The following is a 98,646-nucleotide window of genomic DNA, read 5'->3' as shown; positions in this document are numbered from 1 at the left end:
GGGAGGCGTATTCTACACAAGCCCAGGGGCTTGTCAACCACGCTTCCCTCCTCCGCTGCCATCAGGCCTGGACCTGAACGCTACCGGACAGCTAAGTCATTGATCTACAAGACTTTTTGCCGTTCCGTTGCAGCGGAAGTGGGGCGCATTATAGGCCTATGAATCAGCAGGTCAAGCTTTATTTTAGCTTAGCCTTGGAACCTTTCTTCTGCTTTAGACGAGTGGATATAAAGGGCAAGCGAAGCATAAGCAGTAGAAGTCCTACTAGAGCATAGATGAGCCATTCACGGATGTCTGAGCGTACTATCCAAAACATATGCAGCAAGCCCATTATCAGTGCTACATAAACAAGACGATGCAAAGGCTTCCAGTGCTTGCCCAGCTTACGCATGCTAAATCGGTTGGACGTTAGCGCTAGAGGAAACAGCGTCAATAAAGCGATGAAGCCTACAATAATATAAGGACGCTTTTGTAATTCTCTCCCTAGACTAGAAAGGTCCAAGCCAAGTACGAAAACTAAATAAGAGCAGAAATGAAGCAGCGCGTAGGTAAAGGCCCATAACCCCAACTGGCGGCGAACGAGCATCCAACCTTTCCAATGCGTTACTTTCTGAAAAGGCGTCAAGCTGAGCGTTATCAGCAAAAGCACTAATGCCCCAAGGCCAAGCCTATCAATGATGACCTTACCGGGATCAGGTCCCAGCGCAAAACTCCATGCCTCATACAGCCAAATGCCAAGCACCGAGAGCGTGATCATAAAGACCGCTACCCGCCACATTCTCAACACCATCAATACTGCTTCCTCAGGTCCATGCCGGCATATAGGCTAGCCACCTCTTCCCCATAGCCGTTAAATATCTGCGTCTCTCGGATGTTAGGGCTAAACAGTCCACTAGGAAGCCTTCGCTCTTTAGCCTGACTCCAACGGGGGTGATCGACCTGAGGATTGACGTTGGCGTAAAAGCCGTACTCATTTGGCGCCATGCTTTGCCAGGTTGTCTGCGGCTGGTCACTTACCAAGCTGATGCGAACAATCGACTTTATACTTTTGAATCCGTATTTCCATGGCACGACTAGCCTAATAGGTGCGCCGTTCTGATTAGGCAGCACTCGTCCATACATGCCTACTGCCAATATAGCCAATGGATGCATGGCCTCATCCATACGCAGCCCTTCTCGATAGGGCCAATCCAGTAGAGAAAAACTGGAACGCTGCCCTGGCATATGCTGGGGATCATTCAATGTTTCAAAACGAACGTACTTAGCATTAGCTGTCGGTTCGAACTGCTTGATGACATCCGCCAGTGGTATACCTAGCCACGGGATAACCATGGACCACGCTTCGACACAACGCAGGCGGTATATCCTTTCTTCCAACCGCTTAGGCCGGATAATGTCTTCGAGCGAATAGGTACCTGGTTTACCTACTTCTCCGTCTACCTTGACAGTCCAAGGTTCGGTCACCATTTGCCCTGCATTGGCATAGGGATCACCTTTATCAGGACCGAACTCGTAAAAGTTGTTGTATTGCGTAACGTCCTTGAATGGCGTTATAGCTTCGCCCTTTACATCTACCGCTTTCCAATGGATAGCAGACTGGTTCTCAGTAAACCAATCAGGCGCCTTGCCTGGCTCCACATCTGAATAAACAGACCCATCAGCAAGTGCCCAGTTAGGCAGTGTGGCAACTGTGATGGCAGCGCCCGTCGCGCCCATAAATTGCCGACGAGATAGATAGATGGCTTCTGGTGTAATTTCAGATGGTTTGCAGGCAGAACGCAGAGGGACTTTGATCAGCATGGCAATCTCCACAGCGACTACTATCAATACGTAATGTCACTGTGGAGATAATCTGGCAATTAATCAATTGTGCGATTGCGATGACGGCGGAAGCGCATCAGTGCCTTGACAGGGCCAGATACTGCATACGCAAGGAAGCCTAGCAGTAGCACTCGTGGTGGATCAGTAAAAATAATGGCAAAGACCAGGACAGCTACAATGATACCTACGAAAGGAACCCGTCCTTTCATATCCAGAGTCTTGAAGCTCCAGTATTTGAAATTGCTGACCATAAGCATTCCAGCTGCGGCAACCATAAGCGCAACCAGGAAAGACAGTTTGGAGCCTTGAATACCAAAATCGCTGAAGCACCAAACGGTTCCAGCAACTAGTGCAGCGGCCGATGGACTTGCCAGGCCAATGAAATAGCGCTTATCAACAGAGCCAATCTGGGTATTAAAACGAGCAAGACGAAGCGCCGCTCCTGCTACATAAATAAACGCTACAGCCCAGCCTACATTACCCAGGCTGATCAAAGCCCACTCGAATGCAAGTATGGCTGGCGCTACTCCAAAAGCCACCATATCCGACAGCGAATCATATTGTTCACCAAATGCACTTTGAGTATTGGTTAAACGGGCGACTCGACCATCAAGACCGTCAAGGATCATGGCGATAAAGATAGCTGCAGCTGCCGCAGCAAATCCTATGGCTGCCTCCTCCGAATGCCCCTGAATGAAGGCAGTCTGTGCTGCGATGGACTTGATTATTGAATAAAGCCCGGCAAAAAGCGCAGCTGTCGTAAATAGGTTTGGAAGTAAGTACACACCTCGACGGCGAACCTTTCGTCCTTGGGCATCGTGTGTTTCTTCGAAATGCTCATCGACGGGAATAATGCTTTCAGTGCTTGAGGAAGCTGTTTCGTTAGCTTCGTCGGGACGCTCGCTCATGAAAATTCCTTGCATAGGACTTGAAGTCTTGGATGATCCCCTCCTCTCAGGGTTCATCCTTAACACGTTACAGCTTTTATATCAGAAGACGAGCTGAAACGAAAAAACGCGGCCGTGGCCGCGTTTTTCCGAAACTGAGATCAACAGGACCTTTGACAGCCCTAATGATTAGTTTTTGCTCTTGTCGACGATCTTGTTAGCAGAAATCCAAGGCATCATGGCGCGCAGTTTTTCACCGATCTGCTCAATACCATGCGCCGCATTATTGCGACGATATGCCGTCATGGATGGGTAGTTGCTTGCGCCTTCACTGATAAACATCTTGGCGTATTCACCATCCTGAATACGCTTGAGTGCATTGCGCATAGCCTGGCGAGATTCGGCGTTAATGATTTCAGGACCTGTCACGTACTCACCATACTCCGCATTGTTGGAGATGGAGTAGTTCATGTTGGCGATACCGCCCTCATACATCAGGTCCACAATCAGCTTCAGTTCGTGCAGGCACTCGAAGTAGGCCATTTCAGGAGCGTAGCCCGCTTCAACCAGCGTTTCGAAACCTGCTTTAACCAGCTCAACGGTACCACCACACAGAACAGCCTGCTCACCGAACAGGTCAGTCTCGGTCTCATCCTTGAACGTGGTTTCGATAATACCAGTACGGCCGCCGCCCACGCCGCAAGCGTAGGACAGGGCTACGTTCTTGGCATTGCCAGAGGCATCTTGATAAACAGCGATCAAATCAGGAATACCGCCGCCTTTAACGAACTCGGAGCGCACAGTGTGACCCGGTGCCTTTGGGGCAATCATGATGACGTCCAGATCTGCACGCGGTACAACCTGGTTGTAGTGAATCGCAAAGCCATGAGCAAACGCCAGGGTAGCGCCCTGTTTCAGGTTGGGCTCGATTTCATTCTTGTACAGTTGAGCCTGAAATTCATCAGGCGTCAGGATCATGATGACGTCGGAAGAGCTTACTGCTTCTGGAACACTCTTGACAGTCAAGCCAGCTGCTTCAGCCTTTTTGGCAGAGGCAGAACCTGGACGCAGTGCAACAACAACGTCCACACCTGAGTCTTTCAGGTTGTTTGCATGAGCGTGGCCCTGAGAGCCATAGCCGATAATGGCGACTTTCTTGCCCTGAATGATGGAAAGATCACAATCTTTATCGTAGTAAACGCGCATGAAATTCTCCTTAGAATTAGCCGCGTGGCTTTATCAATTTAAATGCTCAGAGCCTTGTCGCCACGGGAAATCCCTGTGACACCACTGCGTACAACTTCCAGAATAGACGTCGCACCGATTGCCTGGATAAAGCTATCGAGTTTCTCGCTCGTGCCCGCCAGTTGAATCGTATAGACGCTACTCGTTACATCTACTATTTGTCCACGGAAGATATCTGTGGTGCGCTTGACTTCATCGCGCTGAGCCCCGGCCGCCTTGACCTTGACTAGCAGAAGCTCTCGCTCAATATGAGAGCCCTCTGACAGATTTACCAACTTAACAACCTCGATCAGCTTGTTAAGGTTTTTGGTAATCTGCTCAATGGTTTCATCATGACCAACCGTTGTCAGCGTCAGACGTGAAAGCGTCGGATCTTCTGTCGGAGCGACTGTCAGGCTTTCGATGTTGTAGTTGCGCTGCGAAAACAGACCGACTACGCGGGATAATGCGCCGGGCTCGTTTTCTAGCAGAAGGGAAATGATATGCCGCATGATTAAGTCCGCTCCGTCTTGCTCAGCCACATTTCGCGCATCGATCCATCTTTAATCTGCATCGGATAGACGTGCTCACTGGTATCAACCTGAATATCCAGGAAGACCAGACGGTCCTTCATGGCAAAAGCCTCTTCCATCATGGGCTTGAGATCCGCCAGTCGTGTAATGCGCATACCGGCATGACCGTAAGCCTCAGCCACCTTGACGAAGTCAGGCAGTGACTCCATGTAGGAATGTGAGTAACGACTGTTGTACTGCATATCCTGCCACTGACGAACCATGCCCAGCGCCTGGTTGTTCAGAGTAACAATTTTGACAGGGAGGTCATATTGTAGACAGGTAGACAGCTCCTGAATGTTCATCTGGATACTGCCCTCGCCGGTTACACAGGCAACGTCAACATCCGGAAAGTTAAGCTTGACGCCCATGGCTGCAGGCAAGCCAAAGCCCATGGTGCCCAAGCCACCAGAGTTGATCCAACGGTTTGGCTTGTCATACAGGTAATACTGCGCCGCAAACATCTGATGCTGGCCTACATCAGAGGTAATGAATGCATCTCCACGGGTGACCTCGTAAAGCGTCTCGATTACCGTCTGCGGTTTGATGATGCTGCCATCGCCCTTGTCATAAGGGAACAAGCCGCCCTGCGAAGTGCGCCACTCCTCAATCTGCTTCCACCAGTTGGCTTGCGCCTCCGCAGCGGGCTTCTCGCCAATTTCCTTGAGAATAGCGACCATTTCCGTCAAGACGCTATCTACCGGCCCAACGATCGGCACGTCTGCCTTGATCATCTTGGAAATAGAGGCAGGGTCGATATCAATATGAATGATTTTGGCATTCGGACAGAAGCGCTTGGCACCATTGATGACACGATCATCAAAGCGGGCTCCTACAGCCAGGATGACGTCGCTGTGGTGCATCGCCAGATTGGCGGTATAGCTGCCATGCATGCCTAACATGCCCAGGAACTGACGATCACTGCCTGGAAAACCACCTAACCCCATCAGGGTGTTAGTGACTGGCAGATTGAGAGTCCTGGCAAGCTCGGTCAGTTGAGCGGCGCCATTTCCCATAATGACGCCACCACCGGCATACAGAATGGGGCGCTTGGCCGCCAGCAGCATCTCGGCTGCCTTGCGGATCTGTCCTGAGTGACCACGGACAGCAGGGTTATAGGACCGTAGCTTGACCTTCTTTGGATATACATATTCAAACTTTTCCGTAGGACTGGTCATGTCCTTTGGAATATCAACCACTACTGGGCCGGGACGGCCAGACTCCGCCAGATAGAAAGCCTTTTTCATGACCTCTGGAATTTCGCAGGGGTGCTTGATCATGAAACTGTGCTTAACGATGGGGCGGGAAATGCCCACCATGTCGACTTCCTGAAATGCATCGGAGCCGATCATGTTGCTGCCGACCTGGCCAGACAGGATCACCATTGGAATGGAATCCATATATGCCGTAGCAATACCTGTAATGGCATTGGTGGCCCCTGGGCCCGACGTTACCAGAACGACGCCAGCCTTTCCGGTCGCACGCGCATAACCATCCGCCATATGCGTAGCTGACTGCTCATGGCGAACCAGAATATGGGTGACTGCTTTTTCTTTGAACAGGGCATCGTAGATGTGCAGCAGTGCGCCACCGGGATACCCGTAGATGTATTTAACGCCTTCGTCACGCAAAAAACGGACGACCATTTCAGCGCCGGATAAGAGCTCCACGTTTCACCTCTCAACGCAATACGAGCGCCCACGAGTGGGCTGTCGGGGTTCGATCGACTGCAAGGCAGAGCATGGGCGACGGTGATCGCCGACGGGACAGCTGCCAAGAAAGCCGTGTTGGAAGAGCTCTAGAGTTACCAAGTTCTTCCACCCAGCGCGAGGTAACGCGTTGCGGGTATGACTGCGGCGGCGCGGGTAGGCACCTCATGGTCTGCCGAGAAGCTAGCTTTGGGCTGGCTTTCTACAGCGAACCTTGGATTCTTCGCATTCAGCCGGTGCAAGTCAAGCCGTCTATGCACTTAATTTATGCACAGATCAAAGTCTCATTTTTTGAGAGCAAGTTTCGCTATAGTAGAACCCTCTAACCCTTACGCTAAAGGATTCAACATGTGGCGTACGTTTTTAGCCATTAGCAGCGCCTTTGTCTTGATGGGCTCCGTTCACGCCGCTCAGGTTTACAAGTGGGTCGATGCTCAAGGAGTAACCCACTTCAGTGCACAACCACCAGCTGACCACAGTGCCGATGAAATGAAGGTAAAACCAGCGCCTAGCCTTTCAGGCCAACCTAATGCGTCTGGAGCCGGAAGTGGTGCTGGCGATACGGTGAATAATGCTGCACAGCGCTCCATTGAGCAGAAGGTTCAGCAAGACGTCCGGGAGCAAGAAAGGAAGCGTGAGGAGTACTGCAAATCTGCGCGAACCAATCTGGCACAGTTACGCAGTAATCCTCGGGTCATGGTTGAAGAAGGCCGGGGCCAGATGAGGCGGCTCACTGAAGAAGAACGCCAGCAGCGCATTAGTGAAGCTGAATTCTCTATCAATCAAAACTGTAATTAGGCTTTAGCGATGTTCGATCAACCGATCGAACTCGCCTAGTGCATCTAGTAGCGCAGCCACGTTATGCGTATCGCTTTGATAGACCACCTCAGCCATGGGGCGAATGCCTGAGCGCTCAGGCAGCCCGCTATCTGACTCAATGATAATCTTCATACGCGGCAGAAAAATCCACTGAAGCCATTGTGCAAAGTTAAGGGTGTCTACACAGAAGGGCTCTTGACTGGCCAAGTCCTGGGCAGTGGGCGATACACTCTCCCACCACCCCAGGATGCGCAGCTCCCTCTCGATCAGAAGCAGTTGCTCTGCCAAATCAGACAATCGAGCGTCCATCAGGCACCCACCTTGGCGCGCTGGCGTGCTGTTGCAGCGCCTGCAGCATCGCCTTGGCGTTCACGGGACTGCGCAATCAACTCCCATAAGCTGGCCTGTAAAGCAGGCCGTCCATTGGCATAGGTCAATCCGCGCCTAGCCAACTGCTCAGCCTGTGCAGCATCACCCTGGGCCAGACGGACTTCAGCCAGCCGATACAATACTTGAGGCTCTCGGGGCGCAATACGCATCGCCCTTTCCAGGCTTGAAGACGCGCCGTTAAGGTCACCGCCTCCCTGTTGCTGCTGCGCAGTCGTCAGCAAGGCTAACAATGGCCCATCCAACTGTTCGTCGGCCGACAGCGTATTGCTGCGACCGGAAGGAATACCCGTGGGCGCGCTGGGTACTGGCTGGGGCGCTGAATAGCTATCGTATCCCTGAGCAGCAGGCGCGCCGGCTGAAGGCCCTATAGTGATAGGGCCCGTGGAGATGGGTGCAGTAGCTGGAGCTGCCGCAAATGTCTGGATGGGTGCCGGGTTATCACCTGGCACCATAACCGTGACACCGCCATCCTGTGGTTGGGGCGCCTGGGCTGCCATGGGTGGTGGTGCGTTAGTTGGCATACGACCGCCATTGCGCGTCAGCTCCTGATTGGAAACCGGCGTACTTGAATCGACGACCGGAATGGCGCCTTGCTGTGGTGTAGCGCAACCCGCCAGAATTACTGTAGCGGCCAGTGCCGCCCATACCGCTTTAGTCACGTTCTACCCTCTTAGTTCAACCAACCGCGGACCCAGTCCATGACAGAGTCGGAAGGGTTTTGTCCACCACATGCCAGCCCTGGAGGAGGCTCACTACCCTGAATATAGGGCATTTGGACCGCGCCAGGGCAATTTGGATCAGTTCCCTGACCTGTAGCCGGATTAACCCATGCCTGAACAATGTTATCGGGCAAAGGCAGATCCAGTGACGTTGGCTTGGCACGCTTCATAAAGCCAGTCCATACCTGCAGTGCACCTGTAGCACCCGTCAGTGGTGTCTTGCCGTTGTCATCACGACCGAGCCAGACCACTGCAAGCAGATCCTGACTGAAACCTGAGAACCAACTGTCTCGCGAATCATTGGTCGTACCGGTCTTACCTGCAAGATTCAAGGAAGAAGGTAGCTGGTTATAGACCGAACGAGCCGTGCCCTCGCGCATGACGCGCTGCATCGCGTATTGAGTTAGATAAATAGCTCCCGGATCGAAACGCTGTTGAATCTGGAACGGATAACGCTTGAGCGGCTCACCATCAGAAGCCAGCACACTTCGAATGCTGCGCAGCGGCGTATTGAAGCCCCCGTTGGCAAGCGTCTGATACATGGTGGCGACCTCTATAGGTGTCAGTGCGCCGGCCCCTAGAAGCGTTGATGGATAAGGTGGCAGCGAGCGGCTCACACCCAGGCGCTCAACCGTCTTGAGCACCTCAGGCACGCCTAAATCCAAGCCCAGTCGAGCTGTAGACAGGTTGTAGGAGTGTGCCAAACCTTGATATAGGAAAACCGTACCGTGGGCGTTACGTTCGTAATTCTGCGGTCGCCAGATCTGGCCATCACCGGTTTTAACGGAGAAAGGCTCATCCTTGATGAAGGTTGTCAGGGTGTACTGACTTGGTCGCTCCAATGCCGTCAGGTATACCGCAGGCTTGATGATCGAGCCCACCTGCCGAACCGCATCCAGTGCTCGGTTGTAGCCGGCAAAGCGAGGATCACGTCCGCCCAGCAACGCCTGAACCTCTCCGGTTTCCGGATTGGTAACAACCATGGCCGCTTCGATATTTTCGACACCTTTGCGGCCATCCAGACGCTTCAAGGCCTCGGTCATAGCAGTTTCGGCTTTGAGCTGAAGAATTGGATCGAAGCTGGTGAAAATACGTAACCCTTCACCGGTCAAGTCTTCTTCCCGATAGTCCTGCTGGAGCTGGCGCTTAACAAGATCGATAAATGCCGGATAAGAGCTGTTTGTCAGCGATCCTGCTTTACTGATTCCCAGGGGGCGTTGCTTGGCCGCTTCGGCGTCCTCTTTTGTCACTGCACCCTGCTCGGCCATCAGATCAATGACCAAGTTACGTCGGGCTAGAGCACGCTCCGGATAACGTCTCGGATTGTAATAGGAAGGCCCTTTGACCATCCCAACCAGCAGAGCTACCTGGTGTAACTTGAGCTCAGATAACGGTTGGCTGAAAAAATACTGGCTGGCTAGACCAAAGCCATGAATCGCACGGGTACCATCCTGCCCCAGGAAAACCTCGTTAAGGTAAGCCTGAAGGATTTCGTTTTTGTCGTAGTGCAGCTCAAGCAATACTGCCATCAAGGCTTCAGTAAGCTTACGCGTCAGGCTGCGCTCACTGGTGAGATAAAAGTTCTTGACCAGCTGCTGAGTCAATGTACTTCCACCCTGACGCAACTGGCCTGTTGTGATGTTGATCCAGGCGGCTCGGCCAATCGACTTCAGCGAAACGCCATGGTGATCCCAAAACTCGCGGTCCTCGACCGAGACCAGTCCATTGATGAGCGCAGGCGGGACTTGATCCAGCTTAACGAGGATGCGGTCTTCATTGTGGGCAGGATATATCCCCCCGATCATGAGCGGCTCAAGACGCGCCACGGCCAGCTCCGAGCCATCCTTGCTGCTTAGGCCCGAGACAAAGTCACCCGAAAAACTCACCTTGATCGAGCGAGGTGGTTCTTCGCCTTCGTAAAACTGAAAGCCGCGGGTATCCAGCTCAACGCTGGAGCCAGCCACCGAGACGTCACCCGGCCCCTGAATTGCCTTCTCGCGACGATAGCCCAGCGCATCAAGCTCGGTCAGAAAGTCATCTTTGCTGAGTTTGAGCCCTGTAAACAGCTCAAGCGGCCGCGCATAGACCTTGGCAGGAACCATCCAGCGCTTGCCGGAAAACTTCTCCTGCACGATGGCATCAAGATAGATAGAAAATCCCGCAAGGACGACCAAGCCCACCAGGCCTAATTTAAGAGCCCAGCCAGACAGGGAGCGCCAGTTGAAGAATTGGCGAGACGGTTTTTTTGAGCGAGAGGATCGGGTGCGTTTCATGGCGGCGCATTATACGCACTTTGCATCTAGCGGGCAGACGCCAGCCAGCGGTTTGCAGGGTCACTCACAGCAGCCATAATGGCGATCACTTTTTATTGCTACGCTAAGGACCGCTTGTGAGTCAGACCCTGATCGCTGCGTTGCAGAACCCGGCCCTTTATCCACACCCGGTTACCGCGTTCAACGTTATTGAGACGCATATTTCCTGGGTGGTACTGACTGGAGAATATGCTTACAAAATCAAGAAACCAGTGAACTTCGGCTTTCTTGACTTCACCGATCTGAATGCCAGAGGCCACTTTTGTCGTGAAGAGCTACGCCTCAACCAGCGCCTGACTGAGGGGCTATATCTGGATGTCGTTCCTATTACTGGCACTGCCGAAGCGCCTCAAATAGCAGGAGAAGGCCCGGTTATCGAGTATGCCATCAAGATGCGCGAGTTTCCTCAGAGTCAGCTCTTGAGCGAAATGGAAAAGCGTGGCGAACTCACCGAGCAACATATCGATGCCTTGGCCGAGCAGATTGCGCGCTTCCATTTGAGCGCACCCGTGGTTGGCGCTACTAATGAGCTAGGGTCACCTGACTCAGTAATGGCCCCTGTGCGCCAGAACTTTGAGCAGATCCGTCCAATGCTTGAGCATACAGAAGATCTTGCTCAATTGGATCACTTGGAAGCCTGGGCGGAAGAGCATTTCGCTCGTTTGCACCCTCTGTTCGAGCGGCGCAAAAATGAAGGATTTATTCGCGAGTGTCACGGGGACATCTATCTGGCCAACGTGACTCAGCTGGACGGACAGGTCGTGCTCTTTGACTGTATCGAGTTCAATGAGCCCTTCCGCATGACGGATGTGATCGCCGACACCGCCTTTTTGGCAATGGATCTGGAAGATCGCAAGCACAAGGCGCTGGCCCATCGCTTCATTAACGCCTATTTCGAACGGACTGGTGATTACGACGGCCTCTACGTCCTGCCGTTTTACAAGGCTTACCGGGCCATGGTGCGGGCTAAGATCAACCTATTCCAGTATGGCCAGGCATCCGACCCGGCCCAAAAAGCTGAAATTCTAGCGCGCTATCGCAACTATGCGTCTCTGGCTGAAAGCTACTGTGCCATTCCATACTGCCTCCTGGCTATTACACATGGTGTATCAGCTGTAGGCAAAAGCAGTGCGGCCCTTAAATTGGTGGAGACACTAGGCGCCATTCGTCTTCGATCGGATGTCGAGCGCAAGCGTCTGATCAAAAGTGAAGCGCCGGAGGTGCTCTATAGCGCCGAGTCGGGAAGGGCGACTTATGATCACTTGCATCATGTAGCGGCAAATATCCTTCAGGCAGGGTATCCGGTTGTCTTGGATGCCACCTACCTGAAGCAGGCCCAACGTGAAGCGGCCGCTGAAGTGGCAGAAACAGCGGCCGTCCTGTTCCTGATCATCGATTGTTATGCTCCGGATACCGTCATTGCCCAGTGGCTGGCCGAACGCCAAGCTGAAGGTCGTGATCCATCTGATGCGACTCTGGCAGTCATACAAGCCCAGCAGCAAGGTCGTGAGCCACTAACAGAACAGGAACTGATTCGGACACGCCGTGTTGATATGACTGATCCGGCCAACCTGGATGTGCTCATCAAAGCCATGCAAGATAAGCTTCCGGTCAACTAACTGCAGGTTCCACACATCGTTTCTTCCTCCAGCGCCTGGAGAGGCCGCTACACTGAAGAGGTACTCAGGCGAGTGCATTCAGTGAGCACTAGGCAAAACGGGCCTGGAGGGCACGATGAGTAATGACTTACTGTTGTTGAAGAATCTCGGCAAGACGTCAGTACTTTGGTTACACGCTGTTGGTATCCGTACAGTAGATGAACTGCGTAATCGAGGTTCAGCGGGAGCTTACATGGCGGTATGTGCACGTGGTTTTCGGACTTCGAAAGTTCTGCTTTATGCCTTAGAGGGCGCTCTGCTCAACATTCACTGGAATGAACTGACGCCTCAGCACAAACAGGCCCTCCTCGCTCAGGCCAGAGCCTTGGCCCAAGAACACGAGATAGCTCACAAGCTCCGTTCATGAGGATTTACGCCGCCCATCAGCTTGCTTATTGTGCGAGCTATTTCACACCTCTGACATAAAGGATTCAGGGCTATGTATCTCCTTGGTGAGCAGCCTACCTATGCCGATCAGTTGATCAGCCGTCTACAGGGTATACCGGCGCAGTTGCTCGGGGGACTCTCCCCTTCAGGCGAGCCCATCTCTGTCTATTGCCTGTATGGCTTGAGTGAGCTTGAGCCAGCCAATCATCTCTTTCTGATACAGAAAGGCATGGTGCATGCCCAAGTAGAGGGACGTCCTCTTTTCTATTTACAGGAAGGTGATTTGCTAGGCATGAGGCAAGGCCTGGATCTTCCCGAATGCCTGTATACCAGTGATGAGCCCGTCACACTCATTCCTTATCGGCGCTCGGATGTTTTCCGGCATATCCATAGCAACGAACAGCGCCAGGAGTTACTACTCCAATACCTTATTGGACAAAATGCGCTGCTTTCCGATGCCTTGGTCAGACTGAAGCCTCAAGAAGTGCGCCCAAGTACAGGCTTTAAACAGTTTGCCCCGGGCGAAGAGCTTATCCGTCAAGGTGACGAAGCTGACCACGTTTTTATCATCATTGAAGGTCATGCCGAAGCACGGGTGAATGATCAGAAGGTTGGCGACGTATGCAAGGATGAAATCTTTGGCGCCATGGCCGTCTTTACGCAGGAAAAGCGTAATGCGACCGTTGTAGCAACTGAGCCCTGTACGGTCATGATCATTCCCAAAGATCAATTCCTGAGCCTGATGTATAGCACGCCACGTATTGCTCATAACCTCATTGAAAACATGGCTCGGCGTATTGATCTTCTTAATAAGGAAGTCACCCAGTTACGCCAGCAGATCAAACCCTAAGCCTGCTTTCTATCTGAGAATAAGAAATATTCTCAGATAGCTTGACATGAGAATGAGAACGTATATTATTTAAATCAACTGGTCGCGAGACTGGTTCTGATAACTGAGAGACTAGCAGGTCGGCCTTTCAGGTTATCTCCTCATCAGGCTAATCACGGTTTCGACCCGGCTCTGCCGGGTCTTTTTTTGCCTGTCACAAACTCAGTTGCTTATGACTGTATCGAGAACCAGCTTGACCATCTGGTGAAAGTCTTCCTGCCGGGCTTCTGGACTCAGGTGCTCTGAGGTCAGTAAGTGGTCACTTACCGTCAGAACGGCCAGCGCCTGTCGATTAAGGGAAGCGGCCAGCCCATAGAGTCCTGCTGCTTCCATCTCTACAGCTAGCACCCCCATCGCCTGCATAGACTCGAAGGCAATGTTGTTAGGCTCATAGAACAGGTCCGCCGAAAACACATTGCCTACCCGAACCGGGATATTTTGTGAGTTAGCTGTAGCTACCGCAGCCTGAAGAAGCTCGAAGTCAGCAATCGCCGCATAGTCAAAACCGCCGAAACGCTTGCGATTGACAACAGAGTCCGTACAGGCCCCCATTGCAATGACGATGTCACGCAAGCCAATCTCAGGTTTGACTGAGCCGCAGCTACCGACCCGGATGATTCGCTTGACGTCGTATTGGGTATACAGTTCATGCGCATAAATGGAGAGCGATGGAATACCCATGCCAGAGCCCATGACGGAGATGCGCCGCCCTTGATAGGTCCCAGTAAAGCCCAGCATATTGCGGACGCCCGTAACTTGCTGAGCGTCTTCCAGATGGTGTTCGGCAATCATGCGAGCTCGCAAAGGGTCGCCGGGCATCAGTACCGTGTCGGCAAAATCGCCTGGTTGCGCCTCGATATGCGGCGTTGGCATCAGGTTGCTCCTACGTGATCTAGTTTTTAAGAAAGAAATGATGTGCCATGAGCAAAGGCTTGCAGGCCGAAATAGTCCGCAAGCGTTTGCCCTATGTCAGCAAAGGTTTGTCGCTCGCCCAGAGAACCTGCTGTTATGCCAGCGCCATAGGCCAGTACCGGAATGTGTTCACGTGTGTGGTCACTGCCAGCTTGTGTAGGATCACATCCATGATCGGCAGCCAGTACCAACAACGTGTCTGAATCCAACTGCTTCAATAACTCCGGCAGGCGCGCATCAAATGCCTCAAGCGCCGCTGCATAGCCAGCCGTATCACGACGGTGCCCATAGAGCATGTCGAAATCCACGAAGTTGGCAAAGACAAGACTGTTATCAGGCGCCTCCTGATAGGCTTGGAGCGTGGCGTTGAAGAGCGCTTCGTTACCCTCCCCTTTATACAGTCGGCTTATCCCGCGATGCGCAAAAATGTCGCCAATCTTGCCTACGGCATGAACAGTCCCGCCCGCCTGCGTTAAGCGGTCCAGCAACGTTGGCTCATGGGGAGGTACCGCATAGTCGCGACGATTACCCGTACGGCGAAAATCACCAGCTCGCTCACCAACGAAGGGTCGTGCAATCACACGTCCCACATTGTAGTCATCGCATAAAGCTCGAGCGATCTCACATACAGCAAGGAGTCGGTCGAGCCCAAAGTGGGTTTCATGGGCAGCAATCTGGAAAACACTGTCTGCTGATGTGTAACAAATCGGCTTGCCCGTACGTATGTGCTCTTCGCCTAACTCGTCTAGAACCGTTGTTCCCGAAGCATGACAGTTGCCCAGTAGGCCAGGCAGCGCTGCCTTGTGAATAAGTGCTTCCAGCAACGCGGGTGGAAAAGTATGAGTACGCTCAGGAAAATATCCCCAGTCGAACAAGACTGGCACCCCCATCATTTCCCAGTGACCTGAGGGTGTATCTTTACCGGAAGACAGCTCACGCGCATAACCATACGCGCCTTCTGGAACAAGATCAGTACTAAACCCTGGTGGAAATGACCCGCCGCTGGCATATGCCGCATGGCCCAGTCCTAATCTGGCCAGGTTAGGTAAATGCAGGAGCCCATGACGATGGCTGTTATCAGCCTCCCCACGCTGACAGGCTTCGGCAATATGCAGCAGCGTATTGGCTCCTGCATCACCAAACCGGGCAGCATCGGCGCAGGCGCCTATTCCAAAGGAATCCAGAACCAGCACAATTGCTTTTTTCATCTGACGGCCCTACAAACGTTCATGAATCAGCTTGTTTAGAGAGGATGAAGTTCCCACCTGATAGGCCATTTGAAGTGTTTGGATCGCTTCGGCAGCGCTTGCCTCATCGCGAGCATGGACCCATCCCAGCGGCTGCTCGGCTTCTACCGTCTCCCCTACGAATGCCAGCTCACTGAAGCCCACAGAAAGATCTATCTCATCTTCAGGTCGACGACGCCCTCCTCCCAGTGCAACAACTGCCAGGCCGACCGCGCGCGTATCAATAGCAACAATAGTCCCAGGCGTCTTTGGCCATACCGGCCTGATGACAGGGGCGGCAGGCAGGTAGCGCTCGGGCGCCTCAATCAGATCTTCCGGGCCACCCAGAGCAGTAATCATTCGAGCAAACCTTTGTAAGGCTGCCCCGCTTTGCCATACATCCATCAGCTGTTGCCGAGCGGCATCAGGCGAATCTGCCAGCTTAGCCATAACCAGAATTTCTTCGGCCAAAGCCAGGGTGACGTCCCAAAGTCGAGAGCTGCGAATCTCGCCTTTTAACAAGGCGATGGTTTCAGCAATTTCCAGAGCATTACCCGCACTTCGTGATAGCGGCTGATTCATATCTGTCACCAGCGCACGTGTTTTCACTCCGGCACCGTTGGCAACGGCTACAATACTTTCGGCCAGCGCATGCGCCTGCTCAGCATCAGCCATAAAAGCACCATTACCGGTCTTTACATCCATAACCAGTACATCCAGCCCAGCGGCTAGCTTTTTAGCCAGGATAGAGCCAGTGATGAGGTCTATGGATTCGACCGTTCCGGTGACATCACGAATGGCATAAAGCCGCTTGTCAGCTGGGGCAAGGTCAGCGGTCTGACCGATAATGGCGCAGCCTACCTCTGCAACGATTTCCCTAAGCCGCTCGGAAGTCGGTTGGCAGTCATAGCCGGGAATGCTTTCCAGCTTATCCAACGTACCGCCTGTATGGCCCAGCCCACGGCCTGAAATCATTGGCACGTAGCATCCGCAAGCAGCCAAAAGAGGCGCCAATGGCAAGCTGACCATGTCTCCCACACCGCCCGTTGAGTGCTTGTCGACCACCGGACCGGGTAGGTTCCATTGAAGAACCTCGCCTGAGTCACGCATTGCCGCTGTAAGCGCAATGCGCTCTTCAATAGTCATCCCCTTGATCAGGACAGCCATAGCGAACGCTGCGATTTGGCCTTCACTCAAACTGCCGTCCGTGATCCCTTCAATAAACCGTTGGATATCTACCGCATCCAAAACCAGTCCATCGCGCTTGCGGCGAATAACCTCTTGAGCCAACCACATGTCAGCGGTTCTCCTTGGCACATACGTTCCCATATGCCTCACCGGCGGTTTGGCATTCAATCACTAACCGATACGTCATGCGATGCTCCAAATGAAATAGCCGGTCTCAAAGAGCGATGAAAAACCCAGCAATAGCAGCGCTCATCAGATTAGATAAGGTGCCAGCAATAACCGCTTTTACTCCAAGCCGGGCCAAATCCTGTCGCCGGCTAGGTGCCATTACACCAAGACCACCTAATAAAATGCCGATGGAAGACAAGTTGGCAAAACCGCATAGCGCAAATGTCGTAATGATTTGAGTACGCTCAGACAATACCTGCCGACCAGCCTCAAGCGCTTTGACTGGATCGATGTAGTTCGATAGATCCACATAGGCAACAAACTCGTTAAGTACGATTTTCTGCCCAATCAAACCTCCGGCCTGCATCGCTTCACTCCACGGTACGCCTAGAACGTAGGCTAGCGGTGCAAAGACGTACCCCAGCAGAAGCTGCAGACTGAATTGGGGATAGCCAAACAAGCCCCCGACCCAGCCCAGGAGCCCGTTGACCAGGGCGATGAGAGCAATGAATACCAGCAACATGGCACCTACATTCAACGCCAGCGTCAGACCACTCGAAGTGCCGACCGCGGCCGCATCAATAACATTTGCTGGCTTTTCAGTCTGAGTGTCTAGCACATCCCTCAACGTATCGTGAGGTGTTTCGGTTTCAGGCACGATGAGCTTGGCCATTAGCAGCCCGCCAGGCGCAGCCATGAAACTTGCTGCAATCAGGTATTTAAGATCGATACCGAGGCTTGCATAGCCAATCAATACTGAGCCGGCGACAGATGCCACACCGCCGACCATCACGGCAAACAACTCCGACTTTGTCATATTGGCAATGAAAGGTCGCACCACTAGAGGCGCCTCTGTCTGCCCCACGAATATATTCGCAGTGGCCGACATGGATTCGGCTCGGCTTGTTCCCAGCAACCAGCGCAGCGGCGTACCAATGAGGCGGATGATCAAGGTCATGATGCCCAGATAGTAGAGAACAGAGATAAAAGCGCTGAAAAAGACAATGACCGGCAATACCTTAAGCGCAAAGATGAAGCCCCCACTCCCAAATAACTCGAACATCTTGGGGCTGCTCAGGCCACCGAAGAGAAAATCAATGCCTTGGTTGGCATACCCCTGCAGGGATGAAACAGCATTCGAAGCAGTCGCTAATGTTGACTGACCCCAAGGCACATATAGCGCAAAAGCCCCAAGTACCACTTGAAGAGCAAAGGCCCATAAAACAGTGCGTGGCTTGATCGCACGTCGATGACTCGATAACGCAATGGCAATTGCAACAAGCACTGCCATTCCGACTAGACTGATCATGGTGTTTTCTCCGAACACACGGGCTGACCTTGAGTGCCGACCCGAACAGTCGGACCACTTTCGGCGATTTAGAAAGAATCAAAAGCGCCTGGCAGCAATTCCTTGAGCGTCCAGACCTTGGTCAACGCCGGGTCACTTCCCTGGCAGACGACGACCGCATCGGGTGCCATCAGCTCAATCAAGACTTGCCGGCAAGCACCGCAGGGACTGATCAGCGGAACCTTGGGCGCGTAAACCGCAATAGCTTTAAAGCTACGAGGCGGCAGTCCCTGGCTGATTGCAGAAAACAGCGCACTACGCTCGGCGCAATTGGTAAGGCCGAAGGAAATGTTCTCAACATTGGTGCCTCGAATTACCTGTCCGTCGGCAGTCAACAGTGCGGCCCCTACAGGGAATTCCGAATAAGGGGAATAGGTCTGAGCGGCGGCCTGTTTGGCCTCCGTCAGCAACGCCTCATGCTCTACATCGGCATGTTCATTCATGGAAAACCACCTCGACAATCAAAGGGCCGGTACTTTATACGTTCCGGCCAAAACTGATAGATCAGAATTGATAACCAACGCCCAAGTAATAGCCCCAGCCATCAGAGCGCGCGCGGAACGGACCTTCGCCAAAATCCAGCTGAGTACCATCCTTCCACTGGCCGCCGTTATGGAAATAACGCCCTACGGCCATAAAGCGTAAGTGTGTAAAGGAATACAGCAGAACGTTAGTGGCTACCGTGGCGTTGGCAGTACGTGCAGGGCCGGCCTTATCGTGCAGGTCCGAGCCAAAGTCGAAGTTGGTAAAACCGATATACGTCAGTGAAGCCCCATTATCGAACTTGCCCAGCGGCAGGATGTATTTCAGCTGCGCACGGTAACCGTCCCAGGAGTTTTCATTTGCTGCTCCATAGTTCTCCCACTGGCGACGTACATAGAAGTTGGCCGACAGGTTGACAGGCGTACCGGTCTCAATATCGGTTCCAAAACCGCTGTACAGGGTGTTACCGCGATTTTCCCTGTTGCGTCCGTGATCGTAGATCCAGTCAAAGGCGACATAAAACTCCTTGAACGGACCAAACCCCAGCTTGCGCCCTACCAACTCATCGATAGAGATCCGAGGCTCGTGCTCCATAAATACAGGCGAGCCCTTATCAAAGACCCCCTTATCATGGCTGTTACCAATCCCCAGCACTTTGGGGATGTCGATATAACCATAGAGCTCGAAGGGCCCCTTGCGCCCGAAGTACTCGTATTCCAGATAGATATCGTCGACGGGTTGCGGGCCGAAACTAATGTCTTTGCTGCCAATCAGTGTCACGTTCTGGTTGTACCAGGAGGACAGGTAGGTCCCCTTTTCCGACTGGGCTATCTCATAGCTGAGATCTTCGCCCTGGGCGCTCTGCTCTCCTTGTGCTGGAGGTGTAGCCGCTAATACAGGCAAGCAAACGCCTGCTATTAGCGAAAGACCCAGCAAGACCTTTTGTGCTCGTTGAGTAGAGGATGAACGTGAGAAGAGACAAGATGTAACGGCGTGCTCCAATGTTGCGCTCCTTCAAAGGTTTACATCACCCTCCCGATCAGGCAAAGCAAAGGCATAGGCTTTATCCCGCCGTGAGTGACAGCATTACGAAAAGGTTACGTATGGATACATTTTTAAAGTGGGAGGGAGCGCAAGCACGGGGTATGCCAAACCTGACTTCTTAGACAGGATTTATTTAAAGGCCCTCTAATGGCTTGGGTTTTCCTGCGTGAGCCGAAGCCAAGCGGTCTGATTGTGCTAAACCTAGTAATCGACGCACCGTTATGAGTCACTCATGCCCTGTAAGAGTACAACTGCTACAGGGCAGCATTCGCTCCGCTTTGGAGTTAAATCAAGACATCGAGCCGACGTGTCAAATGCAATGATTGTGGCGTGACGTCTGCACCATAGGCCAGAATTTCAACTCCAGCCTCCAATGCCTCACGCAAGGCACGCCCGTAGGCAGGATCGATGTCATCAGCGGAGCGAACCGCCTCGATGCCCGTAAGGTTGACGCAGTACAGGAGTACCGCACGTGCCCCTGCATGCGCCAGCGCCGACAACTCACGTAAGTGCTTGGCGCCTCGTACCGTGACGGCGTCTGGAAAAGCCGCTACACAGCCCATGTCGTAGCCGAGCGTCACACTCTTAACCTCGACGAAAACATCTCCCGCAGGATAAGTCAGACGAAAATCCGCACGGCTGTTTTCAGCGCCGTAGGCTACCTCTCGACGTAACACGCTAAAGCCGGCAAGCTCTGGAATCGTGCCGGCCAGCAATGCTTCCTCTACCAGCCGATTCGCCCTGCCAGTATTAATGCAGGCGAGTCGCCCCTGGGGGGTCTCTACAAGCTCCCACGTCCCGGGGAGCTTGCGTTTCGGGTCACTGGAGCGACTGAACCAGACGCGAGCGCCTTCTGCCTGACAGTTAAGCATCGAGCCTGTATTGGGGCAGTGAATCGTCAGGCGTTCGCCTGTAACTGTCTCGATATCGGCCAGAAAACGCTTGTAGCGCCGGATCAGGTGCCCCTCTTCAAGGGGTGGATCAAAATACATGGATTGTTTCCATTTAAATCATTCAAGGGCGCCAGGTCTTGAGACCACGAGCGATGCGCGCTACAGCCTCCTCCAGCCGTGGCAGGCTTTGAGTGTAGGCAAAGCGGACATGCTGTCCGGCGCGGTAGCGTCCAAAGTCGAGCCCAGGAGTGAATGCTACGTGCTCGGTCTCAATGAAGTGTTGGCAGAAAGCATAGGCGTCGCCGCCAAAGGCAGACATATCGGCGTAGAGATAGAACGCTCCCTCCGGCTCAACCTCAATACCAAAACCCAACTCCCGCAATGCTGGTAGCAGGAAGTCACGACGCTGTTGGAAGGCTGCACGTCGCGACTCAAAGATTTCGATTGCCTCCGGCCTGAAACAGGCCAGGGCAGCGTGCTGGGCAACTGTCGGCGCGCTGATATACAGGTTTTGCGCCAGCTTTTCGAGTTCAGGAATGGCCTCAGGAGGAGCCACCAGCCAGCCCAACCGCCAGCCAGTCATACCAAAATACTTGGAGAAACTGTTCAGGACAAAGGCCTCGTCATCGACCTCCAGTACGCTTGTTGCATCAAGCCCGTAGGTTAAGCCATGATAGATCTCATCCACCACCAGATGCCCGCCACGCGCCGACAGACTCTTGGAAAGCGCTGCCAATTCATCCTTATGCAAAACAGTTCCTGTTGGATTGGCTGGCGATGCCACCAGAGCGCCTACGCTGTCCTGGGTCCAGTGAGCGTCGACAAGCTCAGGTGTTAACTGGTAGCGCGTCTCGGGCCCGGCCGGTACCAATTGAGCAGCGCCCTCAATCAGGCGCAGGAAATGACGGTTACAAGGGTAGCCCGGATCTGCCATCAGCCAGTGCTTGCCCGGATCAACCAGAAGTGCACTGGTTAGCAGAAGCGCACCAGAGCCTCCCGGCGTGATCATAATGCGCTCAGGATCAACGTTAAGGTTGTAACGCTCAGCATAGAATCCAGCAATGGCCTGGCGTAGCTCAGGCAGGCCGCGTGCTGCAGTGTAACGCGTATTACCACTTGCCAGGGCGGCTTGCCCGGCCTGGATAATCGGTTCTGCCGTCGTAAAATCCGGCTCTCCGATTTCCAGGTGAATGACATCATGCCCAGCCGCCTGTAACTGATTGGCACGAGCCAGCAGTGCCATGACATGAAAGGGCTCAATGGCACGACTGCGCGCACTAAATGATTTGGTCATGGTCTATCCGAACTTGTTAGAAAGAGGGGATTCTAACCAAGGCTATAAAGACGACACCAATACATATAGCTCGAGCAAGACCCACAAGATATGCCTTGGAGCTTGATAACAAGAACTTCAGGTAGTAGCGCCGCACCAAGGCTTCTGGTAAGTTCGCCCGCTTGCATCCGCGGGGGCCTCTTGCCCAGTAGACGTATCCAGCCTGCGGACAGGATTAGCGAAAGTGAGAGGGTCATCCATGGCGACCGACGAAAAACAGCAAAACACACCTTTGACCCGTGGCTTCGAACCTTTTCAGGAGGAGTCAGGCGAGGAGTACATGAGTGAGCGCATGCGTGCCCATTTCACTAATATCCTCAATAAATGGAAACAGGAACTGCGGGAAGAAGTAGACCGCACTGTAAGTCACATGAAGGAAGACGCCGGCAGCCATGCCGACCCGGCCGACCGTGCGACCCAGGAAGAAGAGTTCAGCTTCGAGCTACGTACCCGTGATCGTGAGCGCAAGCTGATCAAGAAAATCGACGAGACGCTTCAGCTGATCGAAGACAACGAATACGGCTGGTGCGACTCTTGCGGTATCGAAATCGGTATCCGCCGCCTTGAAGCCCGTCCGACTGCCAGTCTGTGCATCGACTGTAAGACCCTGGCGGAAATCAAGGAAAAGCAGATCGGTTCCTAACCGGTTCAAGGGGCGCTCAGGCGCCCCGCTTTGCTTTTACAGCTTACCTTTCTTACACATGACAACCTCTTCCTATATAGGCCGGTTTGCTCCGACACCTAGCGGCTATCTGCACTTTGGCTCACTGGTTGCTGCCGTTGCGTCTTATCTTGATGCTCGTGCGGCAGGTGGCCTCTGGCTTGTACGCATGGAAGATCTTGATCCGCCTCGTGAAGTACCAGGTGCCCAAAAAGCCATTCTGGAAACACTGGAACGCTACGGCTTCGAGTGGGATGGCCCTGTAGCACGGCAAAGCGAACGTCATGAAGCGTATGAAGTTACAGTTACGCGCCTATTGCAAAGCGGTCTGGCCTACGCCTGCACCTGCTCACGTAAGCAGCTGGAAGGCTATGGGGGACTGTATCCAGGGCACTGCCGTAATGCTCAGCACCCCTACGAAAATGCAGCCATACGCATTCGCGTGCCTGAACTGACGTACGCGTTTACCGACAGGGTCCAAGGCGAATTCCGCCAGCATCTTGGCCGGGAGGTGGGTGATTTTGTCATTCGCAGGCGTGATGGCTTGTTTGCCTATCAGCTTGCTGTGGTACTGGATGATGCCTGGCAAGGCATTACCGATATTGTTCGAGGCGCAGACCTTCTGGACTCCACACCACGACAACTGTATCTGCAAGAACTCCTGGGTTTTTCTCAGCCTCGCTACCTGCACGTTCCACTGATCACCCAGCCTGACGGGCACAAGCTAGGCAAATCCTATCGCTCTCCTCCTCTTCCTCCTGACCAGGCCGGGCCGCTACTGCTCAGAGCCCTACGTGCGTTAGGTCAGCAGCCACCGCCCGAACTCCACGAGGCCAGTGCTCAGGAGATTCTGGCTTGGGGTATCCGCTCGTGGCAGCCTGCCCGCATCCCACATACCCATATGCTTGCCGAAGCTCAACTTCAGTAACGGCACGTACATTCTCAAAGCGAATAAGGTAAGGCCTGCGCTAACGGGTGCAGGATTACCCATCCATCGGCTACCATCCAGCCAAGGCCTATTTGAGAGTGCAGTATGTATATCTACCGGTTGGTCCTGCTCCTGGTCGTGGGCATCTACCTGTTTTCCCCCGCCATTATGGATTGGTGGATCGACCCGACTGGCGCTTGGTATCGCCCTTACCTGCTTTGGCTGATTCTGATCGTTGTTACCTTTATTCTTCAGAGCCAACGCGATGCCGATGAGCTTTAGTATTTCCCAACTGCTTGCCATCAGCGCAGGTTATCTGCTGATCTTTTTCGGCGTGGCCTGGATGACTGAGCGAGGCTGGGTGCCCCGTCGCCTGGTAAGGCATCCGATCATCTATACCCTGTCATTGGGTGTCTACACCAGCGCCTGGGCCTTTTACGGAACGGTCGGCTTGGCTTATGACTATGGGTATGGATTCCTGTCATATTACCTGGGCCTGTGTGGCGCTTTTCTACTGGCCCCCGTGCTGCTCTACCCCATTCTGCGACTGACTCGGGTCTATCAGCTGTCCTCGCTGGCCGACCTTTTTGCCTTTCGCTTTCGCAGCACGTGGGCAGGCGCACTAACAGCCCTGCTGATGGTGGTTGCTGTCCTGCCGCTGCTGGCACTCCAGATCCAGGCGGTAGCCACCAGCACCGGCATCCTGATCAGCGCACCGGCGCAGGATGGCCCAGCCCTGGCCTTCTGCGTTCTGATTACGCTGTTCGCCATGTTGTTTGGCGCACGGCAAATTACTGCTCGCGAACGCCATGAGGGGCTTGTTGTTGCAATCGCGTTCGAGTCGTTGGTCAAGCTCATTGCACTAGGCGCCGTTGGCCTGGTAGCACTCTATACCGTATTTGACGGCCCCTCCGGGCTTGAAACCTGGCTTACCCAAAATCAGACAGCACTTTCCACATTGCATACCCCCTTGCAGGAGGGTCCTTGGAGAATCCTGCTTCTGGTCTTTTTTGCGGCTGCCATCGTCATGCCGCACATGTATCACATGGCCTTTACGGAAAACCTAAGCCCGCGTGCGCTAGTCAGTGCAAGCTGGGGGCTTCCGCTGTTTTTGCTCCTGATGAGTCTCGCCATCCCGCCAATTTTGTGGGCCGGCCTCGCCCTTGGAGCGCCAACGAGCCCTGAGTATTTCACTTTGGGCGTCGGAATGGCCCTGGATAAACCCCTTCTGGCGCTGGTAGCGTTTGTAGGAGGATTATCCGCAGCCAGCGGCGTAATCATCGTGATGACCATGGCCCTGTCCGGCATGGTGCTTAATCATTTGGTTCTTCCCCTGTATCAACCGCCTACCGACGGCAATATCTACCGCTGGTTACGCTGGACACGCCGGGGGTTGATCGCTGCGATCATCATGGCGGCTTATGGTTTCTACCGCCTGATCGGTAACCATAGCGACCTGTCGAGCCTTGGTATTGTCGCCTTTGTAGCCACGGTGCAGTTTTTGCCTGGTGCCTTATCCGTCCTCTATTGGCAAACCGCCAATCACCGCGGATTTATCGCAGGCCTTTTAACCGGCATGGGTCTTTGGACATTAACCATGCTCCTACCGGCTCTTGGCTTTATGAAGGGCTTTGAAGTCGGCCCCTTCTCCTATTACATAGACGCTACCAACTGGCACTTGGCAGCCTTGTCTTCGCTAGCGGCTAATGTTCTGGTATTTGCTCTGGTCTCACTGTTTACCGAGGCTAGCGATGAGGAAAAAAGCGCAGCGGAAGCCTGTGCAGTGGATAACGTGAGACGGCCTCAACGCCGGGAACTGATTGCCGCCTCGCCCCAGGAGTTCGCCACTCAACTGGCCAAGCCCCTGGGTGCCAAGACCGCTCAGAAAGAGGTAGAGCGCGCCCTTACTGACCTGCTGCTTCCCTTTGATGAGCGCCGCCCTTATGCATTGCGCCGACTGAGGGATCGGATCGAGGCTAACCTGTCTGGCCTGATGGGCCCCCGGGTTGCACAGGATATCGTCGAGACCTTCCTGCCCTACAAGGAAGGCAGTGAAGCCTATGTCACGGAGGATATTCACTTCATCGAAAGCCGTCTGGAGGATTATCAGTCACGGCTTACGGGTCTTGCTGCCGAACTCGATGCCTTGCGCCGCTACCATCGCCAGACCTTGCAGGAGCTGCCTATGGGCGTCTGCGCCCTGGCGCAGGACTGTGAAATCCTGATGTGGAACCGGGCCATGGAGCGCCTCACGAACATCGACTCGGTTCAAGTTGTAGGCTCACGCCTCTCGGCACTACCAGAACCGTGGAAAGCCTTATTTGAACGCTTCCTTCGCTCCCCTGATCAGCATTTGTACAAGCAGCGTCTGGCTCTCGATAGCAATCAACGCTGGCTCAACCTGCACAAGGCTGCCATTGATGAACCTCTGGCACCCGGTAACAGCGGTAACGTTCTGGTTGTAGAGGACATCAGTGAGACCCAATTGCTTGAAGATCGACTGATTCACTCCGAGCGTCTTGCCTCTATCGGCCGCCTCGCAGCAGGGGTCGCCCACGAGATTGGCAATCCGGTTACCGGCATTGCCTGCCTGGCCCAAATCCTTCAGGAAGAGCGCGAAGCGGATGCAGAAATTCAGGAGATCAGTGGGCAGATTGTCGAGCAGACACGCCGCATTACCCGCATCGTTCAGTCGCTTATGAGCTTTGCCCATGCCGGTGGTCGGCAACATGACCCAGAGCCGGTCAGACTGTTAGATACTGCACAAGAAGCCATCTCGCTGCTGTTGCTTAACCGTCGCAGCGTCGATGTCGAGTTCCAGAACCTGTGCGATCCGCAGCATTGGGTCAAAGGCGACCCGCAGCGGCTCGCTCAGGTCTTGATCAATCTATTGTCCAATGCTCGCGACGCCTCTCCACCGACCGGCACTATTACGGTTCGTAGTGAAGCCCGAGGGCAGACGGTAACGCTTATCGTCGAGGACGAAGGCTCCGGCATCCCAAAAGCCATAATCAGCCGCCTTTTCGAGCCCTTCTTTACAACCAAAGACCCTGGCAAAGGGACGGGACTTGGCCTTGCTCTGGTCTATTCCATCGTGGAAGAGCATTATGGAGACATAATGATCGACAGCCCGATTGACCTTGTGCAGGGCCGCGGTACGCGTATACGTGTGAATTTACCGCGTTACTTTGAACAACCTGATCGAGCCGTAACCGGAACGTAGAGCGGAAACGAGATGCGCCACTGCCTGGCGCCTCCGCTCTGCCACCGTCGAGAGAGCCCAATATGGCACATATTTTAATCGTCGAAGACGAAACCATCATTCGCTCGGCCCTGCGCCGATTGCTTGAACGCAATCAGTTTCAGGTCAGCGAGGCTGGCTCTGTACAGGAAGCGCAGGATCGTTACGACATCCCATCGTTCGACCTGATTATTAGTGATTTACGCTTACCCGGCGCCCCTGGCACCGAGCTGATTGACCTGGCCGCTGGCAAGCCAGTGCTGATCATGACTAGCTATGCGAGCCTGCGTTCAGCCGTGGACTCTATGAAGCAAGGCGCCGTTGATTACATTGCCAAGCCATTCGACCATGATGAGATGTTGCAGGCGGTGGCGCGCATTCTCATCGAGCGTGAGCAGTCCCAGCAGCAAGCTTCACCGGAGCGTCCTGCGACTCGTAGCGAAGCACTACCTGTCCATGATAACGACATCGGTATCATTGGTAGCTGTGCTCCCATGCAGGATCTGTATGGCAAGATTCGCAAGGTTTCGCCTACGGACTCTACCGTATTGATTCAGGGCGAGTCCGGTACGGGTAAGGAGCTGGTAGCACGCGCGCTGCATAACCTGTCACGTCGTGTAAAAGCACCTTTGATTTCGGTTAACTGCGCAGCTATTCCTGAAACACTCATCGAATCAGAACTGTTCGGCCATGAGAAAGGTGCTTTCACCGGAGCTAGCGCAAGCCGTACCGGTCTGGTCGAGGCGGCTGACGGTGGCACACTATTTCTGGATGAGATTGGCGAGCTTCCCTTGGAAGCGCAGGCACGTCTACTGCGAGTCTTGCAAGAAGGTGAGATTCGCCGGGTCGGGTCGGTACAGTCGCAAAAGGTTAACGTCCGCCTGATCGCGGCCACGCACCGTGACCTTAAAACGCTTGCCAAAACTGGACAGTTCCGAGAAGACCTGTACTACCGCCTGAATGTTATATCCCTGCGCCTTCCTCCACTGCGGGAGCGGGGCAATGACGTGCTGGAGATTGCCCGGGTGTTTCTCGTCCGGCAGTCCAACCGTATGGGCCGTGAAGCCATGCATTTTAGCCAGGAAGCTGAACTCGCCATACGTCATTACAGCTGGCCGGGTAATGTGCGCGAACTGGAAAACGCCATCGAGCGGGCAGTGATTCTTAGCGAGAGGAACGAAATTGAGCCTGATCTGCTAGGAATCGATATCGAACTAGAAGACCTGGATCTTTCCGAACACTTCCTTGCCCCCCTCGATACGCCACTGGGCTCACCTCACGCAGGCCATGAGCCTACGGAAGATCTTTCCCTGGAGGATTACTTCCAGCACTTCGTATTGGAACATCAGGACCATATGACCGAGACCGAGCTTGCTCGAAAGCTTGGCATCAGCCGCAAGTGCCTGTGGGAGCGCCGTCAACGGCTAGGTATACCACGCCGAAAAACAGGGGCTACGAGCACCGACCTTTCCTAAATCGCAAAAACGCATCGTTACCGATGCGTTTTTTTTGCGGGTAACACGTAGCCTTCATTTCAGGATGTGTTACCGCCGTAACATCAAACGAGGTTAACGGTAACGAATTTCTCATGTTGCCCAGCTAAAAAAACACTACATAAATTCCTAAGTGTTTGTTTTTAAAGGCTTTCCAAAAGTTGGCACAGCATCTGCTTTATATCTGGCACAACAAAAATAAAAAACAGCAAAAACATAATAAAAATAAGACGTAACGACTCCAGCACAATAAGAACAAGCAGGCGGAGGCGTAGCTAACTGATCATTTTGGAGAAGAGTCGATTGCGGAGCACTTGCCCCGCACCAGGCCGAGAACAATAAAACTGCCCTGAGGCAGCACCAGCACTGGACAGATCAATTGTGATCATGACGACATCAGCGTCCAAAGTAATCCGTTTGCTCTTGGCCCCGAATTTGGGAGCCCTCCTGGCGGCAGGTATCCGACCAGGACGGACCAGACAAGAAAAACAACAGGTTCGATATAACAATAAAAACAAAGCACGTACCAATTTGGGGGGGAGCTTCGGCTCCCCCAGTGCCTTCAGCTTTACGCCAGCCCTCATTCAAGATCCCCTCCTAAAATGTTAGAATCCGCTATAACCGCGGGTTTCCGCTCGCTCCGCCGACCTCAAGAACAGTGCTATCAATGCTGAAAAAGCTGATCCAGTCCCTGCGTTCGCCATTACGTCGCGCACCCAGTAAGCCTGAACTACCTATCGTGATTCCTCGTAGCCAGCATGCGCTGGAGCGTGAGCAGATTAGTCGCCATGCCCTGAGCGTTGTGGATCGGCTGGAGAAAGCCGGCTACCAGGCCTATCTCGTCGGTGGCTGCGTACGAGACCTGATGCTAGGCGTTGAGCCCAAGGATTTTGACGTTGCAACCAGTGCAACGCCCGAACAAGTACGCGCTGAGTTTCGTAATGCACGTGTTATCGGCCGCCGTTTCAAGCTGGTCCATGTGCACTTTGGTCGTGAGATCATCGAGGTTGCCACTTTCCGCGCCAACCACCCTGGTGAAGATGAGGACGAAGATTCGGCACACTCCGCCCGCAATGAGAGTGGACGCATTTTGCGCGACAATATTTATGGCAATCAGGAGCAGGATGCGCAGCGCCGTGACTTCACCATCAATGCGCTGTACTACGAAGCCACCCAAGAGCGGATCTTCGATTACGCCAATGGCGCCTCGGATATTCGCAATCGCCTGATACGTCTGATTGGAGATCCAGAGCAGCGCTATCAGGAAGATCCCGTGCGAATGCTGCGAGCTGTGCGCTTCGCGGCCAAGTTAGGATTCGAGATAGAAGAGCAGACAGCCGCGCCTATTCGCCGTCTGGCGCCATTACTACGTGATATCCCGGCACCGCGCCTGTTCGATGAAATCCTCAAGCTATTCCTGAGCGGGAACGCTGAGCGCACCTATGAACTGCTGGTCAATTACGACCTCTTTGCCCCCTTGTTCCCGGCTACGGCTGAAGCGCTCGAGCAAAATCCTGAATACACAGGCCTCCTGATCAAGCAGGCGTTGGCCAATACTGATACCCGTATTCGCGAAGGCAAGCCAGTCACACCGGCGTTCCTGTTTGCCGCCCTATTGTGGCCCGCACTACCTGCCCGAGTGGCCTACCACCAAGAAAAAGGATTGCCGCCCATTCCTGCCATGCAGGAAGCTGCTCACGACATCACTCTTGAGCAGTGCCGTCGAATCGCCATTCCCAAACGCTTTACCATCCCAATGCGGGAAATCTGGGATATGCAGGAGCGTCTTCCTCGTCGTCAGGGCAAGCGTGCTGACATGCTGCTCGAAAATCCCCGCTTCCGGGCTGGCTATGACTTCCTTCTGCTGCGTGAAAGCGCAGGCGAGCGTACCGGCAATTTAGGTCAGTGGTGGACGCGTTATCAGGAAATCAGCGACAGCCAACGCCGGGAAATGATCCGAGAGTTGAGTCAGGAAGATGGCAAAGGCACTGCTCGCAAGCGGCGCCGCGGTAGTAATTCACGCAAGCGGCGCTCACCTGGCACTGACAAGCCAACCCCGCTAGCGGAGTAACCCATGGAACGCGTTTATATCGGGCTCGGTAGTAATCTCGCTGAACCACGCGCCCAGCTCGAGTCAGCCCTTGCTGCGCTGGATGCGTTACCGCAAAGCCAACTTGCCGCCCGGTCGTCTTTTTATGGAAGCGACCCATTGGGCCCGGCAGATCAACCTCGCTATGTAAATGCTGTAGTGGCGCTGGATACATTCCTTGAGCCCCTTGCCCTGCTAGACGCCCTGCAATCCATCGAGCAACAGCAGGGCCGTGTACGCAAGGATGAGCGCTGGGGACCCAGAACCCTGGACCTGGATATCCTGTTGTTTGGTAATCGCAGGATCGATGAGCCTCGCCTGACCGTACCGCACTATCATATGCACGCACGTGCGTTTGTCCTTTACCCACTGGCCGAAATCGCTTCAAGCGATCTGCCCTTACCAGAGGGTGGCACCCTACAGGCCCTGCTTGATCAATGCCCGTTCATTGGCCTGGAGCGGCTGGCGTAAATGACTTACACGTCATAGTGTTACCGTAACGTTCCGGTAACACATGATGATTGACTTCCCCTGCACCCACCGAGACTATAGGCACCCACTTGCCTAACCGCCTTTTGTTACTGCCTAGAGACAGGCTGTGTCCTCTACAGAATCGGCAGGCAAGCGATAGAGAGCTGTAGTTCGCTACAACGCTTTCCCAAACAAAAAGACCTGGCTGTTATGTCTGCAGCCATTCAGGACACAGCCTGAAGAGGATGTTTGATATGCCTGAGGTTACCCTCACCACGTTGCAGGCACTAAAACAGCGCGGTGAAAAAATCACCATGCTGACCTGCTATGACGCCACCTTTGCCCATACGGCCAGCCAGGCTGGCGTCGAAGTATTGCTGGTAGGCGACTCCCTGGGCATGGTCCTTCAGGGCCACGACAGCACCCTACCTGTTAGCACAACCGATATGGCGTATCACACGGCATGCGTAAAGCGTGGCAATCGGGGCGCACTTATCGTTGCTGATATGTCCTTCATGGCCTATTCGACGCTGGAGCAGACCTTTCAGAACGCCGCCGCGCTGATGCAGGCTGGCGCTCATATGATCAAGCTGGAAGGCGCAGCCTGGCTGGCTGAGCCTATTCGTCAACTGGCCGAACGCGGCGTTCCTGTCTGCGCACACCTGGGTCTTACACCTCAGTCCGTAAACGTCTTTGGCGGCTTCAAGGTACAAGGCCGTGACGAAGCACGTGCCCAGCAGCTACGCGAAGATGCTAAGGCGCTTGAGGCAGCAGGCGCTGCCATGATCGTGCTTGAGTGTGTGCCCAGCCCTCTGGCGGCCGACATTACACGCGCAGCCCGTATCCCTGTCATTGGCATCGGTGCAGGTGCGGATACGGATGGTCAGGTACTGGTCATGCATGACATGCTCGGCCTTGCCCTGACGGGGCGCTCGCCAAAGTTCGTCAAAAACTTCATGACTGGCCAAAACAGTATACAAGAGGCCTTTACGGCCTATGTCCAAGCTGTCAAGAACGTTACCTTTCCCGCACCAGAACACGGATTCTCGGCATGATTACCGTACATACCGTTCGCGAGTTGCGCGCTGCAGTCACCGAGGCCCGTCGTGCGGGTAAGCGCATCGGTTTTGTTCCCACCATGGGCAATCTGCATGCGGGCCATGTTGCCTTGGTCGATACCGCCAGAGTGCACAGCGACTTTGTGGTTGCCAGTATCTTCGTTAATCCGTTGCAGTTTGGACCGTCCGAGGATCTGGACAAGTACCCGCGGACGCTGGCGGCTGATCAGGAAAAGTTGGCTGCGGCTGGCTGTGCCATCCTGTTTGCGCCTGCAATATCCGAGATGTATCCCAGTGGTATGGAGAACCAGACGCGAGTCAGCGTCCCGGTCGTATCCGAAGGGCTGTGTGGCGCGAGTCGCCCTGGACATTTTGAGGGGGTAGCAACGGTTGTCAGCAAGCTATTTAACATGGTGCAGCCCGACATCGCAGTCTTTGGTGAAAAGGACTACCAGCAGCTCGCCGTCATCCGCAAGATGGTTAACGACCTAAACATACCTATCGAAATCATTGGTCAACCCACCATTCGTGACACCGATGGGCTGGCCCTATCGTCACGTAACGGCTACCTGAACAACGAACAACGCGCTACGGCGCCCTGTCTGTATACCCTGTTGAAGCAATTGGCAGAACGTGTGAAGACGGGCCGCCGGGACTATCCTGTCTTACTCGATGAAGCCAAGCAGCGGCTTGAGGCGGATGGCCTACGGGTAGATTATCTGGAGCTGCGTCAGCAAGGCACTTTACGACCAGCCACCGAGACGGATCGGCAACTGGTGCTGCTATTGGCCGTCTATGTTGGAAATACGCGACTGATCGATAATTTGTCATTCGAGCTTGATATCTAATCACCAGGATGAGTACCGCTTCGCTAAAGCCCGGAACACCCCGGGCTTTTTCGTGTCTGACGGCCATCATTAGCTTGACCGACGCGCTCTACCTGGCGTGCCGCAAGCTTTGTCCCAACATGTAGTGCACAACGTACGATAATATCTACAGAAGAAGGAAGCGAACCCCAATGGAGTATTACAAGCAGCCTATCAACGTTACTGAGTTGAAGTCCTGGCTGGCACTGGCGGAGCACCGTCAGGAAATGCAGTCCTTCAATATGCGTAATGCGTTCGCGGCAGACCCAGAACGCTTCAAGCAATTTTCATTAAGCGCCTGTGGGCTGTTTCTGGACTACTCCAAGAACCTGCTGACCCAGCAGACTCGTGACCTGTTGATCAATCTGGCACGCGAAGCGAATCTGGAGAGTGCTATCGGCGCGCTACTCTCAGGCGAACCGGTCAACTCCTCGGAAAACCGCCCTGCCCTGCATACCGCGCTACGTCGCCCACTCGGCGACAAAGTAATGGTTAACGGACAGGATGTCATGCCAGAGGTGCATCGCGTACTTGGCCGCATGACCGACCTGGTCAACCGTATCCACAACCGCCTCTGGCGAGGGCATACCGGTAAGCCGATCACGGATGTCGTCAACATTGGAATTGGTGGCTCCTTCCTCGGTCCGCAGCAGGTCGCCGAGGCGCTGACGCCTTACGCACAGTCACAGGTACGCTGCCACTACTTGGCGAACATCGACGGCAGTGAGTTCCACGAGCTGGTGACCCGCCTAGAGGCAGAGACCACGCTGTTTATCGTTTCCTCCAAATCCTTTGGTACTCTGGAAACGCTGAAGAATGCTCAGGCCGCACGCGCCTGGTGCCTGGGCCAGGGCTGCGCCGAGCAGGATCTGCATAAGCACTTCATTGCCGTCTCCAGCAATGTGAAGACCGCTGTTGAGTTCGGCATTAGCGAAGAAAATATCTTTCCCATGTGGGACTGGGTGGGTGGCCGCTACTCACTGTGGTCAGCAATCGGCCTGCCTGTTGCCATCGCCATCGGCGTATCCAACTTCAAGGAACTACTGGCTGGTGCTTATGCCATGGACCAGCATTTCCTGAACACGCCTTTTGAAAGTAACCTGCCGGTTTTGCTAGGTCTGCTGGGCGTGTGGTACGGCAACTTCTGGGATGCCCAAAGCCATGCCGTACTGACTTACGATTACTATCTGCGCGACTTCACCAAGCATTTGCAGCAGCTGGATATGGAGTCCAATGGCAAGCGCGTTCGCCAAGACGGTTCTCCCGTTGCCATGGCAACAGGTCCGGTTATCTGGGGTGGCGTAGGCACCAATGGACAGCACGCCTATCATCAGTTGATGCACCAGGGAACGCTGGTAATTCCCTGCGATTTCATCGTACCTGCTTCCAGCCATCATCCCATTGCTGACCACCACCCCTGGCTGTATGCAAATTGCCTTTCCCAAAGCCAGGCGCTCATGCGTGGCAAGACGCTTGAAGAAGCAAAGGCCGAACTGCGCGCCAAAGGCGTGCCAGAAGAAAAAGTCGCTGCACTGGCACCGCACAAAGTCATCCCGGGCAATCGCCCCAGCAACACACTCGTATTCGAGCGTGTAACCCCCAATAGCCTGGGTGCCTTGGTGGCACTCTATGAGCACAAAGTATTTGTGCAGAGCGTTATCTGGGGCATCAATGCTTTCGACCAGTGGGGTGTAGAGCTAGGCAAGGAGCTGGGAAACAATGTCTATCAGCACTTAGTGGGTAACGGCGAAGAAGCTGCAGAAGATGCTTCGACCCAAGGCCTGATCGACTACTTCCGCCAGCACCATCGCGGCTGATCGATCCGCCCATTCAAAACGCCGCTTTCGCGGCGTTTTTTATTTGCGCCTACGACTTTCGGCTAGAAATGCACAGACTCTATCGCCCGGCTGAACCCCATCGCCCAAATAGCGCCTAATGTGGTTGAAGCGGAGAACAACCACAACAGGAGCCCGCCATGTCGGAACACCATCGCTACCCCGTGCCTGAAGCAGTGCAAAAACAAGCCCTCTTGGATAAGGACGGCTATGAGCGCCTTTATCGCCAGTCCGTTGAAGACCCTGAAAGCTTCTGGGGCGAGCAGGCTAAGGCTATGCTGGACTGGTTCAAACCCTGGGATGAAGTTCACCACAGCGACTTGGCTAAGGGTGAAGCCTCATGGTTCAAAGGCGGTCAGCTGAATGTTTCCTACAACTGTATCGACCGCCATCTCGAAAAGCGTGCTGATCAGGTCGCCATTATCTGGGAAGGTGATAACCCTTCTGACTCTCTAAAAATCACCTACCGTGAACTGCACCAGAACGTTTGCAGACTGGCCAATGTCCTGAAGGAACGTGGCGTCAAGAAAGGTGATCGCGTCTGCCTGTACCTTCCCATGATTCCTGAAGCGGCCTATGCCATGCTGGCCTGTTCCCGACTCGGTGCAGTGCATTCCGTAGTGTTTGGCGGCTTCTCACCCGATGCGCTGCGCGACCGTATTCTAGACGCCGATTGCCGTACCGTTATCACAGCAGATGAAGGGACTCGCGGCGGCAAATGCGTCCCGCTCAAAAACAATGTGGACAAGGCGCTAGCTTCCTGCCCAGACGTAGCCAATGTCATCGTGGTACAGCGAACCAAGGGCGAGATTGCATGGACTGAAGGCAGGGACATCTGGTATCACGACGCAGTACAGGGCGTCAGCGAAGAATGCGCAGCCGAACCGGTAGACGCAGAAGATCCACTCTTCATCCTTTACACCTCTGGCTCAACCGGAAAACCCAAAGGGGTATTGCATACCACCGGCGGTTATCTGTTGGGCTCTGCAATGACCTTCAAATATGTATTTGATTACCACGAAGGTGAAATCTTCTGGTGTACGGCAGATGTAGGCTGGGTAACCGGCCATAGCTATATCGTTTACGGCCCGTTGGCTAACGGAGCCACAACACTGATGTATGAGGGCATGCCCAGCTATCCGGATGCCTCACGCTTCTGGCAAGTCGTGGATAAACATCAGGTCAACATCTTTTATACGGCTCCCACTGCAATTCGTGCGCTGATGCGTGAAGGGGACGCCCATGTGCACAAAAGCTCCCGCGCCAGCCTCCGTCTCTTGGGGAGCGTAGGCGAGCCTATCAACCCTGAAGCCTGGGAGTGGTACTACCGCGTCGTAGGCGAGAAGCGCTGCCCCATTGTTGATACCTGGTGGCAGACTGAAACGGGCAGCATCCTGATCGCACCGCTCCCTGGCGCGACAGATCTTAAGCCCGGCTCGGCTACGCGTCCTTTCTTTGGCGTTCAGCCGGTCCTCCTGGATGACAAGGGCAAGGAACTTGAAGGGCCCGCCTCAGGTGTCCTGGCCATCAAGGCCAGCTGGCCCAGCCAGATACGAAGCATCTATGGTGATCATCAACGTATGATCGATACCTACTTCAAGGCCTACCCTGGCTACTACTTCACCGGTGACGGTGCCCGTCGCGATGAAGATGGGTACTACTGGATTACTGGCCGTGTAGATGACGTAATCAACGTATCCGGCCACCGGATCGGTACGGCAGAAGTAGAAAGTGTGCTGGCCCTGCATGACGAAGTGGCTGAGGCCGCGGTAGTGGGGTGTCCCCATGATGTGAAAGGCCAGTGCGTCTATGCATTTGTCACTCCAATGGGTGGCGTACAGCCCACAGACGAGCTGAAAAAGCGTCTGCTGGCTCAAGTCAGCTCGGAGATTGGCAGCTTCGCCAAGCCAGACTTCCTCCAGTGGGCACCACGTCTACCCAAAACCCGATCGGGTAAAATCATGCGTCGCATCCTGCGTAAGATCGCCTGTGACGAACTGGATACCCTAGGTGATACCTCAACACTGGCTGATCCGTCTGTAGTGCAGGAGCTGATCAAGCACCGACAAAACCTTGCAGCTAAAGGGTGAGCAGGACCGCCGGGCATAGCCTTATGCCTGGCGCCTCGTTATCCATTAAGCTTTATGTGATGAATCATCATTGGGGCTGTAATGGAAATCTTGCGACGCCGTATCGAAAATCAGGTCATGAGCCTGACTGGATTAAGCCTGGGCGGAGTCGACTACGAGAACCCACCAGGCGATCCGGGACTGTTCGGGCCTGATTCTGCCTGCTGGAAGGTCCATAGTGATTTCACCTGCATGATAATCGGTGGTGTAGCAGCTCTACTCTTGCAAATGCTGCACCCACTGGCCTTGTCGGGTGTTTGGGATCACTCCCGCTTTCGAGAAGACATGCTGGGTCGTCTACGCCGTACCGGTCAATTCATTGCAGCTACTACGTTTGGCAACCAGACCGATGCGCGGCGGCTGATCGAAAAAGTCCGAATGATTCATACTCATGTCAAAGGCACAGCCGCCGATGGACGTCCCTATGCTGCCGATGACCCTGAGCTATTAACGTGGGTCCATGTCGCAGAGGTCAGTAGTTTCCTAAAGGCATACCTGCGCTACTTCAATCCGCAGTTTCCTCCTGACGAGCAGGACCGCTATTACCGAGAAGTCTCGCTGATTGCCAAGCAGCTGGGTGCCCGACAGGTGCCGGAATCGCGGGCGGAGGTCGAGCGTTATCTTGATATGATGCGCCCACAACTCGTCTGTGACGAACGTACTCGAGAGATCACCCGGATACTCCTTTCAGCTCCGGCACCCAGTGCTCTGGCCAAGCCATTCGGCTCGTTGATCATGAGAGCAGGCATCGACCTGCTACCTGAGTGGGCTGCGCAGCAGCTGGATATCCTGCCCGGCCAGGCGGAACGGCATTTGGTAAGGGCCGGCATCAATCGTACCGCTCCCCTGCTACGTTGGGCGGTACGTAACGGCTCCTCGCATCGGGCTCGCCGCCGCATGGGCCAGACAATCAAGCCCTGATCATTCATACGGCGGGTCATAGTCTGTATCCTATGAGCCTTTCTTGACCTTTGCTTCAAGGCCTGCTCATGCAAACCCTTTTCTCCGCGCTGGACACAGCACTGTCCCGCCGCGAGTCACTTATCGCACGACTCCACGCCCAGGGTACCGATTGCTACCGGCTGTTCCATGGGTCCCAGGAAGGGGCAGCAGGCCTTACGCTTGACCGTTACGGCCCGCAGCTACTCATTCAGAGCTTTCATGCATCGATCGAGAATGATGTGGTATTTGCATTGCACCAGCAGGTGCAGCGTTTCTTGGGACAGGAGCTGTTTCTTGTCTATAACGACCGATCACAGGGCAACTCCCGGATTGACCGTAGCGGAGCCGTTCACATGGCTGAGCCAGAAGCACTGGAAGCCACTACAGCTCAGGAGTGGGGTCTGACCTACCGTGTACGAGGTCGCCATGCGGGTCAGGACCCGCTGTTATTTCTTGACCTCCGTAACGCTCGAGGCTGGATCAAGCAAAACAGCCAAGGCAAGTCTGTCTTGAACCTTTTTGCCTATACCTGTGGCGTAGGGCTTTGTGCTGCGGCAGGTGGCGCCCGTGAGGTGTGGAACCTGGACTTTGCCACTCGCAATCTGGCGGTAGGCCAGGAGAACGGCGCACTTAATCCTTCGTTACCGCCCATGCAGTTCGTTCAATCAGACTACTTTCCAGCTATCCGTCAGCTGGCCGGCCTGCCCATTACTCATCGTCGAGACCAGCGCTTGCCAAGCTATCCACGCCTGGAAAAGCGCACGTTCGACCTAGTGTTTCTTGATCCACCTGCCTGGGCCAAGAGTGCATTTGGGACAGTAGATCTTCATCGTGACTATCAGAGCCTGCTCAAACCAGCGCTCCTAGCTACCGCAGAAAACGGCACTCTTGTCTGCTGTAACAACCTGGCCAAAGTGTCTATGGCAGAGTGGCGCGAGTCTGTTTTGCGATGCGCCAGCAAACAGGGTCGACCAGTACGTGATTGTCAAATCATCGCTCCAGACGAGGACTTCCCCTCCTTTGATGGCCAGCCACCCCTTAAGACCTTGATTTTACAGTTGTAAAGATCACGCTTTGTACATGGTGACGTTGGCACTATCACGGCACGTGCGATACTGGAGAGCACTCTTGATGGATAGACGCCATGCCCAAAGCATTGAAACGCGCCCCCATTGTGTTGTCGCTCTTCCTGTTGTATTGCCTGATTGGCTTCCTGATTGTTCCGCGTGTCGCGCTACATCTTGCCCATCAGCAGTTGACGCGTTACACCACACAGCCTGCACAGATCGATCAGATCACATTTAACCCGTTTACGCTTGAAGCGACATTAACGGGTTTTCGCATTGGGTCCGCCGAACACCCGGTTTTGGCAGCTAAACGCCTCTACGCCAACGTTGAGCTAAACAGCCTCTGGCGTAGAGAAGCGCATTTGGCGCGTATCGAGCTGGAAGAGCCTTTTGTCGATGTTACGCTTGAAAAAGACGGCTCGTTGAATCTGACCAAGCTTTTTAAAGTTTCCAAGGATGCGACTGCCCAGGAAAAGCCTACGACAGATGCCTCTGAGCAACAATTTCCGCTAACCATAGATGCTCTCGTCATTACACAGGCTCAGGTGCGTTACCGCGACCAACAGCTCAAACAACCCGTTGATATAAGCCTTAACCCTGTTGATCTGACCCTGGAAAACGTAAGTACTCGCCAGGAAAGTAAAGCTCGTTTTACCCTAAGCGCCCAGACAGCTCAGAACGGCGCACTCAAGAGTGAAGGAACGCTGCAACCCCTACCCTTTGCTTTAAGCGGCTCCCTTGATCTTAGAGAGGCTGCGCTCGCGCCCTGGTGGGCTTATGTGAGCGAAGCGCTACCGCTTTCGCTCAACAAGGGTAGGCTGAATGGGCATACCCAATACCACATCGAAACCGGAAAGACCTTTCAACTACAGCTGACCAAAACCAGTCTGAGCCTTGATGAGTTTTCCAGTAAAGCCGCCCATGCAACACCACAGGTCCAACTAGGCCGTCTCGCTATAGGCGGTGCCACCCTGGACTTAGCCAAACGCCAAATCCACATAGACCAGCTTGAGAGTCGGAGCTTAGAAGCCTGGGTATCCAGAGACAAGGATGGCCAACTGGATTGGGTCAAACTGTTCACCTTTCCTGACCAGCCCGAGCCTGCCAGGAGCATCCCAGGCTGGCAGGTAAGTATCGGTAAAACTCACCTGCAAGACGGCCGCCTTCATTTAAGCGACCAAGCCGCCTCAACACCTGTAGATCTAGATATCAAGAGTATCGACCTTGCATTATCCCATCTGGACCTTGCAGCTCGGACACCTACAGAAATCAAACTAAACGCTCAAATCGGCTTGCATGGGCGACTTGAAACTGAGGGTGAGCTGACGCTCAACCCCATTACTGCCCACCTGCATATCGTCAACAGCGATATCGATCTGCGTCTAGCCCAAGCCTATATCGCCCCGTATATCCGCCTTGAAATCCGTAGTGGCATGCTGGCGAGCGACATACATCTCTCCCTCGACAGCGTAACTCCTCTAGCGCTAACCCTTACCGGGCAGGCCCAGCTCAACCAATTGCATACATTGGACACGCAGCGCCAGCGAGACTTTCTGCGTTGGCAGCAACTCACGGTCAAAGGTATTGACTACAAGCACGGCAAGAGTCTTGCCATTGATGGGATTACACTTAAGCGCCCTTATGCGCGTCTAATCATCAACGAAGACCTGACAACCAACTTCCGCCAATTGTTAATTGCTCAGCCCAAGCAGGAAGCGCCTGATAACACCGCTCCGCTGGCGTTAAGCATCGGGGGCATACACATTGTTAACGGCTCAGCCAATTTTGCCGATTACAGCCTTACACCCAGCTTCATAACGGCAATCCAGGAGCTCAACGGCCAGATTGGCACACTGGATACCCAGACCCCTGATCCTGCAGAGATAAGCCTAACCGGCAAGGTAGACCGCTTCGCGCCTGTTAGCATCCAGGGTCGCCTGAACCCGCTAGACCCGCTGAATAAATTGAACGTGACGGCTGCCTTTCGCCATGTTGAGCTCACTACACTCACGCCTTATTCAGGTAAATTTGCCGGTTATGCCATTCGCAAAGGGCGCTTGGATCTAGACCTCAATTACCGGATCGATAACAGCAAGCTGGATGCTCAGAACCATCTCGTGCTGGACCAGCTTGAACTAGGTGAAAGGATTGACAGCCCGGATGCCGTTGACCTGCCTGTAAGACTTGCCGTGGCATTACTCAAAGACTCTCATGGCAAAATCGACCTAACCCTTCCGGTCGCAGGTAACCTCAATGACCCTAACTTCAGTGTAGCGCCCATCGTCTGGCAAACACTGCGCAACATGGTTGCAAGAGCCGTTCAATCGCCCTTCAAAATGCTAGCAGGCCTGGCAGGACGAGCAGAAACTGATTTAAACGAAATTCCATTTGAGGCAGCTTCGGTTAATTTGACGGATCAGGCTCGCCAGTCGCTCGATGCCCTGGCTCAAGCGCTAAAGAAACGTCCGCAACTACAGCTGGATGTAGAAGGACGTAGCGCAGCCGAGATTGATGGCCCCTCACTTTCAGCGCAACGATTAGAGCACGAATTTCAGACGCAATATTACAACCTGCTACAACGACGGGGCGATAAGGTGCCTGCAGAGGCCAGCCAGCTCTCCGTTCCGCAAGACATGCGACCTGCTCTGCTAGAGGCAGTCTATCGCACCCGCTTAAAACAGCAGCCGCCCGTAGAATGGGAAAATCTACCTGATACAGAACGGCAAAGCCGGCTGAGCACTGCCATTCTCGATTCCTGGAAAACGAGCGAATTGCTTCTCAGGCGTCTTGCTCAAGCGCGCGCCCAAACCATCAAACAATATCTGATAGAGAATGCTGGGTTAGAGGAAGGTCGCATCTATTTAATTGATGTCAACACAAGTCAGCAAGGCAATAATGGGCGTATCGCTGCACAACTTCATATTGGCAGCAACTAGGGAACGCTTATGAAGTACACAGTAGTAATAATAGCCTTGCTGGCAGCCCTCTCGCCCTTAGCCGTCCTAGCTGATACGTTCAGGTGTGGTAACAGTCTGATTAACCAAGGCGATCGTACTTTCGAGGTACGAAAGAAATGCGGAGAGCCTGCCCATCGGGATTTTATAGGCTATATGCAAGGTGACTACGGCCGCAGAGAATCTACTCGTGAAGAGTGGGTTTACGGTCCTCGAAACGGCGGTACTTATGTACTAACTTTTGAAGCCAATCGGCTGGTTAGTATCGAATTCGCTCGGGACTAAAGCCTTTTATGCCTTATAACGTTATCAAAGCCTGGACCTTCATTACCCTTATTGTTATAGCGTGGCCGACTCAAGCAGAATCTTTAAGATGCGGCAGTCAGCTCATTAATACACATGACCATATCAGTGAAATCCATCGTAAATGTGGAAAACCCAGCAGCCGTGCGAATTTAGGTTACGTTGAGATCAGTGATAGGTATGGGGGACGTAGCGAAGTTAGGGTCGAAGAATGGATATATGGCCCATGGAACGGTATGTATTACTACTTAACCTTTCGGGGTAACCGCCTTCACAGTATTCAAAGCAAACGAGGCCAGTGAAGGCTAGCGATCACGCCACATTAAGGCGCAGCTTAAGCTCAAGCAGATGGTCGTGGCATAACTTGGCTTTTTGCAATTGCCCTTGAACGAGTGGCTGAGCTTCTAGCTCTGGAGCGTCATGTATCGCCTGCTCCAGAAGGTGTAAGAGCTGGTCCTCTGACTCTTCTAAAGCCTGAATGTAAGCGGTGTCGCTCGTTTCTAACAAGGCGGCGTGGGCCTGCTCATAAAGCTCCTTAAAAGAACTTACAAAGCGGCTGTCATTAGCAGGCTGCCTACCATGAAGAGACGTTTGACTGCTTAATAGGATAACCAACCCCGCCTTCATTTGAGCCATTTCCGAGAATAAGGCTTTGAGTTGAGGACTGCTTACAGCATTGATTGCCGACTCATAGAATGCTCTGCCATTACGAGAAACTTCTATCAGATCCTCAAAAGCATCTGCTTTTCCAGACATGGCGACTACCTCATCAATACTAAAGGTGGCGAGCTTGTAGCTCGCCACCTTTAGGTTACTCGGCCGATTTCAAGCCATCGGCCGATACGGCTTTAACACCTTTGATGTTCTTTGCTTTTTCAACAGCCAACTCACGCTGAGCATCTGTTGACACGGTACCCGACAGAGAAACCACACCCTTGTTGGTCTCAACTTTGATGTCAGTCCCTTTGATATGATCATCCGCAAGGAAAGAAGATTTCACTTTTCCAGTAATCCATGTGTCGGAAACTGTTTCTTCTGCCTGCTCTACACTGTCATTGGCAGCCAGGGTCATCGTTTGATTGTTCGTGGCAGCAAATGCGCCTCCAGCAAGCGGCATGCTCAGAGCAGTAACAGCAGCGGCGGCAAAAGCAAATTGGCTGAAAGTCTTCTTCATAATGTGACTCCTGTTTTGGGTGTACGCCGTATCCTGGCGTTAGCACTAATCATGATCGCAATCAGCATGCCAAGTTAGATATTAAAAAAATTCCTTACTTTTCAAGCAGTTATATATATTATGATTTTCACGTTAATTGCACATTGCAATAAATCGTTCATGCAATACATGCAAGTTGCATGAATTAGAGGCATAAAAAAGCCCAGCAAAAGCTGGGCTCTTAACCACTATCTATCAGGTGCCAGAAGCTTCAGCTGCTGCTACGTCCTTGATGGATAGCTTGATACGGCCACGGTTATCCACGTCCAGTACCAGTACCTTTATTTCCTGACCTTCTTTCAGTACATCAGAAACTTTCTCGATGCGCTGATCACTGATTTGGGAGATATGTACCAGGCCATCCTTACCAGGCAGGATATTTACGAAAGCACCGAAGTCCACGATACGCTCGACTTTACCTACGTAAATCTTACCAATCTCAGCTTCTGCAGTAATGCCCAAGACGCGCTGCTTGGCAGCCTCAGCCGCTTCACGGGTTTCACCGTAAATCTTCACACTGCCATCATCTTCGATATCAATCGAAGCCTTGGTTTCTTCACAGATTGCACGGATAACAGCGCCACCCTTACCGATGACATCGCGAATCTTGTCCGGCTCGATCTTCATAGCGATCATAGTCGGTGCATTAGCTGACAACTCTGCACGCGGCTTGGCGATGACCTGATTCATCTGGGACAGGATATTGAGGCGAGCCTCTAAAGCCTGAGCCAGCGCGACTTCCATGATCTCTTCGGTAATACCGTTGATCTTGATGTCCATCTGCAGAGCAGTAACACCCTTATCAGTACCGGCCACCTTAAAGTCCATATCGCCAAGGTGATCTTCATCACCCAGGATATCGGTTAGGACAGCAAACCTGTCACCCTCTTTCACCAGACCCATCGCAACGCCAGCAACCGGAGCGCGAACAGGAACGCCTGCATCCATCAGGGCCAGCGAAGCACCGCATACGGAAGCCATGGAGCTAGAGCCGTTGGATTCAGTAATTTCAGACACCACACGGATGCTGTAGGGGAACTCTTCCTGAGACGGCAGCATGGCCTGAACACCACGGCGTGCCAAACGGCCGTGACCAATCTCACGACGGCCTGGGCTGCCCATACGCCCACACTCTCCTACGGAGAAGGGTGGGAAGTTATAGTGCAGCATAAAGGTGTCACGACGCTCCCCTTCTAGCATATCGAGGATTTGAGCATCACGGGCAGTACCCAGGGTAGTTGCCACCAGCGCCTGTGTTTCACCACGCGTGAATAAAGCGGAGCCGTGAGTCTTGCTCAAGACACCCACTTCAATATTCAGCGGACGAACAGTACGGGTGTCACGGCCATCGATACGTGGCTTACCATCTACAATGTTCTCACGAACAGTGCGGTACTCCAGCAGGCCAAAAATCTCTTTGATCTCAGCAGCGCTGTACTGACCTTCTTCTTCGCCAGCAAACTTGGCAACAGCTTGATCACGCAGCTCACCCAGCGCCGCATAGCGGTCCTGTTTGACAGTAATGGTATAAGCCTGCGAAATGGCTTCACCAAACTCGGCGCGCAACTGGTTAACCAGCGTAGTATTTTCAACAGGAGCTTGCCAATCCCAAGTAGGCTTGCCTACTTCAGCAGCAAGTTCCTTGACTGCCTCGATTACAACTTGGAACTCTTCATGTGCAAACAGCACAGCGCCCAGCATCTGGTCCTCTGTCAGCTCATCAGCTTCAGATTCAACCATTAGAACGGCATCAGAAGTACCTGCTACAACCATGTCCAGGCTGGAGCTTTGAAGCTGCTCAAAGCTTGGGTTGATGATGTAGCCTAGTTCTGGGTGGAAACCAACACGAGCAGCGCCAATAGGGCCCGCAAATGGAATACCAGAAATAGCCAGAGCGGCAGATGTACCAATCATGGCAGCGATATCTGGATCAGACTTCTTATTTGTCGAAACGACAGTGCAGACAACCTGCACTTCGTTCATGAAGCCTTCTGGAAACAGCGGACGGATTGGACGGTCGATCAAACGAGAGGTCAGTGTCTCTTTTTCGCTCGGACGGCCTTCACGCTTGAAGTAGCCACCAGGAATGCGGCCTGCGGCATAGGTCTTTTCCTGATAATGGACAGACAGCGGGAAAAAGTCACGGCCTTCTGCTGGAGACTTGGCGCCCACAACAGTTACTAGAACACTAACGTCTTCAGTGCTAACGAGTACTGCACCACTGGCCTGGCGCGCAATGCGGCCCGTCTCCAGTGTTACGGTCTGCTGACCAAACTTAAATGTCTTGATTACTGGATTCACAGTATTTCCTTCTTGTATTGCCCTTGGGGAAATCTTGAGAGCGGCAGGGTATCGGACCCGGCGCGATCTCAGGGACGCATGAAGCAAAAAAGCTGGAAATCGGCATAACCGACTCCCAGCTTTTAAGCGACTAGCGTCCAGCTTGCATCGTGATCAACGACGCAGGCCCAGACGGCTGATCAGGTCACTATAACGAGTAGTGTCCTTGGCCTTCAGGTAGTCCAGCAGCTTACGACGCTGGTTAACCATACGGATCAGACCACGGCGGCTGTGGTGATCCTTATTGTTGGCCTTGAAGTGACCCTGCAGTTTGTCAATGTTGGCAGACAGCAGAGCAACTTGTACTTCAGGAGAACCAGTGTCGCCTTCGGCGCGCTTGTACTCAGTTACGATCTGGGCTTTTTCTTCAACGCTAAGTGCCATGATAGGGCTCCTAGATATAACAGGCCGAGGGAATTACCCTCGTGTTAGAGAAGAGGAATGACCGTGCCTATTAACAGCCACCCTCGCATCAGTCTTACGACCGAACCAAACGACGAGGCGCAATACGTCCATCGTCAGTCACTTCACCGATACCGATAAAGCGACCTTCATTATCCTGTACCCGCATCCAGCCAAATTTGGGTGCGTTAGCTGCTCTTACCGGCTGTCCATGCAGCCAGTAAAAAGCCGTGTGCTCGGTCAGTTGTAACAGCGGCCAATGCTCCAAACCACTGTCAACTGGAAGCAGGAAAGCATCGAGTGCTTCTGCACCACCTTCTTCGTGCGCCTTCTCCAGCGCCTCAAGACTTACGGACTGAGCCAAGGCAAAAGGCCCTGCCTGGGTTCTGCGTAGCTCAGCCACATGGGCACCGCAACCAAGCGCTTGCCCCAGGTCTTCGACCAAAGATCGAATATAGGTGCCCTTGCTGCAATGCACATCGAGTGTAGCGCGATCTGTTGTCAGCGCCAGTAGCTCAAGGCTGCTAATAGTAACAGAACGCGGTTCCCGCTCCACGACCTCACCTGCCCGAGCCAACTTATAGAGCGGCTTACCGTCTCGCTTAAGGGCAGAATACATAGGTGGAATCTGAAGGATATCACCACGGAAGGCAGGTAACACTGCCTCTAAAGCCGAGGCGTCAAGACTTACCTCTCGGCGGTCAACAATCTCTCCCTCTGCATCACCTGTCGTTGTGGTGACACCTAGTTGCATGACTGTTTCATAGCCTTTATCGGCATCCAACAGATATTGCGAAAACTTTGTTGCTTCACCAAAGCACAACGGCAAAACACCCGTCGCCAATGGATCAAGGCTACCGGTATGTCCAGCTTTTTCAGCATTAAGCAACCAGCGTACCTTTTGCAGCGCCGCATTAGAGGTTAGTCCACGCGGCTTGTCGAGTACCAGAATACCGTTAACCGATCGACGGATTCGTTTCACTTGGGCCACGCTTACTCTCCACCCTCGTGACGACGGTCTTCAGATACTGCACGCTCGATCAATGCAGACAGTTCTGCTCCGCGACGGATGCTCTCATCATAATGAAAGCGCATTTGCGGGATCGTCCTAAGCTTCATTGCGCGTCCTAACTGCTGACGCAAAAAGCCGGAGGCTTCATTCAAAATCCCTAAGTTCTGGGCAATATCCTCAGACGAATCTTTACCCAAAACAGTGATAAATACTTTGGCATGGGAAAGATCACGCGCCACATTGACGTCAGTAATCGTTACCAAGCCCAGGCGAGGATCTTTAATTTCCCGCTGAATCAAAAGCGCTAACTCACGCTGCATCTGATCGCCGATGCGCTGAGTACGAGTGTATTCTTTAGCCATCTTCGCTCTCTCTTAAAGCCAGGTGCTGTTAAAAAGACGAAGCTGGAAGCTGTCTTCCGACAACTTCCAGCTCCTGGCTTTTCGCTTGCGTGAATTACAGCGAGCGCGCTACTTCGACCTTCTCGAAAACTTCGATCTTGTCGCCGACCTTAACGTCGTTATAGCTCTTCACACCGATACCGCACTCCATGCCGGCACGAACTTCAGCCACGTCATCTTTGAAGCGACGCAGAGATTCGAGTTCACCTTCAAAGATCACAATATCTTCACGTAGAACACGAATCGGACGATTGCGATGGACCATGCCTTCAACAACCATACAGCCTGCAACAGCGCCAAACTTCGGCGAACGGAAGACGTCACGAACTTCTGCAATGCCCAGAATATTCTCGCGAACATCACTGCCCAGCATACCCGTTAGCGCTTTCTTAACATCTTCGATAATGTCGTAGATCACGTTGTAATAACGTAGATCCAAACCTTCCTGCTCAATGATCTTACGAGCACCAGCATCGGCACGAACGTTAAAGCCGAAGAGAACTGCATTAGAAGCCAGCGCTAGGTTCGCATCACTTTCAGTGATACCGCCTACACCACCCGCAACAACACGCACCTGGACTTCATCGTTACCCAGACCACTGAGCGAGCTTTGCAGAGCTTCTAGAGAACCGCGTACATCGGACTTGAGAACGATGTTAAGCGTCTTTTTCTCGTCCTGGCCCATGTTTTCGAAAATATTTTCGAGCTTGCCTGCCTGAGCACGCGCCAGCTTGACCTCACGGAACTTACCCTGACGGAACAAGGCAACTTCACGTGCTTTTTTCTCATCGGTCAGAACAGTCAGCTCATCACCGGCATCCGGCGTACCATCCAAGCCAAGAATTTCGACGGGGATGGATGGACCAGCCTCTTTGATCGGCTTGCCATTCTCATCGAGCATGGCACGGATACGACCGAAGTTAACACCGACCAGAGCCATATCACCCTGGCGCAGAGTACCGTTTTGCACCAGAACAGTAGCAACCGGCCCGCGACCCTTATCAAGGCGCGACTCAATTACGACACCACGGCCTGGAGCTGAAGGTGTTGCAGTCAACTCAAGAACTTCAGCCTGCAGAAGAATCGCTTCTAACAGCTCATCAACGCCAGTACCTGCTTTGGCAGATACATGAACAAACTGAGTATCACCGCCCCACTCTTCCGGGATAACGTCACGCCCAGCCAGATCATGTTTAACACGGTCCGGATCTGCATCAGGCTTGTCGATCTTGTTCACTGCAACAACGATCGGCACACCAGCAGCCTTGGCGTGCTGGATAGCTTCTTCTGTCTGTGGCATGACACCGTCATCGGCCGCTACAACCAGAATAACAATATCGGTTGCTTGAGCACCACGGGCACGCATAGCTGTAAAGGCTGCGTGACCAGGGGTATCCAAGAACGTCACCATGCCACGATCCGTATTTACATGGTAAGCGCCAATATGTTGGGTAATGCCACCCGCTTCGCCTGCTGCAACCTTGGCGCGACGGATGTAATCCAGCAAAGAGGTCTTACCATGGTCAACGTGACCCATGACCGTTACCACGGGTGCGCGGTGAACTTCTTCGCCTTCAAACTTGAGCGACTCTGCCAGTTGCTCTTCCAGTGCGTTTTCGCTGACTAACTTGACCTTATGACCAAAGTCTTCAGCTACTAGCTGTGCTGTTTCACGATCCAGCACTTGGTTGATAGTGGCGGGAGAACCCATCTTGAACATGAACTTGATAACTTCAGCAGCCTTGACGGACATTTGCTGCGCCAATTCAGCAACAGTAATTGTCTCACCCAGAGCTACTTCACGAACGACTGGACCCGTAGGGTTCTGGAAGCCATGCTGATTACGTTTTTTAAGCTTGGACTTGTTTCGACCGCCACGACGACCGCCAAAACCATCATCTTCGTCCTCACCTGCGGTGCGAACAACGCGCGGGGTACTAACCTTGTCCTTCTCCTTCAAAGAAGGACGATGCTGTGCATGTTTGCGATCGCGACGCTCATCGTCATCCCGTTTGCCGGCTACAGGGGCAGCTGGGGGACGACGCACTTCTTCGCGCTTGCGCTCATCAGATACAGCTGCCGGTGCTGCCGGCGCTGTTTTATTTGCAACCACTTCTTCCACTACTTCCTCGGACTTGGTTTCTGTAGCGGCTTTCGCAGCCGCTTCTGCCGCCTCTTGAGCGGCCTTGGCAGCAGCCTGCTGACGAGCTTCCTCTTCAGCGTTAAGACGAGCCTCTTCTTCGGCCTTCAAGCGAATCTCTTCCTCTACTCGCTGACGAGCTTCTTCTTCAGCCTTCAGACGTGCAGCCTCTTCAGCCTCACGTTGCTGTTCTACCGCCAACTCGTCAGGGCTTTGCTTGACATATGTCTTCTTTTTGCGGACTTCGACATTAACTGTCTTGCTTCCAGACACTTTCAACGTCGTTTGAGTCTTGCGCTGGAGCGTTATTTTACGCGGTTCGTCCAGCTTGGTGTTTCCTTTCAGATGAGACAGCAGTTTTTGCTTTTCAGTGTCGGTTACAACCTGGTCTGCACTGCTATGGGACAGACCCGCTTCCTGCATTTGTTGCAGCAGGCGTTCAACCGGTGTATTGACCGTTTGGGCCAGTTCTTTCACCGTGACTTGCGTCATGCACTCTTCTCCTCAGGCAGCACCGCTCACTCAAACCAATGGGCACGGGCAGCCATGATCAACTTGCCGGCACGCTCTTCATTCATGCCGTTAATATCGAGCAGGTCATCAATGGACTGCTCGGCAAGATCTTCGCGATTGGCAACGCCTCGCTGCGCCAGCTCAAGCGCGAGTTCCTCAGTCATGCCTTCGAGACTAAGCAAATCTTCCGCTGGCTTTTTGTCAGCCAGTTTTTCTTCCGTCGCGATGGCACGGGTTAATAGGCGATCCTTAGCCCGGTTACGCAGCTCATTGACGACATCCTCATCGAAGCCATCAATGTTGAGCATTTCTTCCATGGGGACATAGGCGATCTCTTCAAGTGTGGTGAAACCTTCTTCAACCAACACTTGAGCCAGCTCTTCATCTACATCCAGTTCATCTACAAACTGCTGAAGAATATCGCCCGTTTCTGCCTTTTGCTTAGCCATGATGTCCTCTTCGGTCATCACGTTTAATGTCCAGCCTGTCAATTGGCTCGCAAGACGAACATTCTGGCCACTGCGGCCAATGGCCTGAGCCAAGTTGTCAGCAGCAACAGCGATATCCATGGTATGGGTATCTTCATCAACAATGATCGACGCAACTTCTGCGGGTGCCATGGCGTTGATAACGAATTGAGCCGGGTTGTCATCCCACAAGACGATATCTACCCGCTCACCACCCAACTCACCAGATACTGCCTGGACACGCGAGCCGCGCATACCAATACAGGCGCCCTGCGGATCGATGCGCTTATCTTTAGAGCGTACGGCGATTTTGGCGCGCGAACCCGGATCACGGGCGGCAGCCATGACATCAATTAACTGCTCGGAGATTTCCGGTACTTCAATACGAAATAGCTCGATCAGCATTTCAGGCGCTGTACGCGACAGGACCAGTTGAGGTCCGCGGTTTTCTGTGCGAATTTCTTTAAGCAACGCACGAACGCGAACACCAACACGGAAATTTTCCCGTGGAATGATTTGATCACGCGCCAACAATGCCTCTGCATTATTGCCCAGATCGACAATCACATTATCCCGGGTAACTTTTTTGACAGTACCTGAAATGATCTCACCTACTTTTTCACGGTAAGCATCAACAATCTGAGCGCGCTCAGCTTCACGTACTTTCTGAACGATTACTTGCTTGGCTGTTTGGGCCGCAATACGACCGAACTCAATGGATTCAATCTTTTCTTCAATCAGATCGCCAAACTTGGCATCTGGATTGATTTCCTGGGCTTCATCAAGCGTCAGGTTCGCTGCTGGATTATCGAAGTCTTCATCTTTAACAACTGTCCAGCAACGAAACGTTTCGTAACTACCATTGTGGCGGTTGATAGCCACACGCAGTTCTACATCTTCTTCATAGCGTTTCTTTGTGGCAGTGGCTAGGGCTAGCTCCAATGCCTCGAAAATGACACCGGGCGGAACACCTTTCTCATTGGAAACTGATTCCACTACCAGTAGAACTTCTTTACTCATCGTACGCCTCGCCTGTCGCAATCCTTTGGGATTCGCGGATTTGCGCTTTATTCAAATCGGGGAATGACATTAGCCTTATCGATCATCTCGATGGGAAGCAGATACTCATGGTTATCAACCTGAACCACGACGTCCTGATCTTCCACACCGCGCAAAAGGCCCTGAAAGTTGCGGCGGCCTTCATAAGGCGAACGAAGCCTTATTTTTACTTGCTCACCTACAAAAGCGCTGAATTGCTCAAGAGTGAATAAAGGTCTATCCATACCTGGAGAGGAAACCTCCAAGGTATATTCGCCCGGAATTGGATCTTCTACGTCTAAAATCCCACTAACTTGACGACTGACTTTTTCGCAGTCCTCAACCAGAATTCCGTTTGAATGATCGATATAGACCCTTAGCAGAGAATGCCGGCCCTGGGAAATGTACTCGATGCCCCAGCATTCATAGCCAAGCGCTTCGATGACGGGGGCCAGCATGGCTTGCAACTGTTCTAGCTTGCTCGACACCTGGTTGCCTCACGCATGCTGTGCAAATAAAAAATGGGCATAACGCCCATCCCTTGTGGTCGCCGCAAGAACGCGCGACCTGACTGTTCAGCTAACAAAAAGCCCCTATAAAGGGGCCTTTGTTGACTGGTTGCGGGGGCAGGATTTGAACCTACGACCTTCGGGTTATGAGCCCGACGAGCTACCAGACTGCTCCACCCCGCGTCAAAGCTGGAGCGAAAGTATAAGAAAGAGTCTCTTTCAGGTCAATCTACTTACGCTCTCGACACTTAATTAGTGTCTTAATTATGGTGCCGAAGATGGGACTCGAACCCATACAGCCGTTGGCCACTACCCCCTCAAGATAGCGTGTCTACCAATTCCACCACTTCGGCAAAACGTCTTACTATTTCTGACTTCCCGGAACATCACCTTCTGAGGATGTCGAAGGCTTTTGCTGTGACATGGGAACATCATCATTTGCCACAGGCTTTTCAACTTCAGGCGTCTGCTGAATGACTGCAGGCTTAGGAAGACCAACTTCCTGCAGTGCATTTGCTTTTTCCTTGGCGAAGTATGCCAGACCCAGGCTAGTAGCGAAAAAAACCGCCGCTAGTATAGCAGTAAATCGACTCAAAAAGGTAGCAGAACCTTGGCTTCCGAAAACAGTACCCGAAGCACCTGCACCAAAAGAAGCACCAGCGTCCGCACCTTTACCCTGCTGAAGAAGCACAAGGACAACTAAGCCCAGCGCCATTAGCAGATGCACGACAACAACTAGAGTTTCTAACATCATTTACTTCCAGCAGCGTGATAAATCACGCCAAATTCATTCGCATTTAGGGAGGCTCCACCAACAAGCCCACCATCGATATCAGGCATACCGAACAACTCGGCAGCATTACCGCCCTTTACACTACCACCATATAGAAGCCTGACTTTATCAGCCACATCGCCACTATAAGATCGGAGGAACTGCCGGATTTCCTGATGCACCGCCTGAGCTTCATCAGGAGTTGCTGTCAATCCTGTACCTATCGCCCATACAGGCTCGTAGGCTACAACTGCATTCTCAAAAGCCTCAATCCCTAGCGCGTCTATTACCGACTTGAGCTGACCTTTAACAATCTCAAAGGTTTTACCAGCTTCTCGCTGCTCTTGAGTCTCACCAACACAAAGGACGGGCACTATACCCATCTTTTGGGCTGAAGCAAACTTTTTTGTAACCGAATCATCATCTTCACGCAAAATTAGACGACGCTCGGAATGCCCCACCAAAACATATCTACAACCCACATCACGCAACTGGGACGCTGCTATCTCACCCGTAAGCGGACCTTGCTCTGGCTGCACAGCACAATCTTGTGCACCGAGTACTATACCGCCACCAGCGAGACCGACCTCAACCTGATCGATAAACAAGAATGGTGGAAACACTACCATCTCAACATCATCAGATAAGGCGAGCTTACTTAATCCCTCTATCAGCTCGGCTACATCGGCACGTGTTCCGTGCATTTTCCAGTTACCAGCGACTAAGGGCTTGCGCATGCTAATGCCTCAGTAAGCGAAGTGGGCGCAGATATTATCTAAGATTTTTTGCTTTGACAAGCCAAATCAAGCACATACCTCGCTGACCAGCTTAGCCAAAGCTTCTGCATGCTTGTGGACCTGACGCTCATCACTGCCTTCGACCATCACACGAACAAGAGGCTCGGTTCCAGATTTGCGTAATAAAACGCGCCCCTTACCGGCCATTTGTTCAGTCACCGACGTGCAAGCTTTTTGTACGTCCGGGTGAACCAAAGGGTCGACTTCTCCGGAGTAACGTACATTGATGAGAACTTGCGGGTACTTCTTGAGCCCTTTACGCGCCTCCGCCAATGTTTGCCCGGCACGCCTCAACGCCATTAAGACCTGTAGCGCAGAAATAATGGCATCGCCTGTCGTAGTGTACTGGCAGCACACAATATGACCGGAGCTTTCGCCACCCAGTGTCCATTTCCGTCCTATTAACTCGGCCATCACGTAGCGGTCACCCACCTTGGCCCTGGTAAATGGAACTCCCAGCTCAGCCAGACCTAACTCTAGCCCGAGGTTGCTCATCTGAGTGCCTACAACGCCACCTTCAAGGCGATTACGGCCTTTTAAATCCTTAGCGATCAAAAATAGAAGCTCATCCCCATCAACAATTGCGCCGGTATGATCAACCATTAATACACGATCACCATCACCATCAAATGCAATACCTAAATCAGCATGCTGATCACGCACAGCTTTCTGCAACTCTCCCAGATGAGTAGAACCGCAGTTTTTGTTGATATTGAGTCCGTCAGGCTGAGCGCCGATAACAGTAACCTGAGCCCCTAATTCCCGGAAGACACTAGGAGCAATCTTATAGGTAGCGCCATGAGCACAATCGACTACGATTCGCATACCAGCAAAGCTAGTGCCGCTCGGCACGCTGCTTTTACAAAATTCTATGTAACGGCCTGCGGCATCATTGATGCGGGATACCTTGCCGATACGAGCAGACTCCACAACCGTCATAGGTTGATCTAGCAACTCCTCAATCATCAACTCCACTTCATCCGGCAGCTTGGTACCCAGTCCCGAGAAAAACTTGATGCCGTTATCGTAAAAAGGATTATGAGATGCACTGATCACAATACCGGCGTTAGCCTGGAAAGTACGCGTCAGATAGGCAATGCCGGGTGTAGGCATAGGGCCTAGTAGCATGACATCAGCGCCAGCTGCAGAAAGCCCAGCCTCAAGAGCAGATTCGAACATATAGCCAGAGTTACGCGTATCCTTACCTACTAGAACTCGACAGATACCTTGGCTACGAAAGGCAATACCGGCCGCCCACCCAAGCTTTAGCATAAAGTCAGGTGTAATCGGATACTCACCTACGCGCCCACGAATTCCATCTGTTCCAAAGTACTTTCTAGCCATTACTCTCGCCTTGTTTCAAGCCTGCTCTACTGCAGCTATCATTTTTATAACGTCTACCGTCTGCTCTACATCATGCACTCGAATGATACTGGCCCCCTTAGCGACTGCTAGCGCAGCCAAGGCGAGACTACCGTATAAGCGTTCATCGACGGGCTTATTCAAGACAGTCCCAATCATGCTTTTACGGGAAACACCGACCAATAGCGGTAGTGCCAGCCTAAATAACTCAGGCATACGCTTGAACAGCACCAAATTGTGCTCAAGGGTTTTAGCAAACCCAAAGCCAGGATCAAGAATAAGCTGATCACGCGCAATGCCTGCACTTTCACAGGCAGCTATGCGCTCACTTAAAAACGCAATTACGTCAGCAACAATGTCTTCATATTGGGGAGCTTGCTGCATCGTATCGGGCTCGCCTTGCATGTGCATTAGACATACAGGCAGGCCTGCCGCAGCTGCAGCCTCAAGCGCGCCCGGACGGCGCAAGGCGCGCACATCATTAATAAGCCCTGCGCCTACTTTTGCACACTCGCAAATTACCTGAGGAGATGACGTATCAACCGAGATGACAACATCGAGTCTTTTAGATAACGCCTCAACTACAGGCACTACCCGCTGCAACTCTTCATCGAGAGCGACACGGGGAGCGCCAGGACGAGTTGACTCTCCACCGATATCGATAAGCGTGGCACCAGCCATTACCAGATCACGCGCACGAAACAGCGCTTTGTCTAAGGTATTGAATTGGCCACCGTCAGAAAAGGAATCAGGAGTAACATTAAGAATCCCCATGACATGGGGACGTGATAAATCAAGAACCCGACTGCCGCAAAGCAGTCGGGTTTGAGTCGAACCAGGAATCATGAGGGTATCAGTGCTCGCCTGCTGGCCCACCTATAGGGGTATCAGGATGACCACCTCCCTGGGTAGCACTTGTACCAGTAGGTCCTGAGCCGTCCTGCCAATCACGCGGCTCTCTAGGCACCCGCCCTGCCATGATGTCGTCGATCTGGTCGGCATCAATCGTCTCGTACTGCATTAGGGCATCAGCCATCATCTCTAGCTTGTCACGATTTTCGTCTAGCAGACGCTTAGCCGTGGTATAGCAGTCATTGATAATCCGACGAATTTCCGAGTCGATCTCTTTAGCTGTCTCGCCAGACATGCTGCCGCTAGCACCACCTGCCCCTCGACCAAGGAAGCTTTCATTTTCTTCCTCACCATATAGCAATGGACCTAATTTTTCTGACAGGCCCCACTTGGTGACCATGTTACGAGCCAGTTGCGTCGCACGCATGATGTCATTCGAGGCACCCGTCGTAACGCCTTCGAAGCCTAACGTCATTTCTTCAGCAATACGACCACCAAAGAGCGAGCAGATCTGGCTTTCTAGTGCACGCTTGGACAGACTGTAACGATCCTCCTCAGGAAGGAACATGGTTACACCCAAGGCACGTCCACGCGGAATAATAGAAACCTTGTAGACCGGGTCATGCTCAGGCACCAAGCGACCCACAATAGCGTGCCCAGCCTCATGATAGGCCGTGTTGCGCTTTTCCTTTTCAGACATAACCATGGTCTTGCGCTCTGCGCCCATCATGATTTTGTCTTTAGCGAGCTCAAACTCGCGCATATCTACAGTACGCTTGTTAGAGCGTGCAGCAAATAAGGAGGCTTCGTTTACCAGGTTAGCAAGGTCTGCACCTGAGAAACCTGGAGTACCACGCGCGATAACACCCGCATCAACTCGATCCCCCATGGGCACTTTACGCATGTGGACCTTGAGGATTTGCTCACGACCACGAATATCCGGCAGCCCTACTACAACCTGACGATCAAAGCGACCCGGACGCAAAAGCGCAGGATCCAGTACATCAGGACGGTTAGTAGCGGCAATGACGATAATACCGTCATTCATTTCAAAACCGTCCATCTCAACCAGTAACTGGTTTAGGGTCTGCTCACGCTCATCATGACCACCCCCCATACCAGCGCCACGATGACGACCAACCGCATCGATCTCATCGATAAAGATGATGCAAGGTGCATGCTTCTTTGCCTGGTCAAACATGTCACGTACACGGCTAGCACCAACACCTACGAACATCTCAACAAAATCTGAACCAGAAATTGTGAAGAAAGGTACCTTAGCCTCACCGGCGACAGCTTTTGCCAGTAGGGTTTTACCTGTACCGGGCGGACCAGCCATGAGTACGCCGCGCGGAATACGGCCACCCAGACGCTGGAACTTACCCGGATCACGCAAAAACTCTACTAACTCGGTTACTTCTTCTTTCGCTTCGTCACACCCAGCAACGTCTGCGAAGGTTGTTCGAACCTGATCTTCAGAAAGTAGTCGCGCCTTGCTTTTACCAAAGCTCATCGGACCACCACGGCCACCTGCGCCACCCTGCATCTGCCTCATAAAGAACATGAAGACAGCAATAATCACCAGAATCGGGAAGCTTGCTACTAATAGCTGCGTCCAGATGCTCTGCTGTTCAGGCATCTTGCCTTCGACAACCACATTATTATTAACCAGATCGCCAATCAGACCATTGTCCTGAATAGCAGGCCGAACCGTCTTGAAAGTATCTCCACCACGATGTTTTCCCGTGATGACATAACCATCGACAGTCACACGCTCTACCTGACCATCTTTCACTTGCTGAATGAAGTCAGAATAATTGAGCGTTTGCGGCTCATTGGGGCTGGAGAAATTATTCATCACTGTGACTAATACAGCCGCAATGATGAGCCATAGAATCAGATTCTTTGCCATATCGTTCAATTGACTACCCTCTGAGCCGGCTTCGCCTGGAACCGTTCGTATCGAAACCGGCTATTGGCCGGTAAGTTACTACACAACGCTAACGTTGAGCAGCGGCCGTCTGTAACCCTTTATGAGATCCGTTGCTCTTCTCACTTTAGCTGAGACTTTAGGAAGAGTCTGCCGTTGCATCTGGCCGCATTACCTTTAAAGCCTCACGCTAGCAAATATTGCTCACGAAACCGTTCTTGAGATGCCGAGCGTTTGCACATGAGGGCTTTTTCGAAATCCCTCTGCGCCAGCTTCAGGTAACTGCCAAACCCTTCATTTTGAAATATTTTGATTAAAAACCCGCTGGTCGGACGCAGCACACGCTGCGCAAAAGCAAGCACTAGCCCATAGAGATATATTGGTTTTGACCAATATATTGTACTTATCCCAATCATATTGGGGGCTACTTCAGAAATAACAAGGCCAACGGGAGCCTTACCTGATTGCTTTGATAATCGACTCAAAACTTCGTCCCAAGTGAAGCTACCTGAAAACTCGATGGCAGCAAGGTTTTCACTAGCAAGATATCGGAAACAACCATACTAATACCCCGCCACGCCCTACGCTCAACGCTCAACGCTCAACGCTCAACAACCTAGTGCTGCATGCAGGCCAATAATAGTCATACCAGACTGCAAGAAACGATTCAGCCCTTATAATTCCAAATAGCCAAGAGAGCGATAGCCGTTCTGCGCTAGCTTTGCAGAATGGTCATTTAAATACTCTTTGGGCCAACGCTGACTCTTTTTTGATCAAGCCGCGTTTACCTCATCTTGTCCATATGGGCTATACCTAGTAGCTAGGGTACAATAGATGCCTTTTTCTCTGGGATTTAATTATGGCTCTCAATCAAGAGCAGAAAAAGCAATTCAAATCTATTGGGCACCATTTAAAGCCTGTATTAATAGTTGGCGAAAATGGTCTTACTGAAGGCGTACTGGGTGAGCTTGAGCGAGCACTTAATGATCATGAACTCATTAAGGTCAAATTCAGTCTCAGCGAGCGTGAAGATCGGCGAGTTCTGATGGAAGAGCTTTGCCAATCGGCCAAATGTGAGCTGATCCAGACCATCGGCAAGATGGCGCTTATCTACCGCAAGGCTCAGCCGCAAAATCGCTCGCTTTCAAATGTAGTCCGCCACAGCCTGTAACATCTACAAGCACACCGGGCGAGCATACAGATAGCGACCTTGCTGCTTGCTGGCGAAGGAAAGTCAGCCTACCTCAAAGCCAAGCCCCTTATTTTAAGAGCTCCTCTGGCAAGCTATTTATCAATGCCCTATTTAGCTGCATCCAATCGCTGCCTTTGAGACAGCGATTGGGGAGCCAGCTACCTAAGGTCTTAGATGTGGCGTACCTCGACAATTTCGTATTCAACATCCCCGCCGGGCGTCTTTACGATCACCACATCGCCTTCTTGCTTACCAATTAATGCACGGGCAATCGGAGAGCTCACCGATATCTTGCCCGATTTTATATCCGCCTCGTCGTCCCCGACGATTTGATACGTTACCGACTCATCTGTATCAACATTTACAATCTCTACGGTCGTGCCAAAAATTACCTTGCCCGAGCGAGGAATAGTAGAAATATCAATAACCTGGGCATTAGAGAGACGTCCCTCAATATCGCGAATGCGCGCTTCCACCATACCCTGCTGCTCACGAGCAGCATGATATTCGGCGTTTTCTTTTAGGTCGCCCAACTCACGCGCCTCAGCAATAGCCTGGGTAATTTGAGGACGAAGCTCTGTTTTGAGATGCTTGAGCTCTTCTTCCAGGGCGCGAGCGCCCTGGATTGTCATAGGATACTTGTTCATGCCTGAATTCCCGCGTGTAAATCTTGAAGCCGACGTACAGTTTTCTCTGCACCAAACTTCAAAGCTTCACAAATCGCCTGGCCTCCTGCAAGCGTTGTCGTGCAGCAAATCTTATGTTGAAGCGCATTACGACGAATCGAGTAGGAGTCAGCAATAGACTGACGACCTTCTGTCGTGTTGATCACTAACGTAATTTCATCGTTTTTGATCATGTCGACGACGTGGGGGCGCCCTTCAGTAACCTTGTTAACACGACGAACCGGCAGACCAGCCTCTTCGATAACACGAGCGGTACCGGCCGTAGCAACAACCTCAAACCCAAGCGCAACCAGTTCACGAGCCACATCAGCCACAAAGGGCTTATCGTCATCACGAACACTGATAAAGGCACAGCCGCTAGTAGGCAGTATTTCACTTGCGCCCAACTGAGCCTTCGAGAACGCCTCAGCAAAGCTGTCACCTACGCCCATGACCTCGCCAGTAGACTTCATCTCTGGGCCAAGAAGGGGGTCGACACCCGGGAACTTGGCAAAGGGGAACACTGCTTCTTTAACGCTGTAATAAGGCGGAATGATTTCTTTTGTAAACCCAATTTCTTCAAGGGTTTTACCTGCCATTACCCGGGCCGCTACTTTAGCCAGCGAAACTCCGATGCACTTGGAAACGAAAGGCACCGTACGAGACGCGCGCGGGTTTACTTCCAGCACGTAAACATCATTACCCTGAAGCGCCAACTGCACATTCATCAGCCCAACGACACCCAGCTCGAGCGCCATCTTACGGATCTGCTCGCGCATTTCATCCTGGATATGTGCTGGCAGCGAGTACGGAGGTAAAGAACAGGCTGAGTCGCCCGAATGGATACCGGCCTGCTCAATGTGCTGCATGATGGCGCCAATAACAACATCTTTGCCATCACATACTGCATCAACATCTATTTCAATAGCGCAGTTCAGGAAATGATCAAGCAACACAGGACTATCGTTCGATACCTGCACTGCTTCACGCATGTAGCGCTTAAGCTCTTCTTCTTCGTAAACGATCTCCATGGCACGTCCACCCAACACATAAGAGGGGCGAACCACCAACGGATAGCCGATACGTTTTGCACCTGCAATTGCCTCTTCCTCACTACGAGCGGTAGCGTTCGGCGGCTGACGCAGGTTAAGGCGTTCAATCATCTGCTGGAAGCGCTCACGGTCTTCAGCACGATCGATTGCATCAGGACTGGTGCCAATAATCGGGACACCTGCTTCTTCCAAGGCACGAGCCAGCTTCAATGGAGTCTGCCCACCGAACTGAACAATTACCCCCTTAGGCTGCTCGACACGCACGATTTCCAGTACATCCTCAAGCGTAACCGGCTCGAAATACAAGCGATCAGAGGTATCGTAATCAGTCGACACGGTTTCCGGGTTGCAATTGATCATGATGGTTTCATAACCATCTTCACGCATTGCCAGCGCGGCATGAACACAGCAATAGTCAAATTCGATGCCTTGCCCAATACGGTTAGGACCGCCACCGATCACCATGATCTTGTCACGACTAGAGGGATTAGCCTCACACTCCTCCTCATAAGTGGAGTACATGTAAGCGGTATCAGTCGCGAACTCTGCTGCACACGTGTCGACACGCTTGTACACCGGCAGTACGTTCAACTTATAGCGATGACGACGCAGGCTCTTTTCAGTCACACCGAGCAACTTGGCCAAGCGGGCGTCAGAGAAGCCCTTGCGCTTGAGCTTCCACATGAGGTTGCGATCGACGTCTGCCAACCCCAGAGTCTTGACCCTTTCTTCCTCCTTGATCAGGTCTTCGATCTGCACGAGGAACCACGGATCGATCTTGGTCAGCTCAAATACCCGCTCAACGGTCAGGCCGCGGCGGAAGGCATCTCCTACGTACCAGATACGGTCGGCGCCAGGCACTGTAAGCTCTCGCTTGAGAATGCTATCGGCCTCGGGGTCTTCCGGGTTCAGCTTGGGATCGAAGCCATTTACGCCAACCTCAAGACCACGAAGTGCTTTTTGCACAGACTCCTGGAAGGTACGGCCGATTGCCATAACCTCGCCGACTGACTTCATCTGAGTAGTCAGGCGGGCGTCAGCTTTGGGAAACTTCTCGAAGGCAAAGCGCGGTATTTTGGTTACAACGTAGTCGATAGCTGGCTCAAAAGACGCCGGTGTACGACCACCAGTAATGTCATTCTGCAGCTCGTCCAATGTGTAGCCAACGGCCAGTTTGGCGGCGATCTTAGCAATGGGGAAGCCTGTTGCTTTGGATGCCAACGCTGAAGAGCGGCTAACCCGAGGATTCATCTCGATGACAACCATGCGACCCGTATCAGGGCAGATACCAAACTGCACGTTGGAGCCGCCTGTTTCCACGCCAATCTCACGCAGCACTGCGAGAGAGGCGTTACGCATGATCTGATATTCCTTATCGGTCAGTGTCTGCGCCGGTGCAACTGTAATGGAGTCACCGGTATGCACACCCATTGGATCGAAATTTTCGATCGAGCATACAATGATGCAGTTGTCCTTCTTATCGCGGACCACTTCCATTTCATACTCTTTCCAACCGATGAGAGACTCGTCGATCAGAAGCTCTTTAGTCGGCGAAAGATCCAAACCGCGAGCACAGATTTCCTCGAACTCTTCACGGTTATAGGCAATACCGCCACCGCTACCCCCCATAGTAAAGGAAGGGCGAATAATGCAGGGGAAACCAACCTGCTCCAGCACGCCGTAAGCTTCTTCCATGCTATGAGCAATACCGGAGCGCGGGCATGCAAGACCAATCGCGCGCATGGCCTTGTCGAAACGCGAGCGATCCTCGGCTTTGTCGATGGTATCAGCGTTAGCACCGATCATTTCGACGCCAAACTGCTCGAGTACCCCATGGCGCTCAAGATCCAGCGCGCAGTTCAGCGCGGTTTGACCACCCATCGTTGGCAGCAGCGCATCGGGCCGTTCTTTTTCGATGATCTTGGCTACTGTCGCCCACTTGATAGGCTCGATATAGGTTGCGTCAGCCATGGCTGGATCAGTCATGATGGTGGCTGGGTTGGAGTTCACCAGAATGACGCGGAAACCTTCTTCTTTCAGGGCCTTACAGGCCTGGGCACCGGAGTAATCGAATTCGCAGGCCTGGCCGATAACGATAGGGCCGGCACCGAGGATCAAGATGCTCTTTATATCTGTACGCTTAGGCATGGGATTCTCGTTGCAGTAATCAAGTCAGAGTTGCGGTCGCCAGCTTCACACTGAAGCCAACGAACAATGCACCGACACCAGTATTGGCACTGGCGGCGAGCCGCTGCCGCTGACGGAACCAAGCCGCCAGACGTACACCGGCAAAAATCAGGAAACTGAGGTATATCGCACTGACCATTTCCAGAATCAGCCCGAGCACCCCAAATGCCAACCCAGGATGAGCATATCCAGGGTCGACGAACTGTATGAAGAAAGACACAAAGAACAAAATGGCCTTTGGGTTCGACAAGCTTAGTAGAAGGGCTTTTCTAAACGGCCTGTCGGTATCTTCTTTTTTAGAGTGCTGCTCTGTAGACGGCAGTGAACAACGCCACTGATGCCAAGCTCCACGCAGCACGCCTATACCCAGATAAAGCAGATAAGCGGCACCCAGGTATTTAAGCCCTACAAAAAACAAAGGCTCGGCCTTTAAAAGCGAGGCGACTCCCAGGGCCGACAATGTCATTAGCAATGCATCCCCAAAGAACACGCCAAAGGCTGCACAATAACCTGCAGCCACGCCTCGCCTTGCAGAAGAGACCAGTACAAAGAGGGAGTTGGGACCAGGTAGCAGCACTACAAAAACTACACCCGCTACATATGTCCAAAGGTCAGTAATGCCCAACTCCGACCATGCCATCTATTAACGCCGCTCCGCCATGGCACTGATAAAGCGATCAAACAGCGGCGCTACATCATGCGGTCCTGGGCTTGCCTCAGGGTGCCCCTGAAAACTGAATGCAACCTTGTCGGTACGTTCGATTCCTTGCAGAGTGCCGTCAAATAGTGACTTGTGAGTAGCGCGAACATTACCTGGTAATGTCGCCTCGTCTACAGCAAAACCGTGGTTCTGGCTGGTGATCATCACCACCCCAGTATCGAGGTCTTGAACAGGATGGTTCGCACCGTGGTGCCCGTTAGGCATTTTCACCGTACGGGCTCCAGACGCCAGCGCTAAAAGCTGATGCCCCAGGCAGATACCAAAAACAGGAATATCTGTTTCGAGCACTTCCTGAATAGCCTTGATTGCATAATCACAAGGCTCTGGGTCACCCGGGCCGTTTGCCAAAAAGATACCATCCGGGCTTAGCGCCAAGGCTTCACTAGCGGGTGTCTGAGCGGGTAGAACCGTAACTCGGCAACCACGCGCAACTAACATCCTGAGAATGTTGTATTTAACACCGTAGTCAAACGCAACCACATGGTATGGCAACTGATCAGCCGGAACCTCGGGAGCACTGTCACTTTCCAGATTCCAAACTGAACGACGCCATTCATAAGATTCTTTAACGCTTACCTCTTTGGCGAGGTCCATCCCCTTAAGCCCTGGGAAAGCACGAGCCGCTTCCAACGCCTGCTCTTCGGTGATGCCATCACCTGCCAGAATACAGCCGTTTTGAGCACCCTTTTCGCGCAGAATCCGAGTGAGCTTACGGGTATCAAGCCCTGCGATTGCTACTGTGTTGTTAGCCTGAAGATAGTCTGGCAGCGACTGCTTGTTACGCCAGTTGCTGGCGACTAGGGGCAGGTCACGAATAATTAGGCCAGAGGCCCATACTTGGTTAGCTTCACCATCTTCAGGTGTTGTACCAGTATTGCCAATATGAGGATAGGTAAGTGTTACGAGTTGCTTGGCGTAGGAAGGATCGGTGAGGATTTCCTGATAGCCGGTCATAGCGGTATTAAACACCACCTCACCGACTGTGAGACCGTCGGCACCGATGGATTCTCCGTGGAAAATCGTACCATCGGCAAGTGCGAGAATGGCTGGCTTAGTCAAGAGACCTCCCAAAATCTAGTCTGAAGAGGCAAACGCAGGTTGTAAAAAAGCGGGATGAGGTATGAACCGCATCCCGCTTTTTATTAGATCATTCTGCGCTGGCTTTAGTGGACACACTAAAGCTGCATGATACGGAAATTACTTGAACAAATCCACACTTACTGACGCCATTTATCGCTTCAGAGGTAGAGAGTGAAACTAGTCATCCTCTAGCATCTCTAAACGCGCCGAATAAATCCTAGCAAATCCATGCTTTAGCGCAGACTTAAAACATCCTGCATGTCATAAAGACCAGGCTCTTTCCCCTCTAGCCATAGAGCGGCCCGAACAGCCCCTTTTGCAAAGGTCATGCGACTTGAAGCCTTGTGTGTTATCTCAACGCGCTCACCTTCAGCGGCGAACAAAACGGTATGATCGCCAACGACATCACCTGCTCGAACGGTAGCGAAACCAATCGTTTTGCGATCGCGAGCCCCGGTCTGGCCCTCGCGCCCGTATACAGCTACCTCGCTCAAATCCCGACCTAACGCTTGCGCAACGACCTCCCCCATACGCAAGGCTGTACCGGAAGGAGCGTCGACCTTATGGCGATGATGTGCTTCGATAATTTCGATATCGACTTCATCCCCTAGCACGCGTGCAGCCGTATCCAAGAGTTTTAGACAGAGATTGACACCCACACTAAAGTTGGCTGCAAATACAATTGGAATTTGCTTGCTGGCTTCCATGAGCACGAGCTTCTGGTCTGCCGTAAAGCCCGTGGTTCCAATAACCATTGCTTTGCCGGCCTGACGGCACTGCGCCAGGTTCTGAAGTGTCACGGCTGGATGAGTAAAATCGATCAATACATCAAACTCATCCGCAACCCGACCCAAGTCACCGGACAATGGCACGCCGATTCGACCGATACCTGCCAGCTCACCAGCATCTGCTCCAACCAACGTGCTGTCTGGACGATCGATCGCTGCTGTTAGCCCTGCCGCACCACTGGTCTGCTGCACAGCCTCTACCAGTGTCTTGCCCATGCGCCCGGCGGCGCCCATTACTGCTATACGTCGCATTATTATGCTCCATGCCGCAAGCAACAGGCCGACACGCCGCCAGGCCTGCGCCCGCCTAGCTTATAAATCGTCGAAAAAACGCTTCATACCATCGAACCAGCCACTAGCACGTGGCGAATGCGAGCTATTGCCTTGCAAGGTATTGCGGAACTCTTCGAGCAGCTCACGCTGACGCTTATCCAGATTGACAGGCGTCTCTACTACAACGCGGCACATCAGATCACCAGCGCCGCCACCACGAACAGGCACTACACCTTTGCCACGCAAACGGAACATCTTGCCCGTTTGGGTCGCTTCCGGAATCTTGAGCTTCACCCGGCCATCGAGCGTTGGGACTTCCAGCTCCCCGCCTAGAGCTGCGTCAGCAAAGCTAATCGGCACTTCGCAGTAAAGATGCTTGCCGTCACGCTGGAAAATGGCATGTTCACGAACATTTACGACCACATATAGGTCGCCGGCCGGACCACCCATGGTCCCCGCCTCGCCTTCACCGGAAAGCCGGATACGATCACCCGTATCAACGCCTGCCGGGACTTTAACCGACAGCGTCTTTTGCTCTTCGATACGTCCTTGGCCGTGACAGGTCTGACAGGGCTCAGGGATGATCTTTCCAGTGCCATGACAACGTGGGCAAGTCTGCTGAACGGAAAAGAAGCCTTGCTGCATACGAACCTGACCAATACCACCACAGGTAGTACAGGTAGTAGGCGACGTGCCTGGCTTGGCACCACTGCCATCACAAGTCTTGCACCCAACAAGGGTCGGTACGCGGATTGTGACATTAGTGCCACGCACAGCCTCTTCCAGATCCAGGTCCAGGGTATAACGCAGATCTGCTCCACGCTGCGGACCACCACGTCCACCGCCACGAGCATTACCAAAGAAATCACTAAATACATCCCCGAATATATCGGAGAAGCTAGCGCCTGCCGCTCCAGCGCCGAAGCCACCACCGCCCATACTGGGATCAACACCTGCATGCCCATATTGGTCATAGGCAGAGCGCTTTCCGGCATCGGATAGCACTTCATAGGCCTCATTGGCCTCTTTGAATTTTTCCTCGGCTTCCTTATCGCCCGGGTTACGATCCGGGTGATATTTCATCGCAAGGCGCCTGTAAGCCTTTTTCAAATCAGCATCACTAGCGCCACGCTCGACACCAAGAATCTCGTAATAATCACGCTTGGCCATAAGTTTCCTGCACCTTCATTTTTCAACCCTCCAGACACGCCAACGCGGGAGACAGGCTCCCGCGCAGCGGATCAGGCAGGCCATATGGCCTGCCGGGGCTCAAGCAAGCGCGAGGCTTACTTATTGTCCTTGACCTCTTCAAACTCGGCATCCACAACGTCATCGCCAGCTGGCTTATCGTTGTTGGCATCTGCCTTGGCTGCGCCTTCTGCATTCGGAGCGGGCTGCTCAGCATACATCTTCTGAGCCAGAGGAGCAGAAGCCTGAGACAAAGCGTTCATCTTAGCCTCGATGGCTTCTTTGTCGTCACCCTTCACTGCTGCTTCAAGCTCGCTGATAGCCTTCTCGATAGCAGTCTTTTCTTCAGCGCTTGCCTTGTCACCGGCTTCGGTAAGCATTTTGCGTGTGCCATGCGCCAGGGCATCACCCTGGTTACGGGCAGTAACCAGCTCTTCGAACTTACGGTCTTCGTCAGCATTGGCTTCGGCATCACGAACCATCTGCTGAATTTCTTCTTCAGAAAGACCAGAAGACGCCTTGATGACAATGGACTGCTGCTTACCAGTAGCCTTGTCTTTGGCAGACACATGCAGAATACCGTTGGCGTCGATATCAAAGGTTACTTCGATCTGCGGTACGCCACGCGGTGCCGGCGGAATCTCAGCCAGGTCAAATTTACCCAGCGATTTGTTCTGCGCAGCCTGCTTACGCTCACCCTGCAGCACGTGAATAGTCACAGCGCTCTGGTTGTCATCAGCAGTCGAGAACACCTGCGACTTCTTAGTTGGAATCGTAGTGTTTTTCTCGATCAGCGGCGTCATTACGCCACCCATGGTTTCGATACCCAGCGTCAGCGGGCTTACATCTAGAAGCAGAACGTCTTTGACGTCACCCGCCAGAACAGCACCCTGGATAGCAGCACCAATGGCCACAGCTTCGTCAGGATTGACGTCTTTACGTGCTTCTTTGCCAAAGAAATCAGCAACACGCTTTTGAACCAGCGGCATACGTGTCTGGCCACCTACGAGGATAACCTCATCGATGCGAGAAACATCGATACCGGCATCTTTCAATGCAGTACGGCAAGGCTCAATGGTACGCTCGACCAGATCTTCTACCAGCGACTCCAGCTTGGCGCGAGAAATCTTCACATTCAGATGCTTAGGACCTGTTGCATCTGCAGTGATATAGGGCAGATTCACATCAGTCTGCTGGGCAGAAGAAAGCTCGATTTTGGCTTTTTCAGCAGCTTCTTTCAGGCGCTGCATAGCCAGCGGATCACCTTTCAGGTTGATTCCACTTTCTTTCTTGAATTCGTCTACGAGGTAGTCGATCAGACGAATATCGAAGTCTTCACCACCCAGGAAGGTATCGCCATTGGTGGCCAATACTTCGAACTGATGCTCGCCATCAACCTCGGCAATTTCAATAACCGAAACGTCGAACGTACCACCACCCAGGTCATAAACGATAACGGTGTGGTCGCCCTTGGCTTTATCCAGACCGTAAGCCAACGCAGCGGCAGTCGGCTCGTTGATGATACGCTTAACATCCAGACCCGCAATACGACCAGCATCCTTGGTAGCCTGACGCTGACTGTCATTGAAGTAAGCAGGAACGGTGATTACCGCTTCGCTTACGGTCTCGCCCAGGTAATCCTCGGCGGTCTTCTTCATCTTCTTCAATACTTCTGCAGAGATCTGCGGCGGAGCCATTTTCTGGCCCTTGACCTCTACCCAGGCATCACCATTGTCTGCCTTGACGATGCTGTAAGGCACCATCTGGATATCTTTCTGTACCACATTCTCTTCGAAGCGGCGACCGATAAGACGCTTGACAGCATATAGCGTGTTTTGCGGGTTGGTTACTGCCTGACGCTTGGCAGGCTGACCCACCAGTGTTTCACCGTCGTTTGTGTAGGCAATAATGGACGGCGTAGTGCGAGCGCCTTCGGCGTTCTCAAGCACTTTTACACTGCCGTTTTCGAGGATGGCCACGCAGGAGTTGGTCGTCCCCAGGTCGATACCAATGATCTTACCCATGTTCACTCTCCAGAAATCTTGATTCCGTGCGATCCGTCTGCGGATCTTTTTTGCTCGGTTGTTTCACCAAATGGGGACCGAGCAGATTATTTCAAGCCTTTTCGTTAATTGTCGGCTGCTGATTCGAAGGCGCCTTGCTGACAACCACCATGGCCGGACGCAATAAACGCCCATTGATGGAATAGCCTTTCTGGAACACCTTCAGCACACTGCCCGGCTCAACGTTGGCACTTTCTTCCATTGCCATCGCTTGATGCAGCTCTGGATTAAAGGGCACACCATGCGGATCAATGACTTCTACCTGGTAACGTTTGAGCGTGTCTTGGAATACCTTGAGCGTGAGTTCCATGCCTTCACGCATGGGGCGTAGCGCCTCATTATTAGCGTCCGACATCTCTAGACCACGCTCAAGGCTGTCGATCACAGCCAGCAGATCACTTGCAAACTTTTCCAGCGCAAACTTGTGAGCTTTCTCGACATCCTGCTCTGCACGGCGACGGACGTTCTGCAACTCGGCTGCAGTGCGTAACGTCTGATCTTGTGCAGCCGCCAGCTGTTCTTCCAGTGCCGCTACGCGAGCTGCCAGGTCATCCGCCTGCGGAGCCTGAGCATCCTGATTGGTTTCTGGCTTTTGAATATCTGGGTTTTGCTCGTCAGCCATGTCGTCCTCCTGTCGAATCGTTTGGCAGGTCATACGCAGTATAAAAGTGCTGCAAATCCTGCGGTTCTGCCCGCTATATGGGGCCGACGTTTAAAGGTTCAAGGGTTAGGGTTATTGCCAGGACGAAAAGAAAAACTGTATAAATGAACACTACTGAATAAATAACCAGACTTACGATTTCGGAGCCCACCCACATGCTGGTGCATCTGTCCGTCCGCAATTACGCGATTGTTGAACATCTCGACCTTGAACTTGAGCGTGGCATGACAGTGATTACCGGTGAAACGGGAGCCGGTAAGTCAATCATGCTGGACGCGCTCGGCCTTACCATGGGTGACAGAGCCGATAGTGGCGTAGTTCGTCCTGGTGCTGACAAGGCAGACATCCTAGCTACCTTTGATCTGAAACATATCCCTGAGGCACAAAACTGGTTGGCTGAGCGCGATCTCGATAACGAGGGCCTATGTATTTTGCGCCGCGTTATTACAGCCGAGGGGCGCTCACGCGCCTACATCAACGGGTCGCCTTGCCCTCAGGGGGATTTAAAAGCATTGGGTAGCCTGCTCATTGATATCCATAGCCAGCACGAGCATCAGTCGCTACTGAAAATGGATACACATCGCCGTCTGCTGGATGAATTTGCCGAGGCCAAAGAGTTAGCACGCCAAGTCCAACTGGCTTCGCAGCGCTGGCGCCAGACTAAGCAAACTCTTGAGCGCTTATCGAGCAGTGGCGAAGAGCAACGGGCACGCCACCAGCTTTTGAGTTATCAGCTTGAGGAGTTGGCCAACCTTTCCTTGAGTACAGGGGAAATCGAAGCGCTTGAGCAAGAGCAAAAGACCTTGGCCAGTGCAGAGCAGCTCTTGGTCGCCTGCCGCCAGGTTATTGACCTATGCAGCGAGGGCGAAGGCGGTAACGTCCTGTCGGCTCTAAATACAAGCGTTCACCGCTTGACCGGCTTTAGCCATGCGCCTAAAGCGCTTGAGGAAGCAACTAATCTTATCGGCTCAGCACAAATTCAGATTGAAGAAGCGGTGTCGGAACTTAACCGTTTCATGGACAACTTCGAGGCCGATCCAGAGCGCCAGCAAGTAGTCCAGGAACGCCTGGACGCTATCTACACCATGGCACGCAAACACCGAGTGCAACCTGAAGAGCTTATCCATCTGCAAGCGCAGCTTCAGAGCGAGCTGGAGTCATTGAATGCTGATGATGCAGCGGTTGAACGTTTGCAGGAAGAGTTGGCCGCCTATGCACGCCATTATCAGGAAAAGGCCAACGAGCTAAGTGAACGTCGTCAAACACGCGCCCCTGAGCTCGCAGCGGCAGTAGAAACAGAAATGCAACGCCTAGGCATGCCTGGTGGCCGCTTCTCCATTACACTGCAACCTGAGCCTTCGAACGATCTACAGCCTTATGGGCAGGAAAACGTAGAGTTTCGTGTAAGCGCTAACCCAGGCCAGCCGCTCAGGCCTTTGGCCAAGGTAGCATCGGGTGGTGAGCTATCACGTATCAGCTTGGCAATTCAGGTTATTACTGCCCAGACATCACGTGTTCCTACACTTGTATTTGACGAAGTGGACGTAGGCATTGGCGGCCCTACCGCTGAGATTGTGGGCCAGCTACTACGCCGTCTTGGTGAAGATGGACAGGTGCTGACGGTTACTCACCTGCCACAGGTTGCTGCTCAGGGTCACCATCACCTCTTTGTCCATAAGGAACGCGGCACGAGTGAAACCCGAACTGCAGTTGCGATACTGGACAAGCAACGGCGCATTGAGGAAGTAGCGCGCATGCTAGGGGGTATCGATCTCACACGCGAATCGCTTGCACATGCCAAAAAAATGGTTACAGCAAAGTAAACATTCTTTAGAGGAAACGAAAACAGCGGCCAAGGCCGCTGTTTTTTTATTGGGCAGCAAGGCCTATTTTCTTTTTTTAACGTACAGCACAAGATTGTGATCAACCAGCTCATAGCCGTGCTCTTCTACAATCTCACGTTGACGCTTTTCAATGGAGGCATCCGTGAACTCGATAACTTCACCCGAGTCTACACATACCATATGGTCGTGGTGCCCAGTATCTGCCAACTCGAATACAGCGTGACCGCCATCAAAGTTATGACGATCAACCAGCCCAGCGGCTTCAAACTGGGTCAATACGCGATAAACAGTAGCGAGCCCCACGTCCTCGCCGGCCTCCATTAACGCCTTGTACACATCTTCAGCGCTCATATGGCGCTGACCGGCGGAATCCAGCATTTGCAGGATTTTGACTCGTGGAAGAGTCACTTTTAGCCCGACTTTACGGAGCTCGTTATTTTCAACCATGTTCTTTCTCGGCTTCGAACGCTTCGCAGCACTTCGGAATGCAGGTATGATCAGAGTTCATTGCCTAGCAAGATAGTGGAAGTCTTCCCCCGATGCAAAACCTCAAGCTAACGCTGACCGGGCTTACCTTTCTGAGCCTCGCCACGCTCGCCGGATGTTCTTTTCCGGGGGTCTACAAAATTGATATCCAGCAGGGCAACGTTGTCACGCAGGACATGATAGACCAGCTTCGCCCAGGAATGACCCGACGACAAGTAAGGTTTATCATGGGAAGCCCCTTGATTACCGATACTTTCCACGCCAATCGCTGGGATTATCTCTATAGCATGCAACCTGGTGGCGGTCAGCGCCAACAGGAGCGTGTAAGCCTGGTTTTCGATGATAGCGATCATCTTGTAGGCCTCGCCGGCGACTTCAAACCGGGCGTTACCCGGGAGCAGGAAATCATGGGCACAAGCGGCCAGACCGCTGCGCCAGAGGCTTCCAGCCCAACGGATCAGCCAGCCCAGCAGCCACCTCAGCAACCAGAGGATCAACCGCCAGCCCCTGGCTCAGTTGAAGAGCAAATCCAACAGGAAATCGATAGAACGCAAGCCACTCCGATCCCTACGCCAGCGCCAATTGATACGCAAAACGAATAGATCCCATTATCTATTTCAAATAAAAAAGCCCCGCTCAGCGGGGCTTTTTTATGAAAATACAATTTATCAGCTGCTCGATTTCAACAATGATTTTAGCCCCTCACTCATGGAGGTAACTCTTTCAAAAGCAAAATGTGATTGCAAACGCGAGCTGTCCGCTTTTGAGTGACGAATATCACCTGCGCGCGCAGCCGCATGAGTGATTTCTGGCAGACCACCTACCACCAAGCCGATCTCGCTTAATAGCTGATTGAGGCTGATGACTTCACCATGCCCCACATTGACGGGCCCGATTACTGGCTCAACCATCTCTAAACCTTGAGCGATGAGTTTTACTAGATCACTCACATAAACGAAGTCTCGGGTTTGCTCGCCGTCACCATAGACAGTAATCGGAGCACCCTGACATGCGCGATTTGTAAAAATGCTGATGACGCCCGAATACGGTGAAGAAGGGTCCTGCCTAGGACCATATATATTAAAAAATCGAAATATTACTGGCTCTAAAGCATGCTCACGGCGGTAAAAATCAAGGTAATACTCGCTTGCTAGCTTATCGGCTGCATAGGGCGTCAGCGGCGCTTTAGGCGTGTCTTCAGCAATAGCCTGCCCTTCCCCATTCGGTCCATATACGGCAGCACTTGAAGCAAAAACAATACGCTGAATGTGGTGCTTGCGCATGGCTTCGCAGACATTCAAGGTACCGATGAAATTACTTTGATGTGTACTGACTGGGTCATCGACCGAGGCCTGAACAGAGGCAACAGCAGCCAAGTGTACAACAGCGGAGCAGCCTGCCATCGCTTGATCGACGGTATCGGTACTGGCCACATCGCCATGAATGATCTCCAACCGAGCACTATCTATTGGCAGGTTATCCCGCTTACCCGTGGAAAAATCATCCAGTACCCGGACGTGTTTTCCTTTGGCTAATAGCAAATCGACCAGATGGGAGCCGATGAATCCGGCCCCACCCGTTATAAGAATAGGTTGCTCAGTCATGGCGACTTCCTGTTTGCCTATAGTAACGATCCAACAAAGTGGGTATTCCGCTACGCCAGTTACGCGGCTTGATACCAAACGTATTCAAAATCTTTTTACAGGCCAAAACAGCATTCTGCGGCTCGTCAGATGCGTCTTGAGTAGCACCATGAGCCATGGGCTCAAGATTTGGCTCCGGCATTCTGCATAAGGCCAAGGCTTCAGCAATAATAGTCTGCCCTAGCGTCAACTGAGTAACCGCTTCGATGCCACCATAATGGTAGGTCCCCCAAAGCGGAGCACTGCAATCCAATTGCTTGATAACAGCCAGAATAATTCGCCCGGCGTCATCGACAGGAGTGGGGCTTCCGCGTCGATCATCAGCAAGGGGCAGCGGCTGACCTTCCTCGGCCTTAGACAGGAATCGGTCCAATGCCCCGTGGGGGCTCTCATCCAGAAGCCACCCTAGTCGCAACAAGACATGCTGAGGGCATAAGGCACGCACCGTTTGCTCTATGGTCCACAGCGCCTGCCCGCGTACACCAAGAGGGTTAGGTTCGTCTTTTTCACTGTAGGCACTGGCCCTACTGCCATCAAAGATGCGATAGCTGGAAGGCTGTATCAAGGCGATTGAATGATGCTGACAGAGTTCAGCCAGGCGCTCTACAGCGCTGGCTTGTCTCGAAAGCTGGTCATCATCGACGTGCTCCGCCTGAAACCAGTCGAAATAATAAGCCAGATTGATGATTACATCGGGGCGGGTGTCATCAAGCAACTGGGTCAGGTGGCTGGCGTTCCAGCCCTGTGCTGGCGGACGAGGTGCAAGAAAATGTATATCTTCTTCTGCACCTAGGCGGATCAGCGCCTGACCCAGGGCATTACCGCCGCCCAACAGCATGAGGCGCATGCGCATGGAGTTCGGGTATCTTCCAAAATCTGAACGTAAACGGCGCAGCCAAAGCAACAGGCACGCCGGACAATGTCATCATTGTGCAGCATAGCGGAAGCTTTCGTCATCCATGTCAGGATGGGACAGCTTCAACGGTAGTCTCATCTTCAGCATTTTCCTTAGGCGTACGCAGCACATAGGCCGCTGCGCTTTTCAAATTAGGTAGCAAGCGGCTGATCAAGGCCAGTTGAGTCAGCACCAGACGATGCCCATCATCAAGGTCATCAGGGAACTGCTCTAACTCGTCAGCCAGGGCATTCTCTTCTTCTGCTGTAGGAACCAAAGAGCGTCTCTCATTAAGCGCCTGAGCTATTTCAAGCAGCCCCGCACTCAGGCGGCTCATTGCTTTCTCGATGAGTGGATCTACCGGGTGTTCCGCGAGTTGTATCCGGTGTGCCCCCAGTGCTGACAGATACCCCAGCAAGGTATTGGATAAGGCCAGAAAGCGGAATCCTGCTTCTAGATTACGACGAAAATGTCCAGGCTCTCGCAACATATTGGCCAGCGCCGCCGATAAGGTGGCGTCTGCGTTATGCACGTTACGTCGGGCCACTCGGTAATTCAGATCATCCCGCTTACCATGACGGTATTGGTCGATAACACTACGCAAATAGTTATTGCTTGTTAACAGCGTGTTAGCCATTACCTGATGCAGACGCCTTCCCTGCCAGTCAGGCAAGATAAAGAAGACAGCCAGTACCGCAATGAGGCAGCCAATCAGCGTATCAATCAAGCGTGGCCAAATGAGACCAAAACCATCACCTACCTGATTGAAGCAGAACAGCACCATAACGGTGATAGCGGCTGTGGCTATGGTATAGCGATCAGTTCGGGTAACGAAGAAAACCGTTCCTGCAATAACTGCCAGCGAAAGCTGGGCCTCAGTGCTGCCGAAAAGTTGTAGCAATGCGTTACCCAACAGCAGGCCAATGACAGTACCCACGATTCGCTGAACCAGACGCATCCGCGTCGCACCATAATTGGGACGGCACACAAAAACCGTGGTGAGCAGTATCCAATAGCCGTAATTTGGATGAACCAGATGTAAAACACCGTATCCAGCAGCCAAAGCAATAGCCATCCTTAACCCATGTCGAAACAGAAGCGATGTTGGCGTAAGCTGCAGTCGTATGCGTTGCAACATATCCTTGAGGGATCTTGGTGTTGGATCAAGCAAGCTCGTATCCAACTCGCCAATATTCACTTCCGGCTGACTGGCATTGGAAAGCTGGCGCTCAAGGGTGCTTAAATTTGTAGAGAGTGAATCTAGAGAGCGTAAAAGCCCACGCCAGTGAGGATTGTTCTGCTGCTTGAGATAGTCGATTGAGGCATGCAAATCTGCCATAGCCTGATGGCTTTGCTGTCCGTATTCGAAAGGCTGGCGCAGTCGAGTAGCCTCACCCAGCAGTGCACATGCTTTCGCCTGCAAACTTAACAACCGCTGGCAACGAAACAGCACGTCACTATGGAAGAACGCTTCGGTCAGGGCGCTATAAGGATAATGGGAAGAGCTTGCTCGTTCATGAATATCCTGGGCCATGAAATAAAGTTTGAAATAGAACCCTGAACGCACACCAGGTCTACCCGAGCGACCAAAGCGAATCAGAATAGTGGCTTTAGCCTTATTCAGCGCATCAACGACACGACCGTTTTGCTGTGCCAGCTTTAGACGACGTTCATGAAGATCGACCTGACGCACCGGCTCAAGCAGATCGGCCTTGTAGCGCAGGAAAAGGCCCAGTTCGTAATACAGCGCTGCCAAGTGCTGACGTACCGGCTGATGTGCAAACAGGGCACACCACAAGACTGATAGAAAGCCGTACCAGGTTGCGCCAGCGAGCAGAAGTACAGGCTCATGCCAAATCGGCACCTCGCCACCAAGCCGCTGATCTACCCCGATCATTCCATAGATGGACAAAATGACCGTTGCCTGCGCCACAGACCCATATCGCTCACCAAGCGCACCCAGCAAGGTTAACAAGAATGTAGCCAGCGCCAGCCCACATACAAAGACCCAGGGATAAGGGAACAGTAGTTCTACAGAAAAAGCAGCTATAGCAAAGCAGATCAGCGTTACCAGCAAAGACTTCAATCGCCCAAGCCAACTGTCATCAGTTTCAGCTAGCGCACTGGCAATAATTCCTAAAAAAACAGGCGAAATGGAGCGCAGATCACCCAAATACCAGCATACAGCCATAGCCCCTGTAAGGGCGACAAACACACGAACACCGTAGCTGGCCTTGTTATGGGCCCACAAATGACGCAAAGGTTTGCCGAATAAAGTCATAGTGAGGCTTCGTTAGCTCCGTTGTGCCTCATGAAGGAGGCTATTGCCAATAGACGCTGAGTAAAGACGAAAAGACATCTTACAGATAAAAGTGTTTTTACTTTTTCCAGACCAATCCCGCAATGCAACAAGGAAAGCTGCCTCACACAGGTCGGCAGAAACAGAAATAACTGAACGCCTGCGTTAGCCCCGAGAAATAAAAAAGCCCGACCTTTTAAAGTCGGGCTTTTCATCACAAGAGGGCTTGATGCGTATCAGAACGGAATATCATCATCGAAGCTATCGTAATCCGGCGCTGGCTGCTGAGGTGCAGGTGCCGGACGGTTTTCACGCTGAGGCGCGGCAGAGGCAGGCTGCTGTGGACGAGGTGCGCGAGGCGCCTGTTGAGTTTGATTATACTCATCGCCGCCAGAGGATGCGCCGCCACGGCCACCCAGCAGTTGCATAGTTCCATTGATGTCTACCACGATTTCAGTGGTATAACGATCCTGGCCATCCTGACCTTGCCACTTACGGGTGCGCAGGCTGCCTTCCACATACACCTGGGAGCCTTTGCGTAGGTATTCCCCAGCAATTTCAGCCAACTTGCCAAAGAAAACCACACGGTGCCATTCGGTACGCTCTTGCTGCTGGCCGGTCTGCTTATCTTTCCAGCTATCACTGGTTGCCAGCGTAACGTTGGTTACCGCATTGCCATTAGGCATGTAACGGGTTTCCGGATCGCCGCCGACATTCCCGACCAGGATTACTTTATTAACACCACGAGCCATTTACTTCTCCTGAAATCTTCATAGATCAACCTACTGCCGGCGCGGGACTTACCAGCCGCTCCAAAGCATCACGATCGACCTGCTTGGTATCTATTTTAACGTAGACTGCAGCTTCTTCCGCTACGACTACCGCGTCGGTAACGCCCGGTAAAGCCATCAGCCTATCAGTCAATGCAGCATCCTGGGCAACGGATGGCGCCAACGGCATGCGCAGACTGGTGACATAAGGGGGTTCGCGCATCGTAACAGCTATTAACAACCATACGACACAAAGTGCTGCACAACCGAGAAAAACGGTATTTAAACCACCATGCTGGAACAGCCATCCACCCAGGATGCCACCCGCTGCAGAGCCTAAAAACTGACTGGTGGAGTAAACCCCCATCGCCGTCCCCTTCCCTCCCGCAGGAGCCACCTTGCTCACCAATGAAGGCAGCGAAGCCTCTAGCAGATTAAAGGCAGTGAAGAACACGACAATGCCAATGATAAGAGCTGTCAGGTTTTCATCGAAGGCAAAGAAAAACAGCTCGCATAGGGCTAATACTGCAACCGCACCCACCAGCACGCGTTTCATCTGTCGCTTCTTTTCGCCATAGATGATAAATGGCACCATGGCAAAGAACCCCACAACCAGGGCCGTCAGATATACCCACCAATGTTCCTCTTTGGGCAACCCGGCATGCTCAGCCAATGCCAAAGGTAGCGCCACAAAACTGGACATTAGAACGGCGTGAAGAACGCCAATCCCCAGATCCAGACGCAGAAGATCCTTATTGCGTAACGTTGTCCCTAGTGCCTGCCTAGCAACACTCGACTCACGGTGTTGCATTACACGTGACCCTTTGGGCACAACGAAAAGAATCAAAAAGAGCCCAACCAGCGCCATCGCCGAGGTTGCCCAAAATAATCCTGACAAGCCAAACGAGCGCGTGAGCAAAGGGCCGGAAACCATCGCGACGGCAAAGGACACGCCAATGCTCATACCAATGGTAGCCATGGCTTTGGTGCGATGCTGCTCTCGAGTCAAATCGGACAATTGCGCCATTACAGCAGCGGAAATAGCCCCGCCACCCTGAATAACACGACCCAATATCACGCCCCATATGCTGTGCGCATTGGCGGCTACCGCAGCCCCTGCTGCAAAGACCAACAGGCCAGCAATGATAACGGGACGCCGACCAATACGGTCTGAAAGCGTACCAAAGGGAATTTGCAGTACGGCTTGGGTCAAACCATATGCACCGATTGCCAAACCTATGAGGGCTGGCGTCGCATCAGCCAGTTCCTGACCATAGGTAGCCAGAACCGGTAATACCATGAACATACCAAGCATGCGAAATGCAAACACAAGGGCCAGTCCGACCGCTGCGCGGCGCTCCAAAGCGCTCATGCGGTCGCTGAGCTTATCGTGCATGAATACTCCTCTTGTCGGCACCCTAAAATTCATAGTGCCGGATAACTTTAAAAATAACGAAAGAATGACCACATATAAGAAAGAGGGACGAAGCCCAAGCATGCCGACTTATACCCCAGACATGCTGTCCCCTGGCTGTACCGCTGCCAAATTGGCAAGGCGGCCATTATCGCTGAAGAGCACTCACAATTTTACCAGTCTTGATCTGCCCGGCACAGGCGCGACGTTTCGACGCGCATCCTGCCGACGTCGTACAATTGCGGGTTCTCCGATGCCCGCCAAGCGAGGCCATAAAATACGTGGATAAGATCCTTATCCGTGGGGCGCGAACCCACAATCTAAAAAATTTCGACCTTACCCTTCCCCGCGATCAGCTTATCGTCATTACAGGCCTTTCCGGGTCGGGCAAGTCATCCCTGGCATTCGATACACTTTATGCCGAAGGGCAGCGCCGCTATGTCGAATCACTCTCGGCCTACGCGCGCCAGTTCCTGTCGATGATGGAAAAGCCTGAGGTAGACAGTATTGAAGGGCTGTCACCCGCGATTTCCATCGAGCAGAAGTCCACTTCGCACAACCCTCGCTCTACCGTAGGAACGATTACCGAGATCTACGATTACCTGCGCCTGCTTTATGCGCGCGTAGGTACACCACGGTGCCCTGATCACGATGTGCCTCTGGAAGCCCAGACCGTCAGCCAAATGGTTGACCAAGTCATCAGCATGCCTGAAGGCCGTCGTCTTATGCTGCTGGCCCCTGTCATCCGTGAGCGCAAGGGTGAGCATCAGGCTATCTTCGAAGAGATGCGGGCACAGGGCTTTGTTCGCGCTCGCGTAGATGGTCGCCTGTACGAGCTGGACGATCTACCCAAACTGGATAAGCAGAAAAAGCACACTATTGAGATCGTAGTTGATCGCTTTAAGGTGCGCGATGATATCCAGCAACGTTTGGCAGAATCCTTCGAGACAGCGCTCAAACTGGCCGATGATATCGCCGTGATTGCGCCTATGGAGGATGAAGAAGGCGAAGAGGTACTCTTCTCAGCCCGCTTCTCCTGTCCTATTTGCGGGTTTTCTATTGGTGAGCTCGAACCTAAGCTGTTTTCATTTAACAATCCAGCAGGTGCTTGTCCTACCTGTGATGGTCTAGGCGTCAGGCAGTTTTTCGATGCGCGCCGTGTTGTGAATAATGAGCTCTCTCTGGCGGAAGGTGCCATACGCGGTTGGGACCGTCGTAATGTGTATTACTTTCAAATGCTGGGCTCATTAGCGTCACACTACGGGTTCAGCCTGGAGGAGCCATTCAAAAATCTCAGCGCTAATCATCAGAAAGCAGTGCTTAATGGCTCTGGTCGTGATGGCGTGGAATTTCGCTACCTCAACGATCGCGGTGATATCGTTAAACGGTCTCATCCCTTTGAGGGCATTCTGCCAAACCTGGAACGCCGTTACCGTGAAACTGAATCGCAGAGCGTTCGAGACGAGCTAGCAAAGTACTTAAGCACCCAGCCCTGCTCAGAGTGTAACGGAACACGTCTGCGCCGTGAGTCACGCCATGTATGGGTAGGCGATAAAACACTCCCTGCCGTGACGCGTCTTCCAGTCGGGGATGCGACGAGCTATTTCTCGGACCTGAGCTTGGCAGGCCATAAAGGTCAGATTGCCGATAAAATCCTTAAAGAAATCCGTGAGCGTTTACAGTTCCTGGTTAATGTGGGTTTGGACTACCTCACTCTGGATCGCAGCGCTGACACACTTTCTGGCGGTGAGGCACAGCGTATCCGCCTGGCCAGCCAGATTGGTGCAGGCCTTGTTGGGGTCATGTACATTCTTGATGAGCCTTCCATTGGCCTGCATCAACGTGACAACGAGCGACTGTTAGGCACCCTAACGCACCTACGTAACCTGGGTAACACGGTTATCGTCGTAGAGCACGACGAAGATGCAATCCGCCTTGCAGATTACGTTGTCGACATTGGCCCTGGAGCCGGCGTACATGGCGGGCAAATTATTGCTCAAGGTACGCCAGCAGAAGTTATGGCACACCCTGAGTCCGTAACAGGAATGTACCTTTCTGGGCGAAAGAAAATTATCGTCCCTGCCGAGCGCACCAAACGTGACAAAAAGAAAGAACTCGTTATCAAGGGTGCTCGCGGCAATAACCTACAGAATGTTGACCTACGCATTCCGGTAGGCTTGTTCACGTGTATTACAGGCGTTTCAGGCTCAGGCAAATCAACCCTGATCAACAACACCCTTTTCCCTATCACAGCAACGGCTTTAAATGGGGCTACTACGCTTGAAGTCGCGCCATATGACTCCTTCGATGGCTTGCAACATATCGATAAAGTCGTTGATATTGATCAGAGTCCCATCGGGCGGACACCCCGATCAAACCCTGCAACCTACACTGGTATCTTCACCCCAATTCGCGAGCTATTTGCTGGAGTACCAGAAGCCCGCTCCAGAGGATACGGGCCAGGTCGCTTTTCCTTTAACGTCAAAGGTGGTCGCTGCGAGGCATGCCAGGGTGATGGCGTTATCAAGGTAGAGATGCATTTCTTGCCTGACATCTACGTCTCATGCGACGTCTGTAAAGGTAAGCGCTACAACCGCGAGACGCTCGAAGTTAAATACAAGGGCAAAACCATTACAGAAGTCTTGGACATGACTATCGAGGAGGCCAGGGAATTCTTTGATGCAGTGCCAGCCTTGGCCCGCAAGCTTCAAACGCTAATGGATGTAGGTTTGTCCTATATACGCCTAGGCCAAAGCGCTACCACGCTCTCCGGTGGAGAGGCGCAGCGCGTCAAGTTGGCCCGAGAGCTGTCCAAGCGTGATACAGGCAAGACGCTTTACATCCTTGACGAGCCGACTACCGGCCTTCACTTTGCGGATATTCAGCAATTGCTCGATGTGCTTCATCGTTTACGTGATCACGGCAATACCGTAGTAGTGATTGAGCATAACCTGGATGTCATCAAGACAGCGGACTGGCTGGTAGACCTTGGGCCTGAAGGCGGCTCAAAGGGCGGCCAGATCATTGCCACAGGCACGCCAGAAGACGTAGCCAAGAACCCGGCCTCTCATACTGGTCGATTCTTGGGACCTCTCTTGGAGCGTGATCGGGCTTAAGAACCTCTACAATCGTTAGGAGTTGGTAGGGACACTATCGACGAACTTGGGCGCTGCCGGCCTACTTTGCTGGCAGCGCTCAAGCTCTTTCGCATCATGGCTGCAGAATAGTTCTATCTCACCAGCATGCATCAGCGAAAGCTCACGTAAGCGCTGCTGATTATGCAAACGGAGCTCTCGATTAACTTCCATCATCGTTTGATAGAAACGCAGGCCCGGCGTACAAGAGCGCTTCGACTGCCCGACCTCGTCCCGGTAAAAATAAGCATCACCAGCATGAAGCAACCAGCCTGTTGGTGTTTGGATTGCAATACCTGCATGCCCCCAAGTGTGCCCCGCTAAAGGGATCATAAGAATTTCCGGCGGAAGCCCCTTCAAATCGCGAACTGCAGAAAATCCGTACCAAGCCTCACCTTGAGGTTCATATAACTCCCAACGTTTAACCTGATCCCACTGATGAAATCGATAACGCCGGCTACCAAGATAACCATGAGGTAGGCGGGCCGTGTTCATTTCGCGCTCAAGCACATGCACTGTTGCTTCAGGAAAGTCTTCCAGACCACCCGCATGATCAAAATCAAGATGGGTTAAAACGATATGCCGCACATCACTTGCTTGAAAGCCAAGCGTCTTAATTTGCTCAATAGCCGTATAACGCATCTCAAATTGGATATTGTTGAACCCAATAAAGAATGAGCTAAGCCGCTTATGAGGTGCATGAACATCACGTGCACCAAATCCCGTATCAATTAATACGAGACCATCGTGGTCCGTCTCCACCAGCAAGCAATGGCAAACCAGATGCCCGGTTAGCCCCTTGCTAAACCCGTCAAAAAGCGCACCGCCCCATGGGCACATACAACCGCAGTTGAGATGATGTATACGCATGAGATCCACCTTGATATGACTTCTCTATTGCGACACGCATTGAGTTCCAAGTGTTTCCGTAGGCAAGACATTTATTTACAGGCAATAAAAAGGCCCCAAGAGGGGCCTTTAGAAGGTACGAGACCTATTCTACTTCGCTTAAGGGCACGCTCAAGCCATGAGCAATACCTTCACCGTAGGCACGATCTGCTTTAAGGAAGTGACCAATCTGGCGACGCTGAACATCACGCGTAACAGATTGCATGGCACCAACGATATTACTGATCAATAAGGCCTTTTGCTCGTCAGACATCAGACGGAACAAGGCACCCGCTTGAGAGTAATAATCTTCATCTAATCGATGATCATAACGATCAGCCGAGCCACTTAGTGGCATTGCTGGCTCACGATACTGAGGAGCCTGCTTAGGCGCACTGTTAAAGCTGTTAGGCTCATAATTTGGCGCTGACCCGCCGTTTCCATCAAAGCGCATAGCTCCATCGCGCTGGTAGTTTTGATAAGGCGAGCGCGGTACGTTTACCGGTAATTGCTGATAATTGGTACCAATACGGTAACGCTGAGCATCTGCGTAAGCAAAGACACGTCCTTGAAGCATACGGTCAGGCGATAAACCAACACCTGGAACCACATTACTAGGCGCAAACGCCGCCTGCTCGACTTCAGCGAAATAGTTGAGCGGATTACGATTCAGCTCTAACTCACCTACTTCAATCAGTGGAAACTCTTTCTGCGACCACACTTTCGTGACGTCAAATGGGTTTTCAGCACGGCTAAAGGCTTCCGCCTCCTCCATTACCTGAACACAAACACGCCACTGGGGATAATCGCCTCGCTCGATTGCCTCAAACAGATCACGTTGCGCATAATCTGGATCAGTACCTGCTAAACGGGTAGCTTCAGTAGGCGTTAGGTTCTTAATCCCCTGCTTGCTCTTGAAATGCCATTTCACGAAACGGCGCTCACCCGCAGCGTTGACGACACTAAATGTATGGCTCCCAAAGCCATGCATGAAACGATAGCCATCCGGAATACCCCGGTCCGAGAATAGGATGGTCACCTGATGCAGAGACTCGGGCGAATGCGACCAAAAGTCCCACATCATTTGCGGGCTCTTTAAATTGGTCTGCGGATTACGTTTTTGCGTATGGATAAAGTCAGGAAACTTAAGAGGATCACGCAGAAAAAATACAGGTGTATTGTTGCCAACGATATCCCAATTGCCTTCTTCAGTATAAAACTTCAAGGCAAAACCGCGAGGATCACGCTCTGTATCTGCCGATCCACGTTCTCCCCCAACAGTAGAAAAACGCAAAAATACAGGTGTCTGCTTGCCTACACTGGCAAAGAGGCTGGCAGAGGAAAGATTGGTAATGTCTTGAGTAACCGTAAAAGTACCATAAGCACCAGAACCTTTCGCATGGACACGGCGCTCAGGAATTACTTCACGGTTAAAGTGAGCCAGCTTTTCAACTAGATGGAAGTCATCTAACAGTAAGGGGCCACGCTCCCCTGCGGAGCGAGAGTTCTGGTTATCGGCAACTGGAATGCCACTAGCAGTAGTGAGCGTATTGTTCTGGCTCATGAAACTTCTCCCTTCAATTGCGCGTCAGCGCGTCTTGTAGAGAAGTATCTTAAAAGTGAGGCAGTAGATCCAATTTATTAGATCTAGCTTTTTAATAGAAAAATCAATAGATAAAGCCACAAAAAAGCCGGGCACAAGGCCCGGCTTTTTATAACGCTTACCGCTTACTCAGCGGATTCGGCCTCAACTGCACCGCCAATAGGACGGTCAATCAGTTCAACATAGGCCATAGGAGCGTTATCACCAGCGCGGAAGCCGCACTTGAGAATACGCAGATAACCACCTGGGCGGTTCGCATAACGCTTACCCAGATCGTTAAACAGCTTACCAACGGCAGCTTTCGAACGAGTACGATCGAAAGCTAAACGACGGTTAGCTACGCTGTCTTCTTTAGCCAAAGTGATCAGCGGCTCAGCAACGCGGCGCAGTTCCTTAGCTTTCGGAAGAGTAGTTTTGATCAGTTCATGCTCGAACAGCGACACAGCCATGTTCTGGAACATAGCCTTGCGGTGTGCGCTCGTGCGGTTCAGGTGACGACCACTTTTACGATGACGCATGGTTAAATTCCTTACCAAACTAACGTTCGGTGACTAATAACGATCAGGCTGTAGCCTTATCGTCCTTCTTAAGACTTGCCGGGGGCCAGTTGTCCAGGCGCATGCCAAGCGACAAACCACGTGAAGCTAGGACATCCTTGATCTCGGTAAGAGATTTCTTACCCAGGTTAGGAGTCTTGAGCAGCTCTACTTCAGTGCGCTGAATCAGATCACCGATATAGTAGATGTTCTCAGCTTTCAAGCAGTTAGCCGAGCGGACGGTCAGTTCAAGGTCATCAACCGGACGCAGCAGAATCGGATCAATTTCGTCTTCCTGCTCAACGACAACAGGCTCACTGTCGCCCTTAAGATCAACGAAAGCAGCCAATTGCTGTTGCAAGATGGTTGCAGCACGGCGGATAGCTTCTTCTGGGTCAAGAGTACCGTTGGTCTCGAGATCTAGAACCAGCTTATCCAGGTTAGTACGCTGCTCAACACGAGCGTTTTCGACCACATAGGCCACACGGCGAACCGGACTAAAAGAAGAATCGAGCTGCAGGCGACCAATCGCACGCGTCTCGTCTTCCTCGCTCTGACGAGCATCAGCTGGCTCATAGCCACGGCCACGAGCAATCTTCAGTCGCATATTTAGCGAGCCGTTATCAGCTAGATGAGCAATGACATGATCACCGTTGACGATTTCAACGTCATGCTCTAGCTGAATGTCGGAAGCCAAAACGGGACCCTGACCTTTCTTGGAAAGAGTCAGAGTAACCTCGTCACGACCATGAAGCTTGATAGCCAGACCTTTAAGGTTAAGCAGGATTTCAATAACGTCTTCCTGCACGCCTTCGATTGCGCTGTACTCGTGTAGTACGCCATCAATTTCGGCTTCGACCACCGCGCAGCCAGGCATGGAGGACAACAAAATGCGACGAAGCGCGTTGCCCAAGGTATGACCAAAACCGCGCTCGAGAGGCTCGAGCGTAATTTTGGCGCGGGTTGGACTGACCGCCTGCACATCAATGTGACGGGGGGTCAGGAACTCATTTACCGAACTCTGCATGGATGCACCTATTTTCTAGCCCTTACTTGGAGTAGAGCTCGACAATCAGGTTTTCGTTGATGTCGGCAGAAAGGTCGGCACGAGCCGGAACGCTCTTGAACGTACCAGACTTCTTCTCAGAGTCGACTTCTACCCACTCAACACGACCGCGCTGGGCGCAAAGCTCGAGAGCTTGGGCGATACGCAGTTGATTCTTTGCCTTCTCGCGTACTGCTACCACATCACCAGGCTTAACTTGGTAGGACGGGATATTTACAGTCTGACCATTAACAGTAATGGACTTGTGAGAAACCAGCTGGCGAGACTCTGCACGAGTAGCGCCGAAACCCATACGATAAACAACGTTATCTAAACGAGTCTCGAGCAGCTGCAGCAGGTTTTCACCTGTCGCGCCTTTGCGACGAGCAGCCTCTTTGTAGTAACCAGCAAATTGACGCTCAAGAACACCGTAAATACGACGAACTTTCTGCTTCTCACGTAGCTGCAGACCATAGTCGGATAAGCGACCACGACGCTGACCGTGAGCTCCAGGAGCAGTTTCAATATTGCACTTGGATTCAATCGCGCGCACACCGCTCTTCAGGAAGAGATCGGTGCCTTCACGGCGGGACAGTTTGCACTTGGGACCAATGTAACGAGCCATCTCTTACTGTCTCCTATTACACGCGACGCTTCTTCGGCGGACGGCATCCATTATGCGGGATGGGCGTCACGTCGGTAATGCTGGCGATCTTGTAACCACAGGCGTTCAATGCACGCACTGCAGACTCACGGCCCGGGCCTGGGCCTTTGACATTTACGTCAAGATTCTTGAGACCGTACTCAAGAGCTGCCTGGCCGGCACGCTCAGCTGCCACCTGTGCAGCGAACGGAGTGCTCTTACGGGAGCCACGGAAGCCGGAACCACCAGAAGTAGCCCAGGACAACGCATTACCCTGACGATCAGTAATGGTTACGATGGTGTTGTTGAAAGACGCGTGGATATGGGCGATCCCATCGACCACTGTCTTTTTGACTTTTTTACGAGGACGAGCAGCAGGTTTTGCCATGACTAGATTCCTGTCGATTCGCGGATGCGATTACTTGCGGATCGGCTTACGCGGGCCCTTACGGGTACGTGCGTTGGTCTTGGTACGCTGACCACGAACCGGCAGACCGCGACGGTGGCGAAGGCCACGGTAGCAACCCAGGTCCATCAAGCGCTTGATGTTCATATTGATTTCGCGGCGCAGGTCACCTTCGGTAACGAGCTTAGCGACTTCATTACGCAGCTGATCAATCTGCTCGTCGCTCAGTTCCTTGATCTTGGCGGACGGGCTGATGCCTGTAGCCGCACAGATATTCTGAGCAGTAGTGCGACCAATACCATAGATATAGGTCAGCGAGATAACAGTATGCTTGTTATCCGGAATGTTAACGCCTGCAATACGGGCCATTCTAGAAAAACTCCATGTGACAGCAACCCACGCCCTGGAAGCCAAGAAAAGGGCGCGAGATATTAACGCTGTAGTAAAAAATGATCAACCCGACAGCACACTAGCTGTCGGGTTATACGCGTGTATTCACACTCAGCCTTGGCGCTGCTTGTGACGCGGCTCCGCGCTGCAGATCACCCGAACGACGCCGTCGCGACGGATGATTTTGCAGTTACGGCACAGCTTTTTGACCGATGCACGAACTTTCATCACCAACTCCTTAACCTTACGGGTAGCGATTAGCGGAGCATTCCGCCGCCGTAGCCCTTCAGGTTGGCTTTCTTCATCAGAGACTCATACTGGTGAGATACAAGGTGTGATTGGACCTGAGACATAAAGTCCATGACCACCACAACCACGATCAGCAGCGAAGTCCCGCCAAGGTAAAACGGCACGTTGGCTGCAACCACCAAAAATTGGGGTAACAAGCAGACCGCCGTCATATACAGGGCGCCGAACATGGTCAAACGCGTCAGCACGCCATCTATATAACGTGCAGACTGCTCACCAGGACGGATTCCTGGAATAAACGCACCAGACTTTTTTAGGTTCTCGGCAACGTCTTTAGGGTTAAACATTAGAGCTGTATAGAAGAAGCAGAAGAAAATAATCCCTGCACTAAACAGCAGAATATTGAGTGGCTGTCCAGGTGCAATGGCTTGAGCCATATCCTGAAGCCAACCAAAACCTTGAGACTGACCAAACCACGACCCTAGCGAAGCCGGGAACAGCAATATGCTACTTGCAAAGATAGCAGGAATAACACCCGCCATATTTACTTTCAGTGGCAAATGGCTGTTTTGCGCTGCAAACACCTTACGGCCTTGCTGACGCTTAGCATAATGAACAGCAATACGACGCTGGCCGCGCTCGATGAAGACCACGAACGCAATGATAGCAACAGCAACCAGACCTACAGCTATCAGAGCGAAAATATTGATATCGCCTTGACGAGCAGATTCGAAGGATTGGCCAATCGCCCGCGGTAAGCCAGCAACAATTCCCGAGAAGATCAGCATGGAAATCCCATTGCCGACACCGCGCTCGGTTATCTGCTCACCTAACCACATCATGAAAAGCGCGCCTGCAACAAATGTGGTAACAGCAACAAAATAGAAGCTGAACCCAGCTGAAAAGGCTACGCCTTGACTCGCCAGCCCTACAGACATGCCCGTAGCTTGAACTAACGCAAGTACGAGCGTGCCATAGCGAGTGTACTGGCTGATCTTGCGGCGACCAGACTCGCCTTCTTTCTTCAACTGCTCTAGCTGTGGGCTGACAGCGGTGAGAAGCTGCATGATGATCGATGCTGAAATATACGGCATGATCCCAAGAGCAAAAATACTCATCCGCTCCAGCGCACCGCCAGAGAACATGTTGAACAGGCTAAGAATGGTCCCCTCGTTCTGCCGAAACAGTGCAGCCAGTTGGTCAGGATTTATACCTGGAACTGGAATATGCGCACCAATTCGATAAACGATGATTGCAAGAAACAGAAAGCGCAAGCGCGCCCACAGTTCCGACAAACCGCCATTACTGAGCGCAGAGAGAGAACCTTGCTTAGCCATTTATTCCTCGATCTTACCGCCAGCTGCTTCGATAGCCGCACGTGCACCCTTAGTGGCAGGAATGCCCTTTAGGGTAACGGCACGACCGATTTCGCCAGAGAGAACGACCTTAACGCGTACAATGCTACGATTGATAACGTTGGCATCTTTCAGCGCTTGCAAGGTGATCACACCACCTTCGACCTTAGCCAGCTCAGAAGTACGAACTTCGGCACGGTCAAGAGCTTTCAGCGACACGAAACCGAACTTAGGCAGACGACGGTGAAGGGGCTGTTGGCCACCCTCAAAACCTGGAGCAACCTTACCACCGGAGCGGGAAGTAGCACCTTTGTGGCCACGGCCGCCAGTCTTACCCAGACCGCTACCGATGCCACGGCCTGGACGTAGCTTCTCGCGACGCGCACCAGGAGCGGAACGTAGATCGTTAAGTTTCATAACTTAACCCTCCACACGCAGTAAATAGTAAGCCTTATTAATCATGCCGCGGTTTTCTGGAGTATCCAGAACCTCGACGGTATGACCAATGCGACGCAGGCCTAGACCTTTGACACAAGCCTTGTGATTAGCCAAACGGCCATTCACGCTCTTGATCAGAGTAACTTTAACAGTTGAAGTAGCCATGATTAGAGAATCTCCTCGACACTCTTGCCACGCTTAGCTGCAACCGAATCAGGCGATTGCATATGCTTCAAACCTTCAAACGTAGCGTAAACCACGTTTACTGGGTTAGTGGAGCCATAGCACTTAGCCAGAACGTTCTGAACACCAGCCACCTCTAGAACAGCACGCATAGCACCGCCAGCGATGATACCTGTACCTTCAGAAGCGGGCTGCATAAACACTTTGGATGCGCCGTGAGAAGACTTCACAGGGTACTGCAGCGTGTTACCGTTCAGATCAACCTGAATCATATTACGGCGCGCAGCTTCCATAGCTTTTTGGATCGCAGCAGGAACTTCACGAGCCTTGCCACGGCCAAAACCAACACGGCCCTTGCCATCACCTACTACAGTTAGTGCAGTAAAGGCAAAAATGCGGCCACCTTTTACGGTTTTAGCAACGCGGTTAACTTGAACAAGCTTCTCAATGTAACCTTCGTCGCGCTTTTGATCGTTGTTTGCCATGACTTAGAACTCCAGCCCGCCTTCACGAGCGGCATCGGCCAGCGCCTTAACGCGACCATGATACTTGAAGCCAGAACGATCAAACGCTACCTGAGTAACGCCAGCCGCTTTGGCACGCTCTGCTACCAGCTTGCCGACCTTTTGCGCCGCTTCGATATTGCTGGTTGCGCCTTCGCGCAGATCCTTGTCCAAAGTCGATGCACTGGCCAGGACTTTGCTGCCATCGGCCGCGATGACCTGGGCATAGATATGCTGAGAGGAACGGTATACGCATAGGCGTACAGTTTCCAGCTCGCGCATTCTCAGGCGTGCCTTGCGAGCGCGACGCAGTCGAGTTTCTTTCTTTACGCTCATTTGCTATGCCCTACTTTTTCTTGGCTTCTTTACGGCGAACGACTTCGTCGGAATAACGTACACCTTTGCCTTTGTACGGCTCTGGCGGACGGAAATCACGAATCTCTGCTGCCACTTGCCCAACAAGCTGCTTATCAATACCCTTAATCAGGATATCAGTCTGGCTCGGGGTTTCAGCAGTGATGCCTTGCGGCAATTCATAGTCGACCGGATGAGAGAAGCCCAGGGAAAGCGAAAGAACTTGGCCCTTGGCCTGAGCTTTGTAACCCACACCAACCAGCTGAAGTTTACGCTCGAAGCCTTGGCTAACGCCAATGACCATATTGTTAACCAGAGCGCGTGTCGTACCAGCCATAGCACGAGTCTGCTGATCGCCGTTGCGGGCAGCAAACCGGAGCTCGCCGGACTCTTGAGAAACTTCAACAGAAGGATGCACCTTCAGCTCCAGAGAGCCTTTGGAACCCTTGATAGAAAGCTGTTGACCAGCCAGGTTGATTTCAACGCCAGCAGGGAGCTTAACGGGGTTTTTAGCAACGCGAGACATGCTTCTTCCCCTTAGAAAACAGTGCAGAGCACTTCGCCGCCAACACCAGCAGCCCGGGCTGCACGATCCGTCATCACACCTTTGTTGGTGGAAACGATCGACACACCCAGGCCACCGCGTACTTTCGGCAACTGGTCAACAGATTTGTACTGGCGTAGGCCAGGACGGCTAGAACGCTTAAGCTCTTCGATTACAGGCTTGCCTTCGAAGTACTTTAATTCGATGGACAGCAGTGGCTTAATTTCCGTGCTGACCTGAAAACCCGCGATATAGCCTTCGTCTTTGAGGACTTTAGCCACTGCCACCTTCAGCTTGGAAGAAGGCATGCTTACGACGGACTTTTCAGCCATCTGGGCATTACGGATACGAGTTAGCATATCTGCTAACGGGTCCTGCATACTCATGGGCTTGTAGCTCCTAAATGCATAAATGAGCCTATAGCTCTGAAACTGCCCAACCAAAACACGCGGACTCGGGCGAGCCGGATATTCTAATAGGCATATAAAAACGAATCAAGCCCCAAAAGGGGCTTGATTCGTTAACTTACTACAAATTTGCTGCGATATTACCAGCTAGCCTTGACCAGACCTGGAACATCACCACGCATTGCAGCTTCACGCAACATAATACGCGATAGACCGAACTTACGGTATACACCGTGAGGACGTCCAGTCAGACGGCAGCGATTACGTAAACGACTGGCGCTAGCGTCACGGGGCTGCTTCTGTAGAGCAACCTGTGCAGCCCAACGATCTTCTGGAGAAGTGTTAGGGTTAGCAATAGTTGTCTTCAGCTCAGCGCGCTTCGCTGCAAACTTAGCGACCGTTTGCTGACGCTTCAGCTCACGGTTCTTCATGCTCTGCTTAGCCATAGGTAACTCCTATCAGTTACGGAACGGGAAGTTAAATGCACGAAGCAGTGCACGCCCTTCTTCGTCCGAACGAGCAGTTGTAGTCAGAGTGATATCCATGCCACGGAGCGCATCGATTTTATCATAATCGATTTCCGGGAAGATAATCTGCTCTTTAACACCCATGCTGTAATTACCGCGACCATCAAAGGACTTAGCGTTCAGACCACGGAAGTCACGAACACGCGGCAGCGAGATTGCCAACAGACGATCAAGGAACTCATACATGCGATCGCTACGCAGAGTTACTTTAACGCCAATTGGCCAACCGTCACGGATTTTGAAACCAGCAATCGACTTACGCGCATAAGTTACAACAGGCTTCTGACCCGCGATTTTCTCGAGGTCGGCCAACGCATTGTCGATAATTTTCTTATCACCTACCGCCTCACCAACACCCATATTCAGGGTGATCTTAGTGATACGTGGAACTTCCATCACATTAGCCAGCTGAAGCTGTTCTTTCAGCTTGGGCGCGATGTCCTTCCGATAAACTTCTTTCAATCGTGCCATGGTGATCTACCTAGCAACCTTAAGCCTGAACCGCTTTCTGGTTCGACTTAAAGATACGGATTTTTTTACCGTCTTCGACCTTGAAACCTACGCGGTCAGCCTTGCTGGTTTCAGGATTGAAGATAGCAACGTTGGAGACATGCAGAGGAGCTTCCTTCTCAACAATGCCACCTTGCGCGCCCAGCATGGGGTTAGGCTTGGTGTGACGCTTGACAAGATTTACACCACCAACAACCAAACGGTCATCAGCTAAAACCTTGAGCACCTTACCACGCTTGCCCTTATCCTTGCCTGCGATGACGATTACTTCATCGTCACGACGAATCTTTTGCATGACGGATACTCCTTACAGCACTTCGGGGGCAAGGGAGACGATCTTCATGAACTTCTCAGAACGAAGTTCACGCGTCACCGGCCCAAAGATACGGGTACCGATAGGCTCCTGCTTGTTGTTCAAAAGAACAGCAGCATTACCGTCGAAACGAATGATGGAACCGTCAGTACGACGCACACCGTGCTTGGTACGCACCACAACAGCCGTCATCACCTGGCCCTTTTTCACCTTTCCGCGAGGAATGGCTTCTTTAACGGTGACCTTGATGATGTCGCCGATACCTGCGTAGCGGCGATGCGAACCACCCAGCACCTTGATGCACATAACACGACGAGCGCCGCTGTTATCGGCCACATCGAGCATGGATTGAGTCTGAATCATGGCTCTTCACCCTTACACTTGTACGGCGCGCTCGACGACATCAACCAGCGTCCACGCCTTGGTCTTTGCCAGAGGGCGAGTTTCACGAATGGTGACAAGGTCACCAGCGCGGCACTGATTGTTTTCGTCGTGGGCGTGCAGCTTAGTGGAACGCTTGACGTATTTACCGTAGATCGGGTGCTTAACGCGACGCTCAATCAATACGGTGATGGTTTTGTCCATTTTGTCACTGACCACTCGGCCGGTCAGTGTACGGACGGTCTTTTCAGCTTCAGCCATGATCACTTACCTGCTTGCTGGTTCAGCACAGTCTTGACACGAGCAATGTCGCGCTTCACTTGCGAGAGCATGTGAGACTGCCCCAATTGGCCAGTTGCCTTCTGCATACGCAGATTGAACTGGTCACGCAGCAGGCTAAGAAGCTGCTCGTTCAGCTCCTCGACGGATTTCTCACGTAATTCTTGCGCTTTCATTACATCACCGTCCGCTTAACAAAGGAGGTTTCAATTGGAAGCTTGGCAGCTGCGAGAGCAAAAGCCTCACGAGCCAGAACTTCAGAAACACCCTCGATCTCGTAGAGGACCTTGCCCGGCTGGATCTGGGCTACCCAGTACTCAACGCTACCCTTACCTTTACCCATACGTACTTCAAGGGGCTTTTTGGTAACAGGCTTGTCCGGGAACACACGGATCCAGATTTTACCGCCACGCTTAACGTGACGCGTTAGGGCACGACGAGCTGCTTCGATTTGACGAGCAGTAAGACGGCCACGGCCAACAGCTTTAAGCGCATATTCGCCAAAACTTACTTTACTACCGCGATGAGCCAAGCCACGGTTATGGCCGGTCATCTGCTTGCGGAATTTCGTACGCTTGGGTTGCAGCATGATGCGTACTCCTTACTTAGCAGCTTTTTTACGCGGAGCAGGAGCTACAGGCTTAAGCTCTTCCTGGCGGCCACCAATGACCTCACCCTTGAAGATCCAAACCTTCACACCGATCACACCATAAGTGGTGTGTGCTTCCGCAGTTGCGTAGTCGATATCGGCACGCAGTGTGTGCAGAGGCACACGACCTTCGCGATACCACTCGGTACGAGCAATCTCTGCTCCGCCAAGACGACCACTCACCTGGATCTTGATGCCTTTGGCGCCAAGACGCATCGCGCTTTGGACCGCACGCTTCATAGCGCGACGGAACATCACACGACGCTCGAGCTGCTGAGCTACGCTTTGCGCAACCAGCGCACCGTCGAGCTCCGGCTTGCGGATCTCTTCGATATTGATGTGCACTGGCACACCCATTTGCTTGGTCAGGTCCTGACGCAGCTTTTCTACATCCTCACCTTTCTTACCGATAACGATACCGGGACGAGCGGTGTGGATAGTAATGCGTGCAGTTTGAGCCGGACGATGGATATCGATACGGCTTACGGACGCGCTTTTTAGTTTGTCTTGGAGATACCGACGGACCTTCAGGTCAGCAAGCAGATAATCAGCATAAGTGCGCTTATCTGCATACCAAACGGAAGTATGCTCCTTGACGATGCCCAGGCGAATGCCATTGGGATGTACTTTCTGACCCATCTGATCGACTCCGTTACTTGTCCGCAACCTTGACCGTGATATGGCAAGACCGCTTCACGATGCGATCAGCACGACCTTTGGCGCGCGGCATGATGCGCTTCAGCGAACGCCCTTCGTTGACGAAAACTGTAGAGACTTTTAGGTCATCTACGTCTGCGCCTTCGTTATGCTCGGCGTTGGCAACAGCCGACTCCAGCACTTTCTTCATGATCTCGGCAGCTTTCTTACTGCTGAAAGCCAGGAGGTTGAGCGCCTCGCCCACCTTCTTCCCGCGGATCTGGTCGGCGACCAAGCGGGCTTTCTGGGCAGAGATTCGAGCGCCCGACAGCTTAGCGGCTACTTCCATCTTTCCTTACCCCTTAACGCTTGGCTTTCTTGTCAGCCGCATGACCGCGATAAGTGCGGGTAGCAGCGAACTCGCCGAGTTTATGACCAACCATGTCTTCGTTGACTAGCACCGGAACATGCTGACGGCCGTTATGTACAGCAATGGTCAGACCAACCATCTGCGGAAGAACAATCGAACGACGCGACCAAGTTTTAATTGGCTTACGATCGTTTTTTTCTACCGCAACTTCGATCTTCTTCAATAGGTGAAGATCGATAAAAGGACCTTTCTTAAGAGAGCGTGGCACAGTCGTATCCTCAATTCATTACTTGCGGCGACGGACGATCATCTTGTCAGTGCGCTTGTTCGCACGGGTCTTCGCGCCCTTGGTCGGGAAGCCCCATGGAGACACTGGATGACGGCCACCGGAGGTACGACCCTCACCACCACCATGCGGGTGATCGACAGGGTTCATCGCCACACCACGAACAGTTGGGCGAACACCGCGCCAGCGCTTAGCACCTGCTTTACCCAGGGAGCGCAGGCTGTGCTCAGTGTTGGATACTTCACCCAACGTCGCACGGCATTCACTCAATACCTTACGCATTTCACCGGAACGCAGACGCAAGGTTACATAAGCACCCTCACGAGCAACCAGTTGAGCAGATGCACCAGCGGAGCGTGCAATCTGAGCACCCTTACCTGGCTTAAGCTCGATACCATGAACAGTGCTACCCACTGGAATGTTACGCAGCGGCAGGCTGTTACCAGCCTTGATCGGCGCACCTGCACCAGAGATCAGCTGATCACCAGCAGCTACACCTTTCGGAGCGATAATATAACGACGCTCGCCATCAGCATACTTTAACAGCGCAATGTGAGCAGTACGGTTTGGATCGTACTCTAGACGCTCAACAACCGCAGGAATCCCATCCTTATCGCGACGAAAATCTACCAGGCGGTAGTGCTGCTTATGACCGCCACCCTTGTGACGAGTGGTGATACGACCGTTGTTATTACGGCCACCGGACTTACCCTGCTTCTCTAGAAGAGGAGCATATGGGGCGCCCTTGTGCAGATCATTATTGACAACCTTGACCACGAAACGGCGGCCAGCGGAGGTCGGCTTACATTTTACGATTGCCATGATGCCCCCTTACTTACTCAGCATTGCTGGAGAAATCAAGGTCCTGGCCCGGCTGGAGAGCAATGTATGCCTTCTTCCAATCGTTACGCTTGCCCAGACCACGTGCAGTACGCTTAGTTTTACCCTTTACGTTCAGGGTGCTAACACTACGCACTTTGACGTCAAACAGTTGTTCGACCGCTTTTTTGATTTCCAGCTTGGTTGCATCGGTAGCAACCTTAAAAATGAACTGCTTTTGGTTTTCCGCCAGCACAGTTGCCTTCTCGGAGATGTGCGGACCAAGCAGTACCTTGAATACACGTTCCTGGTTCATCCCAGCAGCTCCTCGAATTTCTTCACGGCAGACACTGTGACCAAAACCTTGTCATATGCGATCAGACTAACAGGATCAGAGCCCTGCACATCACGAACATCAACGAAAGGTAGGTTGCGGGCAGCCAAGTAAAGGTTCTGATCGACATTATCAGTTACGATCAGGACATCTTTCAGGCCAAGGCCGTCAAGCTTGTTTACCAGCCCTTTAGTCTTAGGGGCATCGATAGAAAACTCGTCTACTACGACCAGACGATCCAGACGTACCAGCTCTGCCAGAATGGAGCGCAGCGCAGCACGGTACATCTTTTTATTGAGCTTTTGCTCATGATTTTGCGGCTTAGCAGCAAAGGTGGTACCACCGCCACGCCAGATTGGGCTACGAATAGTACCCGCACGAGCACGGCCGCTGCCCTTTTGACGCCAGGGCTTTTTACCGCCACCGGACACTTCAGAGCGAGTCTTCTGAGCGCGAGTACCCTGACGACCGCCAGCCATATAGGCAACTACTGCCTGATGAACTAGAGTCTCGTTGAATTCGCCGCCAAAGGCGCGCTCAGAGACTTCGATAGCCTGTGAGCCATTTACATTAAGTTGCATGTTCCGTTCCCCTCTTAACCGCGAGCCTTGGCTGCAGGACGAACAACCACATCACCGCCAGGCGCGCCAGGAATGGCACCCTTGACCAGCAACAGGTTGCGCTCAGCATCAACACGGACAATTTCAAGGGACTGCACAGTTACACGCTCAGCACCCAGGTGACCGGACATTTTCTTGCCCTTGAACACTCGACCAGGAGTCTGGCACTGGCCGATAGAGCCAGGTGCGCGGTGAGAAACGGAGTTACCGTGAGTATTATCTTGACCACGGAAGTTCCAGCGCTTAATGGTACCGGCATAGCCCTTACCTTTAGACTGACCAGTCACATCGACTAGCTGTCCAGCCTGGAATATATCAACTGTGATCTGATCACCAGCGTTGTATTCGCCTTCTTCAAGACGGAATTCAAGAACGCTACGACCAGCAGCAACGCTTGCCTTGGCAAAGTGACCTGCCTGAGCCTTGCTGACACGAGAAGCACGACGCTCACCGACTGTTACTTGAACAGCACGATAGCCATCAGTATCTTCTACCTTCATCTGTGTAACACGATTCGGCTCAATCTCGATGACTGTAACCGGAACGGAAACACCTTCCTCGGTGAAAACGCGGGTCATGCCGCACTTACGACCGACTACACCAATAGTCATTGTATAAACCTCTTGAGTGTACGGGGCTTTCACCCGCTATGGCCGCCCATTTCAGAGCGTTACACGACTAAAACCCCAAGGTTTTAGCCGAGGCTGATTTGTACTTCTACACCAGCAGCAAGGTCGAGCTTCATCAGCGCATCAACGGTTTTATCCGTTGGCTGGACAATATCCAGCACACGCTTGTGAGTACGAATTTCGTACTGGTCACGTGCATCCTTGTTGACGTGCGGAGAAATCAGCACAGTGTAACGTTCCTTGCGGGTAGGCAGAGGAATCGGACCACGCACCTGAGCCCCAGTACGCTTCGCGGTTTCCACGATTTCCTGGGTGGACTGATCAATCAGGCGATGATCAAAAGCCTTCAACCGAATACGGATTTGTTGGTTTTGCATTTGACCTCAGACTCCAAGCTTTCCCCTCAGGCAGAATATGCCCGATAAAAGGAGGCGCAATTCTATAGAGACGCCAGAGGGGTGTCAATAATAGACAAAGCAGAAAAGGCCCCGAAGGGCCTTCTCTAGACGAACGTCGATATTACTCGACGATCTTGGCAACCACGCCGGCGCCTACGGTACGGCCGCCTTCGCGAATTGCGAAGCGCAGACCTTCTTCCATGGCGATCGGAGCGATCAGGGTAACAAC

General features: G+C 52.6%; 101 protein-coding genes and 2 tRNA genes. 24 read left to right on the top strand and 79 right to left on the bottom strand.

Features of this window, described 5'->3' with window-relative positions; genetic code table 11:
* Positions 1 to 178 precede the first annotated feature (178 nt).
* The 6 genes from msrQ to IEX86_RS22115 all read right to left on the bottom strand — a co-directional run bounded on the left by msrQ (position 179) and on the right by IEX86_RS22115 (position 6,174).
* A complete protein-coding gene (gene msrQ, locus IEX86_RS22140) occupies positions 179 to 790 on the bottom strand; it encodes a protein-methionine-sulfoxide reductase heme-binding subunit MsrQ (protein WP_188868315.1) in 612 nt (203 codons plus the stop codon).
* Complete coding sequence (gene msrP, locus IEX86_RS22135; protein WP_188868312.1) at positions 790 to 1,800, bottom strand: protein-methionine-sulfoxide reductase catalytic subunit MsrP; 1,011 nt, start codon at positions 1,798 to 1,800, stop codon at positions 790 to 792. Before msrP ends, msrQ begins: the two co-directional genes overlap by 1 nt.
* 59 nt (positions 1,801 to 1,859) lie before the next feature.
* Positions 1,860 to 2,729, bottom strand: a complete 870-nt coding sequence (pssA, locus tag IEX86_RS22130) for a CDP-diacylglycerol--serine O-phosphatidyltransferase (protein ID WP_188868310.1) — start codon at positions 2,727 to 2,729, stop codon at positions 1,860 to 1,862.
* Positions 2,730 to 2,897: 168 nt separating this feature from the next.
* Positions 2,898 to 3,914 (bottom strand): ketol-acid reductoisomerase, encoded by a 1,017-nt coding sequence (gene ilvC / locus IEX86_RS22125; RefSeq protein WP_188868309.1) that lies wholly within the window; start codon positions 3,912 to 3,914, stop codon positions 2,898 to 2,900.
* A 38-nt stretch (positions 3,915 to 3,952) separates the two neighbouring features.
* The gene (gene ilvN / locus IEX86_RS22120; protein ID WP_188868307.1) at positions 3,953 to 4,444 is read right to left on the bottom strand and encodes an acetolactate synthase small subunit; all 492 of its coding nucleotides are present in this window, start codon (positions 4,442 to 4,444) and stop codon (positions 3,953 to 3,955) included.
* A gap of 2 nt (positions 4,445 to 4,446) precedes the next feature.
* The gene (locus IEX86_RS22115) at positions 4,447 to 6,174 is read right to left on the bottom strand and encodes an acetolactate synthase 3 large subunit (protein ID WP_188868305.1); all 1,728 of its coding nucleotides are present in this window, start codon (positions 6,172 to 6,174) and stop codon (positions 4,447 to 4,449) included.
* 387 nt (positions 6,175 to 6,561) lie between these two features.
* On the opposite strand from IEX86_RS22115, the gene IEX86_RS22110 reads away from it, so the two are divergent.
* Entirely contained in the window at positions 6,562 to 7,011 is a 450-nt protein-coding gene (locus IEX86_RS22110) for a DUF4124 domain-containing protein (protein WP_188868304.1), read from the top strand.
* A gap of 3 nt (positions 7,012 to 7,014) precedes the next feature.
* On the opposite strand, the gene IEX86_RS22105 is transcribed toward IEX86_RS22110, so the two are convergent.
* From IEX86_RS22105 to mrcB, 3 genes are read right to left on the bottom strand one after another with little or no spacing between them, the layout of a single operon-like run.
* On the bottom strand, positions 7,015 to 7,341 hold the full coding sequence (locus IEX86_RS22105) for a YqcC family protein (protein ID WP_188868302.1): 327 nt from the start codon (positions 7,339 to 7,341) through the stop codon (positions 7,015 to 7,017).
* Complete coding sequence (locus tag IEX86_RS22100; RefSeq protein ID WP_188868300.1) at positions 7,341 to 8,081, bottom strand: tetratricopeptide repeat protein; 741 nt, start codon at positions 8,079 to 8,081, stop codon at positions 7,341 to 7,343. The genes IEX86_RS22105 and IEX86_RS22100 overlap by 1 nt, the downstream gene beginning before the upstream one ends.
* An 11-nt stretch (positions 8,082 to 8,092) precedes the next feature.
* Complete coding sequence (gene mrcB / locus IEX86_RS22095) at positions 8,093 to 10,414, bottom strand: penicillin-binding protein 1B (RefSeq protein WP_188868299.1); 2,322 nt, start codon at positions 10,412 to 10,414, stop codon at positions 8,093 to 8,095.
* Between the two features lie 116 nt (positions 10,415 to 10,530).
* Between mrcB and IEX86_RS22090 the strand changes: the two genes are divergently transcribed.
* The 3 genes from IEX86_RS22090 (at position 10,531) to IEX86_RS22080 (ending at position 13,348) form a co-directional block, all read left to right on the top strand.
* Positions 10,531 to 12,072 (top strand): bifunctional aminoglycoside phosphotransferase/ATP-binding protein, encoded by a 1,542-nt coding sequence (locus IEX86_RS22090; protein ID WP_188868297.1) that lies wholly within the window; start codon positions 10,531 to 10,533, stop codon positions 12,070 to 12,072.
* Between the two features lie 115 nt (positions 12,073 to 12,187).
* Positions 12,188 to 12,478, top strand: coding sequence for a TfoX/Sxy family protein (locus tag IEX86_RS22085; protein ID WP_188868296.1), 291 nt, complete (start codon positions 12,188 to 12,190; stop codon positions 12,476 to 12,478).
* A gap of 72 nt (positions 12,479 to 12,550) precedes the next feature.
* Positions 12,551 to 13,348, top strand: a complete 798-nt coding sequence (locus tag IEX86_RS22080; RefSeq protein WP_188868295.1) for a Crp/Fnr family transcriptional regulator — start codon at positions 12,551 to 12,553, stop codon at positions 13,346 to 13,348.
* A gap of 201 nt (positions 13,349 to 13,549) precedes the next feature.
* Here IEX86_RS22080 and deoD read toward each other — a convergent pair whose 3' ends face one another.
* The 8 genes from deoD to IEX86_RS22040 form a co-directional block, all read right to left on the bottom strand.
* Positions 13,550 to 14,260: a purine-nucleoside phosphorylase gene (gene deoD / locus IEX86_RS22075; RefSeq protein WP_188868294.1), complete on the bottom strand. Its 711-nt coding sequence runs from the start codon at positions 14,258 to 14,260 to the stop codon at positions 13,550 to 13,552.
* A 26-nt stretch (positions 14,261 to 14,286) separates the two neighbouring features.
* A complete protein-coding gene (locus tag IEX86_RS22070; RefSeq protein ID WP_188868293.1) occupies positions 14,287 to 15,507 on the bottom strand; it encodes a phosphopentomutase in 1,221 nt (406 codons plus the stop codon).
* A gap of 9 nt (positions 15,508 to 15,516) precedes the next feature.
* Positions 15,517 to 16,821 carry a thymidine phosphorylase gene (gene deoA / locus IEX86_RS22065; protein ID WP_188868292.1) on the bottom strand — a complete coding sequence of 435 codons (1,305 nt, stop codon included), beginning with the start codon at positions 16,819 to 16,821 and terminating at the stop codon, positions 15,517 to 15,519.
* Between the two features lie 106 nt (positions 16,822 to 16,927).
* The gene (locus IEX86_RS22060) at positions 16,928 to 18,190 is read right to left on the bottom strand and encodes a NupC/NupG family nucleoside CNT transporter (protein WP_229685444.1); all 1,263 of its coding nucleotides are present in this window, start codon (positions 18,188 to 18,190) and stop codon (positions 16,928 to 16,930) included.
* Positions 18,191 to 18,258: 68 nt separating this feature from the next.
* Positions 18,259 to 18,672 (bottom strand): cytidine deaminase, encoded by a 414-nt coding sequence (locus IEX86_RS22055; RefSeq protein WP_188868291.1) that lies wholly within the window; start codon positions 18,670 to 18,672, stop codon positions 18,259 to 18,261.
* Between the two features lie 61 nt (positions 18,673 to 18,733).
* Positions 18,734 to 19,648 (bottom strand): nucleoside-specific channel-forming protein Tsx, encoded by a 915-nt coding sequence (locus tag IEX86_RS22050; protein ID WP_229685445.1) that lies wholly within the window; start codon positions 19,646 to 19,648, stop codon positions 18,734 to 18,736.
* Between the two features lie 392 nt (positions 19,649 to 20,040).
* Positions 20,041 to 20,748 (bottom strand): DNA/RNA nuclease SfsA, encoded by a 708-nt coding sequence (gene sfsA, locus IEX86_RS22045; protein ID WP_188868289.1) that lies wholly within the window; start codon positions 20,746 to 20,748, stop codon positions 20,041 to 20,043.
* A 22-nt stretch (positions 20,749 to 20,770) separates the two neighbouring features.
* Positions 20,771 to 21,943, bottom strand: a complete 1,173-nt coding sequence (locus IEX86_RS22040; RefSeq protein ID WP_188868288.1) for a pyridoxal phosphate-dependent aminotransferase — start codon at positions 21,941 to 21,943, stop codon at positions 20,771 to 20,773.
* Positions 21,944 to 22,181: 238 nt separating this feature from the next.
* Here IEX86_RS22040 and dksA point away from each other — a divergent pair, with 238 nt between their 5' ends.
* From dksA to IEX86_RS21960, 16 genes are all read left to right on the top strand, one after another.
* Positions 22,182 to 22,625 carry an RNA polymerase-binding protein DksA gene (gene dksA, locus IEX86_RS22035; protein WP_188868287.1) on the top strand — a complete coding sequence of 148 codons (444 nt, stop codon included), beginning with the start codon at positions 22,182 to 22,184 and terminating at the stop codon, positions 22,623 to 22,625.
* A gap of 58 nt (positions 22,626 to 22,683) precedes the next feature.
* Positions 22,684 to 23,571, top strand: a complete 888-nt coding sequence (gene gluQRS / locus IEX86_RS22030; RefSeq protein ID WP_188868286.1) for a tRNA glutamyl-Q(34) synthetase GluQRS — start codon at positions 22,684 to 22,686, stop codon at positions 23,569 to 23,571.
* Positions 23,572 to 23,676: 105 nt separating this feature from the next.
* Positions 23,677 to 23,853: a hypothetical protein gene (locus IEX86_RS22025; RefSeq protein ID WP_010796831.1), complete on the top strand. Its 177-nt coding sequence runs from the start codon at positions 23,677 to 23,679 to the stop codon at positions 23,851 to 23,853.
* The gene (locus tag IEX86_RS22020) at positions 23,837 to 26,794 is read left to right on the top strand and encodes a sensor histidine kinase (protein WP_188868285.1); all 2,958 of its coding nucleotides are present in this window, start codon (positions 23,837 to 23,839) and stop codon (positions 26,792 to 26,794) included. The genes IEX86_RS22025 and IEX86_RS22020 overlap by 17 nt, the downstream gene beginning before the upstream one ends.
* Before the next feature lie 62 nt (positions 26,795 to 26,856).
* Positions 26,857 to 28,287, top strand: a complete 1,431-nt coding sequence (locus tag IEX86_RS22015) for a sigma-54-dependent transcriptional regulator (protein ID WP_188868284.1) — start codon at positions 26,857 to 26,859, stop codon at positions 28,285 to 28,287.
* A 685-nt stretch (positions 28,288 to 28,972) separates the two neighbouring features.
* A complete protein-coding gene (locus IEX86_RS22010; protein ID WP_188868283.1) occupies positions 28,973 to 30,376 on the top strand; it encodes a polynucleotide adenylyltransferase PcnB in 1,404 nt (467 codons plus the stop codon).
* Between the two features lie 3 nt (positions 30,377 to 30,379).
* Entirely contained in the window at positions 30,380 to 30,865 is a 486-nt protein-coding gene (gene folK, locus IEX86_RS22005) for a 2-amino-4-hydroxy-6-hydroxymethyldihydropteridine diphosphokinase (RefSeq protein ID WP_188868282.1), read from the top strand.
* A 254-nt stretch (positions 30,866 to 31,119) separates the two neighbouring features.
* Positions 31,120 to 31,920 (top strand): 3-methyl-2-oxobutanoate hydroxymethyltransferase, encoded by an 801-nt coding sequence (panB, locus tag IEX86_RS22000; protein ID WP_188868281.1) that lies wholly within the window; start codon positions 31,120 to 31,122, stop codon positions 31,918 to 31,920.
* Entirely contained in the window at positions 31,917 to 32,771 is an 855-nt protein-coding gene (gene panC / locus IEX86_RS21995; RefSeq protein WP_188868280.1) for a pantoate--beta-alanine ligase, read from the top strand. The genes panB and panC overlap by 4 nt, the downstream gene beginning before the upstream one ends.
* A 170-nt stretch (positions 32,772 to 32,941) precedes the next feature.
* On the top strand, positions 32,942 to 34,606 hold the full coding sequence (pgi, locus tag IEX86_RS21990) for a glucose-6-phosphate isomerase (protein WP_188868279.1): 1,665 nt from the start codon (positions 32,942 to 32,944) through the stop codon (positions 34,604 to 34,606).
* 158 nt (positions 34,607 to 34,764) lie between these two features.
* On the top strand, positions 34,765 to 36,714 hold the full coding sequence (gene acs / locus IEX86_RS21985) for an acetate--CoA ligase (protein ID WP_188868278.1): 1,950 nt from the start codon (positions 34,765 to 34,767) through the stop codon (positions 36,712 to 36,714).
* A gap of 81 nt (positions 36,715 to 36,795) precedes the next feature.
* Positions 36,796 to 37,674 (top strand): oxygenase MpaB family protein, encoded by an 879-nt coding sequence (locus IEX86_RS21980; RefSeq protein WP_188868277.1) that lies wholly within the window; start codon positions 36,796 to 36,798, stop codon positions 37,672 to 37,674.
* A 68-nt stretch (positions 37,675 to 37,742) separates the two neighbouring features.
* Complete coding sequence (locus IEX86_RS21975; protein WP_188868276.1) at positions 37,743 to 38,759, top strand: class I SAM-dependent rRNA methyltransferase; 1,017 nt, start codon at positions 37,743 to 37,745, stop codon at positions 38,757 to 38,759.
* 80 nt (positions 38,760 to 38,839) lie between these two features.
* Positions 38,840 to 41,698 carry a DUF748 domain-containing protein gene (locus tag IEX86_RS21970; RefSeq protein ID WP_188868275.1) on the top strand — a complete coding sequence of 953 codons (2,859 nt, stop codon included), beginning with the start codon at positions 38,840 to 38,842 and terminating at the stop codon, positions 41,696 to 41,698.
* Positions 41,699 to 41,707: 9 nt separating this feature from the next.
* Complete coding sequence (locus tag IEX86_RS21965; RefSeq protein ID WP_188868274.1) at positions 41,708 to 42,001, top strand: DUF2845 domain-containing protein; 294 nt, start codon at positions 41,708 to 41,710, stop codon at positions 41,999 to 42,001.
* A gap of 8 nt (positions 42,002 to 42,009) precedes the next feature.
* Positions 42,010 to 42,321: a DUF2845 domain-containing protein gene (locus IEX86_RS21960; protein WP_188868273.1), complete on the top strand. Its 312-nt coding sequence runs from the start codon at positions 42,010 to 42,012 to the stop codon at positions 42,319 to 42,321.
* A gap of 10 nt (positions 42,322 to 42,331) precedes the next feature.
* On the opposite strand, the gene IEX86_RS21955 is transcribed toward IEX86_RS21960, so the two are convergent.
* The 17 genes from IEX86_RS21955 to IEX86_RS21875 form a co-directional block, all read right to left on the bottom strand.
* Complete coding sequence (locus IEX86_RS21955; RefSeq protein WP_188868272.1) at positions 42,332 to 42,775, bottom strand: PA2169 family four-helix-bundle protein; 444 nt, start codon at positions 42,773 to 42,775, stop codon at positions 42,332 to 42,334.
* Between the two features lie 55 nt (positions 42,776 to 42,830).
* Complete coding sequence (locus tag IEX86_RS21950) at positions 42,831 to 43,193, bottom strand: BON domain-containing protein (RefSeq protein ID WP_188868271.1); 363 nt, start codon at positions 43,191 to 43,193, stop codon at positions 42,831 to 42,833.
* A 234-nt stretch (positions 43,194 to 43,427) separates the two neighbouring features.
* Complete coding sequence (gene pnp, locus IEX86_RS21945; RefSeq protein WP_188868270.1) at positions 43,428 to 45,533, bottom strand: polyribonucleotide nucleotidyltransferase; 2,106 nt, start codon at positions 45,531 to 45,533, stop codon at positions 43,428 to 43,430.
* A 153-nt stretch (positions 45,534 to 45,686) separates the two neighbouring features.
* The gene (rpsO, locus tag IEX86_RS21940) at positions 45,687 to 45,956 is read right to left on the bottom strand and encodes a 30S ribosomal protein S15 (protein ID WP_188868269.1); all 270 of its coding nucleotides are present in this window, start codon (positions 45,954 to 45,956) and stop codon (positions 45,687 to 45,689) included.
* Between the two features lie 94 nt (positions 45,957 to 46,050).
* Positions 46,051 to 46,965, bottom strand: coding sequence for a tRNA pseudouridine(55) synthase TruB (truB, locus tag IEX86_RS21935; protein ID WP_188868268.1), 915 nt, complete (start codon positions 46,963 to 46,965; stop codon positions 46,051 to 46,053).
* 2 nt (positions 46,966 to 46,967) lie between these two features.
* Positions 46,968 to 47,348, bottom strand: a complete 381-nt coding sequence (gene rbfA, locus IEX86_RS21930) for a 30S ribosome-binding factor RbfA (protein ID WP_188868267.1) — start codon at positions 47,346 to 47,348, stop codon at positions 46,968 to 46,970.
* A gap of 94 nt (positions 47,349 to 47,442) precedes the next feature.
* A complete protein-coding gene (gene infB, locus IEX86_RS21925; protein WP_188868266.1) occupies positions 47,443 to 50,019 on the bottom strand; it encodes a translation initiation factor IF-2 in 2,577 nt (858 codons plus the stop codon).
* Positions 50,020 to 50,045: 26 nt separating this feature from the next.
* A complete protein-coding gene (nusA, locus tag IEX86_RS21920; RefSeq protein ID WP_188868265.1) occupies positions 50,046 to 51,527 on the bottom strand; it encodes a transcription termination factor NusA in 1,482 nt (493 codons plus the stop codon).
* Between the two features lie 47 nt (positions 51,528 to 51,574).
* On the bottom strand, positions 51,575 to 52,033 hold the full coding sequence (rimP, locus tag IEX86_RS21915; protein ID WP_188868264.1) for a ribosome maturation factor RimP: 459 nt from the start codon (positions 52,031 to 52,033) through the stop codon (positions 51,575 to 51,577).
* 127 nt (positions 52,034 to 52,160) lie between these two features.
* A tRNA-Met gene (locus IEX86_RS21910) sits at positions 52,161 to 52,237 on the bottom strand.
* 84 nt (positions 52,238 to 52,321) lie between these two features.
* A tRNA-Leu gene (locus IEX86_RS21905) sits at positions 52,322 to 52,407 on the bottom strand.
* An 11-nt stretch (positions 52,408 to 52,418) separates the two neighbouring features.
* Entirely contained in the window at positions 52,419 to 52,805 is a 387-nt protein-coding gene (gene secG / locus IEX86_RS21900) for a preprotein translocase subunit SecG (RefSeq protein WP_188868313.1), read from the bottom strand.
* Positions 52,805 to 53,563, bottom strand: a complete 759-nt coding sequence (gene tpiA, locus IEX86_RS21895; protein WP_188868263.1) for a triose-phosphate isomerase — start codon at positions 53,561 to 53,563, stop codon at positions 52,805 to 52,807. The genes secG and tpiA overlap by 1 nt, the downstream gene beginning before the upstream one ends.
* 66 nt (positions 53,564 to 53,629) lie before the next feature.
* The gene (gene glmM / locus IEX86_RS21890; RefSeq protein WP_188868262.1) at positions 53,630 to 54,967 is read right to left on the bottom strand and encodes a phosphoglucosamine mutase; all 1,338 of its coding nucleotides are present in this window, start codon (positions 54,965 to 54,967) and stop codon (positions 53,630 to 53,632) included.
* Between the two features lie 15 nt (positions 54,968 to 54,982).
* The gene (folP, locus tag IEX86_RS21885; protein WP_188868261.1) at positions 54,983 to 55,831 is read right to left on the bottom strand and encodes a dihydropteroate synthase; all 849 of its coding nucleotides are present in this window, start codon (positions 55,829 to 55,831) and stop codon (positions 54,983 to 54,985) included.
* Positions 55,832 to 55,838: 7 nt separating this feature from the next.
* Entirely contained in the window at positions 55,839 to 57,749 is a 1,911-nt protein-coding gene (gene ftsH, locus IEX86_RS21880) for an ATP-dependent zinc metalloprotease FtsH (protein WP_188868260.1), read from the bottom strand.
* A 203-nt stretch (positions 57,750 to 57,952) separates the two neighbouring features.
* The gene (locus tag IEX86_RS21875) at positions 57,953 to 58,288 is read right to left on the bottom strand and encodes an SAM-dependent methyltransferase (RefSeq protein ID WP_268239884.1); all 336 of its coding nucleotides are present in this window, start codon (positions 58,286 to 58,288) and stop codon (positions 57,953 to 57,955) included.
* A gap of 338 nt (positions 58,289 to 58,626) precedes the next feature.
* On the opposite strand from IEX86_RS21875, the gene yhbY reads away from it, so the two are divergent.
* A complete protein-coding gene (gene yhbY, locus IEX86_RS21870; RefSeq protein WP_188868258.1) occupies positions 58,627 to 58,938 on the top strand; it encodes a ribosome assembly RNA-binding protein YhbY in 312 nt (103 codons plus the stop codon).
* A 191-nt stretch (positions 58,939 to 59,129) separates the two neighbouring features.
* Here yhbY and greA read toward each other — a convergent pair whose 3' ends face one another.
* From greA to grpE, 8 genes are all read right to left on the bottom strand, one after another.
* Positions 59,130 to 59,606, bottom strand: a complete 477-nt coding sequence (greA, locus tag IEX86_RS21865) for a transcription elongation factor GreA (RefSeq protein WP_188868257.1) — start codon at positions 59,604 to 59,606, stop codon at positions 59,130 to 59,132.
* Positions 59,603 to 62,824, bottom strand: a complete 3,222-nt coding sequence (gene carB / locus IEX86_RS21860; protein ID WP_188868256.1) for a carbamoyl-phosphate synthase large subunit — start codon at positions 62,822 to 62,824, stop codon at positions 59,603 to 59,605. The genes greA and carB overlap by 4 nt, the downstream gene beginning before the upstream one ends.
* A gap of 19 nt (positions 62,825 to 62,843) precedes the next feature.
* Positions 62,844 to 63,503, bottom strand: a complete 660-nt coding sequence (leuE, locus tag IEX86_RS21855) for a leucine efflux protein LeuE (protein WP_188868255.1) — start codon at positions 63,501 to 63,503, stop codon at positions 62,844 to 62,846.
* Between the two features lie 3 nt (positions 63,504 to 63,506).
* Positions 63,507 to 64,643, bottom strand: a complete 1,137-nt coding sequence (gene carA / locus IEX86_RS21850) for a glutamine-hydrolyzing carbamoyl-phosphate synthase small subunit (protein ID WP_188868254.1) — start codon at positions 64,641 to 64,643, stop codon at positions 63,507 to 63,509.
* Positions 64,644 to 64,897: 254 nt separating this feature from the next.
* Positions 64,898 to 65,704 (bottom strand): 4-hydroxy-tetrahydrodipicolinate reductase, encoded by an 807-nt coding sequence (gene dapB / locus IEX86_RS21845; RefSeq protein WP_188868253.1) that lies wholly within the window; start codon positions 65,702 to 65,704, stop codon positions 64,898 to 64,900.
* Between the two features lie 60 nt (positions 65,705 to 65,764).
* Positions 65,765 to 66,895 carry a molecular chaperone DnaJ gene (gene dnaJ / locus IEX86_RS21840; RefSeq protein WP_188868252.1) on the bottom strand — a complete coding sequence of 377 codons (1,131 nt, stop codon included), beginning with the start codon at positions 66,893 to 66,895 and terminating at the stop codon, positions 65,765 to 65,767.
* Between the two features lie 116 nt (positions 66,896 to 67,011).
* Complete coding sequence (gene dnaK, locus IEX86_RS21835) at positions 67,012 to 68,937, bottom strand: molecular chaperone DnaK (protein ID WP_188868251.1); 1,926 nt, start codon at positions 68,935 to 68,937, stop codon at positions 67,012 to 67,014.
* A 91-nt stretch (positions 68,938 to 69,028) separates the two neighbouring features.
* A complete protein-coding gene (gene grpE, locus IEX86_RS21830) occupies positions 69,029 to 69,598 on the bottom strand; it encodes a nucleotide exchange factor GrpE (protein WP_188868250.1) in 570 nt (189 codons plus the stop codon).
* A 194-nt stretch (positions 69,599 to 69,792) separates the two neighbouring features.
* Between grpE and recN the strand changes: the two genes are divergently transcribed.
* The gene (gene recN / locus IEX86_RS21825) at positions 69,793 to 71,460 is read left to right on the top strand and encodes a DNA repair protein RecN (RefSeq protein WP_188868249.1); all 1,668 of its coding nucleotides are present in this window, start codon (positions 69,793 to 69,795) and stop codon (positions 71,458 to 71,460) included.
* Positions 71,461 to 71,523: 63 nt separating this feature from the next.
* On the opposite strand, the gene fur is transcribed toward recN, so the two are convergent.
* Positions 71,524 to 71,928, bottom strand: a complete 405-nt coding sequence (gene fur, locus IEX86_RS21820) for a ferric iron uptake transcriptional regulator (protein WP_188868248.1) — start codon at positions 71,926 to 71,928, stop codon at positions 71,524 to 71,526.
* A gap of 92 nt (positions 71,929 to 72,020) precedes the next feature.
* Between fur and IEX86_RS21815 the strand changes: the two genes are divergently transcribed.
* On the top strand, positions 72,021 to 72,569 hold the full coding sequence (locus IEX86_RS21815) for an outer membrane protein assembly factor BamE (protein WP_188868247.1): 549 nt from the start codon (positions 72,021 to 72,023) through the stop codon (positions 72,567 to 72,569).
* A gap of 66 nt (positions 72,570 to 72,635) precedes the next feature.
* On the opposite strand, the gene IEX86_RS21810 is transcribed toward IEX86_RS21815, so the two are convergent.
* The 5 genes from IEX86_RS21810 to IEX86_RS21790 form a co-directional block, all read right to left on the bottom strand.
* Complete coding sequence (locus tag IEX86_RS21810) at positions 72,636 to 73,571, bottom strand: NAD-dependent epimerase/dehydratase family protein (protein ID WP_188868246.1); 936 nt, start codon at positions 73,569 to 73,571, stop codon at positions 72,636 to 72,638.
* A complete protein-coding gene (locus IEX86_RS21805) occupies positions 73,564 to 74,463 on the bottom strand; it encodes a sugar nucleotide-binding protein (protein WP_188868245.1) in 900 nt (299 codons plus the stop codon). Before IEX86_RS21805 ends, IEX86_RS21810 begins: the two co-directional genes overlap by 8 nt.
* 109 nt (positions 74,464 to 74,572) lie before the next feature.
* On the bottom strand, positions 74,573 to 76,786 hold the full coding sequence (yccS, locus tag IEX86_RS21800) for a YccS family putative transporter (protein ID WP_188868244.1): 2,214 nt from the start codon (positions 76,784 to 76,786) through the stop codon (positions 74,573 to 74,575).
* A gap of 254 nt (positions 76,787 to 77,040) precedes the next feature.
* Positions 77,041 to 77,556 carry a single-stranded DNA-binding protein gene (gene ssb, locus IEX86_RS21795; protein WP_188868243.1) on the bottom strand — a complete coding sequence of 172 codons (516 nt, stop codon included), beginning with the start codon at positions 77,554 to 77,556 and terminating at the stop codon, positions 77,041 to 77,043.
* Positions 77,557 to 77,581: 25 nt separating this feature from the next.
* Entirely contained in the window at positions 77,582 to 78,970 is a 1,389-nt protein-coding gene (locus tag IEX86_RS21790) for an MFS transporter (protein ID WP_188868242.1), read from the bottom strand.
* A 299-nt stretch (positions 78,971 to 79,269) separates the two neighbouring features.
* Here IEX86_RS21790 and uvrA point away from each other — a divergent pair, with 299 nt between their 5' ends.
* Positions 79,270 to 82,104 carry an excinuclease ABC subunit UvrA gene (gene uvrA / locus IEX86_RS21785; protein ID WP_188868241.1) on the top strand — a complete coding sequence of 945 codons (2,835 nt, stop codon included), beginning with the start codon at positions 79,270 to 79,272 and terminating at the stop codon, positions 82,102 to 82,104.
* Between the two features lie 15 nt (positions 82,105 to 82,119).
* Here the strand turns inward: uvrA and IEX86_RS21780 are convergent, their stop codons facing one another.
* The 31 genes from IEX86_RS21780 to IEX86_RS21630 form a co-directional block, all read right to left on the bottom strand.
* Positions 82,120 to 82,992, bottom strand: a complete 873-nt coding sequence (locus tag IEX86_RS21780; protein ID WP_188868240.1) for an MBL fold metallo-hydrolase — start codon at positions 82,990 to 82,992, stop codon at positions 82,120 to 82,122.
* Between the two features lie 124 nt (positions 82,993 to 83,116).
* Positions 83,117 to 84,574 (bottom strand): catalase, encoded by a 1,458-nt coding sequence (locus IEX86_RS21775; RefSeq protein WP_188868239.1) that lies wholly within the window; start codon positions 84,572 to 84,574, stop codon positions 83,117 to 83,119.
* Positions 84,575 to 84,738: 164 nt separating this feature from the next.
* Positions 84,739 to 85,131, bottom strand: coding sequence for a 50S ribosomal protein L17 (gene rplQ / locus IEX86_RS21770; RefSeq protein WP_188868238.1), 393 nt, complete (start codon positions 85,129 to 85,131; stop codon positions 84,739 to 84,741).
* A 43-nt stretch (positions 85,132 to 85,174) separates the two neighbouring features.
* On the bottom strand, positions 85,175 to 86,176 hold the full coding sequence (locus IEX86_RS21765) for a DNA-directed RNA polymerase subunit alpha (RefSeq protein WP_010796771.1): 1,002 nt from the start codon (positions 86,174 to 86,176) through the stop codon (positions 85,175 to 85,177).
* A 22-nt stretch (positions 86,177 to 86,198) separates the two neighbouring features.
* On the bottom strand, positions 86,199 to 86,819 hold the full coding sequence (gene rpsD, locus IEX86_RS21760; protein WP_188868237.1) for a 30S ribosomal protein S4: 621 nt from the start codon (positions 86,817 to 86,819) through the stop codon (positions 86,199 to 86,201).
* A 16-nt stretch (positions 86,820 to 86,835) separates the two neighbouring features.
* Positions 86,836 to 87,225: a 30S ribosomal protein S11 gene (gene rpsK, locus IEX86_RS21755; RefSeq protein ID WP_003093689.1), complete on the bottom strand. Its 390-nt coding sequence runs from the start codon at positions 87,223 to 87,225 to the stop codon at positions 86,836 to 86,838.
* A 30-nt stretch (positions 87,226 to 87,255) separates the two neighbouring features.
* Positions 87,256 to 87,612 carry a 30S ribosomal protein S13 gene (gene rpsM / locus IEX86_RS21750; RefSeq protein WP_188868236.1) on the bottom strand — a complete coding sequence of 119 codons (357 nt, stop codon included), beginning with the start codon at positions 87,610 to 87,612 and terminating at the stop codon, positions 87,256 to 87,258.
* A gap of 132 nt (positions 87,613 to 87,744) precedes the next feature.
* Positions 87,745 to 87,861: a 50S ribosomal protein L36 gene (gene rpmJ / locus IEX86_RS21745; RefSeq protein WP_003281814.1), complete on the bottom strand. Its 117-nt coding sequence runs from the start codon at positions 87,859 to 87,861 to the stop codon at positions 87,745 to 87,747.
* Positions 87,862 to 87,890: 29 nt separating this feature from the next.
* Positions 87,891 to 89,219, bottom strand: a complete 1,329-nt coding sequence (secY, locus tag IEX86_RS21740) for a preprotein translocase subunit SecY (protein WP_188868235.1) — start codon at positions 89,217 to 89,219, stop codon at positions 87,891 to 87,893.
* Positions 89,220 to 89,654: a 50S ribosomal protein L15 gene (rplO, locus tag IEX86_RS21735; protein ID WP_188868234.1), complete on the bottom strand. Its 435-nt coding sequence runs from the start codon at positions 89,652 to 89,654 to the stop codon at positions 89,220 to 89,222.
* Positions 89,655 to 89,657: 3 nt separating this feature from the next.
* A complete protein-coding gene (gene rpmD / locus IEX86_RS21730) occupies positions 89,658 to 89,840 on the bottom strand; it encodes a 50S ribosomal protein L30 (RefSeq protein WP_010796766.1) in 183 nt (60 codons plus the stop codon).
* Positions 89,841 to 89,842: 2 nt separating this feature from the next.
* Positions 89,843 to 90,343, bottom strand: a complete 501-nt coding sequence (rpsE, locus tag IEX86_RS21725) for a 30S ribosomal protein S5 (protein WP_188868233.1) — start codon at positions 90,341 to 90,343, stop codon at positions 89,843 to 89,845.
* Positions 90,344 to 90,346: 3 nt separating this feature from the next.
* Positions 90,347 to 90,697, bottom strand: a complete 351-nt coding sequence (gene rplR / locus IEX86_RS21720) for a 50S ribosomal protein L18 (protein WP_010796764.1) — start codon at positions 90,695 to 90,697, stop codon at positions 90,347 to 90,349.
* A gap of 10 nt (positions 90,698 to 90,707) precedes the next feature.
* A complete protein-coding gene (rplF, locus tag IEX86_RS21715) occupies positions 90,708 to 91,241 on the bottom strand; it encodes a 50S ribosomal protein L6 (RefSeq protein ID WP_010796763.1) in 534 nt (177 codons plus the stop codon).
* Positions 91,242 to 91,252: 11 nt separating this feature from the next.
* Positions 91,253 to 91,645, bottom strand: coding sequence for a 30S ribosomal protein S8 (gene rpsH / locus IEX86_RS21710; RefSeq protein WP_188868232.1), 393 nt, complete (start codon positions 91,643 to 91,645; stop codon positions 91,253 to 91,255).
* Between the two features lie 161 nt (positions 91,646 to 91,806).
* The gene (gene rpsN / locus IEX86_RS21705; RefSeq protein WP_188868231.1) at positions 91,807 to 92,112 is read right to left on the bottom strand and encodes a 30S ribosomal protein S14; all 306 of its coding nucleotides are present in this window, start codon (positions 92,110 to 92,112) and stop codon (positions 91,807 to 91,809) included.
* Between the two features lie 12 nt (positions 92,113 to 92,124).
* Positions 92,125 to 92,664 (bottom strand): 50S ribosomal protein L5, encoded by a 540-nt coding sequence (rplE, locus tag IEX86_RS21700; protein ID WP_188868230.1) that lies wholly within the window; start codon positions 92,662 to 92,664, stop codon positions 92,125 to 92,127.
* 19 nt (positions 92,665 to 92,683) lie between these two features.
* On the bottom strand, positions 92,684 to 92,998 hold the full coding sequence (gene rplX / locus IEX86_RS21695) for a 50S ribosomal protein L24 (protein WP_188868229.1): 315 nt from the start codon (positions 92,996 to 92,998) through the stop codon (positions 92,684 to 92,686).
* A 12-nt stretch (positions 92,999 to 93,010) separates the two neighbouring features.
* Complete coding sequence (gene rplN, locus IEX86_RS21690; protein WP_007161241.1) at positions 93,011 to 93,379, bottom strand: 50S ribosomal protein L14; 369 nt, start codon at positions 93,377 to 93,379, stop codon at positions 93,011 to 93,013.
* Between the two features lie 12 nt (positions 93,380 to 93,391).
* Positions 93,392 to 93,658: a 30S ribosomal protein S17 gene (rpsQ, locus tag IEX86_RS21685; RefSeq protein ID WP_010796758.1), complete on the bottom strand. Its 267-nt coding sequence runs from the start codon at positions 93,656 to 93,658 to the stop codon at positions 93,392 to 93,394.
* A gap of 2 nt (positions 93,659 to 93,660) precedes the next feature.
* Positions 93,661 to 93,852 carry a 50S ribosomal protein L29 gene (gene rpmC / locus IEX86_RS21680; RefSeq protein WP_010796757.1) on the bottom strand — a complete coding sequence of 64 codons (192 nt, stop codon included), beginning with the start codon at positions 93,850 to 93,852 and terminating at the stop codon, positions 93,661 to 93,663.
* Complete coding sequence (gene rplP, locus IEX86_RS21675) at positions 93,852 to 94,265, bottom strand: 50S ribosomal protein L16 (RefSeq protein WP_188868228.1); 414 nt, start codon at positions 94,263 to 94,265, stop codon at positions 93,852 to 93,854. Before rplP ends, rpmC begins: the two co-directional genes overlap by 1 nt.
* A gap of 12 nt (positions 94,266 to 94,277) precedes the next feature.
* Complete coding sequence (gene rpsC, locus IEX86_RS21670; RefSeq protein ID WP_188868227.1) at positions 94,278 to 94,964, bottom strand: 30S ribosomal protein S3; 687 nt, start codon at positions 94,962 to 94,964, stop codon at positions 94,278 to 94,280.
* A gap of 13 nt (positions 94,965 to 94,977) precedes the next feature.
* The gene (gene rplV, locus IEX86_RS21665) at positions 94,978 to 95,310 is read right to left on the bottom strand and encodes a 50S ribosomal protein L22 (RefSeq protein ID WP_003103908.1); all 333 of its coding nucleotides are present in this window, start codon (positions 95,308 to 95,310) and stop codon (positions 94,978 to 94,980) included.
* A gap of 13 nt (positions 95,311 to 95,323) precedes the next feature.
* Entirely contained in the window at positions 95,324 to 95,599 is a 276-nt protein-coding gene (gene rpsS / locus IEX86_RS21660) for a 30S ribosomal protein S19 (RefSeq protein WP_188868226.1), read from the bottom strand.
* Between the two features lie 18 nt (positions 95,600 to 95,617).
* Positions 95,618 to 96,439 (bottom strand): 50S ribosomal protein L2, encoded by an 822-nt coding sequence (gene rplB / locus IEX86_RS21655; RefSeq protein WP_188868225.1) that lies wholly within the window; start codon positions 96,437 to 96,439, stop codon positions 95,618 to 95,620.
* A gap of 13 nt (positions 96,440 to 96,452) precedes the next feature.
* Positions 96,453 to 96,752 (bottom strand): 50S ribosomal protein L23, encoded by a 300-nt coding sequence (gene rplW / locus IEX86_RS21650; protein WP_010796752.1) that lies wholly within the window; start codon positions 96,750 to 96,752, stop codon positions 96,453 to 96,455.
* On the bottom strand, positions 96,749 to 97,351 hold the full coding sequence (gene rplD, locus IEX86_RS21645) for a 50S ribosomal protein L4 (protein ID WP_010796751.1): 603 nt from the start codon (positions 97,349 to 97,351) through the stop codon (positions 96,749 to 96,751). The genes rplW and rplD overlap by 4 nt, the downstream gene beginning before the upstream one ends.
* Positions 97,352 to 97,365: 14 nt before the next feature.
* Entirely contained in the window at positions 97,366 to 98,001 is a 636-nt protein-coding gene (rplC, locus tag IEX86_RS21640) for a 50S ribosomal protein L3 (RefSeq protein WP_188868224.1), read from the bottom strand.
* An 83-nt stretch (positions 98,002 to 98,084) separates the two neighbouring features.
* Positions 98,085 to 98,396 (bottom strand): 30S ribosomal protein S10, encoded by a 312-nt coding sequence (rpsJ, locus tag IEX86_RS21635; protein WP_003243886.1) that lies wholly within the window; start codon positions 98,394 to 98,396, stop codon positions 98,085 to 98,087.
* Positions 98,397 to 98,538: 142 nt separating this feature from the next.
* The coding region (locus tag IEX86_RS21630) for an EF-Tu C-terminal domain-related protein (protein WP_505909231.1) at positions 98,539 to 98,646 on the bottom strand (108 nt) is incomplete at its 5' end.

The sequence above is a fragment of the Pseudomonas asuensis genome (assembly GCF_014646755.1).
Lineage (GTDB): Bacteria > Pseudomonadota > Gammaproteobacteria > Pseudomonadales > Pseudomonadaceae > Chryseomonas > Chryseomonas asuensis.
Note: the sequence above shows the minus strand (reverse complement) of the source record. Positions and strands in the feature narration are given on the sequence as shown.

Coding starts and splice junctions, on each gene's coding strand:
- msrQ (WP_188868315.1), bottom strand. CDS start 790: ATGGTGTTGAGAATGTGGCGGGTAGCGGTCTTTATGATCACGCTCTCG.
- msrP (WP_188868312.1), bottom strand. CDS start 1,800: ATGCTGATCAAAGTCCCTCTGCGTTCTGCCTGCAAACCATCTGAAATT.
- pssA (WP_188868310.1), bottom strand. CDS start 2,729: ATGAGCGAGCGTCCCGACGAAGCTAACGAAACAGCTTCCTCAAGCACT.
- ilvC (WP_188868309.1), bottom strand. CDS start 3,914: ATGCGCGTTTACTACGATAAAGATTGTGATCTTTCCATCATTCAGGGC.
- ilvN (WP_188868307.1), bottom strand. CDS start 4,444: ATGCGGCATATCATTTCCCTTCTGCTAGAAAACGAGCCCGGCGCATTA.
- IEX86_RS22110 (WP_188868304.1), top strand. CDS start 6,562: ATGTGGCGTACGTTTTTAGCCATTAGCAGCGCCTTTGTCTTGATGGGC.
- IEX86_RS22105 (WP_188868302.1), bottom strand. CDS start 7,341: ATGGACGCTCGATTGTCTGATTTGGCAGAGCAACTGCTTCTGATCGAG.
- mrcB (WP_188868299.1), bottom strand. CDS start 10,414: ATGAAACGCACCCGATCCTCTCGCTCAAAAAAACCGTCTCGCCAATTC.
- IEX86_RS22085 (WP_188868296.1), top strand. CDS start 12,188: ATGAGTAATGACTTACTGTTGTTGAAGAATCTCGGCAAGACGTCAGTA.
- IEX86_RS22080 (WP_188868295.1), top strand. CDS start 12,551: ATGTATCTCCTTGGTGAGCAGCCTACCTATGCCGATCAGTTGATCAGC.
- deoD (WP_188868294.1), bottom strand. CDS start 14,260: ATGCCAACGCCGCATATCGAGGCGCAACCAGGCGATTTTGCCGACACG.
- IEX86_RS22070 (WP_188868293.1), bottom strand. CDS start 15,507: ATGAAAAAAGCAATTGTGCTGGTTCTGGATTCCTTTGGAATAGGCGCC.
- deoA (WP_188868292.1), bottom strand. CDS start 16,821: ATGTGGTTGGCTCAAGAGGTTATTCGCCGCAAGCGCGATGGACTGGTT.
- IEX86_RS22060 (WP_229685444.1), bottom strand. CDS start 18,190: ATGATCAGTCTAGTCGGAATGGCAGTGCTTGTTGCAATTGCCATTGCG.
- IEX86_RS22055 (WP_188868291.1), bottom strand. CDS start 18,672: ATGAATGAACATGCCGATGTAGAGCATGAGGCGTTGCTGACGGAGGCC.
- sfsA (WP_188868289.1), bottom strand. CDS start 20,748: ATGTATTTTGATCCACCCCTTGAAGAGGGGCACCTGATCCGGCGCTAC.
- IEX86_RS22040 (WP_188868288.1), bottom strand. CDS start 21,943: ATGACCAAATCATTTAGTGCGCGCAGTCGTGCCATTGAGCCCTTTCAT.
- dksA (WP_188868287.1), top strand. CDS start 22,182: ATGGCGACCGACGAAAAACAGCAAAACACACCTTTGACCCGTGGCTTC.
- gluQRS (WP_188868286.1), top strand. CDS start 22,684: ATGACAACCTCTTCCTATATAGGCCGGTTTGCTCCGACACCTAGCGGC.
- IEX86_RS22025 (WP_010796831.1), top strand. CDS start 23,677: ATGTATATCTACCGGTTGGTCCTGCTCCTGGTCGTGGGCATCTACCTG.
- IEX86_RS22020 (WP_188868285.1), top strand. CDS start 23,837: ATGCCGATGAGCTTTAGTATTTCCCAACTGCTTGCCATCAGCGCAGGT.
- IEX86_RS22015 (WP_188868284.1), top strand. CDS start 26,857: ATGGCACATATTTTAATCGTCGAAGACGAAACCATCATTCGCTCGGCC.
- IEX86_RS22010 (WP_188868283.1), top strand. CDS start 28,973: ATGCTGAAAAAGCTGATCCAGTCCCTGCGTTCGCCATTACGTCGCGCA.
- folK (WP_188868282.1), top strand. CDS start 30,380: ATGGAACGCGTTTATATCGGGCTCGGTAGTAATCTCGCTGAACCACGC.
- panB (WP_188868281.1), top strand. CDS start 31,120: ATGCCTGAGGTTACCCTCACCACGTTGCAGGCACTAAAACAGCGCGGT.
- panC (WP_188868280.1), top strand. CDS start 31,917: ATGATTACCGTACATACCGTTCGCGAGTTGCGCGCTGCAGTCACCGAG.
- pgi (WP_188868279.1), top strand. CDS start 32,942: ATGGAGTATTACAAGCAGCCTATCAACGTTACTGAGTTGAAGTCCTGG.
- acs (WP_188868278.1), top strand. CDS start 34,765: ATGTCGGAACACCATCGCTACCCCGTGCCTGAAGCAGTGCAAAAACAA.
- IEX86_RS21980 (WP_188868277.1), top strand. CDS start 36,796: ATGGAAATCTTGCGACGCCGTATCGAAAATCAGGTCATGAGCCTGACT.
- IEX86_RS21975 (WP_188868276.1), top strand. CDS start 37,743: ATGCAAACCCTTTTCTCCGCGCTGGACACAGCACTGTCCCGCCGCGAG.
- IEX86_RS21970 (WP_188868275.1), top strand. CDS start 38,840: ATGCCCAAAGCATTGAAACGCGCCCCCATTGTGTTGTCGCTCTTCCTG.
- IEX86_RS21965 (WP_188868274.1), top strand. CDS start 41,708: ATGAAGTACACAGTAGTAATAATAGCCTTGCTGGCAGCCCTCTCGCCC.
- IEX86_RS21960 (WP_188868273.1), top strand. CDS start 42,010: ATGCCTTATAACGTTATCAAAGCCTGGACCTTCATTACCCTTATTGTT.
- IEX86_RS21955 (WP_188868272.1), bottom strand. CDS start 42,775: ATGTCTGGAAAAGCAGATGCTTTTGAGGATCTGATAGAAGTTTCTCGT.
- IEX86_RS21950 (WP_188868271.1), bottom strand. CDS start 43,193: ATGAAGAAGACTTTCAGCCAATTTGCTTTTGCCGCCGCTGCTGTTACT.
- rpsO (WP_188868269.1), bottom strand. CDS start 45,956: ATGGCACTTAGCGTTGAAGAAAAAGCCCAGATCGTAACTGAGTACAAG.
- rbfA (WP_188868267.1), bottom strand. CDS start 47,348: ATGGCTAAAGAATACACTCGTACTCAGCGCATCGGCGATCAGATGCAG.
- infB (WP_188868266.1), bottom strand. CDS start 50,019: ATGACGCAAGTCACGGTGAAAGAACTGGCCCAAACGGTCAATACACCG.
- nusA (WP_188868265.1), bottom strand. CDS start 51,527: ATGAGTAAAGAAGTTCTACTGGTAGTGGAATCAGTTTCCAATGAGAAA.
- secG (WP_188868313.1), bottom strand. CDS start 52,805: ATGTTAGAAACTCTAGTTGTTGTCGTGCATCTGCTAATGGCGCTGGGC.
- tpiA (WP_188868263.1), bottom strand. CDS start 53,563: ATGCGCAAGCCCTTAGTCGCTGGTAACTGGAAAATGCACGGAACACGT.
- glmM (WP_188868262.1), bottom strand. CDS start 54,967: ATGGCTAGAAAGTACTTTGGAACAGATGGAATTCGTGGGCGCGTAGGT.
- folP (WP_188868261.1), bottom strand. CDS start 55,831: ATGATTCCTGGTTCGACTCAAACCCGACTGCTTTGCGGCAGTCGGGTT.
- ftsH (WP_188868260.1), bottom strand. CDS start 57,749: ATGGCAAAGAATCTGATTCTATGGCTCATCATTGCGGCTGTATTAGTC.
- yhbY (WP_188868258.1), top strand. CDS start 58,627: ATGGCTCTCAATCAAGAGCAGAAAAAGCAATTCAAATCTATTGGGCAC.
- greA (WP_188868257.1), bottom strand. CDS start 59,606: ATGAACAAGTATCCTATGACAATCCAGGGCGCTCGCGCCCTGGAAGAA.
- carB (WP_188868256.1), bottom strand. CDS start 62,824: ATGCCTAAGCGTACAGATATAAAGAGCATCTTGATCCTCGGTGCCGGC.
- leuE (WP_188868255.1), bottom strand. CDS start 63,503: ATGGCATGGTCGGAGTTGGGCATTACTGACCTTTGGACATATGTAGCG.
- dapB (WP_188868253.1), bottom strand. CDS start 65,704: ATGCGACGTATAGCAGTAATGGGCGCCGCCGGGCGCATGGGCAAGACA.
- dnaJ (WP_188868252.1), bottom strand. CDS start 66,895: ATGGCCAAGCGTGATTATTACGAGATTCTTGGTGTCGAGCGTGGCGCT.
- dnaK (WP_188868251.1), bottom strand. CDS start 68,937: ATGGGTAAGATCATTGGTATCGACCTGGGGACGACCAACTCCTGCGTG.
- grpE (WP_188868250.1), bottom strand. CDS start 69,598: ATGGCTGACGAGCAAAACCCAGATATTCAAAAGCCAGAAACCAATCAG.
- recN (WP_188868249.1), top strand. CDS start 69,793: ATGCTGGTGCATCTGTCCGTCCGCAATTACGCGATTGTTGAACATCTC.
- fur (WP_188868248.1), bottom strand. CDS start 71,928: ATGGTTGAAAATAACGAGCTCCGTAAAGTCGGGCTAAAAGTGACTCTT.
- IEX86_RS21815 (WP_188868247.1), top strand. CDS start 72,021: ATGCAAAACCTCAAGCTAACGCTGACCGGGCTTACCTTTCTGAGCCTC.
- IEX86_RS21810 (WP_188868246.1), bottom strand. CDS start 73,571: ATGACTGAGCAACCTATTCTTATAACGGGTGGGGCCGGATTCATCGGC.
- IEX86_RS21805 (WP_188868245.1), bottom strand. CDS start 74,463: ATGCGCATGCGCCTCATGCTGTTGGGCGGCGGTAATGCCCTGGGTCAG.
- yccS (WP_188868244.1), bottom strand. CDS start 76,786: ATGACTTTATTCGGCAAACCTTTGCGTCATTTGTGGGCCCATAACAAG.
- ssb (WP_188868243.1), bottom strand. CDS start 77,556: ATGGCTCGTGGTGTTAATAAAGTAATCCTGGTCGGGAATGTCGGCGGC.
- IEX86_RS21790 (WP_188868242.1), bottom strand. CDS start 78,970: ATGCACGATAAGCTCAGCGACCGCATGAGCGCTTTGGAGCGCCGCGCA.
- IEX86_RS21780 (WP_188868240.1), bottom strand. CDS start 82,992: ATGCGTATACATCATCTCAACTGCGGTTGTATGTGCCCATGGGGCGGT.
- IEX86_RS21775 (WP_188868239.1), bottom strand. CDS start 84,574: ATGAGCCAGAACAATACGCTCACTACTGCTAGTGGCATTCCAGTTGCC.
- rplQ (WP_188868238.1), bottom strand. CDS start 85,131: ATGCGTCATCGTAAAAGTGGTCGTCACCTGAACCGCACGAGCGCACAC.
- IEX86_RS21765 (WP_010796771.1), bottom strand. CDS start 86,176: ATGCAGAGTTCGGTAAATGAGTTCCTGACCCCCCGTCACATTGATGTG.
- rpsD (WP_188868237.1), bottom strand. CDS start 86,819: ATGGCTCGTTACATTGGTCCCAAGTGCAAACTGTCCCGCCGTGAAGGC.
- rpsK (WP_003093689.1), bottom strand. CDS start 87,225: ATGGCAAAACCTGCTGCTCGTCCTCGTAAAAAAGTCAAAAAGACAGTG.
- rpsM (WP_188868236.1), bottom strand. CDS start 87,612: ATGGCCCGTATTGCAGGCGTTAACATTCCGGATAACAAGCATACTGTT.
- rpmJ (WP_003281814.1), bottom strand. CDS start 87,861: ATGAAAGTTCGTGCATCGGTCAAAAAGCTGTGCCGTAACTGCAAAATC.
- secY (WP_188868235.1), bottom strand. CDS start 89,219: ATGGCTAAGCAAGGTTCTCTCTCTGCGCTCAGTAATGGCGGTTTGTCG.
- rplO (WP_188868234.1), bottom strand. CDS start 89,654: ATGAAACTTAACGATCTACGTTCCGCTCCTGGTGCGCGTCGCGAGAAG.
- rpmD (WP_010796766.1), bottom strand. CDS start 89,840: ATGGCTACTTCAACTGTTAAAGTTACTCTGATCAAGAGCGTGAATGGC.
- rpsE (WP_188868233.1), bottom strand. CDS start 90,343: ATGGCAAACAACGATCAAAAGCGCGACGAAGGTTACATTGAGAAGCTT.
- rplR (WP_010796764.1), bottom strand. CDS start 90,697: ATGAGCGTAAAGAAAGAAACTCGACTGCGTCGCGCTCGCAAGGCACGC.
- rplF (WP_010796763.1), bottom strand. CDS start 91,241: ATGTCTCGCGTTGCTAAAAACCCCGTTAAGCTCCCTGCTGGCGTTGAA.
- rpsH (WP_188868232.1), bottom strand. CDS start 91,645: ATGAGTATGCAGGACCCGTTAGCAGATATGCTAACTCGTATCCGTAAT.
- rpsN (WP_188868231.1), bottom strand. CDS start 92,112: ATGGCTAAGCAGAGCATGAAGAACCGTGAGCTGAAGCGTCAGCAAACG.
- rplE (WP_188868230.1), bottom strand. CDS start 92,664: ATGGCACGATTGAAAGAAGTTTATCGGAAGGACATCGCGCCCAAGCTG.
- rplX (WP_188868229.1), bottom strand. CDS start 92,998: ATGCAAAAGATTCGTCGTGACGATGAAGTAATCGTCATCGCAGGCAAG.
- rplN (WP_007161241.1), bottom strand. CDS start 93,379: ATGATTCAGACTCAATCCATGCTCGATGTGGCCGATAACAGCGGCGCT.
- rpsQ (WP_010796758.1), bottom strand. CDS start 93,658: ATGGCTGAAGCTGAAAAGACCGTCCGTACACTGACCGGCCGAGTGGTC.
- rpmC (WP_010796757.1), bottom strand. CDS start 93,852: ATGAAAGCGCAAGAATTACGTGAGAAATCCGTCGAGGAGCTGAACGAG.
- rplP (WP_188868228.1), bottom strand. CDS start 94,265: ATGCTGCAACCCAAGCGTACGAAATTCCGCAAGCAGATGACCGGCCAT.
- rpsC (WP_188868227.1), bottom strand. CDS start 94,964: ATGGGTCAGAAAGTACATCCCAATGGCATTCGCCTGGGCATCGTCAAG.
- rplV (WP_003103908.1), bottom strand. CDS start 95,310: ATGGAAGTAGCCGCTAAGCTGTCGGGCGCTCGAATCTCTGCCCAGAAA.
- rplB (WP_188868225.1), bottom strand. CDS start 96,439: ATGGCAATCGTAAAATGTAAGCCGACCTCCGCTGGCCGCCGTTTCGTG.
- rplW (WP_010796752.1), bottom strand. CDS start 96,752: ATGAACCAGGAACGTGTATTCAAGGTACTGCTTGGTCCGCACATCTCC.
- rplD (WP_010796751.1), bottom strand. CDS start 97,351: ATGCAACTTAATGTAAATGGCTCACAGGCTATCGAAGTCTCTGAGCGC.
- rplC (WP_188868224.1), bottom strand. CDS start 98,001: ATGACTATTGGTGTAGTCGGTCGTAAGTGCGGCATGACCCGCGTTTTC.
- rpsJ (WP_003243886.1), bottom strand. CDS start 98,396: ATGCAAAACCAACAAATCCGTATTCGGTTGAAGGCTTTTGATCATCGC.